A 112,936-nucleotide genomic window follows, 5' to 3' on the forward strand; every position below is an offset into this window, starting at 1 on the left:
TTGGCGGCCGCAGGCTCGGTCGGATGCGGCCAGTCGCTGCCCCACACCACGCGCTCCGGCGCCTGGCGGACCCAGGCCTGTGCGATGGCGCTCGTGTCTGCATAGCCGCCTGCGGCGCCGGATTTCGAATCGAGGTAGGCGCCCGAGAGCTTGATCCAGGTGCGGCCGTTGTCGCGCAGCCGGCTCACGACATCGAACGCGGGATGCGCCATTGCACCGGGCAGCGGCAGCCGCGCGAGGTGGTCGAACACGATCGTGCAGGGCAGCCGCGCGAGCAGGGCCGCATGCCCGGCGATCTGGTCGGCGTTCCAGTGCAACTGCACATGCCAGCCCAGCGCATGCACGCGCTGTGCGAGCGGCTCGACCATTTCGAAGCCGGTCGCCGCATTGGCGGCCGTATAGAGCGTGAAGCGGATGCCGCGGATGCCGCCCGCATGCAGGCGCTCGAGCTCGGCATCGCTCACGTCGGGCCGGACCACGGCCACGCCGCGGGTGTGCGCCGCGCCGAGCGTGCGAATGGCATCGAGCGTCACGCTGTTGTCGGTGCCATGCACGCGCGGCTGCACGGCGACCGTGCGCTCGGTGCCGATGCGCTGCTGCAGCAGGCGGTAGTCGGCGGCCGTGGCGTCGTCGACCATCGCATCGCGCGAGCCGTGGAGTGCGAAGCGGCGGTCGTAGACATGCATGTGCGCATCGCAGGCGCCCGCGGGCGCGGTGCAGGCGGGCTTGCGCGTGCCGCTGCTGTGGGGAACTTGCATGCGCGTCGTTCAGCCGGCCGCGTCCGCGGCCTTGCGCGCCGCCAGCACCGCCTGCGTGTGCTGCCCCAGCGTGGGCGCCGCAAAGGGCTCCGGGCCGGGCGTGCGGCCGAACTGCACCGGCCGCGTGAAGCCGCGGTAGGAGCCGAGCGTGGGATGCGCGAAGGTCGCCACCATGTCCTCGGCCAGCACCTGCTCGTTGTCGAACATGTCCTCGACCGTGCGCGCTGCGGCGCAGGGCACCTCCTCGCCGAACAGTTCCTCCCACTCGAGCGCGCTGCGTGCGGCCAGCGCCTCGCGCAGCAGCGGAACGATCTCGGCAAAATGCTGCGCGCGCTTGCGCACCGAGTCGTAGCGCTCGTCGGCCGCGAGTTCGGACAGGCCCACCTTGTCGCACAGCGCGCGCCAGAAATGCGGCGTGTTGGCCGAGATGTAGAGATGCCCCTCGCGCGTCGGATGGATGCCGGTGATGCCGCCCGAGCGCATGTCGCGCCCCACGTCCTTGGGCTCGCCCTCGGCCCACACCATGCGCGCCGACTGCATCGTGAGCGCGGAGCGCAGCAGCGACACGCCGACGAACTGGCCCTGGCCGCTTTTCTCGCGCTCGTACAGCGCCGAGGCCACGCCCGCGGCCACCAGCGCGGCCGCGTAATAGTCGACCACCGAGCCATAGATGATCTCGGGCGGCTCGCCGCGCTTGCCCTGCAGCGCGCACATGCCGGTCATGGTCTGCAGCACCTGGTCGTAGCCCGCCTTCTCGCGCAGCGGACCGGTTTCGCCATAGCCCGTGAGGCTGCAATAGATCAGGCGCGGATTGATCTCCTTCAGCTGTTCATAGGCGATGCCCAGCCGCGGCGGCACGCTGGGCCTGAAGTTGTGCACCAGCACATCGGCCGTGCGCACCAGCGCCATCAGCGCGGCAAGGCCGTCGGCCTTCTTCAGGTCGAGCACCACGCCGAGCTTGCTGCGGTTCACGCCGATGAAGGCGCGGCTCTCGGCTTCGAGCGTCGACGGGTACTTGCGCAGGTTGTCGCCCGTGGGCGGCTCGATCTTGATGACTTCGGCCCCCTGGTCCGCCAGCAGCGAGCAGCCGTACGGGCCCGCGATGTAGGCACTGAGGTCGAGCACGCGCAGGCCGCTGAGCGGGCCGGTGGGGCCGCTGCGTGCGGGCAGGCGTGCGTCGTCGTTCGGGGTGTCGAAGCTCATGGATCGGTTCTTTCTTCCTCAGTCGGCGGTGATGTTCTGCTGTTTGGCGAGCTTCTTCCAGCGCTCGACGTCCTCGGCGATGACCGCGCCGAACTGCTTTGGCGTGAGCGGCGTGGCAATGGCGCCTTCGCGCAGGAAGTTGGCCGCGATCTCGGGCTTGGCCAGGATCCTGTTGACAGCGGCGTTGAGCTTGGCGACCACGTCGGCCGGCGTGCCGGCCGGTGCCAGCAGGCCCCACCAGAGCTCGAACTCGTAGCCCGGCACGGCGGTGGACATCGGGATGAGCTCGGGCGCGATCGGGCTCGGCTTCAGGCTCGTGATGCCCACGGCGCGCAGCTTGCCCGCGCGCACCATCGGCAGCAGCGAAGGACCGCTGGAGATCAAGAGCTGCGTCTGGTTGCCGACCAGGTCGGTCACGGCCGGGCCCATGCCCTTGTACGGGATGTGCGTGATCTGCATGTCGCCGACCTTGGCCTTGAGCAGTTCGGTGCCGAACTGGTTGACGCTGCCCGAACCCGACGACGCATAGTTGTACTGCCCCGGCCTGGCCTTGATGGCGGCGATCAGCTCGGTGGGCGTCTTGGCGGGAAACTCGTTGTTCACCGCGACGATGAAGGGGCCCTTGGCGAACATGGCCACCGGTGCCAGCCCGTTGATCGGATCGAAGGGCAGCTTGGACTGCACGGCCGCGTTGGTCGTCATGCTCGAGGACACGGCCACCAGCGTGTAGCCGTCGGGCGCGGCCTTGGCGACCTGGCCGGTGCCGGTGTTGCCGCTCGCGCCGGGACGGTTGTCGATGATCACCGGCTGCTTGAGCTCGTCGCCCAGTTCCTTGGCCACCTGGCGCGCGAAGGTGTCGTTCGAGCCGCCCGCCGGATAGGGCACCACGATGGTGACGGGCTTGCCCGGGTAGCCCGCGGCCTGCGCGAACGCGCCGCCGCTCAACAGCAATCCGCCGGCGAAGGCGGCCACGGCGAGCGAACGCAGGCGAAGGGGCGAGTGAGAGTGAATGTGCATCTGTCTTGTCTCCTGGTCTTGTTTGAAAAAGGCTCAGCCCGGCAGCAGGCCGAGGCTGCGCGCGCTCGCAACGATGGCGCGCGCGCGGATCACGAAAGGCATGTCGATCATCTTTCCGTCCACCACATAGGCGCCCACGCCGCCGGCATCGGCCGTGCGGGCGGCCTCGACCACCTTGCATGCGTGCGCGATCTCCTCGTCGGTGGGACGGAACACCTCGTTGGCGATCGCGATCTGGCTCGGGTGGATGCAGGTCTTGCCGAGGAAGCCGAGGTTGCGCGCGAGCATGGCTTCGGCGCGGAATCCGTCGGCGTCGCGGATGTCCGCGAACGCGCCGTCGTAGGCATAGACGCCCGCCTCGCCCGCGGCCATGCGCACCGCGAACATCGCCTGCTGGATCGCAGCCGGCTCGCGCCGCGCAATGCCCAGCGGCTCGAACAGGTCGCCCAGGCCCAGTTGCAGGCCCGCCACGCGCGGATGCGCGAGCGCAAGCTCGGCGGCGGTGCGCAAGGCCGCGGGTGCCTCGATGTTCAGCAGCAGGCCGATCGGCGTGCCCACGCCGTTGGTGCGCTCGGCGCGTTCGATCGCCTCGACCGCGCTGCGCACATGGGCCGCGCTCTCGGGCTTCGGGATGTTGATCAGGTGCACGCCGGGCTGCGCCACGGCCACAACGTCCTCCGCGAAATGCGGCGTGTCCATCGCGTTGACGCGAACGATCACGGTCTTGCCCGACGCGGCCGTGCCGCCGCCCTGCAGCAGCAGCTGCCGCACGGCGTCGCGCGCCTCGCCCTTGCGCGGCTCGGACACCGCGTCTTCCAGGTCGAAACAGACGCTGTCCGCCGCGCTGGCCAGCGCCTTGGCGAACAGCTCGGGGCGCGTGCCGGGAACGAAGAGTTTGCTTCTCATGCGCCGCAGTGTGTGCGGTTCACGAGGTCGAAAAAACACAGGCTCCCTATGATCAGATGATAGAAAATCTATCGTTCATGGAAACAGCCTACCTGCAAAGCTTTCTTCTGGTGGTGGAGTCGGGCTCCATGTCGGAAGCCGCGCGCCGCCTCGACCTGACGCCCGCGGCCGTGGCGCAGCAGATCCGCACGCTGGAGCGCGAACTCGGCGCCCCGCTCCTGGCGCGCGCCGGCCGCACGGTGCAGCCCACCGAGGCCGGGCACCAGCTGGTGCAGCGGGCGCGCAACCTGCTGCGCGAGGTGAACGACATCAAGGCGCTGCTCGGCAGCGACGCGGCCGGCGGCGAGTTGCTGGTCGGCACCATCAACACGGCCATCCACAGCCTGCTGCCGGACATCCTTGCGCGCTTCGTGAAGACGCATCCGGGCGTCAAGGTGTTCCTGCAGTCGGGCACCACGGCCACGCTCTACAAGGCAGTGCAGCAGGGCGATCTCGATGCGGCCGTGTGCCTCTATCCACCGTATGTGCTTGCCAAGACCTTCGACTGGTCGCTGCTGCGCGAGGAGCCGCTGGTGCTGCTGGCGCCCAGCCGCCTTGCGCGGCGCGATCCGCACGAACTGCTGCGCAGCTCGCCGCTGATCCGCTACGACCGCAACCTGGGCGGCGGCAAGCAGGCCGACCGCTACCTGCGCGCCGCGGGCATCGTGCCGCAGGAGCGCTTCGAACTGAGTTCGCTGCTGGCCATTGCCATGATGGTCGACCGCGGCCTGGGCGTCTCGCTGGTGCCCGACATCGCCTCGCCGCTGCTCGACGGCCAGCGCGTGGCGAAGATCGCGCTGCCGCTGCCTTCGGAGCCGCGGCGCTTCGGCGTCCTGTGGCAGCGCGCATCACCGCGCCTGCGATTGATCCAGGGCTTTGTCGACAGTGCGCGGAGGGTGGCCGAAGTGAAGCCGCGCGGCACGGCCCACAAATGAAAAGGGCCGCCCGCGGGCGACCCTTTGATGCAAAGCGCGCGCAGCGCTTTACTTCTTGTCCCCGCCCGGCACCTTGCCTTCCACGCCCTTGACGTAGAAGTTCACGCCCGACAGGAACTTGTCGTCGGCCACCGCATCCTTGGCGACCACTTCCTTGCCGTCCTGGCCCAGGATCGGGCCCTTCCAGATCGCGAAGCTGCCGTCCTTCAGGCCCTTCTTCACTTCCTCGACCTTGGCCTTGGTTTCGGCCGGCACGTCCTCGGCGATCGAGACGAGGTCGATGGCGCCTTCCTTCACGCCCCACCAGGCCTGGCCCGTGGCCCACTTGCCGTCGAGTGCGTCCTGCGTGGCCTTGATGTAGTACGGCGCCCAATTGATGGTGGCCGAGGCCAGGTGGGCCTTGGGGCCGTAGGCGGTCATGTCGGAATCCCAGCCGAAGGCGCGCTTGCCCTTTTCCTGCGCGGTCTTGAGCACGGCCGGCGAGTCGGTGTTCTGGAACAGCACGTCGGCGCCGCCGTTGATGAGGGCGGTGGCGGCTTCGGTTTCCTTGGGCGGGCTGAACCATTCGTTCACCCACACCACCTTGGTCGTGATCTTCGGGTTGACCGACTGCGCGCCCAGCGTGAAGCTGTTGATGTTGCGCAGCACCTCGGGAATCGGCACCGAGCCGACCACGCCGAGCGTGTTGCTCTTGGTCATGGCGCCGGCAATGACGCCGGCCATGTAGGCGCCTTCGTAGGTGCGGCTGTCGTAGGTGCGCATGTTCTCGGCGGTCTTGTAGCCGGTGGCATGCTCGAACTTCACGTCCTTGCTGTCGGCGGCCACCTTGAGCATCGGCTCCATGTAGCCGAAGGTGGTGCCGAAGACCAGCTTGTTGCCTTGGCCGACCATGTCGCGGAACACGCGCTCGGCGTCGGCGCCCTCGGGCACGCTCTCGACGAAGGTGGTCTTGATCTTGTCGCCGAATTCCTTCTCGAGCGCCTTGCGGCCGTTGTCGTGCGCGAAGGTCCAGCCGCCGTCGCCCACCGGGCCGATGTATGCGAATGCGATGTTGAGCGGCGCTGCCGGTGCCGGAGCGGCGGCAGCGGGTGCCGGCGCCGGCGCGGGGGTTGCAGCCGGTGCAGCCGCTTCCTCTTTCTTGCCGCAGCCGATCAGGGCCGCCGAAGCGACCGCCGTGAGGGCGGCCAGCTTGAGCAGGGAGCGCTTGTTCAGATCATTCATTGTCGGAAATCCTCAAAAAGGACAGGTTGGCGGAAATCGAGAAGCGAGATTATGAGCCGGGGTAGAACGGTTTTCCGATCGAAGCGGGCATGTTGATGCGGATGAAGGCCGGGTTGCGCGAGATCAGCGCCAGCACCACGATGGGCGCGATGTACTGCAGCATGCTGAGGAACTGCGGCGGCACGTCGACGCCGCTGCTCTGCAGGTGGAAGCCCAGCATCGAGACGCCGCCGAACAGGTAGGCGCCCAGCAGCACGCGGATCGGCCGCCAGGTGGCGAAGGTGGTGAGCGCCAGCGCGATCCAGCCGCGGCCCGCGACCATGCCCTCGACCCATAGCGGCGTATAGACGGTCGACAGGTACGCCCCCGCCAGGCCACAGAGCGCGCCGCCCGCGATCACCGCCATGAAGCGGATGCGCCGCACCGGATAGCCGAGCGCATGCGCCGACTCGGGCGACTCGCCCACCGAGCGCAGCACGAGCCCGGCGCGGGTGCGGTAGAGAAACCAGATGAGGCCGAAGGTCAGCACCACGGCGAAATACACCATGGGATGGTGGCGGAAAAGCGCGGGCCCGACGAGCGGGATGTCGCCGAGCACCGGCACCGCGTACGACACGCTTTCGGGCAGCTTGGCCTGCACGAAGTTGATACCCACGAAGGCGGAGAAGCCGACGCCGAAAAGGCTGAGCGCGAGGCCGGTGGCGTACTGGTTGGTGTTGAGCCAGATCACCAGCACGCCGAAGAAGGCGGCAAGCAGGGCACCGGCCGCCATGCCGGCCAGGAAGCCGAGCCAGGGGTTGTGGGTGATGACGACCGTCGCAAAGCCGGCGATGGCGGCGCAGAGCATCATGCCCTCGGCGCCGAGGTTGACGATGCCGGCCTTCTCGTTGATCAGGAGGCCCAGTGCCGCGATGGCGAGCACGGTGCCGGCGCTCAGCGTCGAGCCTAGGAGGAGTGCGTAGCTGTCCATGTCAGTGGCTTCCCCGTGCGTTTCGTTGTTCGGTTGTCTTCGGGCGCTCGTGTTCGGGGCGCGTGCACAGGCCACCGGGTACTCCCCTCCGCGAATGTCCCCCGGGGGCTGCGCCCCCTCCTCCTTGATTTCGCTGCGGGGAGCACCCGATGCCCTGTGCACCTGGGCACGCTGCTGTTGTGCGGCGGGCCATTCAAAGCACTCCTTCGGTCGAACGCACGGCCGGCGCCGTCAGCGGCGTGCTGGCTTGCAGCGAACTCGCCGTTCCCGTGGAAGCCGCCGTTTTTGCCGCGGCCTTGCGGCGGATGCGGTAGGCGATCAAGGTGTCGCAGGCCAGCAGCGTGAAGAGCAGCAAACCCTGGAACACGCCGGTCAGCGACTTGGGCAGGCCCAGGCGCGACTGCGCGAGCTCGCCGCCGATGTAGAACATGCTCATGAGGATGGCCGAGAACACCATGCCCACCGGATGCAGCCGGCCGACGAAGGCCACGATGATGGCCGCGAAGCCGTAGCCGGCCGGCACGTAGGGCGTGAGCTGGCCGAGCGGGCCGGCGACTTCGAGCGCGCCGGCCAGGCCCGCCGCGCCGCCCGAGGTCAGCAGCGCGATCCAGATGGCGCGCCGTGCCGAGAAGCCCGCATAGCGCGCGGCCGCGGGCGCGAGCCCGCCGACCTGCTGCGCAAAGCCAGCCCGCGTGCGGAACAGGAACACCCAGAGCGCGCCCACGCCCAGCAGCGCGATGATCAGCCCGATGCTCACGCGCGAACCCTTGAAGAGCCGCGGGATCTGCGTCACGGCCTCGAAGGTCTTCGACTGCGGAAAGTTGTAGCCCTGCGGATCCTTCCAGGGGCCGAACACCATGTAGCCCAGCAGCAGCGTGGCCACGTACACCAGCATCAGGCTCACGAGAATTTCGTTGGCGTTGAACCGGTCGCGCAGGAAGGCCACGATGCCCGCCCACACCATGCCGCCGACCGTGCCCGCAACGAGAATGGCCACCACGATCCACGAGCCCGTGCTCTTGTCGGCCATCAGCGCGACGCCGCCCGCGGCAATGGCGCCGAACACGAACTGGCCCTCGGCGCCGATGTTCCAGACGTTGGAGCGAAAGCACACCGCCAGCCCGAGCGCGATGATGAGCAGCGGCGTCGCCTTGATCGTGAGTTCGCCGATCGCGTAGCCGCTCTTGATCGGCTCGTAGAAGAACACCAGGAGGCCCTTGACCGGGTCCTTGCCGAGCGCGGCGAACAGCGCCACGCCGATCAGCACGGTGATCAGCAGCGCGAGGATCGGCGAGGCGAAGGTCCAGAAGCGCGACAGCTCCGGGCGCGGTTCGAGCTTAAGCATGGGTCGCCTCCTTGATGTTGTTGTTCTTTTTCTTCTCCCAGAGGCCGCTCATCCATTCGCCGATCTGCGGCAGCGTGGCGGCCGCGCGGTCGACGGAAGGCGACAGCCGGCCCTTGGCGATCACGTGCAGCCGGTCGCTGATGTCGAACAGCTCGTCGAGCTCTTCGCTCACCACCAGCACCGCGCAGCCGGCGTCGCGAAGCGCGAGGATCTCGCCGCGGATCAGCGCGGCCGCGCCCACGTCCACGCCCCAGGTCGGCTGCGACACGATGAAGAGCTTGGGGTTGGCGTCGATCTCGCGGCCGACGATGTATTTCTGCAGGTTGCCGCCCGAGAGCGATCGCGCCGCGGCATTCGGCCCGCCGGCCTTGACGTTGAAGCGCTCGATGATGGCCTTTGCATGCTTTTCGAGCGCCCCGGTGCGGATCCAGCCGCCCTTGCCTACCGCATTGCCGCGCGTGAGCAGCAGGTTGTGCGCAAGCCCGAGCGTGGGCACCGCGCCGCGGCCCAGCCGCTCCTCGGGCACGAAGTGCAGGCCCATTGCGCGCCGCGCGCGCGGCCGCAGCCGGCCGGCCGGCTTGCCGAACACCTGCACCATGGCGGACTCGGCGCGCACGTCCTCGCCCGAGAGCGTGTAGAGCAGTTCCTTCTGCCCGTTGCCGGACACGCCCGCAATGCCGACCACCTCGCCGGCGCGCACCTCGAACGAGATGCCGTCGAGGTCGACGCCGAACTGGTCCTCGCGCGCCAGCGTGAGCCCGTTCACGCGCAGCGCCACCGCGCCCGCGTGCACCGGCCGGTGCTGCAGCGGCGGCGGCTCGCTGCCGATCATCAGCCGCGAGAGCGATTCGTTGCTTTCGTCCTGCGGGTTGCACACGCCCGTGACCTTGCCGCCGCGCAGCACCGTGCAGGCCGTGCACAGCTCGCGGATCTCGTGCAGCTTGTGGCTGATGTAGAGGATGCTGCAGCCCTCTGACGCCAGCTTGTTGAGCACGCCGAAGAGCTTGATGACCGCCTGCGGCGTGAGCACCGAGGTCGGCTCGTCGAGGATCAGCAGCTTGGGGTTGGTGAGCAGCGCGCGGATGATTTCCACCCGCTGCATCTCGCCCACCGACAGCGTGTGCACCGGCCGCGAGGGATCGATGTCCAGGCCGTATTCGCTGGCCTTGGCCGTGATGCTGCGCGCCACCTCGGCCAGCTGCAGCGACTTGTCCAGGCCCAGCCACACGTTCTCGGCCACGGTCAGCGTGTCGAACAGGCTGAAGTGCTGGAACACCATGCTGATGCCCAGCGCCCTCGCCTGCTGCGGATTGCGCAGGCTCACCGCCTGGCCGTCGAAGACCACCGTGCCTTCGTCGGGCTTGACCGAGCCGTAGATGATCTTCATCAGCGTCGATTTGCCGGCGCCGTTCTCGCCGAGCACGGCATGGATCTCGCCGGGCGCCACGGCCAGCGAGATGTCGCTGTTCGCCACCACCGCGGGGTAGCGCTTGGTGATGTTCGCGAGCTGGAGTCTGGGGGTTGTCATGCCGGGTTCGTGGGTTTGTCTCGTTCAACAGCAACAAAGCGGAAGCAGCTATAAGTTTAATAGCAGCTTCCGCATCCATCGGCGCCCGACGGCGCGCCCCTCAGTGTCCGCCGATGTAGGCGAACTTGAACAGGAAAATCGCCGCGATCACCCAGACCATCGCATGCACTTCCCGTGCCCGGCCGGTGCAGAGCTTGAGCACCGCGTAGGTGATGAAGCCGAAGGCCAGGCCATTGGCGATCGAGTAGGTGAAAGGCATGGCCAGCGCGGTCACGGCCGCGGGGATCACCTCGGTGGTGTCTTCCCAGTCGAGCTCGACGAGGTCGCGCAGCATCAGGCAGCCCACGAAGAGCAGCGCCGGGGCGGTGGCATAGGCCGGCACCGATCCCGCGAGCGGCGAGATCATCAGGCAGGCGAGGAACAGCACCGCCACCACCACCGCCGTGAGGCCGGTGCGCCCGCCGGCCTGCACGCCGGCCGCGCTTTCCACGTAGGCCGTGGTGCTCGAGGTGCCGAGCAGCGAGCCCGCGAAGATCGCGCCGCTGTCGGCCAGGAGCGCCTTGTTCATGCGCTCCATCTTGCCGGGCACCAGGAGGCCCGCGCGCTTGGCCACGCCCATCAGCGTGCCGGTGGCGTCGAACATCTCGACCAGGAAGAACACCAGCACCACGTTCAGGATGCCGCCCTTGAGCGCGCCCAGGATGTCGAGCTGCATGAAGGTGGGCGCAATGGACGGCGGCGCATCGAACACGCCATGGAACTTGTTGCCGCCGAAGAAGAACGACAGCACCGTCACCAGCATGATGCCGATGAGGATGGCGCCGCGCACCTTGAGCCGGTCGAGCGTCACGATCACCAGGAAGCCCAGCGTCGCCAGCACCACCGGCGCCGAGTGCAGGTCGCCCAGCGTGACGAAGGTGGCCGGCGATGCCGCGACCACGCCCGCGCTCTTGAGCGCGATGAGCGCGAGGAACATGCCGATGCCCACGGTGATCGCCGTTCGCAGCGACTGCGGTATGCCCTGTATGAACAGCTCCCGCAGCCCCGTGACCGTGACGATCAGGAACAGCGTCCCCGAGATGAACACCGCGCCCAGCGCCACCTGCCACGTGTAGCCCATGCCCAGCACCACCACGTAGGCGAAGTAGGCGTTCAGTCCCATGCCCGGCGCCATCGCGATCGGGTAGTTGGCATACAGGCCCATGATCAGCGTGCCCAGCGCCGCGATCAGGCAGGTGGCCACGAAGACCGCGCCCTTGGGCATGCCCGCATCGCCGAGGATCGAGGGGTTCACGAAGATGATGTAGGCCATCGTCAGGAAGGTGGTGAGCCCTGCGATGACTTCGGTGCGCACGGTGGTGTTGTGCTCGGTCAGCTTGAACATGCGTTCAAGCCAGTTCGCGCCCTGCGGCGCGACGTGCGCGGCTGTCCCCGAGGCGTGGGGATCGGTGACCTTGGGCACCTCTTCAAACCTGTTCATGTCGCTTGTCTCCAGCTGTTGTATGTGGCGGTTCGTTCAAACATGCCTCGGCCGCGACGCCGGCGCGGCCAGAGGAAGAATCGTCAGGGCGGATCGGGGGCTTCGGCCGCGAAGGCGCGCGAGGCCGGCGTGGTGAAGGCGGGCCGCAGCGACGCCGCCACGTCCTTGATGCATTCGCGCAGCCAGCGCGCGGAACTCGACGAATGGGTGCGCTCGTGCCAGAGCTGGTAGTACATGAGGCGCGGCAGCGCCACCGGGCACTCGAGGATCTTCACCGGCAGGCGCGCGGCAAAGCGCTCGCAGTACTGGCGGCCGGTGGTGAGCACCAGGAGGCTCGACGCGACCATGTCCGGGATCAGGCTGAAGTGCGCGCAGCGCGCCGTGATGTTGCGCTGCCGGCCCAGCTCGTCGAGCATCTGGTCGATGATGCCGCGCCCGCCCGGGTGCATGGGCGTGGGGGCGATGTGCTCGGCCGCGAGCCAGGTCTCCAGGTCCCAGCCGCGGCGCACGGCCGGGTGGTCCTGGTTGACCAGCGACACCACCTCGTCGCCGAAGAGCCGCGCCATGTGCAGGTCTTCCGGCGGCTTGAGCCAGTTGCCGATCACCAGGTCGACCTGGCCGAGCGCGAGGTGGCCGTGGTAGTCGGAATCGGGCGTGAGCGCATGGATCTCGATCTGGCACAGCGGCGCCTCGCGCTTGACGTGCGCCACCAGCATCGGCAGGAACAGCGGGTCCATGTAGTCGCTTGCGGCGATGCGGAAGGTGGTGGCCGCCGACTGCGGCTCGAAGCCGCGCGCATCGGAAAAAAGCATCTCGGCCGCACGCAGGATGCTTGCGGCCGGCTCGATCATCCGCAGCCCCGCATCGGTCGGCACCATGCCCGAGCCCGATCGCACCAGCAGCGGATCGCCCGAGAGTTCGCGCAGCCGCTTCAGCGCGGCCGAGACGGCCGGCTGGTACATGCCCAAGCGAATGGCGGCGCGCGAGACGCTGCGGTCGGTCAGCACGGTGTGAAGCACCCTGATGAGATGAAGATCGATCTTGTCGAACAATGCCTGGTCACGCATGGCGTCCCCCCCGAGCAGCGGGCCGCACCAGCGGGCCGGCAAAGCCGGTTCCGCGGTGTTTCGCGAAGAGGACGAGGGCGTGGGGCATGGGGATGACTTTGGACATGCGCCAAAGTCTACGAGTGGCTAGGCGGACTGGACGGCCGTGATGGCGCGAAGGATCGATTCGCTCGTGGCCGGCGCCTTCAGCGGCGGATCGACCTTGTGCCCACCCGCGGCCGACACCGCATCGCGGATCGCGAAGAACACCGAGAACGGCAGCAAGAGCGGCGGCTCGCCCACGGCCTTGCTGCGGTGGATCGAGTCCTCGAAGTTCTGGCCTTCGAACAGGCGCACGTTGAAGACGGGCGGGCAGTCGTTGGCGGTCGGGATCTTGTAGGTGCTGGGCGCGTGCGTGGTGAGCTTGCCGCTTTGCGGATGCCACACCAGCTCCTCGGTGGTGAGCCAGCCCATGCCCTGGATGAAGGCGCCCTCGACCTGGCCGATGTCCACGGCCGGGTTCAGCGACTTGCCCGCGTCGTGCAGGATGTCGGCGCGCAAGAGCTTCCATTCGCCGGTGAGCGTGTCGACGATCACCTCGCTCACCGCCGCGCCGTAGGCGTAGTAGTAGAACGGGCGGCCCTGCATCCTGTCCTTGTCCCAGCTGAGGCCGGGCGTGGCATAGAAGCCGTCGGACCAGAGCTGCTTGCGGTCGAGATACGCCTCGCCCACCACGGTGCTGAAGGCCAGCGAGCGGCCGTTGACCTCGACCTTGTCGTTGGCAAAGCGCACCTCGCTCGCCTTGCCGCCATGGCGCTCGGCGGCGCTCTCGGCCAGGCGCTCGCGGATCTGGCGAGCGGCATCCTGCGCGGCCTTGCCGTTCAGGTCGGCGCCGGTCGATGCGGCCGTGGCCGAGGTGTTGGCCACCTTGGTGGTGTCGGTTGCCGTGACGCGCACGCGCTCGAAGCTCACGCCCAGCTCGTGCGCCACCACCTGCGCCACCTTGGTGTTGAGGCCCTGCCCCATCTCGGTTCCGCCGTGGTTCACGAGGATCGAGCCGTCGGTGTACACATGCACCAGCGCGCCGGCCTGGTTGAAATGCTTGACGTTGAACGAGATGCCGAACTTGAGCGGCGCGAGCGCGAGGCCGCGCTTGAGCACCACGCTCTTTGCATTGAACGCCGCGATCTCTTCGCGCCGCGCGCGATAGCCGCTGCTGGCTTCGAGGTCGGCCACCAGTTCGTGGACGATGTTGTCGGTCACGGTCTGGCGGTAGGGCGTGACGTTGTTCTGCGTCGTGCCGTAGAAGTTGACGCGCCGCACGTCGAGCGGATCGCGGCCCAGCGCGCGCGCCACCGAGTCCATGATGTTCTCGACGGCAATCGCGCCCTGCGGCCCGCCGAAGCCCCGGAACGCGGTGTTGCTCTGCGTGTTGGTCTTGCCCGAGTAGCCGTGCATGGCCACGTTGGGCAGCCAGTAGGCGTTGTCGAAGTGGCACAGCGCGCGCGTCATCACCGGGCCCGAGAGGTCGGCCGAGTGGCCGGCGCGCGACACCATGGTGATCTCCGCGCCGAGGATGCGGCCCTCGTCGTCGTAGCCCACGTCGTATTCGTACCAGAAGCAGTGGCGGCGGCCGGTGATCATGAAGTCGTCGTCGCGGTCGAGCCTGAGCTTGACCGGGCGCTGCAGCTGCCGCGCCGCGATGGCCGCCACGCAGGCGAACAGCGCCGACTGCGATTCCTTGCCGCCGAAGCCGCCGCCCATGCGCCGGCATTCCACATGCACTTCGTTCGACTGCAGGTGCAGCGCATGCGCCACCAGGTGCTGCATTTCGCTCGGATGCTGCGTCGAGCAATGGACGTGCAGCGCGCCGCCTTCCTTCGGAATGGCGTAGCTGATCTGGCCTTCGAGGTAGAACTGCTCCTGCCCGCCGACGTCGAGCGTGGACTTGTGGCGGTGCGGCGCCTTGGCGATGGCGGCGCGCACGGCGGCTTCGTCACCTTCGTTGGCGCTGCCGCCGCTGCGCACGATGTGCATCGGCGGCACCACGTACTGGCCGCGCGCATGCGCCTCCTGCGGCGTGATGACGGGCGGCTCGGCCTCGATGGTCATCGCCTCCTTGGCCCTGGAAGCGGCGCGGCGCGCGGCCTCGCGCGTCTCGGCGATCACGGCGAACACGGGCTGGCCAAGGTAGCGGATCTCGCCGCCCTCGTTCACGGGCAAGAGGATCGGATCGTCGTGAATGATCGAACCGCAGTCGTTGGTGCCCGGAATGTCGTCGGCCGTGAGCACCGCGATCACGCCGGGCATCGCGCGGATGGCGTCGAGCGACAGCGCCGTGATGCGGCCGTTGGCGGCGGGCGACAGGCCCAGCGCGCAATGCAGCGTGCCGGTGATTTCGGGAATGTCGTCGATGTAGGTCGCTTCGCCGGCCACGTGCAGGTGCGCCGATTCATGCGGCCGGCTGATGCCGACACGCGCGCCAAGGTCGTGCGCGATCGCCTCGGCCACGGGGTCGATGCGCGCGGCGGTGTTCTTCAGGTAGTCGGCAAAGGCCTCGGCGGGCTGCAGCAGGCGGGCGTCGATGGGTTTGTTCATGGTCAGGCTCCTTCGGCCGCGGCTTTGACGACGGCATGGGGCATCACGCTCCAGACACTGGTCTCCTCGAGCGACAGCGCATCTTCGGTGCGCGTTTCGAGCCAGAGGCGCTGGACGAGGTTCTGCGCCACCTGCAGCCGGTAGTCGGCCGAGGCGCGCATGTCCGACAGCGGCTTGAAGTCCTGGGCGAGCGCGAGCTTGGCGGCGGCAACACTGGCTTGGGTCCATGGCTTGCCGACGAGTGCGGCTTCGGCATTTGCGGCGCGCTTCACGATGGCGGCCATGCCGCCGAAGGCCAGGCGCACGGCCTTGACCGTGTCGCTGCCCGGCTCCAGTTCGATCGCGAAGCCTGCGCACAGGGCCGAGATGTCGCAGTCGAAGCGCTTGCTGATCTTGTAGGCGCGCACCTGGCGGCGCATGGCGGCCAGCGGCACCGCGAGCCCCTGCACGAACTCGCCAGGCTGCAGCTGGTTCTTCATGTAGTCGATGTAGAAGTCGGGCAGCGGCATGCGGCGCACTGCGTCGCCGCGGCGCAGCTCGATCTCGGCATCGAGCGACATCAGCACCGGCGGCGAATCGCCGATGGGCGAACCGTTGGCCACGTTGCCGCCCATGGTGCCGGCATGGCGGATCGGCGGCGAGGCAAAGCGCAGCCACACGTCCGCGAGGCTCGGCACGCGCTGCACCAGGGCTTCGAAGGCGGCTTCGAGCGAGGCGCCGGCGCCGATGTAGAGCTCGCCGCCTTGGCCGTTCTGCCGGGTCTCGATGGTCTTCATCTCGGCCACGTCGCCCACGTAGATGATGTCGCCGAGGTCGCGGAACTGCTTGTTGACCCAGAGGCCGACATCGGTCGAGCCGGCCAGCAGCTGGGCGCGCGGCTTCTGTTCGCGCAGCGCGGCCAACTGTGCCAGCGTCCGCGGCGCGTGGAAGTGGTCGATGCGGGCGCCGAGCGGCGCGGCGTAGTCCAGGCCGTCGTTCTGCAAGGCGGTGAGCGCCGCCACCACGGGCTTCGTGTCGAGCCGCACGGCCGGCAGGTCGAACATGCGCTGGCCGGCATCGAGGATCGGCCGGTAGCCGGTGCAGCGGCACAGGTTGCCCGAGAGCTCGTCGGCCAGCTGCTGCCTCGTGGGCTGCGTGCCCTCGGCCTGGTGGTGCTCGTAGGCGGACCACAGCGACATCACGAAGCCCGGCGTGCAGAAGCCGCACTGCGAGCCGTGGCAGTCGACCATCGCCTGCTGCACCGGATGCAGCGTGTGGACGGCGTGCTTCTTGCCGCTGTCCTGCGGCTGGGCCGCCGCGCACTGCGCCTTCAGGTCCTCGACCGTGAACAGCGCCTTGCCGTGCAGCGTGGGCAGGAACTGGATGCAGGCGTTGACCGTCTGCAGCTGCAGCCCGCCGACCGTGCCCGGCGCGTTGGCGTCGCTGGCCAGCTCGCCGATCACCACGGTGCAGGCGCCGCAGTCGCCCTCGTTGCAGCCTTCCTTGGTGCCGGTGCAGTGCGCGTCCTCGCGCAGCCAGTCGAGCACCGAACGGGTCGGATGGACGCCGCTGACGTCGACGATCCTGCCGCGGTGGAAGAAGCGGACGGGTTGCGTGCTGTTGTTGTTGCTGCTGCTCTCTGTGCTCATGCTCTTTGGCCTCGTGGGCGGCTCGGTTTCCCGGCCAAGCCTGGACGTTAGCCGCTTGTGCCCCTGCCCACATACCGCAGGCGCCATATTGCGTATGTGGACGCGGGTATGCGGCCTAGGGGGAAACCCTGGAGAGCGAGAGCAATTCCCGGGCCATGGGCCTGAGCGCGCCCATGGTGGCGAGCGCCGGGTACCGTCAGCCGCCGCCCGCCGCCGCCAGCGAGCGCGGCCGCATGTCGACCCAGTTCGCGTCGATGAAGGCATTGCAGGCGGCCCGGTCGGTCGCTGCCAGCGCCACCTGCCAGCCGGCGGGCACGGCGATGAAGGCGGGCCACAGCGAGTGCTGGCCCTCGTGGTTCACCAGCACCAGGAAGCTGGCGCTCTTGTCGTCGAACGGGTTGCTCATGTCGATTTCCTCGGGGTTCAGGCCACGGCCGCGGATGCGGGAGTTGTGGTGGTGCGGCGCAGCGCCGCCAGCGCCTCGGCGATGCCGGCGAGCGCCTGATGGCGCGCGAAATCCTCGCGCAATGCGGCCGCGCGCTGCCGGTAGCTGGACTCGCCCAGCACCTTGCGCACGGCGTCGCCGATCTGGCGCGCGCCCGGCTGGCCGCTGCCCAGGTTGATGCCCGCGCCCGACCAGGCCACGCGCGCGGCGATCTCGGGTTTCTCTTCGCTGGTGCCGGCCACCACCAGCGGCACGCCGAGGCTCAGTGCATGGTTGACCGAGCCGTAGCCGCCGTTGGTGACCATCGCATGCACCTTGGGCAGCAGCCGGTCGTAGGGCAAGAACGGCAGCACGCGCGCATTGGCGGGCAGGTTCGCAGCCAGCGCAGGCGGCACCGGGCCGCCGGTGGTGGCGATGGCGAGGACGTTGCTGTCGCCTGCCAGCGCCTGCAGCGCCGGGCCGATCAGCTGCGCCGGGTTCTGGTTGGCCAGCGTGCCCTGCGTCACCAGCACGACCGAGCGGCCGTCGTCCAGCTCGGGCCACCAGTCGGGCGGGGTGAAGCCGCGGCTCGCGGGCGCAAGCAGCGGCCCGACGAAGCGCACCGATGCGGGCAGGTCGCTGCGCGGGTATTCGAAGGAAGGCGCGGTGAGCTGCAGGTACAGGTCCGGCAGCTTGACCATCGCATCGACAAAGAACTCCGGCAGCGCGGGCAGGCCTGAGCGCGCCAGCAGGCCGTCGAAGTGGCGCTGCACCTCGCCGAACATCGCCTGCTTGAGGTTGGCGTTCATCGCCCGGTTGCGCGCGCGCCCTTCCGGCGTGCTCGACGGCGGCAGCGCAGTGCCGAAGAAGGCGGTGTCGCAGCTCGACAGCGGCAGCGCCGAGATGCCGATGGCGACGACGGCCGGACGCTTGTCGCGCGGGCCGAGCAGCAGCGGAAAGGTGCCGCAGAACATGGTGTCGACCACGATGGCATCGGCCTCGAATTCCTCGAGGATCGAACGCAGCCCCGCGTGCTGCGCGGCCATGGCATCGGCAAAGAAATGCTTGAGGCCGAAGCACAGCTGCGCATGCGCGGACGACAGGCGGCGGCGCTCGGGAAAGCGCTGGTCGAGGTCGCGGTAGTCGTGGTCGATCGCGGGTGCGAACGGCGTGAAGCCTGCGCCGGTGGCCTCGGCCTGCGCCCTGAACTGGCTCGCGGTGTGCACCCGCACCTCGTGCCCGAGGCCCACGAGATGCTGCGCGATCGCGAGCATCGGCAACACGTGGCCTGGCAAGGCGGTGGCCGCGATGAGATAGCTTGCCATTGCGTTCTTGCTCCTCCTATGAAGTGGTGGTTTCCGCGGCGCGGCGCGCCTTGGTGTCGATGCCCAGGTCGACGAAGTAGCGCTGCAGCAGCTCGCGGTCCACCGGCCGGATCGGCGCGCCGATGGCTGCGAGCTGCGCATGCGTGGCGGCGCCGCTCACCTGCGGCGGCGTGGCCGCCGTGTCGTAGCGGTCGAGAATCGCGAGCACCGCGGCCAGGTCGCGGTCCTGCACGGTGGCCAGCCTCTGGTGCGCGCGCTGCAGCCAGGGCTCGAGCCCCACGGGCTCCAGCCGCATGCCCATGCGCTCGAAGACCGGCGGAATGTCGCGCACCCGCAGCGCCTCCTGGCTCGTCAGGTGGAACACCTGGCCCCATGAGGCCTGCTGCCCCGCCAGGCCGAGGATGGCGCGCGCCACGTCGTCCACCGGCGTGAGGTTGAGCGGCAGATCCATGTCGGGAATCGCTTCCAGGTCGGCATAGAGGTGCGCCACGCGCCAGATCAGGTCGTCGGCGTTGCAGATCGCATGCGCGTGGTCGCCGGTGACGGCCCCGAGCCGGTAGATCGCCACCGGCATGCCCCGCGCCTGCGCCTCGCGGGCCAGCGCATCGCCGACCCACTTGCTCTGGCTGTAGCCGTCGACCAGCCCGCTCCAAGAGGCCAGCGCCGATTGCTCGGTGATGGTGTCTTCCTTGTTGTTCTGGTCGATCACCGCGAGCGTGGAGACGTAGTGCATGCTCTTCGCGCGGCCTTGCGCCGTCCATTCGAGCAGCGTGACCACGCTGTCGACGTTCGCGGGCTTGAGGCTCGCATAGGGATGCAAAAAGTCGACCTGCGCGGCGCAGTGGTAGATGGCGTCGCAGCCGTCCTGCACCAGCTGCACGGCGCGGTCGTCCAGGCCCAGGCGCGGCTTGCCGAGGTCGCCGGTCACGACCTGGATGCGCGCGTCGTCCCACACCGCGCCCAGCCGGCGCTGGACCAGCGTGCGCTTGAGGCGAAGCTCGCCGGCCTGCGCGTCCTCGGCGCGCACATGGCACACCACGCAGGCCGTGGTGCCGCGCAGCAATGCGGCCAGCAGGTGGCTGCCGACGAAGCCGCTCGCGCCGGTGAGGAACACGCGCTTCGGTTTCAGCGCCGGTGCAGCAGTGCCCTGCGGGCGGATGTGCGCGGGCAATTCGAGTTCGCGCGACAGGTCCAGCGCCTCGGCCCCACCGCCGGCGTTGTCGTCGATCCATGCGGCCAGCTCGGCAATCGAGGGGCGGTTGTAGACCTCGGCATGCGGGAAGTCCGCGCGCAGCTGCTGGCGGATGCGCATGCCGAGCTGGATCGCCATCAGCGAATGGCCGCCGATCTCGAAGAAGTTGTCGTGGATGCCGATGCGCTGCAGCTGCAGCGTCTCGGCCCACAGGTCCGCAAGCAGATTCTCGGTGGCCGTGCGCGGTGCCACGTACTGCGCGCCGGCCTGCTGCTGCTCGGGTGCGGGCAGCGCCTTGCGGTCGAGCTTGCCGCTCGGTGTCAGCGGCAGCGACGGCAGGTGCACGAAGGCCGAGGGCACCATGTAGTCGGGCAGCGCCTTCGCCATGTGCGCGCGCAGCTCGACCGGCTGCGGATCGGGGGCGGCGGCAAAGTAGGCCACCAGGCGCTTGTCGCCCGGGATGTCCTCGCGCACGACCACGGCGGCCTGCGTCACCTGCGGATGCTTCAGCAGCACCGACTCGATCTCGCCGGGCTCGATGCGGAAGCCGCGGATCTTCACCTGCTGGTCGGCGCGGCCCAGGAAGTCGAGGCTGCCGTCGCTGCGCCAGCGCGCGAGGTCGCCGCTGCGGTACATGCGGCTGCCGGGCTCGCCATACGGATTGGCAATGAAGCGCTCGGCGCTCAGCACGGGCCGCTTGAGGTAGCCGCGCGCCACGCCGCTGCCGGCGATGTACAGCTCGCCCGCAACACCGGGCGGCACCGGGCGCAGGCTGTCGTCGAGCACGTACATGCGCGTGTTCCAGACCGGCTGGCCGATGGAGGGCGGCTCCGTCGCATCCATCGGCGCGCTCATGCTCGCGCAGATGGTGATCTCGGTCGGGCCGTAGGCGTTGACCATGCGGCGGCCCTGCGACCAGCGCGCGGCCAGCGCCGCGGGGCAGGCGTCGCCGCCCACCACCAGCGTCTGGAACCGCGGAAATTCGCCTGGCGGCAAGGTAGCCAGCGCGGCAGGCGGAATCAGCGCGTGGCTGATGGCTTGCCTCTCGAGCAGCTCGGCCAAGTCCGTGCCCAGCAGCGGCTGCGCCGCGGGAAGCACCAGCGCGGCGCCGGCGTGGAAGGCCATCAGCTGGTCCATCACGGAAGCATCGAAGCCGCTGGAGGAGAACTGCAGCACGCGCGAAGCCGGCGTGATCGCAAGTCGCTCCATCATCGCGGCGCCCAGGCTGGCGAGGCCCGCATGCGGCACCACCACGCCCTTGGGCAGGCCGGTGGAGCCCGAGGTGTAGATGACGTAGGCGGCCTGCTGAGGATCGGCAACTTGCGCCGGCGCCGGATGATCGTCCGGCTGGATTGCCAGCGCGGCGACCGTCTCGTCGCCATCGAGCGCCACGCAGTGCGGCACGCCAGCCAGCTGTGGCAGGAGCGCGGCATGGGTCAGCACGGCGGCGGGCGCGGCTTCCTCGAACACGAAGGCGCTGCGCCCGGCCATGTGGGCCGGGTCGATCGGCAGGTAGGCCGCGCCAGCCTTGACGATGGCCAGGTGCGTCACCACGAGGTCGAGCGAACGCGGCAGCACCGTCGCGACGATGGCACCGGCGCCGATGCCCCGGCCGCGCAGCAGCTGCGCGAGCCGGTTGGCGCGCAGGTCGAGCTCGGCATAGCTCACGGTCACATCGTCGAGCACCACCGCCGCGGCCTGCGGTCGCTCGGCGGCGTGAGCCTGAACCATGGCGGCCAGGGTGAGCGGCGCCAGCTCGCGCGTGCGGCCGCTCCAGTCCTCCAGCACACGGCGGTTTTCCTCGGCGCTCAGGATGGCCAGGCTGGCGATGGGTTCGTCGGGCGCATCGCAGGCCTCTTCGAGCAGGCGCGCGAGCCGCGCCGCGATGGCCTCGACCGTGCCGCGGTCGAACAGGTCGGTGCTGTACTGGATGCCGCCGGCAATGCCGCCCGGCAGGCCGTCGGCACCGCGCTGCTCGTCGAGAATGAAGGACAGGTCGAACTTCGCGGTGTCCACGGCCACCGGCTGCGGCGTGATCGACAGGCCCGGCAGGCTGAAGGACAGCCGGTTGCTGCCCTGCTGGAAGCCCAGCATGACCTGGAACAGCGGCAGGTTGGCGCCCGAGCGGCCCGGCCGCAGCAGCTCTACGATGCGGTCGTACGGAAGCTCCTGGTTCGCATAGGCCGCCAGGTTGGTGCTGCGCACGCGCGCGATCAGCTCGCGCAGGCTCGGCTGCCCCGAGAGGTCGGTGCGCAGCACCAGCGCATTGACGAAGCAGCCGATCAGCTCGTCCAGCGCGTGGTCGCTGCGCCCGGCCACCGGCGTGCCGATGGCGATGTCGTCGCCGGCGCCGAGCCGGTGCAGCAGCCCCGCGAGTGCGGCCTGCAGCACCATGAAGACGCTGGCCTGGCCGTCGCGCGCCAGCTGCAGCATGCGCTCGTGCACGCGCGGCGCGATCTGCATCGGCACCACGTCGCCGCGGTAGCTGGGCACCGCCGGATGCGGGCGGTCGACGGGCAGGCTCAGCCGCTCGGGCAGGTCGCCCAAGGTCTCGCGCCAGAACTCGCGCTGGCGGCCGGCCATGCTCTCGGGGTCGTCTTCGCTGCCGAGCAGTTCCTGCTGCCACAGCGCGTAGTCGGCATATTGCAGCGGCAGCGGCGCCCAGCCCGGCGCCTTGCCTTCGCAGCGTGCGGCATAGGCCACGCTCAGGTCGCGCGCCAGCGGCAGCAGCGAGGCGCCGTCGCCGACGATGTGGTGCGTCAAGAGCAGCAGCACGTGTTCGTCGGCCGCCAGCCTGAACAGGTGCGTGCGCAACGGCGGCGTGGTGCCGAGCGCGAAGCCGCGGTGCGCCGCGGCATGCAGCTGCGTGGCGATGTCTTCCTCGCTGCTGTCGGCTTCGATCACCGCTGGCCACGCCTCAGCACCATCGAGGATGTGCTGGTAGGGCAGCCCGTCCTCGTTCGGGTAGATGGTGCGCAGGCTCTCGTGGCGCTGCACCAGGTCGCCCAGCGCCTCGTGCAGTGCCGCGCGGTCCAGCAGGCCGGAAAGCCGCAGCGCGAGCGGCATGTTGTAGGCCGGGTTGGCCTCTTCGAGCTGGTTCATCAGCCACAGGCGGCGCTGCGCGAAAGAAAGCGGAATGCGCGCCGGGCGCGGCATCGGCACGAGACTGGGGCGCGCCACCGTCTCCTGGTCGAGCAGCTCCGCGAGGCCGGCGATGGTGGAGACCTGGAACAGCGTGTCCAGCGGCAGGTCGATCATGAACTGCTGACGGATCATCGAGATCAGCTGCACGATCATCAGCGAGTGCCCGCCGAGCTCGAAGAAGTTGTCGTGGATGCCCACGCGCGGCAGGTGCAGCGTCTCGGCCCAGAGCCCCGCCAATATTCTTTCGGTGGGCGTGCGCGGTGCCGCATACGGCGTGGCGGCCTGCAGCTCGGGCGCCGGCAGCGCCTTGCGGTCGAGCTTGCCGCTCGGGCCCAGCGGCAGCGCCGGCAGGCTCACGAAGGCCGAGGGCACCATGTACTCGGGCAAGGCCTGCGCCAGGTGCGTGCGCAGCTCGGCGGCCTGCAGATCGGCCGCATCGGCAGCCACCACGTAGGCCACCAGGCGCTTCTCGCCCGGCACATCCTCGCGCGCAAGCACCGCGGCCTGCGCCACCTGCGGATGCCGCAGCAGCACCGACTCGATCTCGCCGGGCTCGATGCGCAGGCCGCGGATCTTCACCTGCTGGTCGGCGCGGCCCAGGAAGTCGAGGCTGCCGTCGCTGCGCCAGCGCGCAAGATCGCCGCTGCGGTACATGCGGCTGCCGGGCTCGCCGTACGGGTTGGCAATGAAGCGTTCGGCGCTCAGCAGCGGCCGCCCGAGGTAGCCGCGCGCCAGGCCGATACCCGCGATGTAGAGCTCGCCGGTCACGCCCGGCGGCACGGGCTGCAGGCCGCTGTCCAGCACATGCATCTGCGTGTTCCAGATCGGGCGGCCGATGGGAACGCTCGCCAGTGCCGCTGCGGCTTGCGGCTCGCGCGGGCATTCCCACGAGGTCACGTCGACGGCGGCCTCGGTCGGGCCGTAGAGGTTGTGCAGCTCGCAGGACAGGCGCTGCTGGAACTGCGACACCAGCGCGGGCGACAGGGCTTCGCCGCTGCAGATCACGCGCCGCAGCGTGCTGCAGGCGGACGCGGCGGGCTCGCGCAGGAAGACCTCGAGCATCGACGGCACGAAGTGGATCGTGGTGATGGCTTCGCTGGCAATCAGATCGGCCAGGTAGGCCGCATCCTTGTGGCCGCCCGGCTTTGCGAGCACCAGCGTGGCGCCGTCGATCAGCGGCCAGAAGAATTCCCAGACCGACACGTCGAAGCTCGACGGCGTCTTTTGCAGGACGCGGTCGTCGGCCCGCAGGCCGTAGCGGTGCTGCATCCAGCGCAGGCGGTTGACGATGGCTCGGTGCGACACCACCGCGCCCTTCGGCGTCCCGGTGGAGCCCGAGGTGTAGATCACATAGGCCGGATGGTCGGGGTCGATCGCCACGGCGGGATCGCTGTCGGCGCAACTCCCCAGTTCGGCAATCGTTTGCGGCAGGTCGAGCAGCAATTGCCCTGCGCCGCCCGGCAGCGTCTCCGCAAGCGCCATGGTCGTGATGAGGCACACCGGCTGCGCGTCGCCGAGCATGAAGGCGATGCGGTCCTGCGGAAAGTCGGGGTCGACCGGCAGGTAGGCGGCGCCCGTCTTCAGCGTGGCGAGCAGCGCCACCATCAATTCCATCGAGCGCGGAATGGCCAGCGCCACGGTGCGCTCCGGCCCCGCGCCGCGTGCGCGCAGCAGGTGCGCGAGGCGGTTGGCGCGGCGGTTCAGTTCGCCGTTGCGCATCGCCTCGCCTTCGAAGCGCAGCGCAATGCCTTGCGGGTCGGCTGCAAGCTGCGCCTCGATCAATGCGGTGAGATGGCTGGCGGGCACCGGGTGCGCCGTGCCGTTCCACTCCACCAGCAGTTGCGTGCGCTCATGCATGCTCAGCAGGTCGACATGGCCGATGGCCTGGTCCGGCTCGCGGATCACCGCGGCCATGAAGGCGAGCAGCCGGCGCTGATGGTCGGCCAGCCCTTGCGCGCTGTGCACCGCGGGGTTGGCGTCGAAGTCGATCTGCAGGTCCTGCCCGTTGCCGCGTTCGTACAGGAAGATGCCCAGGTCCTCGGCCGTGCCGTTCGACAGGTTGCGCGGCTTCGCGGCATGGCCCGCAAAGCGGAAGTCGTAGTCGAAGGGCTCGACGTTGACCACCGTGGTGAACAGCTGCCGGTTGGCAACCAGCATGTTGAGATCGCTGCGCAGGTGCTCGTAGCGGTAGCTCTGGTGCCTGAGGATCTGCCGCATCTGCCGGCCGACCTCGCGAATCAGTTCCGGGATCGGCAGGTCCGCGCGCATCGCCAGGCGCAGCGGCAGCGCGTTGGCCACCATCGCCGGCACGCGCCGCATGCGGTCGTTGTGGCGCGCCGTCACGGGGATGCCGATCACCATGTCCTCGATGCCGGTGGCGCGGTACAGGTAGGCCGCGGTGGTGGCGATGAGGATCTGCGGCAGCGTGGTCCCGAGCTCTTGCGCAATGGCCTGCAGGGCCTGCACGCTGGCGGCCGGCAGATGCACCGTCTGGCGCAGCAGGCCGCCGATGTTGACCGAACGCTGCGAGGCCAGGCTCAGCGGATCCGGTGCATCGCCGAAGCGCTCGACCCAGTACTGGCGGTCGCGCGGAAAGCGGCCCGACGCGCGGTAGGCGTTGTCTTCCTCGGCCAGCTGCGAGATCGGCGCGAGGCGCGATTCATCAGGCACTGCCGCGCTGCCTTCGGCCATGGCGCTGTAGACGTCCGCGAAGCGGCGCGCAATGAGCCCGCCGCCAAAGCCGTCGAGCACGATGTGGTGGCTTCGGTGATACCAGATGTGGCGCGCGGGCGAGAGGCGGATCAGCGCCGAGAGCCACAGCGGCCCCGTCGCCAGGTCGATGTTGCGCGTGAAGTCGGCGCGCATCCAGCGCTCGGCCTCGGCCTGCGGATCGCGCTCGTCACTCAAGTCGAGGTACGGAATCTCGCCGGTGAAGGTGGGCGCCACGACCTGGCGCGGCCCTGCGTCGGTATCGACAAAACTCAGCCGCGTGGCTTCGGCTTCATCGGCCACCTGGCGCATGGCGGCAACGAAGATGGCGCGGTCGATGGGGCCATCGATCTCGATGGCTTCGGCAAGATTGAAATTGGTGTCGGGCGACGCGAACTTTGCGCCGAGCCACATCGCCATCTGACCCGAGGTAAGGGGCGCGGTGCGGCCCAGGTGATCGGCGGTAGTCATGCACTTCTCCAGCTCTTGAATGAAATCGGCAACGCAACGCTGCATGGGCGCGTGGGATGAACGCGCCAAACCACTCTACAAGTGGTTGCAACAATTTCAGTGACGCTTTTCCGGGCACGAAAATTTCACGCGCGGCCTTGAGCGAGAAAGGTTTCAGCGGGAAGTGAACATTCGATCGGCGATGGTCGAATGCGAAGGCTTTCATCGTATTTCCGGGGCCCGACACCCGGAAAACCGTTGTTGCAATGCAGCAACTTGGTACAAATTCCGTAGGGGCATCCATCGGCGTGCGAACGGCCGCGCAAAAAAAACGCGCCCCGCGGCGCGTACTTTCGATGGATGCCCGGGCTGCGGGCGCGGTCCGCGTCAGCGCACCATGTCCCATCCCATCATCAGCGCCGCGAAGCCCATCAGGGCCGTGCCGCCCCACCCGAGCCAGCGCGTGCGGCGCCCCGAGGTGAACAGGCCCATCACCTTCTCGCGCGACACCAGCACCATCATCGCGGCCATGATCGGCACGGCGACCACGCCGTTGATCACGGCGCTCCAGTACAGCGCCTTCATCGGATCGATCGGGGTGAAGTCGAGCGCGGTGCCCACCAGCGTGGCCACCGCGATGATCCCGTAGAACTCCTTGGCTTCGCGCCAGTGCCGCTCCAGCCCTTCTTCCCAGCCGAAGGCCTCGGCCACCGCATAGGCAGCCGACGAGGCCAGCACGGGCACCGCCAGCAAGCCGGTGGCGATGATGCCGCCCGCGAAGAGCCAGAACGCGAAGTCGCCCGCCAGCGGCCGCAGCGCCTCGGCCGCCTGCGCCGCCGAAGACACGTCGTGCACCCCCGCCGCAAACAGCACCGCCGCGCCCACCACCATCACGAAGAAGGCGATCACGTTCGAGAAGGTCATGCCCAGCCAGGTGTCGAGCCGCACGCGCCGCAGGTCGCGCCACACCTCCTGGTCGGTGCCGCGCCGCCCGCCCCTGAGCCGGAGCTCCTCGACTTCCTGCGAGGCCTGCCAGAAGAACAGGTACGGCGAAATGGTGGTGCCCAGCAGCGCCACGATCATCATCCAGTAGCTGCCGTTCCACTGCAGCCGGGGCACCACGAGGTCGTGCAGCACATGGCCCCATTCCACCTGCACCGCGAACACCGCGGCCACGTAGGCAAATAGCGTGAGCGTCAGCCACTTGAGGATGTGGGCCAGCTTGCGGTAGGGCACGAACACCTGCAGCAGCACCGTGACCACGCCGAACATCAGCGAATGGAAGTGCGCGCCGCCGCCCACCACCAGCTGCAGCGCCTCGCCCATGGCCGCGATGTCGGCCGCGATGTTGATGGTGTTGGCCACCACCAGCAGCGACACCAGGGCGAACAGGAAGCCGCGCGGCATGTGCTCGCGCAGGTTGGCCGCCACGCCCTTGCCCGTGACCCGGCCGATGCGCGCCGACACCAGCTGGATCGCCACCATGAACGGTAGCGACAGGAACACCGTCCAGAGCAGGCCGGTGCCGAACTGGGCGCCGGCCTGGGTGTAGGTGGCGATGCCGGAGGGGTCGTCGTCGGCCGCACCGGTGACGACGCCAGGCCCCACGTGGCGCAGGAACGACGGAATACGTTTCTTCATGTGGCCCGATCGTGGCACGCCGAGCCTGACCGCCAGATGATCTTGCGCAGGCTTTTCACCGAAAAGATGCGCGAAGATCCTGCGCCTTTCCCCTACCCCGCCCGCTCGGAGAACAGCGCCGTGATCACCTGGCGCAGCCAGCGGTTCGCCGGATCGGCCTCGAAGCGCCTGCTCCAGTGCAGCGACACCGTGAAGTCGCGCAGCGGAAACGGCGGCTCGACGATGGCGTAGCCGCCTTCCTCGGCAAAGCCGCGCGCGATGTTGCGCGGCATCACCACCGCCAGGTCGGTGGCGCGCACGATGGCCGGCAGCACCATGAAGTGCTCGGTGGTCAGGCGCAGCCGGTCTTCGAGGTTCAGCAGCTGCAGGATGCGCAGCGTCTCGGCGTGCGTGCGCACCGCCACGTAGTCGAGCTCCTGCAGCGCCTCGAGCAGCGCCTGCCCGCTGCGGCGCCGCTTCGTCACGAACGGGTGGCCCTTGCGCAGCAGCACGATGTAGCGGTCCTTCAGCAGCTGGGCGCGCTGCGTGTCCTTCACCTTGGGCAAAAAGCCGAAGGCGAAGTCGATCCGGCCGCTGTCGAGCGCGGCGGCAATGTCGCCGGTGGCCAGCGGCATGGTCTCGACGCGCACGCCCGGCGCCAGCTCGCGCAGCCGCGCCATCAGCGCGGGCAGGAAGCGGCCTTCGCCGATGTCGCTCATGTGGATGCGGAACAGCTTGCGCGAAGCGGCCGGGTCGAAGCGCTCGGGCTCGGCCAGCGCCTGCTGCAGCATGGCCAGCGCCGCCTGCACCGGCACCGCCAGCCGCTCCGCCCGCGGCGTGGGCGCCACGCCGCCGGGGGTGCGCGTGAAGAGCGCATCGCCCAGCAACAGGCGCAGCCGCGTGAGGCCATGGCTGGCCGCCGGCTGCGTGAGGCCCAGCGCGTCGGCCGCGCGGCTCACGCTGCGGGCGCGGAAGACCGCATCGAAGAGCCGCAGCAGGTTGAGGTCGAGCTTTTCGATATGCATGGCGTTCATGTTGGATAGCTTGCTTATTTTATTGATGTATGGCGGCGCGCCGACCACACTGCGAGACCCCCAGAAAAAAGAGACACGATGGAAGTTTCATTCAGCAAGGAAGTCGAGCTGCTGCGCCTGGGCGCCGGCGACACCTTCCACGGCGAGGGCATCCTCGCGATCACCAAGGGCCTGCTGCAGTCGGGCGTGGCCTACGTGGGCGGCTACCAGGGGGCGCCGGTGTCGCACCTGCTCGACGTCATGGTGCAGGGCAAGGCCTACATGGACGAGCTCGGCGTGCACGTGGAAGCCTGCTCCAACGAAGCCTCGGCCGCGGCCATGCTCGGCGCCTCCATTCATTACCCGCTGCGCGGCGCCGTCACCTGGAAGTCGATAGTCGGCACCAACGTGGCGGCCGATGCGCTCTCCAACCTGTCGTCGCCCGGCGTGACCGGCGGCGTGCTGGTGGTGGTGGGCGAGGACTACGGCGAAGGCGCCAGCGTGATCCAGGAGCGCACGCATGCCTATGCGCTCAAGTCGAGCATGTGCCTGCTCGATCCGCGGCCCGACCTGGGCGTGATGGTGCGCATGGTGGAAGAAGGCTTTCGCCTGTCGGAAGCCTCCAACATGCCCTGCCTGATGGAGCTGCGCATTCGCACCTGCCACGTGCGCGGCAGCTTCGAGTGCAGGGACAACATCGCGCCCGCCGTCTCGACCCGCGCGCTGATGAGCGAGCCCGCGGGCTTCGACTACATGCGGCTCGCGCATCCGCCCGTCACCTTCCGCCATGAAAAACTCAAGGGCGACGAGCGCATTCCGGCGGCGCGGCGCTACATCGTGGAGCACGGGCTCAACGAGCTGGTGCCGGGCGGCCGGCATGCCGACCTCGGCATCGTGGTGCAGGGCGGGCTCTACAACGCGCTCATCCGCAGCCTGCAGCAGCAGGGCCTGGCCGATGCCTTCGGCGAGACCGACATTCCGATCCTGGTGCTCAACGTGACCTACCCGCTGGTGCCCGAGCAGGTGGCCGACTTCTGCCTGGGCAAGCGCGCCGTGCTGGTGGTGGAGGAAGGCCAGCCCGAATACATCGAGCAGGACATCGCCACCCTCTTGCGCCGGCGCGACATCCAGACGCCGCTGCACGGCAAGGACATGCTGCCCGCGGCCGGCGAATACGGCGTCGAGGTGCTCGCGGGCGGCCTCGGCGCGTTCGCCGCGAAGTACATCGAGAGCGGCGAAGCTTCGTCTTCCGCAGAGGCCTGGCTGGCCGGCAACCGCGAGCGCCGCGAGGCGGTGGCGCGCCAGCTCGAGACGCTGCTGCCCAACCGGCCGCCGAGCTTCTGCGTCGGCTGCCCCGAGCGGCCGGTGTTCTCGGCGCTCAAGCTCGCGCAGCAGGAGACCGGGCCTGTGCACATCGCGGCCGACATCGGCTGCCATGCCTTCGGCACCTTCGAGCCCTTCTCGATGGGGCATTCGATCCTCGGCTACGGCATGAGCCTGGCAAGCCGCGCGGGCGTGGCGCCCATGATGAACCGCCGCACCCTGTCGATCATGGGCGACGGCGGCTTCTGGCACAACGGATTGCTCACCGGCGTGCAGAGCGCGCTCTTCAACGGCGACGACGCGGTGCTGCTGATCTTCAAGAACGGCTACACCTCGGCCACCGGCACGCAGGACATCATCTCCACGCCCGACGACGAGACGAAGGAGCGCGCCGTCGACAAGCAGCAGAGCCTGGTCGACAAGAACCAGACCATCGAGGCCACGCTGAAAGGCCTGGGCGTGCAGTGGATGCGCACCGTCACCACCTACGACGTGGAGCGCATGCGCAAGACGCTGACCGAGGCGCTCACCAGCGACTTCAACGGCCTCAAGGTGGTGATTGCCGAGGGCGAATGCCAGCTCGAGCGGCAGCGCCGCATCAAGCCCTGGATTGCCGGCCTGCTCAAGAAGGGCGAGCGCGTGGTGCGCGTGAAGTACGGCGTGGACGAGGACGTGTGCAACGGCGACCACGCCTGCATCCGCCTGTCGGGCTGCCCCACGCTCACGCTCAAGGACAACCCCGATCCGCTCAAGGTCGACCCCGTGGCCACCGTGATCGACGGCTGCGTGGGCTGCGGCCTGTGCGGCGAGAACGCGCATGCGGCCACGCTGTGCCCGAGCTTCTACCGCGCCGAGGTGGTGCAGAACCCCAAGTGGCACGAGCGCCTGCTGCACACGCTGCGCGGCGCCGTGGTGCGCGTGCTGCAACCCGCATGAGAGACGACCACATGGAACAGAACCGCCCCATCTCCCTGCTCGTCTGCGCCCTGGGCGGCGAAGGCGGCGGCGTGCTCACCGAATGGCTGGTCGACATCGCGCGCCATGCCGGCCATGCCGCGCAGAGCACGTCGATTCCGGGCGTGGCGCAGCGCACCGGCGCCACCACCTACTACATCGAGGTGTTCCCGGTGCCGCTCGCGCAGCTGGCCGGCCGGCGCCCGGTGTTCAGCCTGAGCCCGGTGCCGGGCGCGCTCGACGCCATCGTGTCGTCGGAGCTGCTCGAGACCGCGCGCCAGATCGGCAACGGCATGAGCGCGCCGCTGCGCACGCTGGTCATCAGTTCGTCGGCGCGCATCTTCACCACCGCCGAGCGCATGCAGCCCGGCGACGGCCGCGCCGATGCGCAGCGCCTCGTCGACGTGGTCAAGGCCTTCAGCCGCGAACACCATGTGTTCGACATGAACGCCATGGCGCGCGAAACGGGCACGGTGGTCAGCGCGGTGATGCTCGGCGCCATCGCGGGCAGCGGCCTGTTCCCGTTCCCGCGCGAGGCCTATGAACACGTGGTGCGCGGCGGCGACGCCCGCGCGCCCGAGAAGCTGGGCAGGATGGCCGCGGCCAGCCTGCGCGGCTTTGCGGCCGGCTTCGAGGCCGTGGGCACGCCGCGCGCGCAGGCCGCCTTCGTGAGCAGCGTGCTGGCCGCCGACACCCGCGACGCGCCGCCACCGCCGCGCGCATTGCCGGACGAACTGGCGCAGCGCTTTCCGCCCGCCGTGCACGACATGCTCGCGCTCGGCCATGCGCGCGTGCTCGACTACCAGGACGCCGCCTACGCCGCGCTCTACGCCGAGCGGCTGGGCCGGGTGCTCGATGCCGAACGCGCGGCCGACCCGGCCGGCGCGCAGGGCTTTGCCACCACCCGCGAAGCCGCGCGCTGGCTCGCGCTGTGGATGGCCTTCGACGACATCGTGCGCGTGGCCGCGCTCAAGGGCCGCGCCAGCCGTGCGCAGCGCGTGCGGCATGAAGTGCGCGCGGCCGAGGAAGACATCGTGAAGGTCTACGACCATTTCAAGCCCGGCGCGGCCGAGTTCGCCGCGCTGCTGCCGCCGGGCCTGGCGCGCCGCGTCACCGCATGGGACCGCGGCAGGCAGGCCCGCGGCCTCGTGCCCTGGGCGCTGCCGTTGAAGGTGGGCAGCCATTCGGTGGCCGGCATGGCGTCGCTGCGCCTCTTGTCATCGCTGAAGTGGCTGCGCCGCCGCGGCCAGCGCTTTGCCGAGGAACAGGCACTGATCGAGCGCTGGCTCGCGGCGGTGGAGGCCGGCACGCGCGAGGCCTGGGCACTGGGCCACGAGCTTGCGCTGTGCGGCCGGCTCATCAAGGGCTATGGCAGCACCAACGAGCGCGGCAAGGAAAACCTGCTGCACCTGGCCGGCCATCTGGCGGCGCAGCCCGGCGTGGCGCCGGCCGAGCGCGCCCAATCGGTGGCGGCGGCGCGCACCGCCGCGCTGGCCGACGATGCCGGCCGCGCGCTCGATGCCGCGCTGGTGGCGCACGGCGCGCCCGCCCGCCCGGTCAAGGCCCAGCCGATCCGCTGGATGAAGCGCAAGCCCGCGGGCAGCGCCTGAGGCCGAGGCACCCACGATGCCGCTGCTCAATGTCGAAGACCACCGGCGCCGTGCGCGCCGGATGTTGCCGCGCCTCGTGTTCGACTATGTCGACGGCGGTGCCGAGGACGAGCGCTGCCTGCAGCGCAACCGCGATGCGCTCGAACAGCTGCCGCTGATTCCCGAATGCCTGCGCGACACCAGCACGGTGGACATCGGCATCGAACTGTTCGGCCGCCGCTGGCGCGCGCCTTTCGCGGTCGCGCCCATCGGCCTGGCCGGCCTGGTGCGCCCCGGCGCCGACGCCCTGCTGGCCCGCGCGGCCCAGGGCGCGGGCGTGCCCTTCGTTCTCTCAACCGCATCGAACACGCGCATCGAGGACGTGCGCGCGGCCGCGCCCGACGCCACGCTGTGGATGCAGCTGTACGTGATGGGCGAGCGCGCCATTGCCGAGCGCATCGTGCGGCGCGCACGCGCGGCCGGCTTCGAGGCGCTGGTGCTCACGGTCGACGTGCCGGTCAGCGGGCTGCGCGAGCGCGACCTGCGGCACGGCTTCCGGTTGCCGATGCGCCTCACGCCCGCCACCGTGCTCGACATGGCGCGCCATCCGGCGTGGCTGATGCGGCTCGCACGCAGCGGCATGCCGCAGTTCGCGAACCTGCTGCCGGACGACGACGGCGCGCCCGTGTCCGCGCAGGCGCAGGCGCAGGCCGCGCTGCTCTCGCGCACCATGGACCGCCGGCTCACCTGGGAAAGCCTCGCCTGGCTGCGCAAGCTCTGGGACGGCCCGCTGCTGGTCAAGGGCCTGCTCGGCGCCGGGGACGCGCGGCGCGCCGTGCGCCACGGCGCGGACGGCATCGTGGTGTCGAACCACGGCGGCCGCCAGCTCGATGCGGCGCCCGCGAGCATCGCCGTGCTGCCCGCCATGGTGGATGCCGCCGGCGGGCGCATTCCGGTGCTGATGGACGGCGGCATCCGGCGCGGCAGCGACGTGGTGAAGGCGCTGGCACTGGGCGCGCGCGGCGTGCTGGCCGGACGTGCGCCGCTCTACGGCCTGGCCTGCGGCGGCGAGCAAGGCGCGCTCTCTGTGCTGCAGCTGCTGGCGCAGGAAATCGAACGCACCATGACGCTGCTCGGCGCCACGCGCGCGGCCGAACTCGGGCTGCGCCACGTCGGCCGGCCCGAGCCGCCGCCCAAGGAAACCCTGCAAGGGAAACCCGCCATTTACGCGGCGCGCGCCGCTGCCTAGATTGCACGGATTAGTTCAGAAACATAACGAAGGAGACCATGAAAACCCACCGCCACCCCCATCATCCGAAGCGCCCCGCTGCGCCGGCCCTGATCGCCATCTGCGCCGCCCTTGCACTCGGCACGCCCGCCGTGCAGGCGCAGGACAAGGCCGTGCAGATCAAGCTCTCGAGCTGGGTGCCCGCGCAGCATCCGCTCAACCCCGCGCTGCAGGCCTGGGCCGACGACATCAAGAAGGCGTCGAACGGCAGCATCACCGCGATCCTGTTTCCATCGGAGCAGCTCGGCAAGGCCTTCGACCACTACGACATGGCGCGCGACGGCATCGCCGACTTCGCCTACGTGAACCCCGGCTACCAGCCCGGCCGCTTTCCGGTGATGGCGGGTGCGTCGCTGCCCTTCCTGTTCGCCAACGGCAAGGAGGGCTCGGCCGCCATCGACGCCTGGTACCGCAACTACGCGGCCAAGGAAATGAAGGACGTGAAGTACTGCTTCGCGTTCGTGCACGACCCCGGCACCTTCCACTCGCGCAAGAAGATCACGCTGCCCACCGACATCAAGGGCATGAAGGTGCGGCCCGCCACCAGCACCGTGGGCCAGCTGATCACCTCGCTGGGCGGCACCAACGTGCAGGCCTCGGCGCCCGAGTCGCGTGACATGCTGGAGCGCGGCGTGGCCGATGCCATCACCTTCCCCTGGGGATCGATCGGCCTGTTCGGCATCGACAAGGTGGTCAAGTACCACATGGACGCGCCGCTCTACGTCACGCCCTTCGTCTGGGTGATGAACAAGGGCAAGTACGACGCCATGTCCGCCGGCCAGAAGAAGGTGATCGACGAGCACTGCACCAGCGAGTGGGCCCAGAAGGTGGCCGGGCCGTGGGCCGACTTCGAGTTCGGCGGGCGCGCGAAGATCGCCGCGCAGCCGGGCCACGAGGTCTACAAGCTCACGCCGGAGCAGCTCGATGCCTGGCGCAAGGCCGCAGCACCTTCCGAGGCGCAGTGGGCCGACACCGTGAAGAAGGCGGGCGAGGATCCAAAGGCCGTGATGGATGCGCTCAAGGCCAGCCTCGCCAAGTACAAGTCGGCGCTCTGAGCGATGGCTGCCCGGTCCGTCCGCTACATGGACCGCGCGATCAACACGATCGAATGGCTTGCCGCCATCTTCGTGGGGATCGTCGCGCTCAACATCTTCGTGGCCGTGGTGCTGCGCAAGTTCTTCGACACCTCGATCCCCGACGCCTACGACTTCGGCCGCATGCTGCTGGGCATCCTGATCTTCTGGGGCATTGCGGCCACCAGCTACCGCGGCGGCCACATCACGGTCGACCTCGTGTGGACGGCCGCGGGTCCGCGCATGAAGCGCGTGATCGACGTGTTCGCCACGCTGGTGCTGCTGTTCGTGGTGGCGGTGCAGACGGCCATGCTGTTCGACAAGGTGCGCGGCACCTACGTGGACAACGTGCTGACCTACGACATGAACATTCCCACCTGGCCGTTCTATGCCGTGGCCTGGGCCGGCGACGTGTGCGCGGTGCTGCTGATCGCCATCCGCACCTATCGGCTGATCTTCCATCCCGAGCAGCTGGAAGAAGTCCACGCTGAACAGAAAGCCGATGAATGAGCCCCGATGCAGTTGCGATTCTTGGCTTCGTGGTCCTCTTCGCGCTGATGCTCTTGCGGGTGCCGGTGGGCATGGCGATGGGCCTCGTGGGCGTGGCGGGCTACAGCTATCTCGTGGGCCCCGGGCCCGCGCTCAAGCTGGTCGGCCAGACCTCCATGCGCACCGTGACCGACTACACCTTCGGCGTGATCCCGATGTTCATGCTGATGGGCGCGCTGGTGTCGGTGTCGGGCGTGAGCCGCGAACTCTTCAAGGCCGCCAACTCGATGATCGGCCACATGCGCGGCGGGCTCGGCGTGGCCACCGTGGTGGCCTGCGGCGGCTTCGCGGCGATCTGCGGCTCCTCGGTGGCCACGGCCGCCACCTTCTCGGCGGTGGCCTATCCGGAGATGCGGCGCTTCAACTACCCGCAGTCGTTCTCCACCGGCGTGATCGCCGCGGGCGGCACGCTGGGCGCCATTCTTCCGCCTTCGACGGTGCTCGCGGTCTACGCCATCCTCACGCAGCAGGACATCGGCAAGCTCTTCATGGCCGGCATCGTGCCCGGCATCCTGGCCATGGCGATGTACGTGCTGACCATCGCGATCATCGTGAAGGCGCGGCCCGGCTGGCTGCCCGGCGGCGAGGTCAAGCCGTGGTCGGAACGCCTCGATGACCTGAAGAACGTGTGGGCGCCGCTGGTGCTGTTCGTGTTCGTGATCGGCGGGCTCTACGGCGGCTTCTTCACGCCCACCGAGGCCGGCGGCGTGGGCGCGAGCGGCGCCTTCATCCTCGGGCTGCTGCGGCGCAAGCTCGACGGCCCGAAGATCCGCGAGGCGCTGCTGTCGGCCACGCGCACGGCGGCGGCGGTGTTCACGGTGCTGATCGGCGCGCTGCTGTTCGGCTACTTCCTCACCATCACGCAGAGCCCGCAGAAGCTCACCGAATTCCTCACCGGCCTGGGCATCGGCCGCTACGGCGTGCTTGCGCTCATCATGCTGATGTACCTGGTGCTGGGCTGCCTGATGGACGCCATGGCCATGATCATCCTCACGGTGCCGATCATCTTTCCGGTGATCGTGCACCTGGGCTTCGATCCGATCTGGTTCGGCGTGATCATCGTGATGACGGTGGAACTGGGGCTGATCCATCCGCCGGTGGGGATGAACGTGTTCGTGATCAAGAGCGTGGTGAAGGACGTGAGCTTCACCACCATCTTCAAGGGCGTGCTGCCGTTCATCGTGACGGACATCGTGCGCCTGGTGATCCTGATCGCGTTCCCCATCATTGCCCTGTGGCTGCCGACGAGAATGAACTGATGAGCATGGCCAAGGAAATCATCTACACCGCACGCGTCGAGTTCGGCGACTGCGATCCCGCCGGCATCGTCTGGTTCCCCAACTTCTTCCGCTGGATCGATGCGGCGTCGCGCCACTTTTTTGCCGAATGCGGCGTGCCGCGCTGGGAAGAAACGGCCGAGACGCTGGGCGTGATCGGCACGCCGCTGGTCGACACGCACACGCGCTTCGTCAAGGCCGCGAGCTACGGCGACACGCTGCAGATCGCGGTGCGCGTCACCGAGTGGCGCGACAAGAGCTTCGTGCAGGCCTACCGCGTGCTGCGCGGCGACGAGCTGATCCTCGAATGCGAGGAGGTGCGCATCTTCGCGGCCAGGCGCGAAGGCGGCGGCATCCGCGCGGTGCCGATTCCGCCGTCCATCCGGGCGCTCTGCGACGAGGCCGCGTCTTAGAATGGCCCGATGAACTGGCGCACTCTTCTTCCGCTCGCTTTGCTCGTCACCGGCTGCTCGACGCTCCCCAACGAGGTGGTGCCCGTGCGCGAAGGCGTGCTGCGCGCACCCACGTACACGCAGGCCGCCGACCATTGCAGCGCCAAGGGCCAGACGCCGCGCTGGCTCGGCAAGGCGCCCGCGGAGGCCGGCGTGCTGTTCCAGTGCTACTGAGCCAGTTCGGCCGCGGCCCGGCAACGACCCGGCGCCGCCGCGGGACATAGCCAAAAAGGTTGACGCTCGTTGTGGTGCGGTGCAACAATCCCGCATCTTTATTTCGGAGCCCCGTGCGTGGACAGTGCCAGTTGGATCAGTGACAAGACGCGTGCCTCGGCAGGCGTGACACATCCGGCCCTCTAGCGCAGGCTCTTTTGCGCTGCGGCCGCCGTGCACGCAGCCTGACCCGTTCGCCATCCGAGGCGGGCGGCTCCCTCTTCCGAATCCCGCCGTTCTTCGTCACTGACTTTTTCAGTCAGCTTGCGTGTGTCCGTGCACGGGGCCCTTCATTGCGAAGGAGCCTTGCCATGCGCCAATTCCAGTCTCGTCAGCAACAGCTAAAGCAGCCGGTGCAGGAAACCGCTCGCCCGTCTGCGTCTGCGCCTGCGCGCGCGGTCACGGCGCAGGACATCGACAACGAAATGCTGGATCGCGCCGCCGCGCTCTGGACCACGCGGCGCATCCGCAGCTTCTTCCTGCTGCTCGAGCGGCCGCCGCGCGCCGGGCAGCGCTGACGCGCCGCACTGCCACCTCCCGCCGCACGACACGCAAGAAACAAGGAGGCCCGATGGACCCCGCTTCTCATGGGCGCCCCTGCGCGCCACCCCTCTTCCGCCCGACCGGCCACACCGAAATGCAGCGCGCCGCGCCGCAAGGGGATTCCCACGCCTGATTGACGCGGGAGGTTCTTCCCTTCGCGGCCGGCGCCGTGAAGGAATAAAAAATGAAGAACGTCCTGAAGTCCTTTTTCGAGAGCTTCCTGCGCAGCCGCCGCATGCTGCATCACTTCGAGCGCTGGCAGGCACTGCTGGGCCCGAAGCCCGCGGGCACCGCCTCGGCGGCCATGCCGTCCGGCATCGCCCAGGCACTGTCCGCCGCATCGCGCGCCGATGCCGCCGCACTGCTCGCAAGCCTCCACAGTTCGCCGCAAGGCATGGCCGAAGACGAGGCCCTGGCGCTGCGCAGGCAGTTCGGCGGCAACGAGGTGCGCCACGAGCAGCCGCTGCCGTGGTGGACGCACCTGTGGCAGTGCTACCGCAATCCGTTCAACCTGCTGCTGACCGTGCTGGCGCTGGTCTCCTACGTGACCGAGGACATGAAGGCCGCGCTCGTGATCGGCAGCATGGTGGTGCTGTCGACCGTGCTGCGCTTCCTGCAGGAATCGCGCTCCGGCAAGGCCGCCGAGCGGCTCAAGGCGATGGTGAGCAACACCGCCACCGTGCTGCGGCCCACGCCCGGCGCTGCGAGCGCGCTGCGCATCGAAGTGCCGATGCGCGACCTGGTGCCGGGCGACGTGATCGCGCTCTCGGCCGGCGACATGATCCCGGCCGACTGCCGGCTGCTCGCGGCCAAGGACCTGTTCATCAGCCAGTCGGCGCTGACCGGCGAAGCGATGCCCGTGGAGAAGTTCTGCATCGACCGCGGCAGCCATGAAGCCGGCGTGCTCGAGCGCGACAACCTGCTCTTCATGGGCACCAGCGTGGTCAGCGGCACCGCCTCCGCGCTCATCGTGCACACGGGCAACCGCACCTTCTTCGGCGCGCTGGCGCAGCGCGTGACCGCCGCCGACCAGGGCACCAGCGCGTTCCAGGCCGGCATCAACCGCGTGAGCTGGGTGCTGATCCGCTTCATGCTGGTGATGGCGCCGCTGGTGCTGGTGATCAACGGCCTGGCCAAGGGCGACTGGTGGGAGGCGGCGCTGTTCGCGCTGTCGATCGCGGTGGGCCTCACGCCCGAGATGCTGCCGATGATCGTGACCGCTGCGCTGGCCAAGGGCGCGGTCGTGATGTCGCGGCAGAAGGTGATCGTGAAGCGGCTCGAAGCGATCCACAACTTCGGCGCCATGGACGTGCTGTGCACCGACAAGACCGGCACGCTGACGCAGGACCGCATCGTGCTGGAGCGCCACACCAACGCCTGGGGCGAGGCCTCGGACCACGTGCTGCAGATGGCCTACCTGAACAGCTTCCATCAGACCGGCCTGAAGAACCTGCTCGACAAGGCGGTGCTGAACCATGCCGAGGTGCGGCTGGAAACGCGGCTGCAGACGGCCTGGCGCAAGATCGACGAGGTGCCCTTCGACTTCGCGCGCCGGCGCATGTCGGTGGTGGTCGAGAACGGCGGCAGCGAGCACCTGCTGGTCTGCAAGGGCGCACTGGAAGAGATCCTCTCGGTCTGCAGCTCGGTCGAGCGCGGCGACGACGTGCTGCCGCTCGACGCCGGCCTGCTCGCACGCATCCACGCCATCGCGTCGGAGCTCAACACCCAGGGCCTGCGCGTGGTGGCCGTGGCCAGCCGCGTGCTGGCCGCCGGGACGCAACGGCAGGCCCAGGTGGCCTACGGCGTGGCCGACGAAACGGCGCTCACGCTGCTGGGTTATGTCGCCTTTCTCGATCCGCCGAAGGAGTCGACCGCACCCGCGCTGCGCGCGCTGGCCGAGCACGGCGTGGCCGTGAAGGTGCTGACGGGCGACAACGAGCTGGTGGCGCGCAAGGTCTGCGGCGACGTGGGCATCGAGGTTGGCCGGGTCGTGCCGGGCCGCGAGATCGAAGAGTTGGACGACGCCGGCCTGTGCGCGCTGGTCGAGCGGCACCAGGTGTTCGCCAAGCTCACGCCCGCGCACAAGGAGCGCATCGTGCGTGCGCTGCATGCGAACGGGCACGTAGTGGGCTTCATGGGCGACGGCATCAACGATGCGCCCGCGCTGCGTGCGGCCGACATCGGCATCTCGGTGGACGGCGCGGTGGACGTGGCCAAGGAATCGGCCGACATCATCCTGCTCGAGAAGAGCCTGATGGTGCTGGAGCAGGGCGTGGTGGAAGGCCGCCGCACCTTTGCCAACATGCTGAAGTACATCAAGCTGACGGCGAGCTCGAATTTCGGCAACGTGTTCTCGGTGCTGGTGGCGAGCGCGTTCCTCCCCTTCCTGCCGATGCTGCCGCTGCATCTGCTGGTGCAGAACCTGCTGTACGACGTGTCGCAGATCGCGATTCCGTTCGACAACGTCGACGCCGAGTTCCTGCGCAAGCCGCAGAGCTGGAACCCGGCCGACCTGGGCCGCTTCATGCTGTTCTTCGGGCCGCTGAGCTCGGTGTTCGACATCCTGACCTACGCCGTGATGTGGTTCGCGTTCTCGGCCAACACGGTGGCGCACCAGGCGCTCTTCCAGTCGGGCTGGTTCATCGAAGGCCTGTTGTCGCAGACGCTGGTCGTGCACCTGATCCGCACGCGCAAGATCCCGTTCCTGCAAAGCCGCGCAGCCTGGCCGCTGCTGGCGATGGGCGCGGCGATTGCGGCGGCGGGCATCTGGCTGCCGATGGGGCGGCTCGCGCACTACTTCAGGCTGCAGGCGCTTCCGCTGGCCTACTTTCCATGGCTCGCAGCGATGCTGGCGGGGTATGCGACGCTCACGCAGGCGGTCAAGGGGTGGTATGCGCGGCGGTTTGGGTGGCAGTGATGTTTTGCTTTGTTCTTGGCGCTGTTGTTCAGGGCGCGTGCACAGGCCACCGGGTACTCCCCTCCGCGAATGTCCCCCGCCTTCGGCTCCTCCTTTATTTCGCTGCGGGGAGCACCCGATGCCCTGTGCACCTGGGCACGCTCGTGGTGCACCGCTGATCAACCAGTGCTCTGATCACGCTCCCGTCGATGGGGTGCCTTGCGCAGCGAAATCAAGGGGGAGGCCGCAGGCCGGAGGACATTCGCGGAGCAAGGTACCCCGTCGGCGGGAGCGCGCCCCGAAAAAACAAGGACAAAAAAAAAGCACCGCCGCAAAGCGATGCCGTTTTTTATAAGAACCGGAGCGGACCGAACGGGGCCGCTCAGACGCTCATGATCGAGACAGCCTTGGTGTTCAGGTAAGCCTCGAGCGCCTCCGGGCCGCCTTCCGAGCCGTAGCCCGAATCCTTCACGCCGCCGAAGGGCATTTCGGGCGAGGGCGCGGCGGGCTGGTTGATCCACAGCATGCCGAGCTCGAGCTTCTGGCTCAGCAGGTGCGCGTTCTTGATCGACCGGGTGAAGGCATAGCCGGCCAGGCCGAACGGCAGGCGGTTGGCTTCGGCGATGGCTTCTTCCAGCGTGTCGAAGCCGCGGATCGCCGCGATCGGGCCGAAGGGCTCGTTGTTGAACACGTCGGCATCGAGCGGCACGTCGGTCAGCACGGTGGGCGCGAAGAAGTTGCCGGTGTCGCCGACGCGTTCGCCGCCGGCCGCCACGGTGGCGCCCTTCTTGCGCGCATCGTCCAGCACATGGGCCATGGCCGTGAGGCGGCGCGCGTTGGCGAGCGGGCCCAGGGTCGTGCCTTCGGCCAGGCCGTCGCCGAGCTTCAGGCCTTCGGTGTACTTGACCAGCGTGCGGGCGAATTCCTCGCGCAGGCTGTTGTGCACCAGGAAGCGGGTCGGCGAAATGCAGACCTGGCCCGCATTGCGGAACTTGGCGGCGCCCGCGGCCTTCACGGCCAGCGCCACATCGGCGTCCTCGGCCACGATGACCGGCGCGTGGCCGCCCAGCTCCATGGTGACGCGCTTCATGTGCGAGCCGGCCAGCGCGGCCAGCTGCTTGCCGACCGGAGTGGAGCCCGTGAAGGTCACCTTGCGGATGATCGGATGCGAGATCAGGTAGTTCGAGATTTCGGCCGGGTTGCCGAACACCAGGCCCACGGTGCCGGGCGGAATGCCGGCATCGACGAAAGCCTGCAGCAGCGCGGCCGGCGAGGCCGGGGTTTCTTCGGGTGCCTTCACCAGGAACGAGCAGCCGGTGGCCAGCGCGGCGCCGAGCTTGCGCACGATCTGGTTGATGGGGAAGTTCCAGGGCGTGAACGCGGCGACCGGGCCCAGCGGCTCCTTGATCACCAGCTGCTGCGCGGCCAGGTTGCGCGAGGGCACGATGCGGCCGTAGACGCGGCGGCCTTCATCGGCGAACCACTCGATGATGTCGGCGGCAGCCAGCGTTTCGCCCTTGGCTTCGGCCAGCGGCTTGCCCTGCTCCTGCGTGAGCAGCCTGGCGATTTCAGGGGCGCGTTCGCGGATCAGGCCGGCGGCGCGGCGCATGACGGCGGCGCGCTCGTTGGCGGGCGTGTTGCGCCACTTTTCGAAGCCGCGCTGGGCGGCGGCCAGGGCGCGGTCGAGGTCGGCGATGCTGGCATGCGCCACCTTGCCGATGGCCTTGCCGGTGGCGGGGTTCACGACGTCCAGCGTCTTGCCGCCGGTGGCGTCGACCCATTCGTTGTCGATCAGCAGGCGGGTGTCGGTGTAGGTGGCGGTCATGGCGAACTTTTCCTTCGAGGACTGGATGATGGTGAAAAGGGGAAATCTGGGTGCGCGGCGCGGCACCCGGAAGGTGCGCTTGCGACAACGGCGGCAAATTGCCGCCGGGTGCATAGATTAACCCGAGTTCGCCAAACCCGCCGGCGCCGGGAAACCGGCCCCTTTTGCCGTTGCCGCCGTGACGGCCGCTACAGGATCAGCAGCGCGCGGAAGTCGTTGACGTTGGTGTTGGTGGGGCCGGTCACGAACAGGTCGCCGATCGCGTCGAAGTAGCCGTACGCGTCGTTGCGGTCGAGGTGGTCCGACAGCTTCCTGCCGGCCGCGCTGGCACGCGCCAGCGTGTCGGGCGTGACGAAGGCGCCGGCGTTATCTTCCACGCCGTCGATGCCGTCGGTGTCGGCCGCCAGCGCCCACACCTGCGGCTGGCCCATGAGCGCGCCGGCCAGGCCCATGCACAGCTCGCCGGCCCGCCCGCCCCGGCCCTTGGCCTGGCCAGGCTGGCGCGGGCGAATGGTCACCGTGGTCTCGCCGCCCGAAAGAATCACGCAGGGCCGCGCGAACGGCTGGCCGCGGTGGGCCACGGCGCGCGCCAGCGCGGCATGCACCTTGCCGACCTCGCGCGATTCGCCTTCGATCTCGTCGCTGAGGATGTGCGCCTCGATGCCGGCCGCGCGCGCCGCCTTGGCCGCGGCTTCGAGCGATTGCTGGGGCGTGGCGATCAGGTGGACTTCATGGCCGTTGAAGACCGCGTCGTCCGGCTTCGGGGTTTCGAGCTCGCCGCTTTCGAGCTGCGCGCGCACCGGTGCCGGCACTTCGATGCCGTAACGGTCGAGGATGGCCAGCGCGTCGGCGCAGGTGGTGGCGTCGGGCACCGTGGGGCCGCTCGCGATGACGGCCGGATCGTCGCCGGGCACGTCGCTGATGGTGAGCGTCACCACGCGCGCCGGCGCGCACGCCGCCGCAAGACGGCCGCCCTTGATGCGCGAGAGGTGCTTGCGCACGCAGTTCATCTCGCCGATGCCGGCGCCGCTGTCGAGCAGCTGCTTGTTGATGCGCTGCTTGTCGGCCAGCGTGAGGCCTTCGGCCGGCAAGACGAGCAGCGAGGAACCGCCGCCCGAGATCAGGCACAGCACGAGGTCGTCGGCCGTGAGGCCTTGCGCGAGCGCGAGGATGCGCGCCGCCGCCTGCTGCCCCGCCGCATCGGGCACCGGATGCGCGGCCTCGACGAGCTCGATGCGCTGCGGCACGCCCTCGGGGCGCGGCGGGATGTGGTCGTAGCGCGTGACGACCAGGCCCGACAGCGGCGCATCGGCCGGCCACAGGGCCTCGAGCGCCTGCACCATCGAACCGCCCGCCTTGCCGGCGCCGAGCACCAGCGTGCGGCCCTTGGGCGGCTTGGGCAAATGCGCGCCCAGCGTGGACAGCGGCAGCGCGCGGTCCACCGCCACGCGGTAGAGATGTTCGAGGAAGGCGCGCGGCGCTTCGCGCGGATCGGGTGCGGGGCCGAAGGAAGGGTTCGATGCGGTCATGGCTTGCTTTGTCTCCATCGGGCGATTGTGCGGCGAACGGCGGCCGGCTCTCTTGACCGCGGTCACTGTCCAATCCAGCTAGTTGGTCTTGGCGCCGGCCTGGAACCAGCGGCCGATCAGCGCGCGTTCTTCGTCGGTGATGCCGGTGGCGTTGTTCATCGGCATGATCTTCGTGACCACCACCTGCTGGTAGATGGCCTGCGCATGCGCCGCCACCTGCTCGGGCGAATCGACGCGCACGTTCTTCATCTGCACGGCCTCGCCATGGCACATGAAGCAGCGCTGCTCGAGCACCTTCTGCACGTCCTTGAATGCCACGGCGGGCGCTGCTGCCGCAGCCACAGGCGCGGCCGCCGGCTCGGGCTTCATCCAGACGATGGTGAGCCCCAGCACCACGATGCCGATCAGCGCATAGGGCAGCGGGTTGCCCGCGTTGCCGAGCTTGAAGCGGTGCCGCACCACGAAGAACTGGCGAATGGCCGCGCCGCCCAGCATGATCAGCAGCAGCACGATCCAGTTGTACTTGTTCGTGTAGGTGAAGCTGTAGTGGTTGCTCAGCATCGCGAACAGCACCGGCAGCGTGAAGTAGGTGTTGTGCACGCTGCGCTGCTTGCCGCGCTGGCCGTGCACTGGATCGACCGGCCGGCCTTCGCGCAGGGCCTGCACGTTCTTGCGCTGGCCCGGAATGATCCAGAAGAACACGTTGCCGCTCATCGTGGTGGCCATCATCGCGCCCACCAGCAAGAAGGCCGCACGGCCCGCGAACCACCGGCAGGCCAGCCAGGTCGCAAACACGATGAAGAGCGCGATCAGCACGCCCACGATGGTGTCGCCGTTCTTGCGGCGGCCGAAGATCTGGCAGATGCCGTCGTAGACCATCCAGAACACCACGAAGAAAGCCAGCGCCACGCCAATGGCGGCGCCCGGCTGCCAGTCCATCTTCGACTTGTCGATCAGGTAGGTGCTGGCGTTCCAGAGGTACGACATGGTGAAGAGCGCGAAGCCCGTGAGCCATGTGGAGTAGCTCTCCCAGTACGACCAGTGCAGGTGGTCCGGCAGCCGCTTGGGCGCCAGCGCGTACTTCTGCATGTTGTAGAAGCCGCCGCCATGCACGGCCCATTGCTCGCCGCCCACGCCCTTGTCGAGCGACTCGGGGTCTTGCGGCTTCTCGAGGCTGTTGTCCAGCATCACGAAGTAGAAGGAGGCGCCGATCCAGGCGATGGCGGTGATGACGTGGACCCAGCGCAGCAGCAGGTTGGCCCAGTCGAGGTAATAGCTTTCCATGTGTGGTGCTCTCTCTCAACCCCGTCGGCGCGTGGGGGCGCCGCGAAGGGGTTTCTTCAGCCTGCTCACCACTGCGGGCGCTGTAAGCAGAGAAAGTGCCGCGAACGCAGGCTCCATGAAATGGGCCTCGCTCCGCTGCGGCTTGTTGTGGACCGAAAGTGTATACAGTTTTGGCAAGTGGCGGGATGCTTTTTTTGAAGGCGTCGCCGCCGGGAAAACCCTGTTCAGCCCAGTGATTGCAACAACTGTGCCGCCACTGCCACCGCGATCACCTCGGGCTCCTTGCCGGTGATGCCGGGCACGCCGATCGGGCAGGTGATGCGCGCCAGTTCCTCGGGCCTGAAGCCGCGCGCCTCGAGCCGGTGGCTGAAGGTGGCCCACTTGGTCTTGCTGCCGATCAGGCCGATGTAGGGCAAGTCGCCATGCGTGCGCAGGCGCTTGAGGCAGGCGATGACGATGTCCAGGTCTTCGGCGTGGCTGAAGCTCATGATCAGCACGCGGCTGCCCGGCGCGAGCGCGGCCACGGCGTCCTGCACGGGCTCGGAATGCTCGGTCTCGATCTGCGCCGGCAGCGCATCGGGAAACACGCCGTCGCGGCTGTCGATCCAGCGCACCGTAAACGGCAGCCCCGCCAGCAGCCGCGCAAGCGCAGCGCCCACGTGGCCGCCGCCGAACAGCGCCACCGGCTGAAGCTGCCCGACCAGTTCGCGCTGCAGCACCGGCGCATCGGCCGCCGTGATGCGCCGGTAAGAGAGAAACATCACGCCGCCGCAGCACTGGCCCAGGCTCGGGCCGAGCGGGTAGCGCTCGATGCCGTCGATGGCGCGCCGCCCCGCGAGCAGTTCGCGCGCTTCCCGCGTGGCCTGGAATTCGAGCTGGCCGCCGCCGATGGTGCCCGTGAGCCCTTCGGCCCACACCGCCATCCAGGTGCCCGCCTCGCGCGGCGCCGAGCCCTGCGTGGATTCGACGCGCACCAGCACCGCGTCTTCGCGGGCGAGGCGCGCCAGCAGCTGATCGACCAAGCCGTTCATTCTCGATACCTTCGGTTGCGGGGATGCGCGCGACTCACTGTATAAACCCGGCGATGAACCGTCAGCTTACGCCGCGCCGCCTCGCCCTTCTTGCCTCTTCCCTCTGCGCCCTCTGGATCGCCGGATGCGGCACCACCGGCCCCGGCGCCGGTTCTGTGCCGGGCCAGCTGAGCGGGGCCACGGCCGACCGCAGCGCCAGCGGCCCCGCGCCGCGCGCATCGAATGCGGCCACCGCGCGCGACTATCGCCGCGATGCCGCGCGCCACATCTACGAGATCAACCGCTCGCGCATCTACGGCGGCCAGCTGCCGCCGCTGCTCTATGCCGTGGGCACGCTGCAGGTGAACCTCGATGCCGGCGGCCGCGTGGTGTCGATGCACTGGATGCGCGCGCCCAAGCATGCGCCCGAGGTCATCGCCGAGATCGAACGCGCCGTGCTGCAGGCCGCGCCCTTCCCCGCCGCCACGCGCCTCGGCCCGGTCACCTGGACCGACACCTGGCTGTGGGACAAGAGCGGGCGCTTCCAGCTCGACACGCTGACCGAAGGCCAGTCCCAGGGGGATTGACACCTCAGGACCCGCGGTAGGTCGAGTAGCTCCACGGGCTCACGAGCAGCGGCACGTGGTAGTGCTGGTCGGTGTGCGCCACACCGAAGTCCAGCGACACCTTGTTGAGGAAGTTCGGCTCGGGCAGCTTCACGCCGCGCACCTTGAAGTAGCCCGCCACGTCGAACACCAGCCGGTAGGTGCCGGCCTTGAGCGAGTGGTTGTCGTAGAGCGGCGCATCGCTGCGGCCGTCCGAATTCAGCGTGAAGCGCTTCACCAGCGTGGCGTCGTCGCCTTGGGTGGTGTACAGCGCCACCTCCATGCCGGCCGCGGGGCCGCCGTGCATCGTGTCCAGTACGTGAGTGCTCAAGCCCATGGGGCGCTCCTTCGAAGGTCGATCAGCTGCGGGAAATTCCGGTGGACAAAAGTGTATACAGTTACCGGCTTTGGGTCTATCATGAAAAACATGGAGTCCTCCACCACCCGTTCGATCGTCGACGCGCTCACCAAGGCGATCGTCGACCACCGGCTGCAGCCCGGCACCAAGCTGGCCGAGCAGAAGCTGGCCGACCACTTCGGCGTGTCGCGCACGCTGGTGCGCCAGGCGCTGTTCCAGCTGTCGCAGAACAAGCTCATCCGCCTGGAGCCCGCGCGCGGCGCCTTCGTGGCGGCCCCGGCCGTCGACGAGGCCAGGCAGGTGTTCGCGGTGCGCCGCATGCTCGAGGCCGAGATGACGCGCGAGTTCGTGCGCACCGTCACGCCGGCCAAGATCAAGGCGCTGAAGGAGCACGTGGCGCTCGAAAAATCCGCGGTGTCGGGCGAGGACATCTCGGGCCGCACCGAACTGCTCGGCGACTTCCACGTGCGCATGGCCGAGCTCATGGGCAACCAGGTGCTGGCGCAGATCCTCGGCGAGCTGATCTCGCGCTGCGCCCTCATCACGCTCATGTACCAGAGCACCAGCGCGGCCGAGCACTCGAACGACGAGCACGCCGACATCGTGAAGGCGCTGGCCGCGCGCGACGAGGAGCGCGCCGTGCGCCTCATGACCGAACACCTGGAACACGTCGAAGCCAACCTCACCTTCGACCGCAAGGTGCCCACCAACGACATCTCGCTCGCCCTGTCCTGAACGAACGCCCATGACCGTCTACGACACCACCCTGCCCTACCCGCGCGACCTCGTCGGCTACGGCCGCAATCCGCCCCATGCCCAGTGGCCCGGCGGCGCGCGCATCGCGGTGCAGTTCGTCCTCAACTACGAAGAGGGCGGCGAGAACGCCACGCTGCACGGCGACGCGGGCTCCGAGCAGTTCCTTTCCGAGATGTTCAATCCGGCGAGCTTTCCGGACCGGCACATCAGCATGGAAGGCATCTACGAATACGGCTCGCGCGCCGGCGTCTGGCGCATCCTGCGCGAGTTCGAAAAGCGCGGCCTGCCGCTCACCGTGTTCGGCGTGGGCATGGCGCTCGCGCGCTACCCCGAGCTGGCCGCGGCCTTCAAGGAACTCGGCCACGAGATCGCCTGCCACGGCTGGCGCTGGATCCACTACCAGAACCTCGACGAGGCCACCGAGCGCGAACACATGCGCCTGGGCATGGAAGCCATCGAAAAGCTCACGGGCGAACGCGCCCTGGGCTGGTACACCGGCCGCGACAGCCCGCGCACGCGCCGCCTCGTGGCCGACTACGGCGGCTTCGAATACGACAGCGACTACTACGGCGACGACCTGCCCTTCTGGATGAAGGTGCAGAAGACCGACGGCAGCGTGGTGCCGCAGCTCATCGTGCCCTACACGCTCGACTGCAACGACATGCGCTTTGCGCTGCCGCAGGGCTACTCGCATGCCGATCCGTTCTTCCAGTACATGAAGGACAGCTTCGACGCGCTCTATGCCGAAGGCGATCCGCAGGGCGACAACAGCCCCAAGATGATGAGCATCGGCATGCACTGCCGCCTGCTCGGGCGGCCCGGCCGCATCACCGCGCTGCAGCGCTTTCTCGATCACATCGGCCAGCATGAAGGCGTGTGGATCTGCCGGCGCGTGGACATCGCGCGCCATTGGAAGCAGGCCCATCCCTTCGAAGCGGCCGCCACCGGAGACCCGTCATGAGCCTGACCCTCGACCAACTGAATGCAGCAACGCCCGGCGATGCCGTGGCGCTGCTCGACGGCACCTACGAACATTCGCCGTGGATCGCCGAGCGCGCGCTCGCGGCGCGCCCGTTCCGCTCGCTCGCGCACCTGAAGCATGCGCTCGTGCAGGCGGTGGCCGCGGCCTCGACCGACGAAAAGCTGGGCCTGATCCGCGCCCACCCCGAGCTCGCGGGCAAGGCCATGGTCAGCAAGACGCTCACGGCCGAGTCGACCCATGAGCAAGGCAAGGCCGGCCTCACCGACTGCACGCCCGAAGAGTTCGCGAAGATCCAGCAGCTCAATGCCGACTACAACGCGAAGTTCGGCTTCCCGTTCATCCTGGCGGTGCGCGGGCCGCGCGGCACCGGGCTTTCCAAGCGCGAGATCATCGACACCTTCGAGCGCCGGCTGCACCATCACCCGGACTTCGAGCTGGGCGAGGCGCTGCGCAACATCCACCGCATCGCCGAGATCCGGCTCAATGACAAGTTCGGCGCCGACGTCTCGCTCGGCAACGACGTGTGGGACTGGCACGAAGCGCTCTCGGCGCACACCGACCCGGGCTACGCCGAGAAAGGCCAGCTCACCGTCACCTACCTGACCGATGCGCACCGCGCCTGCGCCGCACAAATTTCCGGCCTGATGCGCGACTGCGGCTTCGACTCGGTGCACATCGATGCGGTCGGCAACGTGGTCGGCCGCTACGAAGGCAGCACGCCCAATGCGAAGGCTTTGCTCACCGGCTCGCACTACGACACCGTTCGCAACGGCGGCAAGTACGACGGCCGCCTGGGCATCTTCGTGGCCGTAGCCTGTGTGCGCGAACTCAAGCGCCAGGGCCGGCGCCTGCCGTTCGCGTTCGAGGTGGTGGGCTTTGCCGAAGAGGAAGGCCAGCGCTACAAGGCCACCTTCCTGGGCTCGGGCGCGCTCATCGGCCACTTCGACCAGCGCTGGCTCGACCAGAAGGATGCCGACGGCATCACGATGCGCGAGGCCATGCGGCATGCCGGCCTCGACGAAGCCGAGATTCCCAAGATCCAGCGCGACCCGGCGCGCTACCTCGGCTTCGTCGAGGTGCACATCGAGCAGGGCCCGGTGCTGACCGAGCTCGACATCCCCCTGGGCATCGTCACCTCCATCAACGGCGGCGTGCGCTACGTGGGCGAGATGATCGGCATGGCCAGCCATGCCGGCACCACGCCGATGGGCCGGCGCCGCGATGCCGCCGCCGCAGTGGCCGAACTGATCCTCTTCGCCGAGCAGCGCGCGGCAAAGGACGGCGACTCCGTCGCCACCGTGGGCATGCTCGAAGTGCCGAGCGGCTCGATCAACGTGGTGCCCGGACGCTGCAAGTTCAGCCTCGACATCCGTGCGCCCAACGATCCGCAGCGCGACGCCGTGGTGCGCGACGTGCTGGCCGCGCTGCAGGAGATTGCCGACCGCCGCGGCGTGCGCTTCGTCATCGAGGAAGCCATGCGCGCGGCCGCCGCACCCAGCGCGCCCGCATGGCAGCAACGCTGGGAAAAGGCCGTCGAATCGCTCGGCGTGCCGCTCTTTCGCATGCCCAGCGGCGCCGGCCACGACGCAATGAAGCTGCACGAGGTGATGCCGCAGGCCATGCTCTTCGTGCGCGGCATCAACTCGGGCATCAGCCACAACCCGCTCGAATCGAGCACCAACGACGACATTCAATTGGCTGTGCAGGCCTTCCAGCACCTGCTGGACAGCCTCGCCGCCGAACAAGCCCACTGAAAAGAAAAACCATGACCGACTACGCCAAGCTCGACGCCTGGATCGACGCCCACTTCGACGAGGAAGTGCGGTTCCTGCAGCAACTGGTGCAGGTGCCCACCGACACGCCGCCCGGCAACAACGCGCCGCACGCCGAGCGCACGGCAGAGCTGCTGAAGGACTTCGGCCTGGACGCCGAGAAGCACGCGGTGCCGGAACAGGAAGTGAAGGACTACGGCCTCGAGTCGATCACCAACCTGATCGTGCGCCGCAAGTACGGCAAGGACGGCGACGGTGGCCGCACCGTGGCCCTGAACGCCCACGGCGACGTGGTGCCCCCCGGCGAAGGCTGGACCCACGACCCTTACGGCGGCGAGATTGCCGATGGCAGCCTCTACGGCCGCGCCGCCGCCGTGAGCAAGAGCGACTTCGCGAGCTTCACCTTCGCGCTGCGCGCGCTCGAAGCCGTGGCCAAGCCCGCCAAGGGCAGCGTCGAGCTGCACTTCACCTACGACGAGGAATTCGGCGGCATCCTCGGCCCGGGCTGGCTGCTCAGGCAGGGCCTGACCAGGCCCGACCTGATGATCGCGGCCGGCTTCAGCTACGAAGTGGTCACCGCGCACAACGGTTGCCTGCAGATGGAAGTGACGGTGCACGGCAAGATGGCCCACGCCGCCATTCCCACCAGCGGCATCGATGCGCTGCAGGGCGCGGTGAAGATCCTCAACGCGCTCTATGCGCAGAACACGCTCTACCAGCAGGTGACCTCGAAGGTCGAGGGCATCACGCACCCCTACCTCAACGTGGGCCGCGTCGAAGGCGGCACCAACACCAACGTGGTGCCCGGCAAGGTGGTGTTCAAGCTCGACCGCCGCATGATCCCCGAGGAGAACCCGGTCGAGGTCGAAGCCACGATCCGCAAGGTGATCGCCGATGCGGCCGCGGAAAGCACCGGCATCACGGTCGAGATCAAGCGCCTGCTGCTCGCCAATTCGATGAAGCCGCTGGCCGGCAACAAGCCGCTGGTCGATGCGATCCAGAAGCACGGCCAGCAAGTGTTCGGCGAGCCCATCAAGGCCATGGGCACGCCGTTGTACACCGACGTGCGCCTCTACGGCGAAGCCGGCATTCCGGGCGTGATCTACGGCGCCGGCCCGCGCACGGTGCTCGAATCGCATGCCAAGCGCAGCGACGAACGCGTGGTGCTCGAAGACCTGCGCCGCGCCACCAAGGTGATCGCGCGCACGCTGAGCGACCTGCTGGCCTGATCCGAAGCGGCAGGCGGCGCCCGCATTGCGGGCGTCCGACGCCGCGCATCAGTCGCCGCCTACATCGGTCCGCGCGCCGGCGCGCAGCATCGGCTGCATGACCGAACGCAGTTCCACGCCCACCCTCACGGCCGATGCCCATGCGGTCGTGCATCGCTTCGCCGAGCTCGACGGGATGCAGGTCTTCTACCGCGAAGCCGGCCCGCGCGACGCGCCGGTGCTGCTGCTGCCGCACGGCTATCCGTGCTCGTCGTTCCAGTACCGCCGGCTCATGCCTTTGCTGGCGGACCGGTGGCGCCTGGTGGCGCCGGACTACCCGGGCTTCGGCCTCAGCGACACGCCCCCCGCCGAGGCCTTCGGCTTCGACTTCGATGCCTATGCGGGCTTTCTCGAAGCCTTCTGCCGCAAGCTGGGCCTTGATCGCTATGCGCTCTACCTGCACGACTACGGTTCGCAGATCGGCCTGCGCCTGGCCATCCGGCATCCGGAGCGCGTGGCCGCGGTGATCATCCAGAACGGCGACATCTACGAAGACACGCTCGGCCCCAAGTACCGCGCCATCCAGGCCTTCTGGCGCGATCCGTCGGCCAGCAACCGCGCGGTGCTCGAGAAGGCGGTGAACGAAGAAGGCTTTCGCGCCGAGTTCGTCGGCGAGGTTTCCGAGGCCCAGGCGGCGCAGATTCCACCCGACCTATGGAAGCTGCACTGGCCGCTGATGAACACGCCGCAGCGCAGGGAACTCGCGCGCCAGCTGATGGAGGGCCTGAAGGAAAACCTCGAATGGTTCCCGCGCTACCAGGCCTTCCTGCGCGAGCACCAACCGCCCGCGCTCATCGTCTGGGGGCCGAACGACGGCTACATGCCCGAGGCGTCCGCGCGCGCCTACCTGCGCGACCTGCCGAAGGCCGAGCTGGTGCTGACCGACGGCGGCCACTGGCTGCTCGAGACGCACCTCGCGCAGGTGGTGCCGGTCATCCGGCGCTTCCTGTCCGCGGCCCACTCGCGCTGAGCGCAATCTCCCGCGTCACGCGCAGGAACTTCTCCATGTCGGCCGCCGAGTGGCAGTGCAGCGGCGAAACCCGCACGGTGCCTTCGAGGCCAAAGGAGTCGAGCATGCGCTTGGAGTAGATGCTGCTCGCCACGCGCTCGTAGACCGTCACGCCGCGCAGGCCGTACTCGACCACGGCTTGCGTGCAGTCGAGGTGCTCGAAGCCGATGCCGATGATCAGGTCGCGCTTCGTCAGGTCCGGATGGTCGAGGAAGACCTTCACGCCCTCGATGCTGCGCAGGCCGGGCACGCCGCCGCTTCCGTCCAGCAGCGCCGACAGCAGCGCCCGCTCGTGCAGTTCGATGTGCGTGATGCCGGCTTCGAACAAGGCGCGGCGCCCGGTGGCCTGCGTGAAATGGCCGCCGAGCCAGCACACGTAGTCGACGATTTCGGTGAGCACGGCAAACTGCCACGGGGCCGAGCTGCCCAGGTCCCAGAAGTCGGGCTTCTTGCCCGCGAGCTTGTGGTGCGGCAGCTGCGCCGCGCGCTCCGACACCCACGACAGGCCCGAGCCGCGGCAGCCGAAGAACTTGTAGGGCGCCATGTTGATCCCGTCCACCGGCGTCTTCTGCAGGTCGATCAGGCCGTGCGGTGCGTGCTGCACGGCATCCACCACGATGTAGAGATCGGGCTTGATCTCGCGCGCGCGCCGCACGATCTGCTCCAGGTCGAGCTTGGCGCCGGAGATGTTCGAGGCATGGATCACGTTGAGCAGGCAGGTGTCCTTGTCCACCAGCCGCACGATCTCGTCGGCATCGACGCCGCCGGTCTCGCGGTTGCTCCTGGCCACCCGCAGCTCGCGGCCGGCCTTCTGGGCATAGAGGCTCATCGCATCGAAGGACGAGGGATGCTCGAGCACGGTGGTGACCATGTTGGTGCCCGGCACGTTCTCGGCCACCGCGCGCACCATGTCGAACATCGCGCCCGATGCCGTCAGCGACGCATAGACGCTGCCGCCCTGCGCGTTGAGGATGGTGCGTACGTCGTCGGTGCCCCGCGCCTGGATCTGCTGCAGCTCGACGGCGGTGGCGTGGATGCGCTCGGCGTTGTCGGGAATGGCATCGACCTGCGCGAAGCGCTCGGCCGCCGCCTTGAGCCGGAACGAGCCGCCGGCATTGTCGAAGTAGAGGCGCTCGCGCCCGTGGTGGTCGTGGTCGACGTGGAGAAAGCGCTGCTTCACCTCGCGCATCAGCGCATCGGGGAACGCCAGGCCACTGGCGTGTCGTGTGTTGGCCGGCATGCTCAAACGCCCTTGTTGTTGGGGTTCCTGTAGGCCTCGCGCACCGCGTCGGACATCGGGAAGTTGAGGTTCACGTTGCGCGGCGGAATGGGCGACATGAACCACTTCGCGTAGAGCTTGTCGATGGAGCCCGACTTCATCATCTCGGTCACGGCCTGGTCGACGATTGCCTTGAACTCGGGGTCGTCCTTGCGCATCATGATGCCGTAGGGTTCCTGGCGCAGCACGTCCTTCAGCAGCTTGTAGTCGGCGGCATTGGGCTGGTTGGCGATGAGGCCGGCCAGCTGCACGTCGTCCAGCACATAGGCCGCGGCGCGGTCGCTCGCGAGCAGCAGGAAGGCATCGGCCGTGTCCTTGCCCGCGATTTCCTGCACTTCGATGTTCTCGGTCTTGCGGAAGCCGCGCAGCAGCTGCATCGAGGTGCTGCCCGCCACGGTGGCCACGGTCTTGCCCTGCAGGTCGGCGATCGAGTTGATGCCCGAGTTCTTCTTCACCGCGGCCGTGATGTTGGTGACGAAGTGGCTCGGCGCAAAGTCGACCTGCTGCTGGCGCTGCACGGTGTTGGTGGTGGTCGCGCAGTCGAGGTCGACCGTGCCGTTCTGCACCAGCGGAATGCGGTTGGTCGAATTGAGGAGCGTGTAGCGCACCTCGATCTTCGAAAGGCCGAGCTTGGCCTTGATGGCGTCGACCACCTTCAGGCAGATCTCGTTGGTGAAGCCGATGGGCGCGCTCTCGGCGCCGGTCTTGTAGGAGAACGGGATCTGCGTGTCGCGGCTGCCGATCTGCACCGTGCCCGTTTCCTTGATCTTGCGTAGCGTGGGGCTCTCCTGCGCGGCCGCGGCGCCGCACAGCAGCGCAATGCTGGCGCCGAAAGCGAGGGACAGTTTGAAGTTCATGGAATGTTCCTTTGAAGATGAGGCCGGAAGTACGCGGGACTGCACGGGGCGAATCTTCGGCGCCACTTCAAATTTCCAAAAGCGATTTTTTGTAATGGAATAAGATGAATAAAAGTATTCAATCCAAGGCGCGTGCACCGTGATGACCTTCAAGCAGCTCGAGGCCCTGTACTGGATCGCCAAGCTCGGCGGCTTCGCGCAGGCGGCCAACCAGCTGCATACCTCGCAGTCGGCCGTGTCCAAGCGGGTGCATGAACTCGAGCTGCTGTTCGACACCGAGCTGTTCGACCGCAGCCAGCGCACCGCGCGGCTCACCGAAAAGGGCGAGGAGATGTTCGTGCTGGCGTCCCGGCTGCTCGAGCAGCGCGATGCCGCGGTCGAGCAGTTCAGCAAGCCCGGCGTGGTGCAGCGGCGGCTGCGCATCGGCGTGACCGAGCTCACGGCCATGACCTGGCTGCCGCGGCTGGTCGGCGTGATCCAGCGGCACTACCCCAAGGTCGTCCTCGAGCCCGACGTGGACGACAGCCTGCAGCTGCGCGACAAGCTGCTGGCCGACGAGCTCGACCTGGTGATCGTGCCCGACACCTTTGCCGATTCGCGCATGCAGAGCAAGGCCATCGGCAAGGTGCAGAGCGCCTGGATGTGCAAGCCCGGCGTGGTGGCCGCCACCGGCACCGTGCGGCTGCACGAGCTCGCGCGCCACCGCATGCTGGTGCAGGGCAAGAACTCGGGCACGGGGCGTGCCTACGACGCCTGGATGAAGGACCAGGGCGTGCAGCCCGCCGACACCATCGTGGTGAGCAACCTGGTGGCGCTGACGGGCCTCACGGTCTCGGGCCTGGGCGTGAGCTATCTTCCGCGCCGCTGCCTGGACCCGCTGGTTTCGGCCGGCATGCTCGCGGTGATCGACGTGCAGCCCGCGCTGCCGGTGGTGCGCTACGTGGCCATGCACAAGGGCGAGCACCGCAGCGCGCTGACGTCGTCGATCGTGATGCTGGCGCAGGAATGCTGCGATTTCACGCGCATGTTCCAGGCGCAGCAGGACGAAGAGCCTGCAGAATGAGCGGCATGAAAACCCGCAAGCAGACCTCGTCCACGCCCTTCATCCGTGTCGGCCCCAGCGGCGTGCACGGGCTCGGCGCCTTCGCGACGCGCGACCTGCCCGCCCAGGCCTTCCTCGGCCTCTACGAAGGCCGGCGCTACACGCAGCAAGAGATCGCCGCCAGGACGTGGAACGACCAGCTCACCTACCTGTTCACGCTCTCCAACCAGGAAACGATCGACGGCGCCAAGGGCGGCAACGGCACGCGCCACCTGAACCACGCCTGCGACCCCAACTGCGAAGCGGTCGAGGAGTACGACGAGGCGGGCGAGTTGATGCTCAAGTTCCAGACCCTGGTTGCCGTGGATGCCGGCGACGAGCTGTTCATCGACTACTCGCTGACCGCGGACGACGGCTCGACCGCCGACAAATACCCCTGCCACTGCGGCTCGCCCCACTGCCGCGGAACGATGCTGTCCCCGGCCGAGGCCGACTGACCGCCCACCGGCTCCGCTCGCCCTCGAAAGGCGCCACGGCCACGGGCCAGGGCGCCTTTTTTCGTTGGCGCCGCCGGCCGTCATCTCAGGGAATCTACGGATATATGATTTGCCGGATGGGCTTGATTGCACACGGTTTTTGTATACAAATAACGCACCCGATCACCCATCCACCCATTCGCACGAGGAAAGACCATGAGCACAGTCGTCAGCCAGGCTCCCGCGGGGGCAAGCGAAGCCGGCCATGCGCCGCATGCCGAATCCAATGCGCTGATCAAGCCCGGCTACCACCCGCGGCTGACCAACGAAGACCTGGCCCCGCTGCGCAAGCAGACCTGGGGCCAATACAACATCTTTGCGTTCTGGATGTCCGACGTGCACAGCGTGGGCGGCTACATCACGGCCGGCAGCCTGTTTGCGCTGGGCCTGTCGAGCTGGCAGGTGCTGGTGTCGCTGCTGGTGGGCATCGTGATCGTGCAGTTCTTCTGCAACCTCGTGGCCAAGCCGAGCCAGGTGACGGGCGTGCCCTACCCCGTGGTGTGCCGCGCGCCCTTCGGCGTGCTGGGCGCCAACATCCCGGCCATCATCCGCGGGCTGATCGCGGTGGCCTGGTACGGCGTGCAGACCTACCTGGCCTCGGCCGCCTTCATGGTGCTGGCGCTGCACTTGTTCCCGAACCTCGCGCCGTATGCCGACGTGGCGCAGCACGGCTTCGTGGGGCTCTCGGCGCTGGGCTGGGTGGCGTTCATGGTCATGTGGGTGCTGCAGGCCTTCGTGTTCTGGCACGGCATGGAAGCGATCCGCAAGTTCATCGACTGGGCCGGCCCGGCCGTGTACGTGGTGATGGCCGTGCTTTGCGGCTGGCTGGTGTGGAAGGCCGGCTGGAGCAGGATCGACCTGAACCTGGGCGGCATCAAGTTCCAGGGCTGGGACGCGCTGCCGGTGATGCTCTCGGCCATTGCGCTGGTGGTGAGCTACTTCAGCGGCCCGATGCTCAACTTCGGCGACTTCTCGCGCTACGGCAAGAGCTTCGACGCGGTGAAGAAGGGCAACTTCTGGGGCCTGCCGATCAACTTCGTGTTCTTCTCGCTGCTGACGGTGATCACCACCGCGGCCACGCTGCCGGTGTTCGGCGAACTCATCACCGATCCGGTGCACACCGTGGGCAAGATCGACAGCACCACCGCCGTGGTGCTGGGCGCGCTGACTTTCATGATTGCGACCATCGGCATCAACATCGTCGCCAATTTCGTCTCGCCGGCCTTCGACTTTTCGAACGTGGCGCCGCAGCACATCAGCTGGCGCACGGGCGGCATGATCGCGGCGGTGGGCTCGGTGTTCCTCACGCCGTGGAACCTCTACAACAGCCCCGAGGTCATCCACTACACGCTCGACGTGCTGGGCTCCTTCATCGGCCCGCTGTTCGGCATCCTGATTGCCGACTACTACATCGTGCGCAAGCAGCGCATCGACGTGGACGCGCTCTACACCATGAGCCCCAAGGGCGAATACTGGTACAGCGGCGGCTACAACCCGAAGGCGATCCAGGCGCTGATCCCCTCCGCGCTGGTGCCGATCCTCTGCGTGATGGTGCCGGTGCTGCGCGGTGGCGCGAACTATGCATGGTTCATCGGCATGGCACTGGGCTTCGTCATCTACGCCCTGCTGAACCGCAGCAACAAGACTTGAAACACTGAAAGAGAAAGAAAGGGCCGCGCCGTGCGCATCAAGATCATCAATCCCAACACCACCTGGAGCATGACCGAGAAGATCGGCGCCTGCGCCCGCGCGGTGGCGAGCGCCGGCACGCAGATCGTCGCGGTCAGCCCGGCCATGGGGCCGGCTTCCATCGAAAGCCACTACGACGAGGCGCTGGCCGTGCCCGGCCTGCTGCAGGAAATTGCGGCCGGCGAGCGCGAAGGCTTCGACGGCTACGTGATCGCCTGCTTCGGCGATCCGGGCCTGAAGGCCGCACGCGAACTGGCGCGCGGCCCGGTGGTGGGCATCGCCGAAGCCGCGATGCACCTGGCCAGCATGGTGGGCAGCCGCTTCAGCGTGGTGACCACGCTCGGCCGCACGATGGGCCAGGCCTGGCACCTGGCCGAGGTCTACGGCATGGAGCGCTTCTGCGCCCAGGTGCGCGCCTGCGAGCTGCCGGTGCTCGAGCTCGAGGAGCCCGGCTCCCAGGCACGCGAGCGCATCGTCGACGAATGCCGCCGCGCGCTCGAGGAAGACGGCGCCGACTGCATCGTGCTGGGCTGCGCCGGCATGACCGACCTGTGCGAGCACATCGGCGGCCTGCTCGGCGTGCCGGTGATCGACGGCGTGGCTGCGGCCACCCGGCTGGTCGAATCGCTGGTCGCGCTGAAGCTCTCGACCAGCAAGCGCGGCGAGTTGGCCCATCCGCTGCCCAAGGCCATGAAGGGCGCGCTCGAGGGCTTCACCTTGCGCGGCTGACCACGCCCAGCGCGAGCGCCGCAGCCATCCGCTGAGCCACAATCTGCGCATGCCCCGCGCCAGCACCAAATCCATCGCATCCCCTGCCACCGCCGCTGTGGCCGGGAACGGCCCAGCCGCCACCGACAAGGGCAGTTCCATCGAAAGCATCGCGCAGGACATCGCCACCGCCATCGTCGAGAAGCGCCTGCCGCCCGGCACCTGGCTGCGCGAGGAGGCGCTGGGCCGCGTCTATTCGGTGAGCCGCACCAAGATCCGCGCGGCCTTGCTGATGCTCTCGAAGGACAAGCTCATCGAGATGATTCCCGACAAGGGCGCGTTCGTCTGCCAGCCCACGGTGCAGGAGGCGCGCGAGGTGTTCGCGGTGCGCCGCATCCTCGAAAGCGAGGTGGTGCGCCTGTTCATCGCCAATGCACGGCCGCGCGACTACCAGGTGCTGGAGCAGCACATCAAGTTCGAGCGCACGGCGCTGCGCCAGACCACCACCACGGGCACCGTGCGCGAGAAAGTGCTGGGCGATTTCCATGTGGCGCTGGCGGAGGCCACCGGCAACAAGACGCTGGCCGAACTGGTGCGCGAACTGGTCGCGCGCAGCTCGCTGATCGCGATGCTCTACCACTCGTCGAACGACCCGCATTGCTCGTCGGACGAGCACTCGGACTTCCTTCGCATCTGCCGCAAGGGCGACGTGGAAGGCGCCGTGCTCTGCATGATCGACCACCTGGAGCGCATCGAGACCAGCCTGGAACTCGGCACCGAGAAGCCCGACCGCCAGCTCGACCTGGTGAAGGCGCTGCTCGCCTAGAGGAAGCCTGGGGACGATTCAGCGCCCGGCTTTCGGAGCGCGCTTCGTTGGCGCGCGCGCAGGAGTGCCGGCCGGTGCGGCTGCAGCCGTTCCCGGAGCTTCCGCCCCTGCGATCAGTCCGCGCAGGAACACCATGATCAGCCGTCCCGAGGGATCCGGGCGCGTGCTCATTCTCTGCAGCGCCAGCCCATGCGACAGGGCCATGAAGGCGGCGGCCAGTTCGTCCGGTGCGGCAGGAGGCGTGCGCCCGAGCTTGCCGAACAACTGGCCGATCACGCCGCCGAGCTCGGACCGGTGCTTGTTCCACACCTTCCGGTATTCCGCAGCGAAGCTTCGGCTGCGGTTGGCATGCAGCTGAAGTTCGATGGAAAGCATGCACCAGTCGGCATCGTGATTGAGCGTGGAAGCCCAGGCTTCCAACTCGGCCAGCATCTGCCCGGGCTCCTGCTGCTCGTTGCCCATCACCTTGAAGAGCTGCGTCGCTTCCGCCTCCATGTGCCGCCGCAGCAGCTCCAGGAGAACGTCTTCCTTGCTCGAGAAGTTCGAATAGAAGGCGCCTTGGGAGTAGCCCGCCTTGTCCGCGATGTCGCGGATCGATGCACCCCCATAGCCGTTCGAGACGAACAGCTGCTGCGCGGTTTCGACCAGGCGCTCGCGCGTCTGCGCGCGGCTTTCCTCGCGGGTCAGGCGCGTTCTTGCTGTCGTCGGGCTCATGCCTCAAAAGATATCACATGAACTTTGGATATCGTCCATCCAATATTCAGAAATCACTTGATATTTGAAAATGCCGCGGCTACATTCAAAACTCGTTTGATTTTTGAAATTCGATTGATATGGAAAAACCCAAGGCCTTGAGGTCCGCGTTCGTCACCGGCGCGACCGGCCTTCTCGGCAACAACCTGGTGCGCGAACTGGTCGCGCGCGGCGTCTCGGTCAAGGCCCTTGTCCGCTCGAAGGCCAAGGGCCAGCAGCAGTTTGCGGGCGTGAAGGGCGTCGAACTGGTGCTGGGCGACATGGCCGATGTGCCCGCCTTCGCCGGCGCGCTGCAAGGCTGCGACGTGGTGTTCCACACCGCCGCGTTCTTCCGGGACAACTTCAAGGGCGGCAGCCACTGGCAAGAGCTCAAGCGCATCAACGTGGACGGCACGCGGCAGCTCATCGAGCAGGCCTACGGTGCGGGCATCCGGCGCTTCGTCCAGACCTCGTCCATCGCGGTGCTCAACGGCGAGCCGGGCGTGCCCATGGACGAGACCTGCCTGCGCGAGCTGGCCGACGCCGGCGACGACTACTACCGCAGCAAGATCATGGCCGACCAGGTCGTGTCGGCCTTTCTGGGCACGCACCCGGATATGCATGCGAGCTTCGTCCTGCCCGGATGGATGTGGGGACCGGCCGATATCGGCCCCACCTCGTCAGGACAATTCGTCAATGACGTGGTGCTCGGAAAACTGCCCGGGCTGGTGCCCGGCAGTTTTTCCGTCGTCGACGCCCGCGATGTGGCCAGGGCGCAGATTTCGGCCGCGGAGCACGGTCAACGCGGCGAACGCTACCTGGCGGCCGGCCGCCACATGACGATGCAGGAACTGGTGCCCCTGGTGGGAAAGATCGCAGGCATCAAGACGCCGACGCGCCACTTGCCCTTTCCGCTCCTGTACCTGCTGGCGGCGGTGCAGGAACTCTACGCACGGACCACCGGCAAGCCCATCCTGCTCAGCCTGGCCACCGTGCGGCTGATGCGCAAGGAGGCGGGGCGCAGCCATTTCAATCACACGAAGAGCGAGCAGAAGCTTCAGCTGAAGTTTCGCCCGGTCGAGCAGACCGTTGCCGACACGCTCGCCTGGTATCGCGGCAATGGCTGGCTGCCCGGTGTGCCGGCCCGAACCGAATCCTGAACAAGAGAAAAAAAACCGTGACCCACAGATCGATCCTGAACCTCTCCGCGGCCTTCGCAGCCGTTCTTTGCATCGCGGCAGCGCCGCAGGAATCCGCGGCCCAGGGCCTCCCTGCCGCGAGGACCGCGGGCAGCATGGCCGAGTTCTGCAGCAAGGGGCAGGCGGAGTACCCGGGAGGCATCGCCCGCATGCACCCTTCGTTCAAATTCAACATCTGCTGGTGGCTCGAGGATGCCGGCATCGAAGCACGCAGCTTCGACGAAATCGCCGCGGCGCTGCCGGAACACGCCGGGCCGTCGCAGGCAGCCTGGCAAGCGATCTTCGACAAGCCTGCCCAGGTGCACCTGGAACGGGCCCGCGCATTCGAAGAGCGGGGCAACGGCGCGGCTGCATCGGCCGAGTACAAGAAGGCCGCTTTCTACCTTCGGATGAACCGGCTTCCCAAGCGCGTCCCCATGGCGGACCTGCAGGCGACCGAACGAGCCCATGCGCTCCTGGGAAGGCCGCTGCAGCGGATCGCATTCAAGACCGGCGCCAAGGAATTCATCGGCTACTTCCGGGCGCCGCCGGCACGGCTGGGCGGCAACGAGAAGCTGCCGGTGCTGGTCATTCTTGGCGGCCTCGACAACATGAAGACCGAGATGATCCGGCACAGCGACTACTTCATGGGCCGCGGCTTCGCCACCATCATTGTGGAGAACCCGGACACCGGGGAGAACCAGCTCGGCTTCCGTCCGGAGTCCCATGCGATGTTCGACACGGTGGCGGACTACATCAAGACCCGCAGCGACCTGGACGCGAACCGCGTGGCCGTGTACGGCTGGAGCATGGGAGGCTACCTGGGAACGCTGGGCGGCCTTGGCAACGACTTCTACAAGGCGATCGTCAATGTGGGCGGCCCCAGCGATTCGAGCTTTGGGCAGGCGCATTGCAAGGTGGCTCCTGCATGGATCGTCGCGCCCTACACGATGTTTGCGAACATGAATCCGCAGACCACGCCGCGCGAAGCGATGTGCGAGTACTACGAAGCATTCCAGCTCTCGCGCCAGCTGAAGAAGCCGACCGCGGTGCAGCTGCGCAAGCCCATTCTCATGGTGAACGGCGCGCGCGAAGACCTCGTCTCCCGGGACGAGCCCGCATCCCTTGCGGCGCTGGGCTTCAACGTGACGCAGCTGGTGTTCGGGGAGGACGGCCACACGGCGGAGTCGAACATGAGCGAGCACTTCGAGTTCACCGCGAACTGGCTCATGCGGCGGCTGAAGATGGAAAACTGATCCGGGTTTTCCTGCATCCGGATCGCCGCATAAATTGTATACAGTTTGGCGTACACAACGAGTGGACGCCACGGGCACCGCGCCGTCCACGCACCCTTTCCCCTTGCCGCTGCAGGAGAAACGCAATGACGGCCGACACCCTTTCCACAGTCCATCCGGTGGACCAGCGGCTGCCTTCGGGCAAGCTCGCGGCCCTGGGCCTCCAGCATGTGCTGGTGATGTACGCGGGGGCCGTTGCGGTGCCGCTGATCGTCGGCCGCGCGCTCAAGCTCTCGCCCGACGAGGTGGCGCTCCTGATCTCGGCCGACCTGTTCTGCTGCGGCATCGCCACGCTGATCCAGGCGCTGGGCGCCACGCAGTGGTTCGGCATCAGGCTGCCGGTGATGATGGGCGTGACCTTCGCATCGGTTGCGCCGATGGTGGCCATTGCCAACGCCAACCCGGGCCGGAACGGCGCGCAGCTGCTGTTCGGCGCGATCATCGGCGCGGGCGCGGTGTCGATATTGATCGCGCCGCTGGTGAGCCGCATGCTGCGCTTCTTTCCGCCGGTGGTCACGGGCACCATCATCGCGGTGATCGGCATCAGCCTGATGCGCGTGGGCATCAACTGGATCTTCGGCAACCCGGTGGGGCCGACGGCGCCCGCGCTGGTGGACCCGGTGTATGCCAAGTGGCTCGCGGAGGTGACCTCGCCGGGCAGCTCGATCCCGGCTGTGCCCAAGGGCTTTGCGATCATGCCGACGGTTCCCAACCCCAAGTACGCGGATCTCTCGGGCTTTGGCGTGGCCGCGCTGGTGCTGGTGTCGATCCTGCTGATCGTCAAGTACGCCAGGGGCTTCGTCGCCAACATCTCGGTGCTGCTGGGCATCGTGATTGGCGCGGTGGTGGCCTCGATCACCGGCCTCATGACCTATGAAAAGGTGGGCAAGGCCGCGTGGGTCGACATCGTGCTGCCCTTTCACTTCGGCATGCCGCAGTTCGACCCGATCCTGATCCTCACGATGACGCTGATCATGATCGTGGTGATGATCGAGTCGACCGGCATGTTCCTTGCGCTCGGCGAGATGACCGACCGGAAGATCACGCAGAAGGACCTGGCCAAGGGCCTGCGCACCGACGGCCTGGGCACGCTGATCGGCGGCATCTTCAACACCTTTCCGTACACCAGCTTCTCGCAGAACGTGGGCCTGGTGGCCGTCACGGGCATCAAGAGCCGGTACGTCTGCGTGGCCGGCGGCGTGATCCTGATCGTGCTGGGGCTGCTGCCCAAGATGGCGGCGCTGGTCGAGTCGCTGCCCACGGTGGTGCTCGGCGGCGCGGGCCTGGTGATGTTCGGCATGGTGGCGGCCACGGGCATCCGCATTCTCTCGGGCGTGGACTTCAAGACCAACCGCCACAACGCGATGATCGTGGCGGTGTCGATCGGCGTCGGCATGATTCCGCTCATTGCGCCCAACTTCAAGCAGTGGATGCCGCATGCGATCCACTCGCTGATCGAGTCGGGCATCCTGCTGGCGTCGATCAGCGCGGTGCTGCTGAACCTGTTCCTCAATGGCGCGAAGCACGATGAAGAGGCGGTGATTGCGGCAGCCAAGCAGGCCGAAGCCCACTAGAGCCTGCTCAGATCATCGCGAGCGGCGCCTTGCGGCGCGGCGGCGGATGCAGGCGGTCGAGTTCGGCGAGGGTGGCCGCATCGAGCTTCAGGTCGGCGGCGGCGAGGTTCTCTTGCAGGTGCGCGCTGCGCACGGCCTTCGGGATCGCGGCGACGCCGGGCCGCGCGAGCACCGCGGCCAGTGCGAGCTGCGCGGCGCTCAAGCCGAGCTGCGCGGCCAGCGCTTGCAGTGCGTCGTCCGAAGCCAGAGCGCCCTGGTCGATCGGGCTGTAGGCCATCAGCGGCATGCCGCGTTCGCGCAGCCAGGGCAGCAGGCTGAACTCCGGGCCGCGCTCGGCCAGTGACAGGTACACCTGGTTGGCCGCGCAGCCAGGACCCGACCCAATGAGCGGCACCAGCTCCTGCATGTCGTCGATGTCGAAGTTGCTCACGCCCCAGCGCGCGATGCGCCCCTTGGCCACCAGCGCCTGCATCGCATCGACCGTTTCGCGCAGCGGGTGGCTGCCGCGCCAGTGCAAGAGGTACAGGTCGATCGTGTCGAGGCCGAGCCGCTTCAGGCTGCGCTCGCAGGCCTCGGGCGTGCCGCGCCGGCTCGCGTTGTGCGGGTAGACCTTGCTGACGATGAAGAGCTCCTCGCGCCGCACGTCGCCCGCGCGCAGGGCCTCTGCCAGGGCCTGTCCGAGCACGGTTTCGGCGCCGCCCTCGCCGTACATCTCGGCGGTGTCGATCAGCCGGTAGCCCATTGCGATGGCTTCGCGCACCGCGGCAACCTCGGCCGCACGGCGGCCTGCGGCTTCGCCCATGCGCCAGGTGCCGAGGCCGAGCACCGGCATCTCGCCGCCGGCCGGGAGTGAAAGGGTTCGCATGGGCGCGATGGTACGGCGGCCCCGGCGGCCGATCCGGGGATCAGGGCAAAATCCCCGCTCGCCGCCCGGTCGGCCGTCCCCTGCCATGCCTCCCCTGCCTTCCCTCCCACCCGACACGCCCACGGCTCGCCCGCACCGCAGCCGCTGGCGCGCGCTGCTCGCGTGGACGGCCGCCGTGGCCGTGGCGCTGCTGCTGATCGGCGCGGCGGGCCAGTGGGCCGCGGCCCGCGAGGCGAGCTTCCAGGCAGACTCGATCCGCCGCGCGATGGAGGTCCACGTGCTGGGCCTGCGCGATGCCGCCGGCAAGTACGGCTACCTGCCGCGCACCGCGGGCATGCACCCGGACGTCTTCGAGGTGCTGGCGCATCCGCGCGACCCGGCGGCGCAGCAGCGCGCCAACCGCTACATCGAAGAGGTGAACCGCCATGCGGGCTCCGATGCGCTCTACCTGATCGACTTGCAAGGCCTCACGTTGGCGGCGAGCAACTGGGCCACGCCGCAGAGCTTCGTCGGCGAGTCCTATGCCAACCGGCCCTACTTCATCGACGCGCGCGCGGGCCGCAGCGGCCTGTTCTATGGCGTGGGCCAGACCACCGGCGAGCCGGGGCTCTTCATGTCCGCGCCGGTGCGCTCCGAGGCCGGCGCCGTGCTGGGCGTGCTGACGGTCAAGATCAGCCTGCGCCAGCTCCAGGAGGCCTGGACCTTCGCGCGCGAGCCGATCCTCTTGGCCGATGCGCGCGGCATCGTGTTCCTGAGCTCGGTGCCGGCCTGGATGTACCAGGCCAAGCGGCCGCTCGCCGCCGCCGACCTCGACCGCCTGAAGCACGAGCAGCAGTACGGCGCCCGCACCGGCTTCCCGCCGCTGCCATGGACGGTGGCGCGCGAGAAAGGGCATCCGGGCTACCTCGTGCGCACCGACATCGGCGGCCAGGCGCGCCGCTTCCTCGCGCTGGACGAGCCGCTGCCCGACCTGGGCTGGACGCTGACCGTGATGGCCGACCATTCGGAGGTCACCCGCGCGCGCGAGCGCACCTGGATGCTGGGCCTGCTGTGCGCGGGCGTGCTGCTGCTGGGCGGGCTCTACTGGCAGCTGCGCGAGCGCCGCTTTGCCGAGCAGCGCGACGCGCGGCGCGACCTGGAGCTGCGGGTGCGCGAGCGCACGCACGCGCTGGACGAGGCCCACGCCTTCCGCAAGGCGATGGAAGACTCGCTGCTGGTGGGCATGCGCGCACGCGACCTCGAAGGCCGCATCATCTATGTCAACCCCGCCTTCTGCGAGATGACCGGCTACGGCGCCGACGAACTGCTCGGCCGGCTGCCACCCTACCCCTACTGGCACCCCGACGACGTGGCGCAGCACTGGCTGCATTACCAGGCGATGATGAGCGGGCAGCCCGCGCGCTCGGGCTTCGAATCGCGCCTGCGGCACCGCGATGGGCACGAGGTGATCACCATGGTCTACACCGCGCCGCTCATCGATGCCGATGGCCGCCACAGCGGCTGGATGAGTTCGGTGGTCGACATCACCGATCAGAAGCGCGCCGAGCTGCGCCAGCGCCAGAACGACGAGCAGCTGCAGCATGCGCAGCGCCTCGCCAGCCTGGGCGAGATGGCCTCCACGCTGGCGCACGAGCTGAACCAGCCGCTGATGGCGCTGAGCAATTTCGCGAGCGCGGCCAAGGCCTTCGCGGAGCAGGGCAACCAGGCGCTGCTGGCCAGCAGCCTCGACGAGACCATGGCGCAGGCCCGGCGCAGCGCCGAGATCGTGCGGCGCATCCGCGGCTTCGTGCGCCAGCGCACCATCGGCACCGAGGATTGCGCGGTGGCGTCGCTGGTCAGCAACGCGCTGGCGCTGCTGCAGGGCGAGATGCGGATGCGCCAGGCGCGCGCCGAGGTGCGCCTGCGGCCAGACCTGCCCGAGGTGCGCGGCGACCGCGTGCTGCTGGAGCAGGTGCTGCTGAACCTGCTGTCCAACAGCCTGCACGCCATGCAGGCCGCGCCGCCCGAGCAGCGGCTGGTGGAAATCGACGCCGAGGTGAGCGAAGGCCGCATGCACATCCACGTGGCCGACCGCGGGCTGGGCATCGACGCGGCGCTAGCCGAGCAGGTGTTCGCGCCCTTCTTCACCACCAAGACCGGCGGACTGGGCCTGGGCCTGAACATCTGCCGCACCATCGTGGAGGCCCACCGCGGCCGGCTGTCCTTTGCCAACCGGGCCGGCGGTGGCACAGTTTTCACCCTCGAACTGGAAATCTCGGCACCGTGACCGCCCTTGCCAACCACCTGTGCATCGTCGACGACGACGAGGCCGTACGCCGCTCGCTGGGCCTCCTGCTGCTGTCGCGCGGCCATGCGGTGCAGGCCTTTGCCTCGGGCGAGGCCTTCCTGGCCGGCGCCGACCTGCAGCGTCCGGGCTGCGTCGTGCTGGACCTGCGCATGGAGGGCATGAGCGGGCTGCAGGTGTTCGATGCGCTGCGCGCGCAGGACAGTCCGCTGGTGGTGATCTTCCTGTCCGGCCACGGCGACATCCCGATGGCCGTGGAGGCGGTGCAGAACGGCGCCTTCGGCTGGCTCGAGAAGCCGTGCAGCGACGAGCGCCTGCTCGAGAGCATTGCCAAGGCGCTGCAGAAGGCCGAAGAAATCGCCGTGCGCCGGCAGGCCCGCCAGGCCGCCGAGGCCCTGTGGGCCAAGCTCACGCCGCGCGAGATGCAGGTGGCCCGGCTGGTCGCCCAGGGCCTGCCCAACAAGCGCATTGCGCTGGAGCTCGCGCCGCTGGAGCAGCGCACGGTGGAAACGCACCGCGCCCACGTGTTCGCCAAGCTCGGCCTGTCGAACAGCCACGAGCTCGACCGCTTCCTGCGCGAGCACGGCCTGTAACGCTTTCTAGGTATTTACCCTTGCGTACAGGTACGTAGCGGCGCGGCGGGCGCCTACGGACGACAGCGCGGCCACGGGCGGACAGACTCGCCGGCACGGCTTTCCGCGGCTCCGCGGGGGGCCCCAGCCAGAGACAAGGACCCCCGAATGACCGCCATTGCCAGCGCCACCGCCGGTGCCTCCAGCCCGGACGCGACCAGCGCCCACGCGCCCAACACCACGCCCTACACCTTCGAGGAAAAGCGCAAGCGCATCTTCGCCATCTTTGCCGCTTCGTCCGGCAACCTGGTGGAGTGGTTCGACTTCTACGTCTACGCCTTCTGCGCGATCTACTTCGCGCCCTCGTTCTTTCCCAAGTCGGACCCCACGGTCCAGCTGCTGAACACGGCGGGCGTGTTTGCCGCCGGCTTCCTGATGCGCCCGATCGGCGGCTGGCTGTTCGGCCGGCTGGCCGACCGCAAGGGCCGCAAGACCTCGATGGTGACCTCGGTCGTCATGATGTGCGTGGGCTCGCTGGTCATCGCCTGCCTGCCCACCTATGCGCAGATCGGCGCCTGGGCGCCCGCGCTGCTTTTGGCCGCGCGCCTCTTGCAGGGCCTGTCGGTCGGCGGCGAGTACGGCACCACCGCCACCTACATGAGCGAGGTGGCGATGCGCGGCCAGCGCGGCTTCTTCTCGTCGTTCCAGTACGTCACGCTCATCGGCGGCCAGCTCCTGGCCGTGGTGGTCGTGGTGGTGCTGCAGCAGCTGCTCGACGATGCCGAACTCAAGGCCTGGGGCTGGCGCATTCCCTTCGTGCTCGGCGCCGTGGCGGCCATCGTGGCGCTGATGCTGCGCCGCACGCTGACGGAAACCGCCAGCACGCAGACCCGCGCCGCCAAGGGCGCCGGCAGCGTCGCCGAGCTGTTCAAACACCACAAGCGCGCCTTCTTCGTGGTGCTGGGCTACACGGCCGGCGGCTCGCTGATCTTCTACACCTTCACCACCTACATGCAGAAGTACCTGGTGAACTCGGCCGGCATGTCCATCAAGACCGCCAGCAACGTGATGACCGCCTGCCTGTTCATCTACATGTGCATGCAGCCGCTGTTCGGCGCGCTGTCGGACCGCATCGGCCGGCGCAGCAACATGCTGCTGTTCGGTGCGCTCGGCGCGCTGATGACGGTGCCCGTCTTGAGCAACCTGCAGAGCGTGGGCAGCCCGCTGATGGCCGGCGTGCTGATCACGCTGGCGCTGGCAGTGGTGAGCTTCTACACCTCGATCAGCGGCATCGTGAAGGCCGAGATGTTCCCGCCCGAAGTGCGCGCGCTGGGCGTGGGCCTGTCGTATGCCGTGGGCAACGCCATCTTCGGCGGCAGCGCCGAATACGTGGCGCTGGGCCTGAAGTCGATCGGCCACGAGTCGTACTTCTACTGGTACGTGACCGCGATGATGGGCGTGGCCTTCCTGGTGAGCCTGTTGCTGCCCAAGCAGGCAAGCTACCTGCACCACGACAAGTAGCCGGGCAAGCGACGCGCGGCCTCAGAAAAGGATCACCCACTCCCCGCGCAGGTAGCGGTACTGGTAGCTGGGCCCCGAGAAGGTGGTGCTGCGGCTGTAGCCGGCGCCAAAGCGAAAGACCTGCGATCCCCTCACGGGGCTTTGCAGGTTCACGTCCAAAAGCCGCGTCGGCTGCCGGAACTCGTGGTTGATCGTCTCGGTGCCGAGCCCCGCCGTGACCGCGAGGGTCCAGCCCGAAAAACGCTGCCGCCAGCCCACGGCCAGCATCGCCTCGCTGTAGTTCTTCGGATTGAAATAGGCCCGGTCCACGTCCTCGTGGCTGCTGCGGTAGGTCCGATAGCGCGCCTGCAGGGTCAGGCCCAGGTCGAGCGACGGCTGGTAGATCAGCCGCAGGCGGCCGTGGTCGCGCCGGTTGCCGTCCGAGAAATACTGCTGCGCCGCGAGACCGACCAGGGTCACGTGGCTTCCAAGCCCCTGGTCGACGGCCACGCCGACAAAGGAAAAATCGATGCCGCGGTCCAGCGACTTCGGCGTTTCGACCCAGTCGCGCGTCACGAGGAATTCCACCGCCGTGCTCTTGGTGGGCGACAGGCGGTAGCTGCCGTCGAGCGTGAGCAGCGTGTGCCCGCCCTGCTCGAACGCGCCGACCTCGATTGCGCCACCGTCCGTGGTCTTCGTTTCGACCGAGCGGGCCAGGAACGAGATCTTCTTGCCGGCCCTTTGCCAGTTGCCTTGCTTGTATTGGTAGTCGCCGAGCCGGAACCCCAGGTAGCGGTCGGCGTTTTCAAACGCGGGAAAGAACTCCACCGACACCCGGCGCGACTGGAAATTGTCGCTGTCGCCGGTGATGAAGAATTCCGGGCCAAAGGCCATGCCGGCCGGTTTTTCGTTTGCCTTTTCTTCCTCCGCCCTGCAGGGAGCGGCCAGCACCAGGCAACCCAGGGAAGCGGCGGCAAGACACCTCGGCAGCCCCTTCATTTGGTTCCCCAGGCCTTGGGCTTCCTGAACAGTTCATCGAGGTAGCCGAGCACGCTGGCAGGCTGCAGGATCAGGCTGTACAGCAGCACGTAGACGAAGAAGCCCTGGACGTTCTTTCGCACCACGAGGCCCGTCTTCCTGAACATCCGGCGTTCGATCCGGAACATGAGCAGGCTCAATGCGAAGGTGGCCGGGATCAACGCGAGGGTCATGATTCCGACGATCCAGTAGTGGCCGAAGAACGCGAGAATGATTCCGGGAATGAAGCCGATGGTGCATGCCAGGTCCAGCCACGGAAACAGCAGGTTCCAATAAATGAAGAAGGTCGACAGGCGCGGCTTGACCAGGATCCCCGGGTGCTTGATGAAGGCTTCCGCCATGCCGCGCGCCCATCGCTGGCGCTGCTTGACCAGTTGCTTGACGGTGGTGGGCACATTGGTGAACAGGCACGCGTCCTCGCAGTGGCCCACCCGGTAGCCGGCTTTCAGCAGGGCCCAGGTGAGCACGATGTCCTCGCCCACGCATTCGGGCCATCCGCCCACCTCGATCAGCGCAGCCCGGTCGTAGATCGAAAACGCACCCTGCGCAACCAGCGTGCCCTGGAACAGCGACTGCACGCGCTTGATGGCGGCAATGCCATGGAAGTAGTCCCATTCCTGGCAGCGGGTGATCCAGTTCAGCCGCGAGTTGCGGACCAGGATTTTTCCCGCCACGGCCCGCGTATGGGGCGGGTCGGCGCGATAGCGCTCGACGATGCTGGTCAAAGCGCCACGGTAAAGGAAGGAGTCGGCATCGACGGTGATGACCAGGTCGTGCGCGACTTCCTTGAACCCGATGTTCAGCGCGCGTGCCTTGCCGCCGTTTTTTTCCAGGTCCAGGAAGGTCAGCCATGGGTACCGCTCCCGGGCACGCTGAACGACAAGCGACGTGCCGTCCGCGGACCCGTCGTTGATCACGATCACCTGCAGTTCGCCCGGGTAGTTCTGCCGATCGATGCTGACCAGCGTCTCGTCGATGGACGCTTCCTCGTTGTAGGCGGCAATCAGGATGGAGATCGGGGGATAGACGGCCAACGCGGGATGCGCCGGCCTCCTGTCCAGCAGCAGGCTGATGGCCAGGAACGCATTCATGAAGCCCGGAACAACGGCAATGCCATACACCAGGAAAATGGCCAGGGCCATCCCCACCCGATCCGTCAGGTCGGCCAGCCAGGGGCCCGCGGCCCATATCGAGAACCACATCCAGGCGCTGGCGCCAATCAACGCAATGACAAACTTGCCCGACACGGGCAGGTAAATCATTGGCTGCAGCGCCTTCTGGCCTTCTTCGTTCATGTCGCTCTCGAGTGTTCCATCGAATGTAACTCTCGACAAACGACGAGAACAGTCTGGTTACATTCTTGGAGACTGTTAACAACACTGGGAGACGCTGCGCCCCGGCCCCTTCAACCCAGGAGCCCGGGAATACCCTCTGGCTCGCTCGAAGTCTTCTTGCCTACATTGCTTGTATGCAAGAAAAGCGATCCTTGCATGCAAACACCGCCAAGACATACAAGGAGACTTCCATGCCTCGCTTCGCCAAATCGCTCTTCGGCCAGGTCGTCATTGCCCTGGTGCTCGGCGTGCTCGCCGGCCTCTTCTTGCCGGAGTTCGCCGTCAAGCTCAAGCCGCTCGGCGACGGCTTCATCAAGCTGATCAAGATGATCATCCCGGTGCTGGTGTTCTGCGTGGTGGTGCACGGCATCGCGGGCGCGGGCGACCTGAAGCGCGTGGGGCGGGTCGGCGTGAAGGCGCTGATCTACTTCGAGGTGCTCACCACCGTTGCGCTGGCGCTGGGCCTGGTGCTGGCCTTCGTGTTCCAGCCCGGCGTGGGCATGAACGTGGATCCGGGCAAGCTCGACGCCACGGCCATGAGCGCCTATGCCTCGAACGCCGACAAGCTCACCAGCGGCGGCACGGTCGAGTTCCTGATGAAGCTGATCCCCACCACGGTGGTCAACGCCTTTGCCACCGGCGACGTGCTGCAGGTGCTGCTGTTCGCGGTGCTGTTCGGATGCGCGCTGTCGCTCCTGGGCGAGCGTGGCAAGCCGGTGGCCGCGGTGGTGGATGCGCTTTCGCTGGTGCTGTTCAAGATCATGGGCATCCTCATCAAGCTGGCGCCGCTCGGCGTGCTGGGCGCCATTGCCTTCACGGTGGGCAAGTACGGCATCGGTTCGCTCAAGCAGCTGGGCATGCTGGTGGCCCTCTTCTACGGCGCGGTGCTGGTCTTCGTGTTCGTGGTGCTCGGGCTGGTCATGCGCATGTCGGGCTTCAGCCTGTGGAAGCTGCTGCGCTACCTGCGCGAGGAGCTGGCCATCGTGTTTGCCACCACCTCGTCGGACAGCGTGCTGCCGCAGATCATGGCCAAGCTGCGCCGCATGGGCATCCGCGACTCGACGGTGGGCCTGGTGATTCCCACGGGCTATTCGTTCAACCTGGACGCCTTCTCGATCTACATCACGCTCGCGGCGGTGTTCATCGCGCAGGCCACCAACACGCCGATCTCGATGGCGGACCTGCTGACCATCCTTGCGATTGCGCTGGTCACCTCCAAGGGCGCGCACGGCGTGCCGGGCTCGGCCATCGTGGTGCTGGCCGCCACGCTGCACGCGATTCCCGCCATTCCGGCCATCGGGCTGGTGCTGGTGCTCTCGGTCGACTGGTTCATGGGCATCGCGCGCGCGCTGGGCAACCTGATCGGCAACTGCGTGGCCACGGTGGCCATCGCGGCCTGGGAAGGCGACATCGACCGCGAGCGCGCCCATGCGGTGCTCGACGGCTCCTACTCGCCGGACGACGAGCCGCTGGCCGAGCCCGAGGTGCCGGCCGTCCCCGTGGGCGCCGTCGGCCGCTGAAAACGCGCGATGGCGACCGACGTCAACCCCACCTCCATCGCCGAGCGCGTGGTCGAGGCCATCCTGGCGCAAAAGCTCGCGCCGGGCGAGCGGCTGGGCGAGCAGGCGCTGGCCGAGAACTTCGCGGTGAGCCGCACCATGGTGCGCGAGGCGCTCATGCAGCTGCAGGCGCGCGGCTTCGTCGAGGTGCAGTCGCGCCGCGGCTGGTACGTGGTGGAGCCCTCGGCCGAGGAAGCGCGCGACGCCTTCTCGGCGCGGCGCATCGTCGAGGCGGGCATCCTGGCCGAAAGCGAAGGCCGGCCGCTGCAGCAGGCCATCCGCAAGCTGCGCGACCACATTGCCGACGAGCAGCGCGCCATCGAGGGCGCCGACGCCGCCACGCGCGCCTTCCTGCTGGCCGACTTCCATGTCTGCCTGGCCGAGCAGATGGGCCACCAGCTGCTGGTCGACGTGCTGCGCGACCTCACGGCCCGCACCACGCTGGCCGCCACGCTCTACCAGTCCAGGCACGAGGCCGGCCAGTCCTGCGCGGAGCACGGCGCCATCGTGGCCGCGCTGGAGGCCGGCGACACGGCCCGGGCGCGCCAGCTGATGATCGAGCACATCGGCAACGTCGAGCGCTCGCTCGAGGTCGAAACCACGGCCGGGCCCGACGCGCCCGCCCGGCTGCGCGCCACGCTGGCGCCGGTGGCGCTGCCGCGCGCCAGGCGCTGACCTCCGGGCGCCCGGTGGCGCCACCGCACAAGGGCGTGCCGACCGACACGGCGGTGCATTCAGGCTCGGCTACAGTCCGAATCACCTATGAATTCACCCCAACTCCAGCGCGGCGTGTTCCTCGCCCTGCTCGCCGCCGTCACGGTCGCCTTCCTCTGGGTGCTGATGCCGTTCTTCGGCGCGGTGCTGTGGGGCGTGGCCCTGGCCATCCTGTTCACGCCGCTCTACAAGCGGCTGCTCAAGGCCATGCCCGGCAAGCCCAATGCCGCGGCGCTGTCGACGCTGGCCATCTGCCTGTTCATCGTGATTCTCCCGCTGGCCATGGTGGGCGTGTCGCTGGTGCAGGAGATCGTGCAGGTCACGCAGAGCATCCGCTCGGGGCAGATCAATTTCGCGGCCTACTTCCAGCAGATCCTCAACGCCGTGCCGCAATGGCTGCTGAACCTGTTCGACCGCTTCAACCTCGGCGACATGGAAGCCTGGCAGGCCCGCATCTCCGCGGGCGCGGCACAGGGCAGCCAGCTCATCGCGGGCCAGGCGCTGACCATCGGCCAGAACACCTTCGACTTCGTCATCAGCTTCTTCGTGATGCTGTACCTGCTGTATTTCCTGGTGCGCGACGGCTCGGCACTTTCGAAGTCGATGCGCGAGGCCGTGCCGCTCGCCAGGCCGCACACGCACTACCTGCTCAACAAGTTCACCACCGTGATCCGCGCCACCGTCAAGGGCAACGTGGCGGTGGCCATTGCGCAGGGCGCGATCGGCGGGCTGGCCTTCTGGCTGCTGGGCGTGCAGGGTGCGCTGCTGTGGGCCGTGCTGATGGCCTTCCTGTCGCTGCTGCCCGCGGTGGGCGCGGCGCTCATCTGGGGGCCGGTGGCCATCTATTTCCTTGCCACCGGCCATTTCTGGCAGGGCGGCATCCTGGTCTTCGTGGGCGTGTTCGTGATCGGCCTGGTCGACAACATCCTGCGCCCGGTGCTGGTGGGCAAGGACACGCAGATGCCCGACTACATCGTGCTGATGTCGACCATCGGCGGCATGGCGATCTTCGGCATCAACGGCTTCGTGATCGGTCCGGTGATCGCGGCGCTGTTCATGGCGGCGTGGAGCCTGTTCGTGGAGTCGGGCCAGCTGGAGACCAGCCCCGGCGAGGACAAGAAGGGCAGCTGAAGCCCGGCTGACTCGCGGCCGCGGGCCGGACGGCCGAAGCGGGCGCGCCCTGCGCCGGCCGGGCGCATTTCGCGCGGGTGTTGGCGCGCTTCGTCGCATCGCGCTGGGCGGCGCGCGGCGCTTGCGGGATCGTCGGGGCCTCCAACTTCCGACGAGGCCTCTGTCCCATGAACTTTCTACAGCCCCCAGCGAGCCTGCGCGCCCTTTGCGCCGCGGCGCTGCTCTCCCCGCTGGCCGCGCTCGCGGCCGACCTGAACGTGAACGTGGCCGACGGTCCGGCCGGCGTAGCCACGCTGTACCTGGCGCTGTACAACGACGCCGCGAGCTACGCCGACAGCAAGGCCGTGGCCTCGCAGACCGCGCCCATGCAGGGCGGCAAGGCCCGGCTCGTTTTCACAGGACTGGCGCCGGGCCGGTACGCGCTGCGGGCGTTCGCCGACGAGAACGGCAACGGCAAGCTCGACACCAACCTCATGGGCATGCCGACCGAGCGCTACGGCTTCTCGAACGACGCGAAGGGCAACCGCGCCGCGCCCGCCTTCGAGGCCGCGGCGATCAGCGTCGATGCCGACCTGCAGACCGTCATCCATCTGCGCTGAGGAGCAAACCGCCATGGAACGACGCGAACTCCTGCGCCTGCTGGCTTCGGCCGGCGCCCTGCACCTCTTGCCACCGCTGGCCCGCGCGGCCGGCACCGCCGACGACTGGCAGGCCCGGTTCGAAGCCGCCGGTGCGCCCTGGAAGACCGGCTTCGCCACGCCCCCGGACGACCTGCCGCTGACCCGCGCCACGGTGCGCGGGCGCTTTCCCGATGCCGTGGCCGGCACGCTCTTTCGCATCGGCCCGGCCGGCCACGACCTGGGCGGCGAGCGCTACCACCACTGGTTCGACGGCGACGGCATGGTGCACCGCTTCGTGATCGAGGGGGCCGACGTGCGGCACCAGGGCCGCTATGTCGCCACGCCCAAGCGCGTGGCCGAGGTGCGGGCCGGCCGCCGCCTGTTCGAGGCCTTCGGCACCATGCCGCCGGGCGTCGAGCCGCCGACCTCGGCCGACAGCATCAACGTCGCCAACACCAGCGTGCTGCCGATGCAGGGCGAGGTGCTGGCGCTTTGGGAAGGCGGCTCGGCCACGCGCGTCGATGCGCGCACGCTCGACACGCTGGGCGTGAAGACCTGGCGGCCCGACCTCGCGGGCATGCCGTTCTCGGCCCATCCCAAGGTCGATCCGGACGGCACGGTGTGGAACTTTGGCGTGAGCTCCGGCCAGGGCCTGCTGGCGCTGTACGAGATTGCGCCCGAAGGCACGCTGCGGCGCGCAGCCGTGGTGCCGGTGGCCGACATGCCGATGGTCCATGACTTCGCCGTGACCGAACGGCACCTGGTGTTCCTGATGCCGCCGCTGGTCTACGACGGCAAGCGCAAGGAGGCAGGTGCGAGCTTTCTCGACGCCCACGTCTGGCGGCCGGAACTCGGCATGCGCGCCCTGGTGGTCGACAAGCAGAACTGGAAGCGGCGCCAGATGCTCGCGCTGCCGGCCGGCTTCCTGTTCCACGTCGGCAATGCCTGGGAAGAAGACACGCCGCGTGGCACCCTCGTCCACATCGACTACGTGCGTTCGGACAACGCCGATTCGGTGTTCACGACCAACCGCGAAGTGATGCGCGCGCGCCGCGTGAAGAGCACCCACCCGCGGCTGACGGTCGCCACGCTGAACCTCGGCACCGGCCGGGCCACGCAGCAGGCGCTGGCGCAGGAGGCCGAGTTTCCGCGCATCGACCCGCGGCGCGTCGGCCTGCGCCATCGCCAGGTGGTTCATGCCACCCAGACGCGTCTCGATGTGCCGGGCTTCGGCGCGATCGCGCGAACCGATGTCGAAAGCGGCCGCAGCCAGCGCTTCAGCTACGGCACGCAGGCCATGGTGGAAGAGCACGTCTTCGTGCCGGACGGCACCAGGCCGGGCTGGGTGCTGGGCACGGTGCTCGATTTCGGCCGGCAGAAGACCGTGCTGTCGTGCTTTGCGGCCGACCACCTGGCGGCGGGCCCGGTGGCGCAAGCCACCCTGCCCTACGCCCTGCCGCTGGGCCTGCACGGCGCCTTCGTGCCGGCCTGAAGGAAAGGCGTCCTCAGCCGCCCCACCAGCCCTCGGCAAAGCGCCCCTGCAGGAAGGCCACGAAGCCCGACACCTTGCCCGGCACCAGCTTGGGCGAGGGAAAGACGGCGTGGATCTCCTGCTCGGGCAGCTTGTGGTCGCCCAGCACTTCGAGCACCTTGCCCGAGGCCAGCGATTCGCTCGCCACGTAGCGCGGCATCAGCGCAATGCCCAGGCCGTCGCGCGCCGCCGCCAGCACCGCGGAAAGGTTGTTGGACCGGAAGCGCCCCGAGACCGGCACTGTCACCGGATCGCCCTTGGGCGTGTGCATGCGCCAGAACTCGTCGCCCACCACGCTGCTGTAGATGAGCGCCACGTGCGCGCTCAGGTCCTGCGCGCGTTTGGGCGTGCCGTGCTTCTTCAGGTAGCCCGGCGCCGCGACCATGGCCCACGGGTTGGTGCCGAGGTAGCGCGCGCCCAGCGACGAATCGGCCAGCTTGCCCATGCGGATGGCCACATCGATGCCCTGCGCGATGAGGTCGACATAGCGGTCCTCGAAGCTCAGGTCGAGCTGCACCTGCGGATGCCGGCGCATGTATTCGAGCGCCAGCGGCACCACCACGCGGCGGCCGAAGGCCACCGAGGTGCCGATGCGCAGCAGCCCCTGCGCCTGGTTCTGGCGCAGCTGCACGATGCTCTCGGCCTCCTCGGCCTCGCGCACGATGCTCTTGCACTTCTCGTAGTAGAGGGCGCCCGGCTCCGTGAGGCTCACGCCGCGCGTGTTGCGGTTGAGCAGCCGCACCTTCAGTCGCGCCTCGGTGGCCGCGACCTGCTTGGTCACGGTGGGCTGGGTGGTGTGGAACTCGAGCGCCGCCTTCGAGAAGCTGCCGGTCTCGACCACGCGCACGAACATTTCCATTGCCAACAATCTGTCCATGGCCGGCATCGTAATCACTTATTCCAGGTTGGAATAGGCTTTATGGTCCGCAGCCGTCTTCTTCGAATGGCCCGCGCTTCCTACAGTGGACGCCACTCAAGGAGACAGTCCCATGGCAAAAATGAAAGCGGTCCAGGCCGCCGTGCTGGTGATGGAAAAGGAAGGCGTGACGCAGGCCTTCGGCGTGCCCGGCGCGGCCATCAATCCGATGTATTCCGCGCTGCGCCAGCGCGGCACCATCTCTCACATCCTCGCGCGCCACGTCGAGGGCGCCTCGCACATGGCCGAGGGCTACACCCGTGCCGTGGCCGGCAACATCGGCGTGTGCATCGGCACCTCGGGGCCCGCGGGCACCGACATGATCACGGGCCTGTACTCGGCCTGGGCCGATTCGATTCCCATTCTTTGCATCACCGGCCAGGCGCCGCGCGCGCGGCTCTACAAGGAAGACTTCCAGGCGGTCGACATCGAGTCGATCTCCAAGCCGGTCACCAAGTGGTCGGTCACGGTGCGCGAGCCCGGCCAGGTGCCACAGGTGTTCCAGCAGGCCTTCCACCTGATGCGCTCGGGCCGTCCGGGCCCGGTGCTGGTCGACCTGCCCTTCGACGTGCAGATGGCCGAGATCGAATTCGACATCGACGCCTACCAGCCGCTCACCCCCTACAAGCCCGCCGCCACGCGCGCCCAGATCGAGAAGGCCATCGGCATGCTCCAGGCCGCCGAGCGCCCGCTGATCGTGGCCGGCGGCGGCGTCATCAACGCCGATGCGGCCGACCTGCTGGTGCGCTTTGCCGAGACCACCGGCGTGCCGGTGATTCCCACGCTGATGGGCTGGGGCGCAATCCCTGACGACCATCCGCTGATGGCCGGCATGTGCGGCCTGCAGACCAGCCACCGCTACGGCAACGCGACCATGCTTGCGAGCGACTTCGTGCTGGGCATCGGCAACCGCTGGGCCAACCGCCACACGGGTTCGGTCGACGTCTACACCAAGGGCCGCACCTTCGTGCACGTTGACATCGAGCCCACGCAGATCGGCCGCGTGTTCACGCCCGACTTCGGCATCGTGTCCGACGCCAGGGCCGCGCTCGAGCAGTTCGTGGCCGTGGCCGAGGAGATGAAGGCCGCCGGCAAGCTGCGCGACCGCCGCGAGTGGGCCAGGTCGTGCATCGAGCGCAAGAAGACCATGCTGCGCAAGACCAACTTCGACGAAGTGCCGATGAAGCCGCAGCGCGTGTACCAGTGCATGAACAACAACTTCAGCAACGACACCTGCTACGTGAGCACCATCGGCCTCTCGCAGATCGCGGCCGCGCAGTTCCTGCACGTGTACAACCCGCGCCACTGGATCAACTGCGGCCAGGCCGGCCCGCTGGGCTGGACCATTCCGGCCGCGCTGGGCGTGCGGGCGGCCGACCCTTCGCGCAAGATCGTCGCGCTCTCGGGCGACTACGACTTCCAGTTCATGATCGAGGAGCTCGCGGTGGGTGCGCAGTTCAAGCTGCCGTACATCCACATCGTGGTCAATAACTCCTACCTTGGCCTGATCCGCCAGGCGCAGCGCGGCTTCGAGATGGACTACTGCGTGCAGCTCGCGTTCGACAACATCAACGCGGGGCCCGATGCAGGCATCGAAAGCAGCTACGGCGTGGACCACCTGAAAGTGGTCGAGGGCCTGGGCTGCAAGGCGATCCGCGTGAACCGGCAGGAAGAGATCGCGCCGGCCATCCAGCGCGCCGAGGCACTGATGGCCGAGTTCAGCGTGCCGGTCGTCATCGAGGTGATGCTGGAGCGCGTGACCAACATCGCAATGGGCACCGAGATTGACAACATCACCGAGTTCGAGCCGCTGGCCGAGCATCCGGCCGATGCGCCGACCGCCGTCGCGGCCGAGATGCTGGACTGAAGAGGAGCGATACACCATGCCCAAGTTCGCAGCCAACCTCACGATGCTCTTCACCGAGCTGCCGTTCATGCAGCGCTTCGAGGCCGCCGCCAAGGCCGGCTTCGAGGCGGTGGAATACCTGTTCCCCTACCCCTTCGAAAAGAAGGAGCTCGCAGCCGCGCTGCGCGCCAACGGGTTGCAGCAGGTGCTGCACAACCTGCCGGCCGGCGACTGGGACAAGGGCGAGCGCGGCATCGCCTGCCATCCGGAGCGCACCGGCGAGTTCCGCGAAGGCATTGCCATGGCCATCGACTACGCCACCGCCCTGGGCTGCCCGCAGCTCAACTGCCTGGTCGGCAAGGTGCCCGAGGGCGCCGACATCAACGTAGTGAACCGCACGGTGATCGACAACCTGCGCCTGGCCGCGCGCGAACTCGAGGCCGCGGGCCTGCGCCTGCTGGTCGAGCCGATCAACACCTTCGACATCCCGGGCTTCTACCTGAACCGCACCGACAAGGCGCTCGCGCTCATCGAGGCGGTGGGCTCGCCGAACCTGAAGGTGCAGTACGACATCTACCACGCGCAGCGCATGGAAGGCGAGCTCGGCAACACGCTCTCGAAGCATCTTGCGCAGATCGGCCACATCCAGCTGGCCGACAACCCCGGGCGCGGCGAGCCGGGCACGGGCGAGATCAACTACCCGTGGCTCTTCCGGCACATCGATTCGATCGGCTACGAGGGCTGGATCGGCTGCGAATACAAGCCGCGCAGCGACACCGTGGACGGCCTCGGCTGGCGCGAAGCGCTCACGCAATAAAAGACAACTTCAGATCGGAAACAAAGACATGTCGCAATCGCAAAAGATCGGATTCATCGGCCTCGGCATCATGGGCGCGCCCATGGCGGGCCACCTGCTCGACGCGGGGCACCAGCTCTTCGTCAACACCCAGGGCAACACGCCCGAGCCCTTCATCTCGAAGGCCACCATCTGCGCCTCGGCGGCCGAGGTGGCGCGCCAGGCCGACGTGATCTTCATCATGGTGCCCGACACGCCCGACGTGGAAAAAGTGCTGTTCGGCGAACCCGGCACGCAGGGCGTGGCCGAGGGCCTGAAGGATTCGCGCGGCAAGATCGTGGTGGACTGCAGCTCCATCGATCCAATTGCCACCAAGGGCTTTGCCAAGCGGATCATTGCGCTGGGCTGCGGCTACATCGACGCGCCGGTCTCGGGCGGCGAAGTGGGCGCCAAGGCCGCGAGCCTCACCATCATGTGCGGCGGCGACGAGGGCACCTTCGGCCAGGTGCGGCCGCTGCTCGAGAAGATGGGCAAGAACGTCACGCTCGTGGGCAACGTGGGCGATGGCCAGGTCTGCAAGGTGGCCAACCAGATCATCGTGGCGCTGAACATCGCTGCGGTGGGCGAGGCGCTGCTGTTCGCCTCCAAGGCGGGCGCCGATCCGGCCAAGGTGCGCCAGGCGCTGATGGGCGGCTTCGCGAGCTCGCGCATCCTCGAGGTGCACGGCGAACGCATGATCAAGCGCACCTTCGCGCCGGGCTTCCGCATCTCGCTGCACCAGAAGGACCTGAACCTGGCGCTGCAGAGCGCACGGGCGCTGGGCGTGGCGCTGCCGCAGACGGCGGGCGCGGCGCAGCTCATGAATGCCTGCGCCGCATTGGGCCATGGCCAGCAGGACCATTCGGCGCTGGTGCGTGCGCTCGAGGCCCTGGCTCAGCACACGGTCACCCCGGACTGAGGCTCAGGTCTTCGCTGCTTCCAGCGATTCCTTCAGGTTGCGCCGGCGCCATGCCCAGGTCTTGATGGCCTGCGGCAGGATGCCGATGCACGAGGCGTAGTAGGTGATCTTGAAACCCCAGAAGCGCGGGCCAATGGGCGTGTTGCGGAACAGGTCGCCCGCCAGGATGGACAGCAGCGCCTCCTGCATGCGCCAGATGTTGCGCGGGTTCATGAACAGCCGGCGGATGGCCGGCGAGGTGATGCGGTAGATGAACCACGAGAACATCTTGGGGCCATGCTTCATCACCTTGTCGAAGCGGCGGAAGGCCTTCTCGGCTTCCTTCATCTCGCCCCTAAGCCAGAGGTCGGCCGCGGCAGCGCCCTCGAAGGCGCTGTTCATTGCCAGGTACACGCCCGACGAGAACATCGGGTCGACGAAGGCATAGGCGTCGCCGACCATCATGAAACGGTCGCCGCGGCAGAACTTGGAGTCGTAGGCGTAGTTGCCGGTGGTGGTGGCGCCTTCCATCAGCGTGGCGTTCTTCAGGCGCGCGGCCAGCTTGGGCGCGAGCGCGATGGTCTCCATCAGGAACTCCTCGAGCGTGCCCTTGCGCCGCTTGAAATACGCGGGCGACGCCACCGCGCCGACGCTCACGGTGCCGTCCTTCAGCGGGATGTACCAGAACCAGCCGTGGTCGAACCAGAAGAGCGAGATGTTGCCTTCGTAGCGGCCGGGCCGGCGCTCCGCATTGGCAAAGTGGCCGAACAGGGCCGCGCTGGCGTGCTTGCGGTTGCGCTGCTTGGCGTCGAACTGGTTCGACAGCACCGTGTCGCGGCCGCTCGCATCGATCACGAAGCGCGGGCGCCAGCTGGTTTCGCTGCCGTCCTCGGCCTTGATCTTCACCAGCGCGCGCTTGTCCGCGCCCTTGCCGGCGTCCATGTCCACGCCCATGACGCGCTGGCCCTCAAAGGTGCGCGCGCCGCGCTTGGCGGCATGGCGGAACAGCAGCTCGTCGAACTCCGAGCGGCGCACGTGCACCGCATACGGAAAGCTCTTGTCCATGGCCTCGCCGAAGAAGAAATGGCTGGTGTGGTCATGCCAGGGCGAGACGAACTCGGCGCCGTGCTTGGCAATGCCGATGGCCTCGACCTCGGTGCGCACGCCCAGGCGGTCGAACAGCGGCATGTTCATCGGCAGCAGCGACTCGCCGATGTGAAAGCGCGGATGGTGCGCCTTCTCGAACAGCACCACGTCGTGGCCCTTGTCCGCCAGCAGCGCGGCCACGGTGGAACCCGCCGGGCCCCCGCCGATGACCACGACGTCGGGCTCTGTACTCGTGAAAGGTCCGGGCGTCATGCGCTCCCCTCCTGGTCGTTCTTCGTTGTGGATGGTGACGGCCGCAAGGCCGATGCACGGGCTCTTGGCCAAGCGTTAAATCCTGGTAACAGCCGGGAGTTTAGCGAGTCGGCATGCAGGAAATTCACGCCTGGAGCACCAAAACCCGTGCCCACCCGGAGAAGAGGCAGCCGTTTTTTGGGGTAGCCTCATTGCCCGTCAGAAACAAGGAGACTTTTCATGGCTGCTAACCTGTCACCCGCCGAAGAAGCACTTCGCGAAGCAGCGCGCGAATACCACCGCTCGCCCGTCAAGGGCAAGATTTCCATCAGCCCGACCAAGCCGCTCCTGAACCAGCGCGACCTGTCGCTGGCCTATTCGCCCGGCGTGGCCTACCCGTGCCTGGACATCGCGGCCGATCCGTCGGTGGCGGCCGAGTTCACCGCGCGCGGCAACCTGGTGGGCGTGGTCACCAACGGCACCGCGGTGCTGGGCCTGGGCAACATCGGCCCGCTGGCCGCCAAGCCCGTGATGGAAGGCAAGGGCTGCCTCTTCAAGAAATTTGCCGGCATCGACGTGTTCGACATCGAACTGGCCGAGAACGACCCCGACAAGCTGGTCGAGATCATCGCGGCGCTCGAGCCCACGCTGGGCGGCATCAACCTGGAAGACATCAAGGCGCCCGAGTGCTTCTACATCGAGAAGAAGCTGCGCGAGCGCATGAACATCCCGGTGTTCCATGACGACCAGCACGGCACGGCCATCATCTCGGCCGCGGCGCTCATCAACGGCCTCGAACTGGTCGGCAAGAAGATCGAGGAGGTCAAGATCGCCGTCTCCGGTGCCGGCGCGGCCGCCATTGCCTGCCTGGACGTGATGGTGGGCCTGGGCGCCAAGCCCGCCAACATCTATGCCTGCGACTCCAAGGGCCTGATCTACATGGGCCGCGCGGGCGGCTTCGACGACTCCAAGGCGCGCTACGCCCAGAAAGACACCGGCGCCCGCACCCTGGCCGACGTGGTGAAGGACGCCGATGTGTTCCTGGGCTGCTCCGCGCCCGGCGTGATGAGCGCCGACATGGTCAAGACCATGGCCGGCCAGCCGATCATCCTGGCACTGGCCAACCCCGAGCCCGAGATCCGGCCCGAGCTCGCCAAGGCCGTGCGGCCCGACTGCATCATTGCCACCGGCCGCTCGGACTACCCGAACCAGGTCAACAACGTGCTGTGCTTCCCGTACATCTTCCGCGGCGCGCTCGACTGCGGCGCCAGCAAGATCACGGAAGAAATGAAGCTGGCCTGCGTGCGCGAGATCGCCGAGCTCACCAAGGCCGACATCAGTGAGGAAGTGGCCACCGCCTATGCCGGGCAGGAACTGTCCTTCGGGCCCGACTACATCATTCCCAAGCCCTTCGATTCGCGGCTCATCCTGCGCATTGCGCCGGCCGTGGCCAAGGCGGCGGCCGCCTCCGGCGTGGCCGCGCGCCCGATCGAGGACCTGGAGGCCTACCGCCAGCACCTCACGCGCTTCGTGTTCCAGACCGGCATGTTCATGCGCCCGGTGTTCAGCGCCGCCAAGATCGCGGCCGCCAAGCGCGTGGCCTATGCCGAAGGCGAGGACGAACGCGTGCTGCGCGCCGCGCAGTGGGCCATCGACGAAGGCCTGGCCCAGCCCATCCTGGTGGGACGCCCGGCGGTGATCGAGGCGCGCATCCAGAAGGCCGGCCTGCACATCCGCGCGGGCACCGACTTCGAGATCGTCAACCCCGAGGACGATCCGCGCTTTCGCACCTACTGGGAGACCTTCCACAAGGTCATGGGCCGCCGCGGCGTCACGCCCGAGGCCGCCAAGACCATGGTGCGCCGCTCCAACACCACCATTGCCGCGCTGATGATGCACCTGGGCGATGCCGACGCGATGATCTGCGGCCTGGTCGGGCGCTTCGACGTGCATCTGGAGCACATCCGCAACCTGATCGGCCTGAAGCGCGGCGCGCCGGGCTTCGCCACGCTCAATGCGCTCACGCTCGAGAAGCGCACGGTGTTCATCACCGACACCAACGTGAACGAAGACCCGAGCGCCGAGCTGCTCGCGAGCATCGCCATGATGGCCGCCGAAGAGGTGCGCCGCTTCGGCCTGCCGCCGAAGGTGGCTTTTCTCTCGCACTCGAACTACGGCACCTCGAGCCGCGGCTCGGCGCGCAAGATGCGGCTCGCGCGCGACCTGTTCGCGCAGATGGCGCCCGACATCGAATGCGACGGCGAGATGCACGGCGACGCGGCGCTGTCCGAAGAAGTGCGCCGCACCGCCCTGCCCGAGAGCACGCTCACCGGCGAAGCCAACCTGCTCGTGTGCCCCAACCTCGACTCGGCCCACATCCTCTACAACGTGCTGAAGATGACGGGCGCCAACGGCATCACGGTCGGCCCGATCCTGCTCGGCGCCGCGGGCTCGGCGCATGTGCTCACGCCCTCGTCGACGGTGCGGCGCGTGGTCAACATGACGGCGCTGGCAGTGGCGAACGCGACGACCGCGCTCAAGTAGCAGGCCGCTTGCGCTTCCCCTGAACCAACGCCCCGCTGCAGTACGCCGCGGGGCGTTTTTCATTGCGGGCCGGGCGGTGCACGCACCGTTTTCGCCCGCTCATCATTTTTTCGGCTGGCATGCAATCTGCTAATACCCTGATCGGATATTTCAAATATCTTATTAATATATTTACAGAATCGCAGCCTCCGGGCCCTTCGCCAATCTTCCCTTTCAACCCTCCCTTTCTCTTCTCTTCTCTTCTCACATGGAAGAACATGCCTTGGAACGCGGGAGCTTCTCCCGCCGGGTGCTCGATGCGTCCGACTTCGTGCTGCACTGCGAACGCCGGCTGCTCTCGGGCCTGATGGGCCTGCTCATCGCGCTGGTGCTGCTGAACGTGGTCACGCGCTACGCCGGCGTGCCGCTCTACTGGGTCGACGAAGCGTCCGTCTACTGCGTGGTGTGGCTCACCTTCATCGGCGCCTCGGCCATGACGCGGCTGCGGCTGGACTTTGCGGTGACGCTGCTCACCGACAAGCTCGGCGAGAAGGCCGTGCGCATCGCCAAGGCCAGCGCCTCCGGCGGCGTGCTGCTGCTGGGCCTTGCGCTGCTGGCAATGTGCTGGCTCTACATGGACCCTGTGGGCATCGTGCGCTATGGCTTCGATGCCAAGGAGTACGCGGCCGAATCCTTCAACTTTCTCTACACCGAGCGCACGCAGACGCTGAACTGGCCGACCTGGGCCGTCCAGCTGATCCTGCCGGTGTTCTCCCTCACACTCAGCCTGCACGCGCTGTCCAACCTCGTCGAGGACCTGGGCCTGCAGCCGCGGCGCACGCACGCCGAGTTCCACGTGACCAATGCAGACGCGGTGAACTGACATGCTGACTTCCGCATTCTTCCTGTTGATCATGCTGGTCGGCGTGCCGATCGGCGCCTGCCTGTGCCTGGCGGGCATCGTGTACATCCTCGACGCCGGCGACGCGGTGCTGTTCCAGTCGTTCCCGGTACAGATGTTCGGCGGCGTCGACAGCTACAGCCTCATCGCGATTCCGCTGTTCATCCTGATCGGCGAGATCATGAACGGCGGCGGCATCACCAAGCGGCTGGTCGACCTCGCGCTGGCCTTCATCGGCTCGGTGAAGGGCGGCCTCGCCTACGTGAACATCCTGGCCAACATGCTGGTGTCGTCGATCATCGGCTCGGCCACCGCGCAGGTGGCCATCATGAGCCAGATCATGGTGCCCGAGATGGAGAAGCAGGGCTACGACAAGACCTTTGCGGCCGGCATCACGGTGTACGGCGGCATGCTGGGGCCGATCATTCCGCCCTCGGTGATGTTCGTGGTGTACAGCGTGCTCGCGCAGGTGGCGGTGGGCGACATGCTGATTGCCGGCATCATCCCGGGCGTGATCCTCACGGTGCTGTTCTTCATCGTGATCGCGTGCATGGGCTTCTTCTACAACTACCCGCGCACCGCAAGGCGCACCATCCGGCAGCGCCTGCACACGGTGCTCACGGCCTGCCCGACGCTGCTGATTCCCATCGTGATCGTCGGCTCGATCCTCGGCGGCTTCGCCAACCCCACCGAAGCGGCCGCCGTGGGCGCGGTGGCCGCGGTGCTGGTGGGCCGCTACGTCACCAAGGAATTCCGCTTCGCGACGATTCCGCAGATCCTGCTCAAGTCTGCGATCTACTCGGCCGTGGTGCTGTTCCTGGTGGCCGCGGCGGCCGTGTTCTCGTGGCTCCTGATCTACGGCAAGGTGCCGCAGGCCACGGCCGCATGGATCCAGACCGTGGCCAAGGATCCGATCGCGTTCTTGCTGCTCGTGAACCTGATCCTGCTGGTGATCGGCACCGTGATCGACGGCATTCCGGGGCTGATCATGACGGTGCCCATCCTGCTGCCGATTGCCACCGATATCTACGGCGTCGACCCGCGCCACTTCGGCGTGGTGGTGGTGATCAACCTCGTGCTCGGGCTGATGACGCCGCCCGTGGGGCTGAGCTTCTTCGTGGCCTCCGCCGTGACCGGGGCCAAGCCCGGAAAGATGTTCATCGTCACGCTGCCGTTCTTCCTGATCTGCTGCGCGGCGCTGGTGCTGCTGTCGCTGTTCCCGAGCCTGTCGCTCGCGCTCATCAAGTAAGTCCCGCCGCCTTCCTTTCCCTTCACACAACCGGAGCCCCGCATGTCCCTTTCTCGCCGCAATTTCGTCGTCCAGGCTGCAGCCGGTACCGCTGCCGTGTCGTCCGCCCTCTTTGGCACCGTGTCGCGCGCGGCGGCCGCCAAGGAATTCCGCCTCGGCCTCATCACGCCGGCCGGCCACTCGTGGAACCGCGCCGCGCTCGCCTTCGGTGAAGCGCTCAAGAAGGCCACCGACGGCCGCCTGAGCGCGACGGTGTTCCATTCGGGCCAGCTGGGCAACGAGTCGGCCATGATGCAGCAGCTGCAGTCGGGCGCGCTGGACATGGGCTGGATCCAGGCGGCCGAACTCGGCTCGCGCGTGTCCAGCGTGGCGGCCATCAACGCACCCTACCTCGTGCGCTCGACCACCAACGTGGCCTCGCTGGTGCGCACGCCCGCCGCGCTGAAGCTGCTCGAGGTGCTGCCGCGCGAGACCGGCACCATCGGCCTGGGCTGGGGCATCACGGGCATGCGCGTGGTGTTTGCCACCAAGCCGATCTCCACGCCCACCGACCTCAAGGGCATGAAGCTGCGCATCAACCCGACGCCCGTGTACCGCGACTTCTACCAGTTGCTGGGCGCCGCGCCCACGCCGATTCCGACGCCGGCCGTTTTCGACGCCATGTCCAACGGCCAGGTCGACGGGCTCGAGGCGGACATCGAGTTCTCGTGGAACCAGCGCTTCGACCGCGTCGCAAAAACAATGCTGCCGATGAATGCGCTCTTCATGCCCTTTGCGCCGCTGGTGTCGGGCCGCATCTGGAAGACGCTCGACGGCAAGGACAAGGCGCTGATCACCGACCTGGTCAAGCAGTCGCTCGACGCGCAGATCAAGGACATCGTGACCACCGAGCTCGGCCTGATCGACAAGTTCAAGGCGAGCGGCATCACGATCAAGAGCGACGCCGGCTACAACCCCGCGCCGGTCATCGCGGAGTTCGACAAGATCTGGCTGCCCAAGGCGCCGCAGATCGCGGAGTTGCGCAAGATCGGCGCGGCGCTCTGAACCAGGCCGGTGCGCCGCCGACCCATTGCGCACCACAACAGTTCCGCGGAAGGGTTCGCACCAATCGCGTGCGGGCACCGTTTTTGCTTGAATGCAGAAGCATTCACCTCCAACGGATCCCGCATGAACAAGCGCCAATTGCTCCAGTCCTTCCTCGCCGCCTCGGCCCTCAGCTTCGGCCTTTCCCCGGCCCTGGCCCAGACCATGACGCCGATCAAGTTCCAGCTCGACTGGCGCTTCGAAGGACCGGCCGCGCTGTTCCTGCACCCCGCCGCCAAAGGCTACTTCAAGGCTGCGGGCCTGGACGTGACCATCGACGCGGGCAACGGCTCGGGCGGCACGGTCACGCGCGTGGCCTCGGGCGCCTACGACATGGGTTTTGCCGACCTCGCGGCGCTGATGGAATTCCACGCCAACAACCCCGACAGCCCCAACAAGCCGGTGGCGGTGATGATGGTCTACAACAACACGCCGGCCTCGGTCATGGCGCTCAAGAAGAGCGGCATCGCCAAGCCGGGCGACCTCGCGGGCAAGAAGCTCGGCGCGCCGGTGTTCGACGCGGGCCGCCGCGCGTTCCCGATCTTCGCCAAGGCCAACAGCATCGGCGCCGTGAACTGGACCGCCATGGACCCGACGCTGCGCGAGACCATGCTGATCCGCGGCGACATCGACGCGATCACCGGCTTCACCTTCACCTCGCTGCTGAACCTCGAGGCGCGCGGCGCCAAGGCCGCCGACATCGTCGTGCTGCCCTACCCCGACTACGGCGTGAAGCTCTACGGCAACGTGATCATCGCCTCGCCCAAGCTCATCAAGGAGAACCCGGAAGCGGTGAAGAAATTCCTCTCGGCCTTTGCCAAGGGGGCGAAGGAAGTGATCGCCAATCCGGCGGTGGCCATCGAATCGGTGAAAGCGCGCGACGGCATCATCGACAGCAAGCTCGAAACCCGCCGCCTGCAGCTGGCCATCGACACCGTGATCAACAGTGCCGACGCGCGCAGCGAAGGCTTTGGCGTGGTCAACGCGGGCCGCATGTCGCTGATGGCCTCGCAGGTGTCGGACGCGTTCAACACCAAGACCCGCGTGAGCCCCGATGCCGTGTGGACCGCCGCGCTGCTGCCGCCCGCGGCCGAACTGAGCGGCGTGCTGCGCAAGTGATGGCGGACGCATCGAACGCGGCCGCTGCTCCCTTCGTCGACTTCCAGGACGTCTGGCTCGCCTACAACGAGGAGCTGCTGCGCGCCAACCACTTTGCGGTGGAGGCCATCGACCTGAAGGTCAAGCGCGGCGAATTCATTGCCATCGTCGGACCCTCGGGCTGCGGCAAGTCGACCTTCATGAAGCTCACCACGGGCCTCAAGATGCCGTCGATGGGGAAGATCCGCATCGACGGCCAGCCCGTGACCGGGCCGCTCAAGATCTCGGGCATGGCGTTCCAGGCGCCGTCGTTGCTGCCGTGGCGCACCACGGTCGACAACGTGCTGCTGCCGCTCGAGATCGTCGAGCCCTACCGCTCGAGCTTCAAGGCCAAACGCAAGGAATACGTCGAGCGCGCGCGCAAGCTGCTGCAGAAGGTCGGCCTCGCGGGCTATGAAGACAAGTTTCCATGGCAGCTTTCGGGCGGCATGCAGCAGCGCGCCAGCATCTGCCGCGCGCTCATCCACGAGCCCAAGATGCTGCTGCTCGACGAGCCCTTCGGCGCGCTCGACGCCTTCACGCGCGAGGAGCTCTGGTGCATCCTGCGCGACCTCTGGACCGAGCAGCAGTTCAACGTCATCCTGGTGACGCACGATCTGCGCGAGTCGGTGTTCCTGGCCGACACGGTGTACGTGATGAGCAAGAGCCCCGGCCGCTTCGTGGTCAAGCGCGAGATCGAGCTGCCGCGCCCGCGCGAACTGGAGCTCACCTACACCAAGGAATTCACCGACATCGTGCTGGAACTGCGCGGCCACATCGGCGCCATCCGCAACACGGGCATCAGCGCGGCGCAAACGGCCGCTGCGGTGTCTCACTGAGGACCAAGCGCCATGAAGAACACCAAGCAAATCGAACGCTGGTCGCCCTGGCTGCTGCTCGTGGCCGTGATCCTGCTGTGGCAGGTGATCTGCGCGGGCTTCGGCGTGTCGGACTTCATCTTTCCGAGCCCGCTGCGCATCTGGACCCAGTTCTGGGAGTTCAAGGAAATCATCGCGGGCCACGCGTGGCGCACCTTCTGGGTCACGATGGCCGGCTTCGGCCTGGCCATCGTGGTGGGCGTGCTGCTGGGCTTCGTGATCGGCAGTTCGCGCATCGCGTATGCGGCGATCTATCCGCTCATGACGGCCTTCAACGCGCTGCCCAAGGCGGCCTTCGTGCCGATCCTCGTGGTGTGGTTCGGCATCGGCGTCGGGCCGGCGATCCTCACGGCCTTCCTGATCAGCTTCTTCCCGATCATGGTCAACATCGCGACCGGCCTTGCCACGCTGGAGCCCGAGCTCGAGGACGTGCTGCGCGTGCTCGGCGCCAAGCGCTGGGACGTGCTCATGAAGATCGGCCTGCCGCGCTCCATGCCCTACTTCTTCGGCTCGCTCAAGGTGGCGATCACGCTGGCCTTCGTCGGCACCACGGTGAGCGAAATGACCGCGGCCAACGAAGGCATTGGCTACCTGCTCATTTCGGCCGGCTCGGCCATGCAGATGGGCCTGGCCTTCGCGGGCCTGATGGTGGTGGGCGCAATGGCCATGCTGATGTACGAGCTCTTCAGCGTGATCGAGAAGCACACGACCGGCTGGGCGCATCGCGGCTCCCAAAACCAATGAGGCGCCACGGATGACACGCGACCAGATCATCCGCGCGCTGCGCCGGGCCGACGAAGTGGCCCGGCGCGCCATGGCCATGGGCCGCCACCCCTTCGGCGCCGTGCTCGTCGCGCCCGACGGCGAAACCATCCTGGCCGAGCAAGGCAACATCGACACGGTCAACCACGCCGAAGCCACGCTGGCGCGCCATGCGGCGCAGAACTGGTCGGCCGACTACTTGTGGCAATGCACGCTGGTCACGACCTTCGAGCCCTGCGCCATGTGCGCGGGCACCAGCTACTGGGCCCACATCGGCCGCATCGTCTACGGTGCGGAAGAAGGCGCCCTGCTCGCGCTCACGGGCGACCACCCCGAGAACCCCACGCTGAGCCTGCCCTGCCGCGAAGTGTTCGCGCGCGGGCAGAAGAAGATCGAGGTGATCGGCCCCGTAGCCGAGGTGGCGGAAGAAATGATCGCCACGCACCGCGGGTTCTGGGAAGCGCGTTAGGTAGCGCTAGGCCAGCAGCAGCGTGGCCTCGTCGCGCCAGTAGGCAACGGCCGCCAGCCAGCCTTCCCACACGCAGCCGTTGCAGCCGCGTCCGCAGCAGGTGGTGGGCTCGGGCGGCGGCATGCGCAAGGCGATGCCTCGGGCCTGGAGGAGCGACTGGACGTTCGCGATCAGCGCCTGGGCGCTGGCGAGATCGGTCGGAGGAGCGAGGTCTTGTTCGGAAAGAAGCATGGCAGGCACCGGCCGATTGTCGGCGCTTCATCAGCAGGCCTGCCGGGATCAAGCCCTGGCCGGCGCCGATGCGGCAACCGCGGCGAAAGCCTCCAGGGCAAGATCGACCTCATGCTCGCCGATGTGGCGATGGGTGACGCAGCGCAGCCGGTGCCTGCTCCACGGACGGACCAGGACGCCCAGGCTCTTGAGCGCGGCCTCCCATTGAACGGCATCGAGCCCCGTGGCCTTCACGTCGACCTGCACGATATTGGTCTGGGGCGCGTTGACTGCGAGGCCTGGAATCCGGCCTGTCCCGCGGGCGAGCCGGCTTGCGTTGGCGTGGTCCTGCGCGAGCCGTTCCACCATGGTGGTGACGGCCACCAGCCCTGCAGCCGCGACGATGCCCACCTGCCGCTGGCTGCCCCCGAGCAATTTCCTGAGCCACCGGGCACGTTCGATGGTGGCGGCAGGCCCCGCGAGCACGGCACCCATGGGCGCACTCAGGCCCTTGGAAAGGCAGAGCGAAACAGTGTCGGCGAAAGCTGCAATACGCGCCGCCGGCACGTCCAGGGCCACGGCCGCATTCATCAGCCGCGCACCGTCGAGGTGGACGGCAGCTCCCGCTTGCCTGGACGCCTCGAACACGGCCTGCATGTGCGCAAGCGGCGGCACCGCGCCGCCGGCGTTGTTGTGGGAAGTCTCCAGGCACACGACGCTGGTTCGCAGCTTGTTGCGGCCCGGCGCGAGGGTCTCCTGGAGCAGGTCCAGGTCCATGGCGCCGTCGACGCCCGCAATGCCCTGGTAGAACGCCCCGGTCAGCGCCGCGGCGCCCCGCTCGGCCACGTAGATGTGCGATGCGGCTTCGGCAAGCACGAGCTCCTGGCGCTGGGCCTGCGCGAGGATGGCCAGGAGGTTGGCCATCGTGGCGCTTGGCGCATACAGCGCGGCCTCTTTTCCGAGCATGGCCGCGGCCGTTGCCTCCAGCTCTTGCGCGGTCGGGTCGCCGTCGAGTCCGTCGTCGCCCAGCGGTGCCGAGGCCATGCGCTCGTACATCTGCGGCGTGGGCCGCGTCACCGTGTCGCTGCGAAGGTCCACCGGCGGTTGTCCCGCCCCGCCCGCCATCGTTGCTGCGGCCTGCGTCATTCGGCGGTCGCTCCGGTGGCCTTCACGAGCGCTGCCCACTTTTTTCTCTCGCCGTTCAGGAACGCGTCGAAACTTTCGGGCGTGCCGGTACGCACATAGACGCCGCGCGCCGCCAGGTTGGCCCGGACCTCCGCCGAATCGAGCACGCGATTGATTTCCTTGTTCATGGTCTGCACGATGTGCGCCGGCGTCTTCGCAGGCACCACGACGCCATAGAGGGTGTAGTACTCGAATCCCTTGAAGCCGCTTTCGACGAAGGTGGGAACATCGGGCAGCAACACGTCCCGGGCGCCCGAGGTCACCGCGAGCGCGCGCAGCTTGCCGCTCTTGATCAACGGCAACGCCGAAACCAGGGACGAGACGTAGAAGTCGACCTGTCCTCCCAGCATGTCCGCCATCGCCGGGCCGCCTCCCTTGTAGGGAACGTGCAGCAGGTCTGCCCCCGCCGTGACGCGCAGGTTCTCGGACACCAGGTGCCCGACGGTTCCGTTGCCGGACGAGGCGTAGGCGAGTGGCTTCTTCTTCGAGCGCGCCAGCAATGAGGCCAGGTTGTCGAACGGACTGTCGGACCGCACGACCAGCACCGACACGCCAGTGCCCACCAGCGCCACCGGTGCGAGATCCTTGACCGGATCGAAGCTGAGCTTCTTGTAGAGAAACTGGTTGACCGTGAGGTTGCTGGTTTCGCCCAGCACGGCGGTGTAGCCGTCGGGCGGCGATTTCGCGCCGAAATCCAGGCCAATGTTGTTGCCCGCACCCGGCTTCGTATCGACGACGACCTGCCATCCGGCCTGCTCACCGAGCTTGGCCGCAAGCAGGCGGCAGACGGCATCGGTGCCGCCGCCCGGCGGGCTCGGCGAGACCAGGTGGATGGTGCGCTCGGGTACCCACGCATCGGCCGCGTGCGCCTGCCACGCGGCGAGCGCGAGCCCCAGCATGCATGCCAGCCGCCTGGCGCGTGCGAAAGAGTGGTGTCGGGTGTCGTTCATGGTGAGGGTGTCGGTCGTGCAAGTTGAAGGATCGGGACGAAGCCGGAGCAGAAGCCGTTCGATCCTAGGCACCTCATACAATGAGTAAAGCGATATGTCCAAATATCAACTGTGAGGTTTTCTCATGAATCTCGCGATGCTTGTCACGCTGAGAACCATCCTCGAACAGGGCAGCTTCACTGCAGCCGCGGGCGTCGTGGGCTGCAGTCCGAGCGCAGTGAGCCTGCAGGTCAAGCAACTGGAGCAGTATTTCGGCAAGCCGCTGTTCGATCGTTCGACCCGCGTGGTGGTGCCCACGGCCTTTGCCCGCGAGGTGGTGGACGCCGTGGGCGATTTTTCCCATAGGCTCCAGATGCTGCGCTTCCGTCCGGTCGTGGAAGTGGCGGGCCGCATCAAGGTGGGCGTGATCACCAGCATGCAGAGCGACGTGCTGCCGCAGGCACTTCATGCGCTTCGCCAGCGGCATCCGTCGCTGGAAGTCGTGGTGCCGCCGCTGAACGACAGCGGCGAGCTCATCTCGGAGCTGAAGGCGGCGCGGCTCGACCTTGCCTTGCTTGTCCGGCCGGAATCCGGCGGTTCGCGCCGACTCGTCTGGCGGGAGCTGCACCGCCAGCCCTACGTGCTGCTGGCGCCGCCGAATACCTCCGGCAAAACGGCCAGGCAACTGCTGGAGGCCCATGACTGGATCGGCTACGACCTGTCTCTTGCGGGAGGCCGCGTGGCCGCGCGCTACGTGCGCAGCCAGATCCCCAATGCACGCTGCGCCATGGAACTGCGCTCGATGGACGCGATCGTCGCGATGGTCGCCCAGGGCCTGGGGGTTTCCGTCGTTCCCCAACCCAGGCGGCCGCTGGTCGAGGCCTATGCGGTGCGAGAGGTGAGCCTCGGAAGCCGCGCCCCGGTCCGCAAGCTCTCCCTGGTCTGGCGCAACTCGGACGCCGGCAACCGCAATGTCGAGGCCGTGGCTGGAGCGTTCACAGCGGCCTTCGGCATGCGGCCACAGCGATGAGGTGGCTTGCGCCTTACCAGAAGATCCAGAGCGCCAGGCCGCCGAAGATGGCCCACTTCACAAGGTAGTACACCCGCTTGTCCCAGGCCTTGAGCCGCTTGCCGATCACGCGGATCTGGTAGATGTACTTGAACGCGCGGTTGATGCCGCCCGTCTTGTCGCCGGCGTCGTTGGGGGAACTGGCGGCGGCGAGCAGGTTCTTGGCGAACCAGCGGTTCACGGCGCTGGCCCAGCGGTACTTCAGCGGGCGCTCGATGTCGCAGAACAGGATCACGCGGTCGTGGTCGGTCGTGTTCTCGGCGTAGTGGATGTAGGTTTCGTCGAACACCACGGCCTCGCCGTCGCGCCAGTGGTAGCGCTGGCCGTCCACGTCGATGTAGCAGCCCTCCACGCCCGGCGTCCACAGGCCCAGGTGGTAGCGCAGCGAACCGGCGAAGGGGTCGCGGTGGCGCACCAGGCGGCTGCCCGGCGGCAGCTCGGCGAACATGGCCGCCTTGATGGTGCCGATGCCCTTGAGCAGCTCGGTGGTGCGGGGACACAGGATGGCGGCCGAGGGATGGGCCTCGTCGTACCACTTGAGGTAGAAGCGCTTCCAGCCGCTCTTGAAGAAGGAGTTGAAGCCCACGTCGTTGAACTGACTCGAGGCCTTGATGCTGCCGCCGTTGCGCATGGCGAGCGCCTCTTCGCGGATGACCTGCCAGTTTTCCTCGAGCACGCGCATCTCGGGAAATTGCGCGGGCGACAGGTACGGCGTGCTCGGCACCTTCGAGAAGATGTACATGAAGGCGTTCAGCGGCGCGAGGAAGGTCGAGTGATCAGACAGCTGCCTGAAGAAACGATGCCGGACCTGGCCGCGGAAATGAACGTAGAGCGCGCTGAGCGCGAAGATGGCAAGAATGACCCACTTCATTATCGAAAGTGTCCTGTAAAGCGGGCAGATAGTGTAATTCTTCGCCCTTGATCCGGCTTTTGGCGGCCTTTTCAGGGCCGCAGCAGCTTGATCAGCGCGGCCACTTCCTCCCCGCCCAGCCCGGCCGCGCCGGCGCGCCTGAAAAGACCCGCCGCGAACGCCGGGAATTCGGTGTTGATGCCCGCCTGCTGCGCCGTCTGCAGGATGCGCTCGGTCGCCTCGATCGAAATGCGCATCGGGCTTTGCGAAATGGCGAAGTCGCCCGACTGGATGACGCCGCCTTCGTGCTGCAGGAAGCCGGCGAAGGTGGGCATGATGCCGGCCACGATGCGGCCGTATTCCGCCACGTCGAAGCCTTCGTGCTCGGCCACGCGCGCGCCATGCAGGAAGCCCAGCAGGGTGCCGTAGATGGTGGAGAGCGTGGCCAGGTCCATGGCGGCGGCCGCGCTCGCCTTGCCGCCGAGGTAGACGATGCCGCCGCCGAGCACCTGCAGGAGCGGCTCGGCCGTGCGAAAGACGGCCTCGGCGCCCGACACGAGGATCGGCGTGTCGGGCAGCCCCATCTGGTCGGGCGCGGCCTGGATGGCGCCTTCGAGGTAGCTGGCGCCCTGGCGGTGCGCCCAGGCCTCGGCCTCGCGCGCGTCCTGCGGGCTGCCGGTGGTCAGCTGCACCAGCAGCCGGCCGTCCAGCGCGGCCGCCACGCCCTCCATCGCAAGAATGGCATCGGCCGCGCGGTAGTCGTAGACGCACATCAGGGCCACCGGGCTGGCACGCACCGCTTCGGCGGCGCTGCGCGCGGCCACGGCGCCGCGGGCCGCCAAAGCATCGGCCTTGCCGGCCGTGCGGTTCCAGACCGTGACCTCGTACCCCTTGTCGAGGTAGAGGCGCGCAAGGGTCTGGCCCATCGATCCCAGTCCCAGCACGGTGATTTGCTTGTTGTCCATGGCGGTTCATTCGCGAGTTGTGAAGAGGCCTGCATCGTAGGAATTGCACTCTCCAACGGTCAAGTACCTACAATAAAGTGAGGTACTTACCAAAACGTATGTAATGAAGCCAGAGAAGGATCGGCGAGTGAAAGCAAAAAAGCCCTACTCCTGCGGCATCGGCCCCGCGTTCGAAGTCATTGGCGGCAAATGGAAGGCGGTGATCCTGTGGGAGCTGCATGTGCAGGCCCGCCGCTTCGGCGAGCTGCGGCGGCTCTTGCCCGACATCAGCGAGAAGATGCTGATCCAGCAATTGCGCGAGCTGGAGGCGGACGGCCTCGTGCACCGCGAGGTGTTCCACGAAGTGCCGCCGCGGGTGGAATATTCCGAGACGAAACTCGGCGCGTCGCTCAATGCGGCGCTGGGGCCGCTGGCCGATTGGGGCGACCGCTATGCGAAGCGCGCGAAGGCCGCGCGCTGAATGAGAGGCCTCTTCAGGCCCAGCCGGTCTCGATCTCGGTCTTCACCTCGGTCATGAGCCGGTGCACCGGGCACTTGCCGGCCACGCGCAGCAGTTCGTCCCGCTGCGCCGCGGTCAGCTCGCCGGTCACGCGCAGGCTCGACTTGAGCCGGTAGACGCCCTTGCGCTCCTCGCTGTCGTCGCGGTCGATGATCACTTCGATGTCTTCCACCGGCATGCCCTTGCGGCGCGCGTAGATCAGCACGGTGAGCGCCTTGCAGGCGGCCAGCGATGCGTCGTACAGGTCGTGCGGCTGCGGCCCCGCATCGCTGCCGCCGCCGGCCGGCGAGGCATCGATGGGAATCTCGTGGTTGCGGATCTTGAGGATGTGACGCGTACCCGTGATGCCGTCGCGCCGGACCGTGATGCTCATGCCGATGTCCTTGTGGGGTGTGGATGCCGGGCGCGATGGTAGCCCGCCACCCGCTTCAGCGGTCGACCGCGAGCATCAGCGTTTCCTTGATCTCCTCCATCACCACGTAGCTGTGCGACTCGGCCGCCACGGGCAGCTTCTTGAGGATGTCGCCCAGCAGGTGCCGGTATTCGCTCATGCCGCTCAGGCGCGCCTTCACCAGATAGTCGAAGCTGCCCGAGACCAGGTGGCACTCGAGCACCTCGGGCATGTGCAGCAGCTCCTTGCGCACCTTGTCGAACACCTCGCCCGACTTGGCCGAGAGCTTGATTTCCACGAACACCAGCAGCGTCTTGCCCAGCGCCTCGGGCGACACATGCGCGTGGTAGCCGCTGATGACGCCCTCGCGTTCCATGCGCTTCACGCGCTCGGCGCAGGGCGATGCCGACAGGCCGATGCGCTCGGCGAGTTCGGTCATGGAAATGCGGCCCTGGCGCTGCAGCAGGTCGAGGATCTTGCGGTCGATACGGTCGAGTTCGGGCATTTCACTCCGGGGCTGGCAATTGGCTCGCTATCTGCAGCGAATTCCACTGTGAATCTTAGAAAAACAATGAAATCCACTGGATTGTGCGCTTTAGATTCCATGCATTCACCTTCATTCGCGTAAATACCCATGAAAGTCATCGTTCTCGGCGGCGGCGTGATCGGCACCACCACGGCCTACTACCTGGCGCGCTCCGGCGCCGACGTGACACTGCTCGACCGGCAGGCCGGCCCCGCGGAGGAAACCAGCTTCGGCAACGCCGGGCAGGTGTCGCCGGGCTACTCGACGCCATGGGCCGCGCCCGGCATTCCGCTGAAGGCGATCAAGTGGATGTTCCAGAAGCACGCGCCGCTGTCGATCCGCCCCGACGGCACGCTGTTCCAGCTGCGCTGGATGGCCGCCATGCTGCGCAACTGCTCGCCCGAACGCTACGCGGTCAACAAGGAACGCATGATGCGCGTGGCCGAATACAGCCGCGGCTGCCTGCAGCAGCTGCGCGCGGAAACCGGCCTCAGCTACGAGCACCGCACCGGCGGCACGCTGCAGCTGTTCCGCACGCAGGCGCAGCTCGATGCGGTGCAGCGCGACATCGCGGTGCTCGAGGAATGCGGCGTGCCCTACGAACTGCTCGACCGCGATGCGCTCGCACGCGTGGAACCCGCACTGGCCGGTGCGCGCGACCGGCTCGCGGGCGGCCTGCGCCTGCCGAACGACGAGACCGGCGACTGCCACCTGTTCACGCGCGGGCTGGCCGACATCGCACGCAGCCTGGGCGTGGACTTTCGCTTCGGCCAGTCGGTCGAAGGCCTGGAGATGGCGGGCGACCGCATCACGGGCGTGCGCACCGGCGCCGGCAAGATCCTCACGGCCGACCGCTACGTGATGGCCTTCGGCAGCTATTCGCGCGCCGCCATCGCATCGCTGGGGCTGGACATTCCGGTGTACCCCGTCAAGGGCTACTCGCTCACGGTGCCGCTGGTCGATGAATCGCTGGCACCGCAATCGACCGTGCTCGACGAGACCTACAAGGTGGCCGTGACGCGCTTCGACAACCGCATCCGCGTGGGCGGCATGGCCGAGCTCGGGGGCTTCGACCTGCGCCTGAACCCGCACCGCCGCGCCACGCTTGAGAAGGTGGTGAGCGACCTGTTCCCCGGCGGCGACCTGCCGCGCGCCACCTTCTGGACCGGCCTGCGCCCGATGACACCCGACAGCACGCCCATCGTCGGCGCCACGCGCTACGCGAACCTGTTCCTCAACACCGGCCACGGCACGCTCGGCTGGACCATGGCCTGCGGCTCGGGCAAGCTCATCTCCGACCTCGTGACGGGCCAGCGTCCGGAGATCCGCACCGATGGCCTGGCGATGGACCGCTATGCGCAAGGTGCGCCGCGCACTGGGCGTTCGAATCCCACGACTGCGCCGGCCTGACGCCTACGTTTCGGGGGGTCTATTCGGGGCGCGTGCACAGGCCACCGGGTACTCCCCTCCGCGAATGTCCCCCGGCTTCGCCTCCTCCTTTATTTCGCTGCGGGGAGCACCCGATGCCCTGTGCACCTGGGCACGCTCGTGGTGTACCGCTGATCAACCAGTGCTCTGATCACGCTCCCGCCGATGGGGTGCCTTGCGCAGCGAAATTAAGGAGGAGGGCGAAGCCCGGGGGACATTCGCGGAGCAAGGTTCCCCGTCGACGGGAGCGCGCCCTGAACGACAACAACAAAAACCCCGCTCAGGCAGCCTTGGCAATCGGAATCGTCCCGCTGCTCATCCCGCGGTAGACCTCCGCCTCGCCATGCTTCGCAAGCAACTGCATCAGGTGCTTGCGAATCAGCATCCCCGGCCGATCGGACTCCATCGAATATTCGACGCCGCGCCGCCGCGTGTCGACCAGCGCATCAGGGTCGGTCGATTCGAGGATGTCCTTGTCCTCGCGCGTGACCGCCTCGTCGAAGTCGATCAGCATCTGTGCCGTGCAGTCGGCCTCGGTGTCGTTGCGGAACAGCCATTGGCACAGCTGCATGCGGCCGTCGTCGATGGGCGTGAAGCAGTTGATGATGATGTGGCGCACGCCGCTCGGGTATTCGATGTCGAGCCGGCGCGAGAACGGCAGGAAGTAGGCGTTGCGCATGTGGCGCGTGGTGATCGCATCGGTCACGCCGCTGATCGCGTGGAACTTCACCGGGTTGGCCGCTTCGATGATGGTCTCCGCGTAGAAGCCGTTGTCGTTCTCCACCAGTTCGTACTTGCTCGGCTTCGGGCTCGCGGCCACGCCGAAGGTGGCGCGGTGCACGAAGCTGAAGTGCGAGTTGTCGAACGAGTTCTCGAGCGCGCGCATCGGGCTGGTCTGCCACTCTTCGTAGAACTGGAAGATCGTGCGGTAGCCCGGGTCGTCGAATTCCGGAATCGCGGGAATGTCGGCGATGGGTTCTTCCAGCGCCACCCAGGCGTAGCCGTAGCGCGCGGCGCAGCGGTAGGCAGTGGTGCGGTACTCCGGCGAGATCTTGCGCTCGGCCTCGTACTGCGGAATGCGGATCACCTGGCCGCTGCGGTCGTAGGTCCAGCCGTGGTAGCCGCACTGGATGGCGCCCTGCCCGCAGGCCCGGCCTTCGGCATCGACGCACCAGCCTTTCGACAGCTTCGCGGTGCGATGGCAGCAGCGGTCGCGCAGCGCGGCGGGCTGGCCGTCCGCATCGATGAAAAGAACAATGTCTTCGCCAAGCAGCCTGAAGGGCTTCGGGCCGTTGGCCAGTTCGGTGAGCGGCATGACGGCATGCCAGAACTTGCGGAAGACGGGTTGTTGGGTGACGAGCATGCGTGGACTCCTTCTGTTGTTGCGCGTGGGTACGAACGAACCTGAAAGAGCAATTTCCTGCCGCAAGGGCTGAACGCTTCTACTCTGCGCCACCTGCCATGCAAATTGCGCGCCTGCATTGTGGCTTGGGTCCGCCACGCATTCAAGCCCTGGCATGGCTCGTGCATCGACTCCCGCAAGAGTAGAAGCGTTCAGCAGCGCACGCACCACCCTTGTGCGCCCGCCCGGAAATTGCTCTTGAAGTGCCTTCCGCCCTGCGCGGAGGGATTCAAGACCCGAGGATTCCGAGGCCCACCATGCAACGTCGTCGATTCTTTTTTCTTGCGGCCAGTGCCGCCGCCAGCACCCTTGCCGCTCCCGCCGTCTTCGCCCAGGGCGGCGGCAAGCCGACCCCGCTCAAGTTCACGCTCGACTTCCGCATCAACGGCCAGACCGCGCCCTTCTTCCTCGCACACAGCAAGGGCTACTACCGGGACGAAGGCCTGGACGTGGCCATCGACACCGGCGCCGGCTCGGTCGCGTCGATCACGCGCATCGCGAGCGGCGTCTACCAGATGGGGCTGGGCGACATCAGCTCGCTGGTCGAGTTCAATGCGCAGAACCCCGGCACCCCGATGGTGCAGGCGGTGTACCAGTACTACAACCGCGCACCCTTCGTGATCATCGGCCGCAAGGACCGCGGCGTCACGGCCGACTTCAAAAGCCTCGCGGGCAAGAAGGTGGCCGCGGCGGCCGTCGAATCGACCCGCCGCGCATGGCCGATGGTGGCGCGCAAGCAGGGCATGCGCAGCGACGCCTTCCAGTGGCAGACCACCGACTTCAGCGCGCGCGACAACGTGATGGTGCGCGGCGACGTCGATGCCGCGACCTACTTTCACGACTCTGCCATTTCGCTCTTCGCGCGCATGAAGGCGGAGGAACTGTCGGTGCTCAAATATGCGGACGCGGGGGTCAACCTGTACGGCAACGCCATCCTCGCGAGCAGCAACCTGATCGCGCAGAACCCCAGGGTGGTTGCGGCCTTCCTGCGCGCCACCAACCGCGCCATCGTCGAGACCTTTGCCAATCCGGCGCCCAGCATTGCGGCCATGCGCCAGCGCGAACCGATCCTCGATGAGAAAATGGAGCTTGAACGCTGGGGTGTCACGGCGCAATATGTAGGTGCCGCCGACACGCGCGGCCACGGCCTGGGCGACATCCGCAAGCTCACGCTCGAGCAGCAGGTCGACGAGGTCGCCGACGTATTCGGCCTCAAGGTCAAGCCCTCGTCCGACGCCATCTTCAACACGTCGATGCTGCCATCGCGCAACGAACGCATGATTCCCACCAAGGCATGAACTTCAGCAACAGCAATCTCCATTCCATCCTCCCCGAAGAAGCCACGCTCGACGAACGAGACGGACGCTACCTGCGCAAGGCCATCGTCTGGTCGCATGCGGCGCGCCGCCGCGGCAACCGGCCCTTCGGATCGGTCATCGTCTCGGCGGCCGGCGAAGTGCTGGCCGAAGCGGCCAACAGCAACACCGAGACCGGCGACTGCACGGCCCATGCGGAGATGAACGCGCTGCGTGCGCTCGCGGGGCGCGGCCTCACGCGCGAGGAACTTGCCGGCGCCACCATCTATGCATCGGGCGAGCCCTGCGTGATGTGCGCGGGCGCGATCTTCTGGTCGAACATCGGCCGCGTGGTGTTCGGCATCGATGCCGAGCGGCTGCGCGTGTTCCGCGGCGAGCGGCAGGACCAGCGCGATGCCGAGCTGTCGTGCCGCGACGTGTTCCGCGCCTCGCCGCATCCGATCGAATGCATCGGGCCCGCGCTGCTCGATGAAGCGAGCGCTGCGCACGACGGCGCCTGGGGCAGCTAGCCGCCGCGCGGGCGGTGCCGGGCGAATAGACTCGTTGGATGTCCTGGCAGGCCCATCTTCATCTCGACTACCGACAGGAAGCCGCCCGCAGCGTCGCGCGCTTTCGCCACGACGGGCCGCTGCGCATCCTGCAAAGCCTCTACCCCGAGGGCGATGCGATCTGCCACAACGTGCTGGTGCATCCGCCGGGCGGGCTGGTGGGCGGCGACACGCTGGACATCGACATCGAGGCGGCCGACGCAAGCCATGGCCTGATCACCACGCCGGGCGCGTCGCGCTTCTACCGCTCCGAAGGCGAGCTCGCGCTGCAGCGCACGCGCATCCGGCTTGCCAAGGGCGCGCGGCTCGAGTGGCTGCCGCTGGAGGCCATCTGCTACAGCGGCTGCCGCGCGGAGAACCGGCTCACCATCGAGGCCGAGCCCGGCGCCGAGATGATCGGCTGGGACGTGACGGCCCTCGGCCTGCCGAATGCCAACCAGCCCTTCGAGCGCGGCACCTACCTGCAGCACATCGAAGTGCCGGGCGTGTGGCTGGAGCGCGGGCGCATCGACGCGGCCGACCATCGGCTGCTGCAGAGCCCGCTGGGCTTCGGCGGGCATCGCTGCATCGCGTCGCTGTTCTTCGTGTCGGGCACGCCGGCCGCGCGGGCACGGCGCGAGACGCTGCTTGCGCTCGCACGCACCGCCATCGATGCGCACGGCCTGCAGGAAAGCGCCGGCGCGACCAGCCCGCATGCGGAGATCGTCGTACTGCGCGTGCTGGCGCCGGTGGTCGAGCCCGCGATGCAGCTGCTGCGGCAGGTGTGGCAGGCGTGGCGCGCCGAGCTGTGGCAGTTGCCGGCGAGTTCGCCGCGCATCTGGGCGACCTAGCGTTTCAAGCCGGCATGTCGGTGCGCGGCAGCCGCAGGTGCTTCTTCAAGGTCTCGAACACCTGCCGCGTGACCGGATTCACCACGTGGCTGCGCACGTACAGGTAGTACGCCAGGTCGGGCAGGCGCGGCATGCCGTCGCCGGCGCCCAGCACGCGCAGGCCGGCGTCGAGCTGCTCCACGCCGCGCGCCGTGACGCCGAGGCCCGCGCGCAAGGCGGCCTTGATGCCGATCAGGCTCGACGAGGTGTAGCGCGGCGTCCAGGCCACGCCTGCGGCGTCGAGCGCCTCGTGGCCGATGCGGCGGAAGATGCTGGGGCCGTCGGCCATGATCAGCGGCACCGGCTTGGATGGGTCGTGCACGTAGCTGGCGGCGCAGAGCCACACGGTCGGCGAATTGCGCAGCACCACGCCGTCGAACTGCGGGTCGGCGCGGTTCGAGATGATCATGTCGACCTCGCCACTCTTGAGCGAGGTCATGAGATAGGGGCTGCGGCCGATGTGGATGTCCAGTTGCAGCAGCGGCGAGGTGCGCGCCACCTCGGTGAGCAGCAGCGGCAGCATGGTCTCGGCCACGTCGTGCGGCGCACCGATGCGCAGGTTGCCTTCGAGCTCGCCCTGGCGCAGGCTGCGCAGCGCCTCGTCGTTGAGCGCGAGCAGGTGGTGCGCGTAGGTCAGGAGCCGCTCGCCATGTTCGGTGAGGCGCTTCTGCCGGCCCTGCTTGGCGAACAGCGCGTGGCCCACCTGCTCTTCGAGCCGCTGCATCTGCTGCGTGATGGCCGACTGCGTGCGACCCAGGTGCACGGCCGCCGCCGCAAAGCTGTGGTGGCTGACGACGGCCGCGAAGGAGCGCAGCAATTCAAGATCGAGCGTGGACATACATTAATTTTATTGATGTATTACTTGCGCCGGCTGGATTGTCGGGTCACGCTCCGGTCACTACAGTGAATGCACACCAAGACACGCATCCCCACTGGAGAACCCTGCATGAGCACCCTGTCCGACCCACGCCGCGAGGCGGTCGCCGCGTCCATCGACCGGATGAAGAAAGCCATTGGCGGCGCTGAACCAACCCGCGAAAAGCTCGATGCGGTGCTCGACGCGCTGCAAGGGCTGGCCGCGCGCACCGACTACTGGGGCCCCGCCGACTTTCCGGCGCCCGAGGCCGGCGAGCACCAAGCCCGCTACCTGATTGCCGAGGACCCGGACCAGAGCTATGCGCTTTATCTCAACGTGATGCGCCCGGGCAAGAAGATCGTGCCGCACAACCACACCACCTGGGCCTGCATTGCCGCGGTGGAAGGCACCGAGCACAACCGCGTGTACGAGCGGCGCGACGACGGCTCGGCGCCGGGCGTCGGCAAGCTCGAGCAAACCGCGCTGGTGGTGGTCGCGCCCGGCAAGGGCATTGCGCTGATGCCCGAGGACATCCACTCGGTCGAGATCCAGGGCGACCAGGTCATTCGGCACCTGCACATGTATGGCCGCGCGCTCGAGACGCTGAACCAGCGCACCGCGTACGACCTGGAAGCCGGCACCTGCCAGACGATGGGCATCGGCGTGCAGACGCGCCGCTAGCCCCCTCTTCTTTCAACCTCGTTTCTTTCATGCGGGCCGCGCCGGGCGCGGCCTCGCAGGACCGCGTTCGTTCCAACGGCTTGCTTTCCATGACCTCTTTCATCGATCCGAAGACCCTCAAATCCTGGCTGCACGACGACGGCGAGATCGCGCTGCTCGACGTGCGCGAGCACGGCCAGTACGGCGAGGCGCACCTCTTCTACGGCATTCCGCTGCCCTTCAGCCGGCTCGAACTCGATGCGCCGCGCCTCATGCCGCGCCGCAGCGTGCGCGTGGTCGCGTATGACGGTGGCGATTCCGACGTGGCCGAGCGCGCCGCCCGCCGCCTCGCCGCGCTGGACTACACCGACGTGCACGTTCTGCAGGGCGGCACCCGCGCCTGGAAGGCCGCAGGCCATGCGCTCTTCGCGGGCGTCAACCTGCCGTCGAAGACCTTCGGCGAACTGGCCGAAGAGGCCTATCACACGCCGCGCGTGAGCGCCGACCAATTGGCCGAGATGCTGGCGCGCAAGGACAAGGTGGTGGTGCTCGACGGCCGGCCGGTGAGCGAGTTCCACAAGATGAACATCCCCACGGCCACCTGCTGCCCCAATGGCGAACTCGCGTATCGCGTGCGCCGGCTGGTGCCCGACACCACCACGCCCATCGTCATCAATTGCGCGGGCCGCACGCGCAGCATCATCGGCGCGCAGACGCTCATCAACCTGGGCCTGCCCAACCCGGTCTATGCGCTGGAGAACGGCACGCAGGGCTGGTACCTGAACGACCACGCGCTGGAGCACGGCGGCACGCGGCGCTATGCGCCGGACAGCGGCAACACCGACCTGCGGCCGGCCGCCAAGGCACTGGCCGAGCGCTTCGGCGTGCCCACGGTCACGGCGCAAACGGTGCAGCAATGGGCCGGCGATGCCAACCGCAGCCTGTTTCTCTGCGACGTGCGCACGCCCGAGGAATTCGCGACCCGCACGCTGCCCGGCGCGCAGCACACGCCCGGCGGGCAGTTGATGCAGGCCGGCGACCAGTACGTCGGCGTGCGCGGCGCACGGCTCGTGCTGTTCGACGACGACGGCGTGCGCGCGCCCACCATCGCGCACTGGCTGCGGCAGATGGGCCACGAGGCGAGCGTGCTCGAAGGCGGACTCGCGAGCGGGCTGTCGCTCGCGCCCGCCGCAGCGCCCGCTGCACCCGCGCTGGCGACGATCGATGCAGAGGCGCTGTCCGCCCGCCTTGCGCAGGGCGAGGTGGCGCTGGTCGACCTGCGCCCGAGCATGCAGTTCCGCGCCGGCCACATCCCGCAGGCGCGCTGGTCGATACGCCCGCGCCTCGCCCAGGACGTGAAGAGCGAAACGCGCCAGCTCGTGCTGGCGGCCGACGACGCTGCGCTCGCGGCATGGGCCGCGGCGTCCGAGCTGGCCGGCCTCTCGCCCGCGCCGCTGCTGCTCGAAGGCGGCATGGCCGCATGGCGCGATGCCGGCCTGCCGGTGCAGGCCACGCCCGCCCTGCCCGCGGACGCGGACTGCATCGACTACCTGTTCTTCGTGCACGACCGCCACGACGGCAACAAGGAAGCGGCGCGCCGCTACCTCGCCTGGGAGACCGGCCTGGTCGCGCAGCTCGATGCGCAGGAGCGCTCGGCCTTCAGGCTGCCCACCGCTTCCGCCGCGCGGCACGCCTAGCTCACCCGGTTTCGCTTTCTCCGTTCGCCGTTGTCAGTTCCTATTCCAGGAGTTTCGTCATGTCGTCTGCCTTTCGCATTCCGAGCCTTGCCCGTCTTTCAATCGCTGCCGCATGGCTCGCGGCCATGGCGCTGCAGCCGGCCTCGGCCCAGCCGCTGCCGGCGCGCAACGGCTTTCCGTCGCAGCCGGTGAAGTTCGTCTCGCCCTTTCCCCCGGGCGGCGGCAACGACGCCACGGCGCGGCTGGTCACCACGCGGCTGCCGGAGATCATGGGACAGGCCGCGGTGGTGGACAACCGCGGCGGCGCGGGCGGCAACATCGGCGCCAAGTCGGTGGCCGAGGCCAAGCCCGACGGCTACACGGTGCTGACCTCGCAGGTGTCGATCATGGCGGTGAACCCATCGCTCTACGCCGCGCCCGGCTTCGATCCGATCAAGAACTTCGTGCCGATCACGCAGATCAACGCGGCGCCGCTCGCGCTGGTGGTGGAAGCCAATTCGCCCTACAAGACCTTCGCCGACCTGGCCGCGCGCGCCAAGGCCAGCCCCGGCAAGGTCACCTATGCCACGCCGGGCAACGGCACGCTCTCGCACCTGGTCGGCGTGGTGCTGCAGAAGGACAGCGGCGTGGACATGACGCATGTGCCCTACAAGGGCGCCGGCCCTGCGCTCACCGACCTGCTTGGCGGACAGGTCGACGTGCTCGTGACCTCGACCTCCTCGGTCGCGGGCATGGTGCAGAACGGCAAGCTGCGCGTGCTGGCCGTCACGAGCCCGCGCCGCATCGGCGTGTTCGCCAAGGCACCGACGCTCGAGGAGCTGGGCTATGCCAATGCCCGCTTCGAGGACTGGTACGGCTTCTTTGCGCCGGCCGGCACGCCACCCGAACGCGTGGCCTACCTGAACGAAGCCATCGTGCGCACGCTGCGCCTGCCCGAAGTGACCAAGCTCGTGACCGACGGCGGCAGCGAGGTGGTGGCCAACACGCCCGAAGCCTTTGCCGGGCAGCTGCGCCAGGACATCGACCGCTGGTCGCGCATCGTCAAGCTTTCCGGCGCCAAGGCGGATTGACGCACCATAGAGGCCCGCGCTCGCTGGAACACACCATGTCCGATTCGCCCCAAGACACCGCTGGCCACTCCCTCGACACCCGGCTCGCCCATGCCGGCAAGGCCCCGGCCTACTTCGGCGGCTCGCCGGTCAACACGCCGCTGGTGCGCGCGAGCACCGTGCTGTTCGACAGCGTGGCCGCCATGCGCGAGACGCGCGCGCGGCGCGGCGAAGAGCGCGCCTTCAGCTACGGCGCACGCGGCACGCCCACCACCTTCGCGCTCGAGGACGCGGTGAGCGAACTCGAAGGCGCCCACCGCACGCGCCTCTTTCCCACCGGCCTGGCCGCCATCGGCATGGTGCTGCTGTCGTACCTGAAGCCCGGCGACCATGTGCTGATGTCGGACAGCGTGTACGAGCCGGCGCGCAAGCTCGTGCATTCCTTCCTCGATCCCTACGGCATCCGCTGCAGCTTCTTTGCCGCGGACGGCAGCGGCATCGAGGAACTGTTCGAGCCCAACACGAAGCTCGTGTATGCCGAATGCCCCGGTTCGCTGGTCTACGAGATGTGCGACCTGCCGAAGCTGGCCGAGCTGGCCCATGCGCGCGGCGCGCTCGTTGCCGCGGACAACACCTGGGGCTCGGGCGTTCAATACCGGCCGCTTGCACTGGGCGCCGACATCTCGCTGATGGCCGCCACCAAGTACCTCTCGGGCCACTCCGACGTGATGATGGGCACCGTGGCCACCACGCGCGAAGCCTGGCAGCCGCTCAACGAGCGCTGCGACGCCTTCGGCATGACGGTGAGCCCGGACGATGCCTGGCTGGTGCTGCGCGGCATGCGCACGCTGTCCGCGCGGCTGCAGATGCACGAGCGGCATGCGATGGAGGTGGCGCACTGGCTGCAGGCGCGGCCCGAAGTGGCGGCGGTGTTCTGCCCCGCGCTGCCGCAGCACGCGGGCCACGCGCTCTGGAAGCGCGACTGCCGCGGCACCAACGGGCTGGTCTCGTTCGAGCTGCAGCCGGGTATCGGCAACGCCTCGGTCGAGCGCTTCGTCGATGCGCTGTCGCTGTTCGGCCGGGGCTCGTCCTGGGGCGGCTATGAAAGCTTGGTGGCTTGGGCCGACATGCGCGCGGCGCGCAGCGTGACCGACTGGAGCACGCGCGGCGCTGTCGTGCGGCTGCACGTGGGGCTGGAGGCGCCCTCGGACCTGCTGCGCGATCTTGAATGCGGCTTCGCGGCGCTCGGTGCCGTCTGAAGGCGCCTGCGCAGCAGCTCAGGCCGCGATCGGCTCGGGAAGGATGGCCGTCAACGCAAAGTCGACCAGATGGAGCCAGGTCGCCTCGAGCCCCATGATGCTGTGGTGGTCCGAGGCAGGCACGGTCTGCACGCTGATGGGCGTGGGCCAGGCCGCGATCAGCTTCTGCGAGCGCTCGGGCAGCACCACGTCGTCGCGCTCGGCCAGCAGCACCTGGGTCTTGGCGGCCACTTCCTTGCAGTGCGTGAGCGAGTCGAAGCGGTGCCGCAGCAAGAGCGCGAGCGGAACCAGCGGAAAGCGCTTCTTCGCCACTTCGAGCATCGAGTCGTAGGGCGTGACCAGTTGCAGGCTCGAGAAGTCCTGCTGCGCCACCAGCTGGATGGCCACGCCTGTGCCCAGGCTGCGGCCGACCACGTGCAGGCGCGCCTGCGGAAAGGCCTTGCGCAGGTGGTTGGCAAACTGGATCGCATCGGCCACCGAGGCAATCTCGGAGGGATGCCCTTCGGAGTCGGCCACGCCGCGGTAGTTGACCGCCGCAAATCCGAAGCCCTCCGGCAGCCAGTGCAGCGCCTGCGCGGTGGCGCGGACGTCCTCGCCCCGGCCGGCAAAATAGATGAACAGGTCCTGCAGCGCTTCTTCGCCCTGCGGGTGGTAGACGTAGCCGCGCACCATGCCGCCCGGCACGGTGTGGGAGTAGGTGGAAAAGTCGTCGGACAGGTGGACGACCGGAAGCTTCCTGGCGTTGAAGAGGATGTGCCCCTGCCGCGTGGCAAGAAGGGTCCAGTACGCCGCCATGCCGCCAATGGCGGCGGCCGAGGCCGAGAGTGCAATGCGAAAGGCTTTGGAAGATGACAAGGCTTGGCTCCTGCTTACTTCTTGCAGTCGCCGCCGACGGACACCGTGCCGTCCTTGCACTCCGTCAATATCTCTTCGCCGGCCGGGCCTGCGCTCGGACGCGCCGGGGCCGCGCCTGCGGCGGGAGCGTCTTCGCGCTGGTAGACGATCTTCTTGCTGCCGAGATCGCAGCTGCCCACCACCTGCCCGGGCGCCTCTGCGTTGGCATCGACGGTGATGACGGCGAAGCGCGTCACGCCGGCCGCGGCAATCTTCGCTTCGATCTGGGTGCGCAGGGCTTCGCAGTTTTCGGCGCCGTGGGCGGTGCCCGCCAGGGCAAGCGCCATGGGAATCAACCAGGGTTTCATGATGAGTCGGCCTCGCAGCGGAGGGTTTGGCAAACAAAGAGTCTAGCCCTTCATTTTCCGGCGACGCATCCTCGCGCACGATGCGGTAACCAGGCGTCACTGCCCGTACCGCGCACTCGCAGGCTCAGCCGCAGGCGTTCCTGCCGGCCGGAGACTGGCGCAGCCTGTTGAGGAAGGCAAGCTGCACCCTGGCCGTCTCGCTGCCCTGCGAGGCGGCGCGCAGCATCCACTCGCGGGCCTCGCAGCGGTCGGCCCTGATGGCGGCGCCGTACAGCGTCGGCCCCGCCAGCAGCACCATGCCCAGCATCTCCTGCGCCTCGGCGTGGTCCTCGGCCGCCGCTTGCCGAAGCTGTTCGAGCATCGCGCGGTAGTCGCGGGCGGCCTGCGCTTCCAGTGCCAGCTGGAAACGCTGCTCGGCGTGCAGCACGACGCCCGCATCGGGCGGCTGCGCCGCAGAGAGCGCCGCCGCAAGGCACAGGGCGCCCGAAAGGCCGATGCGCCAGCGCAGCGACCAGCTTGCGATTTGATTCAATTCGGAGGCCATCGATGTTCTCCACCACTCGTTTGCGTGGAGGCCATCGTGGCAGCAGGCGGCGGCCGCGAGAAACTGGATTTCGCGCAGCCAGGCTCAGCCGGCGCCTGAGCCCTTGCGCGTCGTCATGCGCTTCAGAACTTTGCGGTCAGTGCCACCTGCAGCTCGCGCCCCGGTCCCGGCATGATCAGGTTGTCGACGCTGCCGTGCGCGGACACGTAGTACTTCCTGCCCGTGATGTTCTTCAGGTTGACCGAGAGCTCGTAGCGCTCGGTCCTGTAGCTTGCGGCCAGGTCGGCCGTGACATACGAAGGCAGCGTCACCAGGTTGCTGAGCGAGGCATAGCGCGCGGCCACGTAGTTCACGCCGCCGCCCGCGCTCAGGCCATGGCCCAGGTCCTTCATGAGCCACACGAAGGCCGAGTGCCGCGGCGTGAGCGGCGCCACCTTGCCCTGCACCGGCATCGCGGCGCCGATGGGCAGCTGCAGCGAACTCACGGTGGCCAGCGACTTGACCATGCGGCCGTCCAGGTAGGCGTAGCCCGCGCTGACGTCCCAGCGCCCCGGCAGCTTGCCGGCCAGCGCCAGTTCCATGCCGTTGGTGCGCTGCGTGCCCACGTTGATCTGCCGCGCCGGGTTGGACGGGTCGGTGTTCTTGATGCCCGAGCGCTCCAGGTTGAAGAGCGCGGC

Annotated in this window: 97 protein-coding genes (2 of these 97 cut by a window edge); 54 read left to right on the top strand and 43 right to left on the bottom strand. The window is 68.0% G+C overall.

Features of this window, described 5'->3' with window-relative positions; genetic code table 11:
- The 4 genes in view from AC1DSC_RS14020 to AC1DSC_RS14035 are tightly spaced (at most 33 nt apart) and all read right to left on the bottom strand, a layout consistent with a single transcriptional unit that may run on beyond the window.
- On the bottom strand, positions 1-758 hold the 5' portion of the coding sequence (locus tag AC1DSC_RS14020; protein ID WP_369663298.1) for an amidohydrolase family protein. 136 nt of this gene lie to the left of the window's left edge; only the first 758 of its 894 coding nucleotides appear in the window; the start codon lies at positions 756-758; the stop codon falls past the left edge of the window.
- Between the two features lie 9 nt (positions 759-767).
- Positions 768-1,961, bottom strand: coding sequence for a CaiB/BaiF CoA transferase family protein (locus AC1DSC_RS14025; RefSeq protein WP_015866672.1), 1,194 nt, complete (start codon positions 1,959-1,961; stop codon positions 768-770).
- 18 nt (positions 1,962-1,979) lie between these two features.
- Positions 1,980-2,978 carry a tripartite tricarboxylate transporter substrate binding protein gene (locus AC1DSC_RS14030; RefSeq protein WP_015866673.1) on the bottom strand — a complete coding sequence of 333 codons (999 nt, stop codon included), beginning with the start codon at positions 2,976-2,978 and terminating at the stop codon, positions 1,980-1,982.
- 33 nt (positions 2,979-3,011) lie between these two features.
- Positions 3,012-3,884, bottom strand: coding sequence for an HpcH/HpaI aldolase/citrate lyase family protein (locus tag AC1DSC_RS14035; RefSeq protein ID WP_015866674.1), 873 nt, complete (start codon positions 3,882-3,884; stop codon positions 3,012-3,014).
- 77 nt (positions 3,885-3,961) lie between these two features.
- On the opposite strand from AC1DSC_RS14035, the gene AC1DSC_RS14040 reads away from it, so the two are divergent.
- Entirely contained in the window at positions 3,962-4,858 is an 897-nt protein-coding gene (locus AC1DSC_RS14040) for a LysR family transcriptional regulator (protein WP_041945545.1), read from the top strand.
- A gap of 48 nt (positions 4,859-4,906) precedes the next feature.
- On the opposite strand, the gene AC1DSC_RS14045 is transcribed toward AC1DSC_RS14040, so the two are convergent.
- From AC1DSC_RS14045 to AC1DSC_RS14105, 13 genes are all read right to left on the bottom strand, one after another.
- A complete protein-coding gene (locus AC1DSC_RS14045) occupies positions 4,907-6,079 on the bottom strand; it encodes a BMP family ABC transporter substrate-binding protein (RefSeq protein WP_015866676.1) in 1,173 nt (390 codons plus the stop codon).
- A 49-nt stretch (positions 6,080-6,128) separates the two neighbouring features.
- The gene (locus tag AC1DSC_RS14050) at positions 6,129-7,049 is read right to left on the bottom strand and encodes an ABC transporter permease (protein ID WP_015866677.1); all 921 of its coding nucleotides are present in this window, start codon (positions 7,047-7,049) and stop codon (positions 6,129-6,131) included.
- Between the two features lie 193 nt (positions 7,050-7,242).
- The gene (locus AC1DSC_RS14055) at positions 7,243-8,394 is read right to left on the bottom strand and encodes an ABC transporter permease (protein ID WP_278879305.1); all 1,152 of its coding nucleotides are present in this window, start codon (positions 8,392-8,394) and stop codon (positions 7,243-7,245) included.
- Positions 8,387-9,922 (bottom strand): ABC transporter ATP-binding protein, encoded by a 1,536-nt coding sequence (locus AC1DSC_RS14060; RefSeq protein WP_062365911.1) that lies wholly within the window; start codon positions 9,920-9,922, stop codon positions 8,387-8,389. Before AC1DSC_RS14060 ends, AC1DSC_RS14055 begins: the two co-directional genes overlap by 8 nt.
- Before the next feature lie 100 nt (positions 9,923-10,022).
- Positions 10,023-11,306 carry an NCS2 family permease gene (locus AC1DSC_RS14065; protein ID WP_208856333.1) on the bottom strand — a complete coding sequence of 428 codons (1,284 nt, stop codon included), beginning with the start codon at positions 11,304-11,306 and terminating at the stop codon, positions 10,023-10,025.
- Positions 11,307-11,485: 179 nt separating this feature from the next.
- A complete protein-coding gene (locus AC1DSC_RS14070) occupies positions 11,486-12,469 on the bottom strand; it encodes a LysR family transcriptional regulator (RefSeq protein WP_015866681.1) in 984 nt (327 codons plus the stop codon).
- Between the two features lie 126 nt (positions 12,470-12,595).
- Positions 12,596-15,046, bottom strand: coding sequence for a xanthine dehydrogenase molybdopterin binding subunit (xdhB, locus tag AC1DSC_RS14075; RefSeq protein ID WP_369663300.1), 2,451 nt, complete (start codon positions 15,044-15,046; stop codon positions 12,596-12,598).
- Between the two features lie 2 nt (positions 15,047-15,048).
- Complete coding sequence (gene xdhA, locus AC1DSC_RS14080; protein WP_369663301.1) at positions 15,049-16,674, bottom strand: xanthine dehydrogenase small subunit; 1,626 nt, start codon at positions 16,672-16,674, stop codon at positions 15,049-15,051.
- A gap of 196 nt (positions 16,675-16,870) precedes the next feature.
- Positions 16,871-17,080, bottom strand: a complete 210-nt coding sequence (locus AC1DSC_RS14085; RefSeq protein ID WP_018905360.1) for an MbtH family protein — start codon at positions 17,078-17,080, stop codon at positions 16,871-16,873.
- Between the two features lie 17 nt (positions 17,081-17,097).
- Complete coding sequence (locus AC1DSC_RS14090) at positions 17,098-18,423, bottom strand: glycosyltransferase (RefSeq protein ID WP_369663302.1); 1,326 nt, start codon at positions 18,421-18,423, stop codon at positions 17,098-17,100.
- Between the two features lie 16 nt (positions 18,424-18,439).
- The gene (locus AC1DSC_RS14095) at positions 18,440-25,939 is read right to left on the bottom strand and encodes a non-ribosomal peptide synthetase (RefSeq protein WP_369663303.1); all 7,500 of its coding nucleotides are present in this window, start codon (positions 25,937-25,939) and stop codon (positions 18,440-18,442) included.
- A gap of 366 nt (positions 25,940-26,305) precedes the next feature.
- Positions 26,306-27,559 carry an Nramp family divalent metal transporter gene (locus AC1DSC_RS14100; protein ID WP_369663304.1) on the bottom strand — a complete coding sequence of 418 codons (1,254 nt, stop codon included), beginning with the start codon at positions 27,557-27,559 and terminating at the stop codon, positions 26,306-26,308.
- Positions 27,560-27,651: 92 nt separating this feature from the next.
- Positions 27,652-28,572, bottom strand: a complete 921-nt coding sequence (locus tag AC1DSC_RS14105; RefSeq protein ID WP_278877382.1) for a LysR family transcriptional regulator — start codon at positions 28,570-28,572, stop codon at positions 27,652-27,654.
- A gap of 78 nt (positions 28,573-28,650) precedes the next feature.
- On the opposite strand from AC1DSC_RS14105, the gene AC1DSC_RS14110 reads away from it, so the two are divergent.
- The 10 genes from AC1DSC_RS14110 (at position 28,651) to mgtA (ending at position 40,729) form a co-directional block, all read left to right on the top strand.
- A complete protein-coding gene (locus AC1DSC_RS14110) occupies positions 28,651-30,810 on the top strand; it encodes a thiamine pyrophosphate-dependent enzyme (RefSeq protein ID WP_369663305.1) in 2,160 nt (719 codons plus the stop codon).
- A gap of 11 nt (positions 30,811-30,821) precedes the next feature.
- Positions 30,822-32,438 carry an indolepyruvate oxidoreductase subunit beta family protein gene (locus AC1DSC_RS14115; RefSeq protein ID WP_369663306.1) on the top strand — a complete coding sequence of 539 codons (1,617 nt, stop codon included), beginning with the start codon at positions 30,822-30,824 and terminating at the stop codon, positions 32,436-32,438.
- Positions 32,439-32,454: 16 nt separating this feature from the next.
- Positions 32,455-33,666 carry an alpha-hydroxy acid oxidase gene (locus AC1DSC_RS14120; RefSeq protein WP_436287897.1) on the top strand — a complete coding sequence of 404 codons (1,212 nt, stop codon included), beginning with the start codon at positions 32,455-32,457 and terminating at the stop codon, positions 33,664-33,666.
- A gap of 38 nt (positions 33,667-33,704) precedes the next feature.
- Positions 33,705-34,760: a TRAP transporter substrate-binding protein gene (locus AC1DSC_RS14125; RefSeq protein ID WP_015866689.1), complete on the top strand. Its 1,056-nt coding sequence runs from the start codon at positions 33,705-33,707 to the stop codon at positions 34,758-34,760.
- A 3-nt stretch (positions 34,761-34,763) separates the two neighbouring features.
- Entirely contained in the window at positions 34,764-35,288 is a 525-nt protein-coding gene (locus AC1DSC_RS14130) for a TRAP transporter small permease (protein ID WP_015866690.1), read from the top strand.
- Positions 35,285-36,586 (top strand): TRAP transporter large permease, encoded by a 1,302-nt coding sequence (locus AC1DSC_RS14135; protein WP_369663307.1) that lies wholly within the window; start codon positions 35,285-35,287, stop codon positions 36,584-36,586. Before AC1DSC_RS14130 ends, AC1DSC_RS14135 begins: the two co-directional genes overlap by 4 nt.
- Positions 36,586-37,017 carry an acyl-CoA thioesterase gene (locus AC1DSC_RS14140; RefSeq protein WP_015866692.1) on the top strand — a complete coding sequence of 144 codons (432 nt, stop codon included), beginning with the start codon at positions 36,586-36,588 and terminating at the stop codon, positions 37,015-37,017. The genes AC1DSC_RS14135 and AC1DSC_RS14140 overlap by 1 nt, the downstream gene beginning before the upstream one ends.
- 9 nt (positions 37,018-37,026) lie before the next feature.
- The gene (locus AC1DSC_RS14145; RefSeq protein ID WP_018905350.1) at positions 37,027-37,230 is read left to right on the top strand and encodes a hypothetical protein; all 204 of its coding nucleotides are present in this window, start codon (positions 37,027-37,029) and stop codon (positions 37,228-37,230) included.
- Between the two features lie 350 nt (positions 37,231-37,580).
- On the top strand, positions 37,581-37,787 hold the full coding sequence (locus tag AC1DSC_RS14150; protein ID WP_015866694.1) for a hypothetical protein: 207 nt from the start codon (positions 37,581-37,583) through the stop codon (positions 37,785-37,787).
- Positions 37,788-37,996: 209 nt separating this feature from the next.
- Positions 37,997-40,729, top strand: a complete 2,733-nt coding sequence (mgtA, locus tag AC1DSC_RS14155) for a magnesium-translocating P-type ATPase (protein ID WP_369663308.1) — start codon at positions 37,997-37,999, stop codon at positions 40,727-40,729.
- Positions 40,730-41,090: 361 nt separating this feature from the next.
- Here mgtA and AC1DSC_RS14160 read toward each other — a convergent pair whose 3' ends face one another.
- From AC1DSC_RS14160 to xdhC, 4 genes are all read right to left on the bottom strand, one after another.
- Complete coding sequence (locus AC1DSC_RS14160) at positions 41,091-42,533, bottom strand: NAD-dependent succinate-semialdehyde dehydrogenase (protein WP_369663309.1); 1,443 nt, start codon at positions 42,531-42,533, stop codon at positions 41,091-41,093.
- A gap of 188 nt (positions 42,534-42,721) precedes the next feature.
- Positions 42,722-44,062 (bottom strand): glycerate kinase type-2 family protein, encoded by a 1,341-nt coding sequence (locus tag AC1DSC_RS14165; RefSeq protein ID WP_369663310.1) that lies wholly within the window; start codon positions 44,060-44,062, stop codon positions 42,722-42,724.
- A gap of 78 nt (positions 44,063-44,140) precedes the next feature.
- Positions 44,141-45,346: a urate hydroxylase PuuD gene (locus AC1DSC_RS14170; protein ID WP_478131823.1), complete on the bottom strand. Its 1,206-nt coding sequence runs from the start codon at positions 45,344-45,346 to the stop codon at positions 44,141-44,143.
- A gap of 224 nt (positions 45,347-45,570) precedes the next feature.
- The gene (xdhC, locus tag AC1DSC_RS14175) at positions 45,571-46,377 is read right to left on the bottom strand and encodes a xanthine dehydrogenase accessory protein XdhC (protein WP_369663312.1); all 807 of its coding nucleotides are present in this window, start codon (positions 46,375-46,377) and stop codon (positions 45,571-45,573) included.
- 53 nt (positions 46,378-46,430) lie between these two features.
- Here xdhC and AC1DSC_RS14180 point away from each other — a divergent pair, with 53 nt between their 5' ends.
- The gene (locus AC1DSC_RS14180) at positions 46,431-46,943 is read left to right on the top strand and encodes a hypothetical protein (RefSeq protein WP_278875260.1); all 513 of its coding nucleotides are present in this window, start codon (positions 46,431-46,433) and stop codon (positions 46,941-46,943) included.
- Positions 46,944-46,947: 4 nt separating this feature from the next.
- Here AC1DSC_RS14180 and uraH read toward each other — a convergent pair whose 3' ends face one another.
- Positions 46,948-47,298 (bottom strand): hydroxyisourate hydrolase, encoded by a 351-nt coding sequence (gene uraH, locus AC1DSC_RS14185; protein WP_369663313.1) that lies wholly within the window; start codon positions 47,296-47,298, stop codon positions 46,948-46,950.
- Between the two features lie 90 nt (positions 47,299-47,388).
- Between uraH and AC1DSC_RS14190 the strand changes: the two genes are divergently transcribed.
- The 5 genes from AC1DSC_RS14190 to AC1DSC_RS14210 all read left to right on the top strand — a co-directional run bounded on the left by AC1DSC_RS14190 (position 47,389) and on the right by AC1DSC_RS14210 (position 53,067).
- A complete protein-coding gene (locus tag AC1DSC_RS14190) occupies positions 47,389-48,054 on the top strand; it encodes a GntR family transcriptional regulator (protein ID WP_230537845.1) in 666 nt (221 codons plus the stop codon).
- 10 nt (positions 48,055-48,064) lie between these two features.
- Positions 48,065-49,036, top strand: coding sequence for an allantoinase PuuE (gene puuE, locus AC1DSC_RS14195; RefSeq protein WP_369663314.1), 972 nt, complete (start codon positions 48,065-48,067; stop codon positions 49,034-49,036).
- Positions 49,033-50,811 carry a 2-oxo-4-hydroxy-4-carboxy-5-ureidoimidazoline decarboxylase gene (uraD, locus tag AC1DSC_RS14200; RefSeq protein ID WP_369663315.1) on the top strand — a complete coding sequence of 593 codons (1,779 nt, stop codon included), beginning with the start codon at positions 49,033-49,035 and terminating at the stop codon, positions 50,809-50,811. Before puuE ends, uraD begins: the two co-directional genes overlap by 4 nt.
- 11 nt (positions 50,812-50,822) lie before the next feature.
- Complete coding sequence (locus tag AC1DSC_RS14205) at positions 50,823-52,058, top strand: M20 family metallopeptidase (protein ID WP_369663316.1); 1,236 nt, start codon at positions 50,823-50,825, stop codon at positions 52,056-52,058.
- A 97-nt stretch (positions 52,059-52,155) separates the two neighbouring features.
- Positions 52,156-53,067 carry an alpha/beta fold hydrolase gene (locus AC1DSC_RS14210; protein ID WP_369663317.1) on the top strand — a complete coding sequence of 304 codons (912 nt, stop codon included), beginning with the start codon at positions 52,156-52,158 and terminating at the stop codon, positions 53,065-53,067.
- Here AC1DSC_RS14210 and AC1DSC_RS14215 read toward each other — a convergent pair.
- Both AC1DSC_RS14215 and AC1DSC_RS14220 read right to left on the bottom strand, forming a co-directional pair.
- Positions 53,030-54,346, bottom strand: a complete 1,317-nt coding sequence (locus tag AC1DSC_RS14215; protein WP_369663318.1) for an aminotransferase class V-fold PLP-dependent enzyme — start codon at positions 54,344-54,346, stop codon at positions 53,030-53,032. The two genes, AC1DSC_RS14210 and AC1DSC_RS14215, sit on opposite strands and share 38 nt — an antisense overlap.
- A gap of 2 nt (positions 54,347-54,348) precedes the next feature.
- Positions 54,349-55,242 (bottom strand): amino acid ABC transporter substrate-binding protein, encoded by an 894-nt coding sequence (locus AC1DSC_RS14220; RefSeq protein WP_015866708.1) that lies wholly within the window; start codon positions 55,240-55,242, stop codon positions 54,349-54,351.
- 142 nt (positions 55,243-55,384) lie between these two features.
- Here AC1DSC_RS14220 and AC1DSC_RS14225 point away from each other — a divergent pair, with 142 nt between their 5' ends.
- The 5 genes from AC1DSC_RS14225 to AC1DSC_RS14245 all read left to right on the top strand — a co-directional run bounded on the left by AC1DSC_RS14225 (position 55,385) and on the right by AC1DSC_RS14245 (position 60,043).
- Positions 55,385-56,305, top strand: coding sequence for a LysR family transcriptional regulator (locus AC1DSC_RS14225; protein WP_062365868.1), 921 nt, complete (start codon positions 55,385-55,387; stop codon positions 56,303-56,305).
- Positions 56,302-56,781 (top strand): SET domain-containing protein, encoded by a 480-nt coding sequence (locus AC1DSC_RS14230; RefSeq protein ID WP_015866710.1) that lies wholly within the window; start codon positions 56,302-56,304, stop codon positions 56,779-56,781. Before AC1DSC_RS14225 ends, AC1DSC_RS14230 begins: the two co-directional genes overlap by 4 nt.
- A 195-nt stretch (positions 56,782-56,976) precedes the next feature.
- Positions 56,977-58,470 (top strand): NCS1 family nucleobase:cation symporter-1, encoded by a 1,494-nt coding sequence (locus tag AC1DSC_RS14235; protein WP_018905335.1) that lies wholly within the window; start codon positions 56,977-56,979, stop codon positions 58,468-58,470.
- A 30-nt stretch (positions 58,471-58,500) separates the two neighbouring features.
- A complete protein-coding gene (locus tag AC1DSC_RS14240) occupies positions 58,501-59,238 on the top strand; it encodes an aspartate/glutamate racemase family protein (RefSeq protein WP_369663319.1) in 738 nt (245 codons plus the stop codon).
- 49 nt (positions 59,239-59,287) lie between these two features.
- Positions 59,288-60,043 (top strand): GntR family transcriptional regulator, encoded by a 756-nt coding sequence (locus AC1DSC_RS14245; RefSeq protein WP_015866713.1) that lies wholly within the window; start codon positions 59,288-59,290, stop codon positions 60,041-60,043.
- A gap of 18 nt (positions 60,044-60,061) precedes the next feature.
- On the opposite strand, the gene AC1DSC_RS14250 is transcribed toward AC1DSC_RS14245, so the two are convergent.
- On the bottom strand, positions 60,062-60,757 hold the full coding sequence (locus AC1DSC_RS14250) for a TetR/AcrR family transcriptional regulator (protein ID WP_015866714.1): 696 nt from the start codon (positions 60,755-60,757) through the stop codon (positions 60,062-60,064).
- Positions 60,758-60,876: 119 nt separating this feature from the next.
- Between AC1DSC_RS14250 and AC1DSC_RS14255 the strand changes: the two genes are divergently transcribed.
- The 3 genes from AC1DSC_RS14255 to AC1DSC_RS14265 all read left to right on the top strand — a co-directional run bounded on the left by AC1DSC_RS14255 (position 60,877) and on the right by AC1DSC_RS14265 (position 64,822).
- Positions 60,877-61,935: an SDR family oxidoreductase gene (locus AC1DSC_RS14255; RefSeq protein ID WP_278881327.1), complete on the top strand. Its 1,059-nt coding sequence runs from the start codon at positions 60,877-60,879 to the stop codon at positions 61,933-61,935.
- A 17-nt stretch (positions 61,936-61,952) separates the two neighbouring features.
- Positions 61,953-63,209 carry an alpha/beta hydrolase family protein gene (locus AC1DSC_RS14260; protein WP_369663320.1) on the top strand — a complete coding sequence of 419 codons (1,257 nt, stop codon included), beginning with the start codon at positions 61,953-61,955 and terminating at the stop codon, positions 63,207-63,209.
- Positions 63,210-63,334: 125 nt separating this feature from the next.
- Entirely contained in the window at positions 63,335-64,822 is a 1,488-nt protein-coding gene (locus tag AC1DSC_RS14265; RefSeq protein ID WP_369663321.1) for a nucleobase:cation symporter-2 family protein, read from the top strand.
- 7 nt (positions 64,823-64,829) lie between these two features.
- On the opposite strand, the gene AC1DSC_RS14270 is transcribed toward AC1DSC_RS14265, so the two are convergent.
- Positions 64,830-65,687, bottom strand: a complete 858-nt coding sequence (locus AC1DSC_RS14270) for an aldo/keto reductase (RefSeq protein ID WP_369663322.1) — start codon at positions 65,685-65,687, stop codon at positions 64,830-64,832.
- 85 nt (positions 65,688-65,772) lie between these two features.
- On the opposite strand from AC1DSC_RS14270, the gene AC1DSC_RS14275 reads away from it, so the two are divergent.
- From AC1DSC_RS14275 to AC1DSC_RS14285, 3 genes are all read left to right on the top strand, one after another.
- Positions 65,773-67,953 carry a sensor histidine kinase gene (locus AC1DSC_RS14275; protein WP_369663323.1) on the top strand — a complete coding sequence of 727 codons (2,181 nt, stop codon included), beginning with the start codon at positions 65,773-65,775 and terminating at the stop codon, positions 67,951-67,953.
- On the top strand, positions 67,950-68,564 hold the full coding sequence (locus tag AC1DSC_RS14280) for a response regulator transcription factor (RefSeq protein WP_369663324.1): 615 nt from the start codon (positions 67,950-67,952) through the stop codon (positions 68,562-68,564). Before AC1DSC_RS14275 ends, AC1DSC_RS14280 begins: the two co-directional genes overlap by 4 nt.
- A gap of 147 nt (positions 68,565-68,711) precedes the next feature.
- On the top strand, positions 68,712-70,064 hold the full coding sequence (locus AC1DSC_RS14285) for an MFS family transporter (RefSeq protein ID WP_018905325.1): 1,353 nt from the start codon (positions 68,712-68,714) through the stop codon (positions 70,062-70,064).
- Positions 70,065-70,085: 21 nt separating this feature from the next.
- Here the strand turns inward: AC1DSC_RS14285 and AC1DSC_RS14290 are convergent, their stop codons facing one another.
- Together AC1DSC_RS14290 and AC1DSC_RS14295 are read right to left on the bottom strand one after the other, a co-directional pair.
- A complete protein-coding gene (locus AC1DSC_RS14290) occupies positions 70,086-70,937 on the bottom strand; it encodes a porin family protein (protein WP_244883722.1) in 852 nt (283 codons plus the stop codon).
- Positions 70,938-71,038: 101 nt separating this feature from the next.
- Positions 71,039-72,376: a glycosyltransferase family 2 protein gene (locus tag AC1DSC_RS14295; RefSeq protein ID WP_369663325.1), complete on the bottom strand. Its 1,338-nt coding sequence runs from the start codon at positions 72,374-72,376 to the stop codon at positions 71,039-71,041.
- A gap of 230 nt (positions 72,377-72,606) precedes the next feature.
- Between AC1DSC_RS14295 and AC1DSC_RS14300 the strand changes: the two genes are divergently transcribed.
- The 5 genes from AC1DSC_RS14300 (at position 72,607) to AC1DSC_RS14320 (ending at position 77,931) form a co-directional block, all read left to right on the top strand.
- Positions 72,607-73,935 carry a C4-dicarboxylate transporter DctA gene (locus AC1DSC_RS14300; protein ID WP_369663326.1) on the top strand — a complete coding sequence of 443 codons (1,329 nt, stop codon included), beginning with the start codon at positions 72,607-72,609 and terminating at the stop codon, positions 73,933-73,935.
- A 9-nt stretch (positions 73,936-73,944) separates the two neighbouring features.
- Complete coding sequence (locus AC1DSC_RS14305) at positions 73,945-74,649, top strand: GntR family transcriptional regulator (RefSeq protein ID WP_018905322.1); 705 nt, start codon at positions 73,945-73,947, stop codon at positions 74,647-74,649.
- A gap of 87 nt (positions 74,650-74,736) precedes the next feature.
- Positions 74,737-75,819 carry an AI-2E family transporter gene (locus tag AC1DSC_RS14310; protein WP_015866726.1) on the top strand — a complete coding sequence of 361 codons (1,083 nt, stop codon included), beginning with the start codon at positions 74,737-74,739 and terminating at the stop codon, positions 75,817-75,819.
- A gap of 167 nt (positions 75,820-75,986) precedes the next feature.
- Positions 75,987-76,418, top strand: coding sequence for a DUF2141 domain-containing protein (locus AC1DSC_RS14315; protein ID WP_369663327.1), 432 nt, complete (start codon positions 75,987-75,989; stop codon positions 76,416-76,418).
- A 13-nt stretch (positions 76,419-76,431) separates the two neighbouring features.
- Positions 76,432-77,931: a carotenoid oxygenase family protein gene (locus AC1DSC_RS14320; protein ID WP_369663328.1), complete on the top strand. Its 1,500-nt coding sequence runs from the start codon at positions 76,432-76,434 to the stop codon at positions 77,929-77,931.
- A gap of 13 nt (positions 77,932-77,944) precedes the next feature.
- Here the strand turns inward: AC1DSC_RS14320 and AC1DSC_RS14325 are convergent, their stop codons facing one another.
- Positions 77,945-78,847, bottom strand: a complete 903-nt coding sequence (locus AC1DSC_RS14325; RefSeq protein WP_278875855.1) for a LysR family transcriptional regulator — start codon at positions 78,845-78,847, stop codon at positions 77,945-77,947.
- A 112-nt stretch (positions 78,848-78,959) separates the two neighbouring features.
- On the opposite strand from AC1DSC_RS14325, the gene gcl reads away from it, so the two are divergent.
- Genes gcl through AC1DSC_RS14340 form a run of 3 tightly spaced genes read left to right on the top strand, consistent with a single transcriptional unit; the run spans position 78,960 to position 82,486 of the window.
- A complete protein-coding gene (gene gcl, locus AC1DSC_RS14330; RefSeq protein WP_018905317.1) occupies positions 78,960-80,753 on the top strand; it encodes a glyoxylate carboligase in 1,794 nt (597 codons plus the stop codon).
- A gap of 16 nt (positions 80,754-80,769) precedes the next feature.
- Positions 80,770-81,549, top strand: coding sequence for a hydroxypyruvate isomerase (gene hyi / locus AC1DSC_RS14335; RefSeq protein WP_018905316.1), 780 nt, complete (start codon positions 80,770-80,772; stop codon positions 81,547-81,549).
- A 28-nt stretch (positions 81,550-81,577) separates the two neighbouring features.
- Entirely contained in the window at positions 81,578-82,486 is a 909-nt protein-coding gene (locus AC1DSC_RS14340) for a 2-hydroxy-3-oxopropionate reductase (RefSeq protein WP_027730731.1), read from the top strand.
- A gap of 3 nt (positions 82,487-82,489) precedes the next feature.
- On the opposite strand, the gene AC1DSC_RS14345 is transcribed toward AC1DSC_RS14340, so the two are convergent.
- On the bottom strand, positions 82,490-83,824 hold the full coding sequence (locus AC1DSC_RS14345; protein WP_369663329.1) for an NAD(P)/FAD-dependent oxidoreductase: 1,335 nt from the start codon (positions 83,822-83,824) through the stop codon (positions 82,490-82,492).
- Positions 83,825-84,043: 219 nt separating this feature from the next.
- On the opposite strand from AC1DSC_RS14345, the gene AC1DSC_RS14350 reads away from it, so the two are divergent.
- The 8 genes from AC1DSC_RS14350 (at position 84,044) to AC1DSC_RS14385 (ending at position 92,805) form a co-directional block, all read left to right on the top strand.
- Entirely contained in the window at positions 84,044-86,347 is a 2,304-nt protein-coding gene (locus AC1DSC_RS14350) for an NADP-dependent malic enzyme (RefSeq protein ID WP_369663330.1), read from the top strand.
- Between the two features lie 262 nt (positions 86,348-86,609).
- Positions 86,610-87,209, top strand: a complete 600-nt coding sequence (locus AC1DSC_RS14355; RefSeq protein WP_018905313.1) for a TRAP transporter small permease — start codon at positions 86,610-86,612, stop codon at positions 87,207-87,209.
- A 1-nt stretch (position 87,210) separates the two neighbouring features.
- Positions 87,211-88,476 (top strand): TRAP transporter large permease, encoded by a 1,266-nt coding sequence (locus AC1DSC_RS14360; RefSeq protein ID WP_369663331.1) that lies wholly within the window; start codon positions 87,211-87,213, stop codon positions 88,474-88,476.
- A gap of 42 nt (positions 88,477-88,518) precedes the next feature.
- Positions 88,519-89,520: a TRAP transporter substrate-binding protein gene (locus tag AC1DSC_RS14365; protein ID WP_018905311.1), complete on the top strand. Its 1,002-nt coding sequence runs from the start codon at positions 88,519-88,521 to the stop codon at positions 89,518-89,520.
- Between the two features lie 123 nt (positions 89,521-89,643).
- Positions 89,644-90,678 carry an ABC transporter substrate-binding protein gene (locus AC1DSC_RS14370; protein WP_278875841.1) on the top strand — a complete coding sequence of 345 codons (1,035 nt, stop codon included), beginning with the start codon at positions 89,644-89,646 and terminating at the stop codon, positions 90,676-90,678.
- Entirely contained in the window at positions 90,678-91,535 is an 858-nt protein-coding gene (locus AC1DSC_RS14375; protein ID WP_369663332.1) for an ABC transporter ATP-binding protein, read from the top strand. Before AC1DSC_RS14370 ends, AC1DSC_RS14375 begins: the two co-directional genes overlap by 1 nt.
- Before the next feature lie 12 nt (positions 91,536-91,547).
- On the top strand, positions 91,548-92,318 hold the full coding sequence (locus AC1DSC_RS14380) for an ABC transporter permease (RefSeq protein ID WP_015866737.1): 771 nt from the start codon (positions 91,548-91,550) through the stop codon (positions 92,316-92,318).
- A gap of 10 nt (positions 92,319-92,328) precedes the next feature.
- Positions 92,329-92,805 carry a nucleoside deaminase gene (locus tag AC1DSC_RS14385; RefSeq protein ID WP_369663333.1) on the top strand — a complete coding sequence of 159 codons (477 nt, stop codon included), beginning with the start codon at positions 92,329-92,331 and terminating at the stop codon, positions 92,803-92,805.
- Between the two features lie 6 nt (positions 92,806-92,811).
- Here AC1DSC_RS14385 and AC1DSC_RS14390 read toward each other — a convergent pair whose 3' ends face one another.
- Genes AC1DSC_RS14390 through AC1DSC_RS14400 form a run of 3 tightly spaced genes read right to left on the bottom strand, consistent with a single transcriptional unit; the run spans position 92,812 to position 95,099 of the window.
- A complete protein-coding gene (locus tag AC1DSC_RS14390; protein ID WP_369663334.1) occupies positions 92,812-93,036 on the bottom strand; it encodes an oxidoreductase-like domain-containing protein in 225 nt (74 codons plus the stop codon).
- Between the two features lie 48 nt (positions 93,037-93,084).
- A complete protein-coding gene (locus AC1DSC_RS14395; RefSeq protein WP_369663335.1) occupies positions 93,085-94,161 on the bottom strand; it encodes a threonine aldolase family protein in 1,077 nt (358 codons plus the stop codon).
- Positions 94,158-95,099: a Bug family tripartite tricarboxylate transporter substrate binding protein gene (locus AC1DSC_RS14400; RefSeq protein ID WP_369663336.1), complete on the bottom strand. Its 942-nt coding sequence runs from the start codon at positions 95,097-95,099 to the stop codon at positions 94,158-94,160. The genes AC1DSC_RS14395 and AC1DSC_RS14400 overlap by 4 nt, the downstream gene beginning before the upstream one ends.
- 175 nt (positions 95,100-95,274) lie before the next feature.
- Between AC1DSC_RS14400 and AC1DSC_RS14405 the strand changes: the two genes are divergently transcribed.
- The gene (locus AC1DSC_RS14405; protein ID WP_369663337.1) at positions 95,275-96,159 is read left to right on the top strand and encodes a LysR family transcriptional regulator; all 885 of its coding nucleotides are present in this window, start codon (positions 95,275-95,277) and stop codon (positions 96,157-96,159) included.
- Between the two features lie 13 nt (positions 96,160-96,172).
- Here AC1DSC_RS14405 and lpxO read toward each other — a convergent pair whose 3' ends face one another.
- Positions 96,173-97,069, bottom strand: coding sequence for a lipid A hydroxylase LpxO (gene lpxO, locus AC1DSC_RS14410; RefSeq protein ID WP_369663338.1), 897 nt, complete (start codon positions 97,067-97,069; stop codon positions 96,173-96,175).
- Between the two features lie 71 nt (positions 97,070-97,140).
- Positions 97,141-98,013 (bottom strand): NAD(P)-dependent oxidoreductase, encoded by an 873-nt coding sequence (locus AC1DSC_RS14415; RefSeq protein ID WP_369663339.1) that lies wholly within the window; start codon positions 98,011-98,013, stop codon positions 97,141-97,143.
- Positions 98,014-98,140: 127 nt separating this feature from the next.
- On the opposite strand from AC1DSC_RS14415, the gene AC1DSC_RS14420 reads away from it, so the two are divergent.
- Positions 98,141-98,473, top strand: a complete 333-nt coding sequence (locus AC1DSC_RS14420; RefSeq protein WP_369663340.1) for a winged helix-turn-helix transcriptional regulator — start codon at positions 98,141-98,143, stop codon at positions 98,471-98,473.
- Positions 98,474-98,486: 13 nt separating this feature from the next.
- On the opposite strand, the gene AC1DSC_RS14425 is transcribed toward AC1DSC_RS14420, so the two are convergent.
- Together AC1DSC_RS14425 and AC1DSC_RS14430 are read right to left on the bottom strand one after the other, a co-directional pair.
- Positions 98,487-98,885: an OsmC family protein gene (locus tag AC1DSC_RS14425; protein ID WP_369663341.1), complete on the bottom strand. Its 399-nt coding sequence runs from the start codon at positions 98,883-98,885 to the stop codon at positions 98,487-98,489.
- 55 nt (positions 98,886-98,940) lie between these two features.
- Entirely contained in the window at positions 98,941-99,408 is a 468-nt protein-coding gene (locus AC1DSC_RS14430; protein WP_015866742.1) for a winged helix-turn-helix transcriptional regulator, read from the bottom strand.
- Positions 99,409-99,537: 129 nt separating this feature from the next.
- Here AC1DSC_RS14430 and AC1DSC_RS14435 point away from each other — a divergent pair, with 129 nt between their 5' ends.
- Complete coding sequence (locus AC1DSC_RS14435; protein ID WP_369663342.1) at positions 99,538-100,839, top strand: D-amino acid dehydrogenase; 1,302 nt, start codon at positions 99,538-99,540, stop codon at positions 100,837-100,839.
- Between the two features lie 298 nt (positions 100,840-101,137).
- On the opposite strand, the gene AC1DSC_RS14440 is transcribed toward AC1DSC_RS14435, so the two are convergent.
- Positions 101,138-102,220 (bottom strand): aromatic ring-hydroxylating dioxygenase subunit alpha, encoded by a 1,083-nt coding sequence (locus AC1DSC_RS14440; protein ID WP_369663343.1) that lies wholly within the window; start codon positions 102,218-102,220, stop codon positions 101,138-101,140.
- 296 nt (positions 102,221-102,516) lie between these two features.
- On the opposite strand from AC1DSC_RS14440, the gene AC1DSC_RS14445 reads away from it, so the two are divergent.
- From AC1DSC_RS14445 to AC1DSC_RS14455, 3 genes are read left to right on the top strand one after another with little or no spacing between them, the layout of a single operon-like run.
- Positions 102,517-103,557 (top strand): ABC transporter substrate-binding protein, encoded by a 1,041-nt coding sequence (locus AC1DSC_RS14445; RefSeq protein ID WP_062365825.1) that lies wholly within the window; start codon positions 102,517-102,519, stop codon positions 103,555-103,557.
- A complete protein-coding gene (locus AC1DSC_RS14450) occupies positions 103,554-104,084 on the top strand; it encodes a nucleoside deaminase (RefSeq protein ID WP_369663344.1) in 531 nt (176 codons plus the stop codon). The genes AC1DSC_RS14445 and AC1DSC_RS14450 overlap by 4 nt, the downstream gene beginning before the upstream one ends.
- A gap of 38 nt (positions 104,085-104,122) precedes the next feature.
- Entirely contained in the window at positions 104,123-104,953 is an 831-nt protein-coding gene (locus tag AC1DSC_RS14455) for an urease accessory protein UreD (protein ID WP_369663345.1), read from the top strand.
- 4 nt (positions 104,954-104,957) lie between these two features.
- Here the strand turns inward: AC1DSC_RS14455 and AC1DSC_RS14460 are convergent, their stop codons facing one another.
- Complete coding sequence (locus AC1DSC_RS14460; protein ID WP_369663346.1) at positions 104,958-105,830, bottom strand: LysR substrate-binding domain-containing protein; 873 nt, start codon at positions 105,828-105,830, stop codon at positions 104,958-104,960.
- A 108-nt stretch (positions 105,831-105,938) separates the two neighbouring features.
- On the opposite strand from AC1DSC_RS14460, the gene AC1DSC_RS14465 reads away from it, so the two are divergent.
- From AC1DSC_RS14465 to metC, 4 genes are all read left to right on the top strand, one after another.
- On the top strand, positions 105,939-106,529 hold the full coding sequence (locus tag AC1DSC_RS14465; protein ID WP_369663347.1) for a mercaptosuccinate dioxygenase: 591 nt from the start codon (positions 105,939-105,941) through the stop codon (positions 106,527-106,529).
- Between the two features lie 89 nt (positions 106,530-106,618).
- Positions 106,619-108,205 carry a rhodanese-like domain-containing protein gene (locus AC1DSC_RS14470; protein WP_369663348.1) on the top strand — a complete coding sequence of 529 codons (1,587 nt, stop codon included), beginning with the start codon at positions 106,619-106,621 and terminating at the stop codon, positions 108,203-108,205.
- Positions 108,206-108,264: 59 nt separating this feature from the next.
- Positions 108,265-109,275, top strand: a complete 1,011-nt coding sequence (locus AC1DSC_RS14475; RefSeq protein WP_369663349.1) for a Bug family tripartite tricarboxylate transporter substrate binding protein — start codon at positions 108,265-108,267, stop codon at positions 109,273-109,275.
- A gap of 35 nt (positions 109,276-109,310) precedes the next feature.
- Entirely contained in the window at positions 109,311-110,513 is a 1,203-nt protein-coding gene (gene metC, locus AC1DSC_RS14480; RefSeq protein ID WP_369663350.1) for a cystathionine beta-lyase, read from the top strand.
- An 18-nt stretch (positions 110,514-110,531) separates the two neighbouring features.
- Here metC and AC1DSC_RS14485 read toward each other — a convergent pair whose 3' ends face one another.
- The 4 genes from AC1DSC_RS14485 to AC1DSC_RS14500 form a co-directional block, all read right to left on the bottom strand.
- The gene (locus tag AC1DSC_RS14485; protein WP_369663351.1) at positions 110,532-111,368 is read right to left on the bottom strand and encodes an alpha/beta hydrolase; all 837 of its coding nucleotides are present in this window, start codon (positions 111,366-111,368) and stop codon (positions 110,532-110,534) included.
- Between the two features lie 14 nt (positions 111,369-111,382).
- Positions 111,383-111,715, bottom strand: a complete 333-nt coding sequence (locus AC1DSC_RS14490) for a DUF1161 domain-containing protein (protein ID WP_015866754.1) — start codon at positions 111,713-111,715, stop codon at positions 111,383-111,385.
- A gap of 124 nt (positions 111,716-111,839) precedes the next feature.
- Positions 111,840-112,259 (bottom strand): SEL1-like repeat protein, encoded by a 420-nt coding sequence (locus tag AC1DSC_RS14495; RefSeq protein WP_015866755.1) that lies wholly within the window; start codon positions 112,257-112,259, stop codon positions 111,840-111,842.
- Positions 112,260-112,381: 122 nt separating this feature from the next.
- Positions 112,382-112,936, bottom strand: partial view of a TonB-dependent receptor gene (locus AC1DSC_RS14500; protein ID WP_369663352.1) — the final stretch only. It continues 1,605 nt past the right edge of the window; the window shows 555 of its 2,160 coding nt (coding positions 1,606-2,160); the start codon falls outside the window, past its right edge; the stop codon is at positions 112,382-112,384.

The sequence above is a fragment of the Variovorax sp. 01N425 genome (genome assembly GCF_056399465.1).

Coding starts and splice junctions, on each gene's coding strand:
- AC1DSC_RS14255 (WP_278881327.1), top strand. CDS start 60,877: ATGGAAAAACCCAAGGCCTTGAGGTCCGCGTTCGTCACCGGCGCGACC.
- AC1DSC_RS14455 (WP_369663345.1), top strand. CDS start 104,123: ATGTCCTGGCAGGCCCATCTTCATCTCGACTACCGACAGGAAGCCGCC.
- hyi (WP_018905316.1), top strand. CDS start 80,770: ATGCCCAAGTTCGCAGCCAACCTCACGATGCTCTTCACCGAGCTGCCG.
- AC1DSC_RS14205 (WP_369663316.1), top strand. CDS start 50,823: ATGACCGACTACGCCAAGCTCGACGCCTGGATCGACGCCCACTTCGAC.
- AC1DSC_RS14425 (WP_369663341.1), bottom strand. CDS start 98,885: ATGAGCATCACGGTCCGGCGCGACGGCATCACGGGTACGCGTCACATC.
- AC1DSC_RS14165 (WP_369663310.1), bottom strand. CDS start 44,062: ATGACCGCATCGAACCCTTCCTTCGGCCCCGCACCCGATCCGCGCGAA.
- AC1DSC_RS14275 (WP_369663323.1), top strand. CDS start 65,773: ATGCCTCCCCTGCCTTCCCTCCCACCCGACACGCCCACGGCTCGCCCG.
- AC1DSC_RS14395 (WP_369663335.1), bottom strand. CDS start 94,161: ATGACGCAGGCCGCAGCAACGATGGCGGGCGGGGCGGGACAACCGCCG.
- AC1DSC_RS14230 (WP_015866710.1), top strand. CDS start 56,302: ATGAGCGGCATGAAAACCCGCAAGCAGACCTCGTCCACGCCCTTCATC.
- AC1DSC_RS14300 (WP_369663326.1), top strand. CDS start 72,607: ATGCCTCGCTTCGCCAAATCGCTCTTCGGCCAGGTCGTCATTGCCCTG.
- AC1DSC_RS14290 (WP_244883722.1), bottom strand. CDS start 70,937: ATGGCCTTTGGCCCGGAATTCTTCATCACCGGCGACAGCGACAATTTC.
- AC1DSC_RS14035 (WP_015866674.1), bottom strand. CDS start 3,884: ATGAGAAGCAAACTCTTCGTTCCCGGCACGCGCCCCGAGCTGTTCGCC.
- AC1DSC_RS14150 (WP_015866694.1), top strand. CDS start 37,581: ATGCGCCAATTCCAGTCTCGTCAGCAACAGCTAAAGCAGCCGGTGCAG.
- AC1DSC_RS14320 (WP_369663328.1), top strand. CDS start 76,432: ATGGAACGACGCGAACTCCTGCGCCTGCTGGCTTCGGCCGGCGCCCTG.
- metC (WP_369663350.1), top strand. CDS start 109,311: ATGTCCGATTCGCCCCAAGACACCGCTGGCCACTCCCTCGACACCCGG.
- AC1DSC_RS14265 (WP_369663321.1), top strand. CDS start 63,335: ATGACGGCCGACACCCTTTCCACAGTCCATCCGGTGGACCAGCGGCTG.
- AC1DSC_RS14130 (WP_015866690.1), top strand. CDS start 34,764: ATGGCTGCCCGGTCCGTCCGCTACATGGACCGCGCGATCAACACGATC.
- AC1DSC_RS14225 (WP_062365868.1), top strand. CDS start 55,385: ATGACCTTCAAGCAGCTCGAGGCCCTGTACTGGATCGCCAAGCTCGGC.
- AC1DSC_RS14105 (WP_278877382.1), bottom strand. CDS start 28,572: ATGAACGCCATGCATATCGAAAAGCTCGACCTCAACCTGCTGCGGCTC.
- AC1DSC_RS14350 (WP_369663330.1), top strand. CDS start 84,044: ATGGCTGCTAACCTGTCACCCGCCGAAGAAGCACTTCGCGAAGCAGCG.
- AC1DSC_RS14190 (WP_230537845.1), top strand. CDS start 47,389: ATGGAGTCCTCCACCACCCGTTCGATCGTCGACGCGCTCACCAAGGCG.
- AC1DSC_RS14120 (WP_436287897.1), top strand. CDS start 32,455: ATGCCGCTGCTCAATGTCGAAGACCACCGGCGCCGTGCGCGCCGGATG.
- uraD (WP_369663315.1), top strand. CDS start 49,033: ATGAGCCTGACCCTCGACCAACTGAATGCAGCAACGCCCGGCGATGCC.
- AC1DSC_RS14210 (WP_369663317.1), top strand. CDS start 52,156: ATGACCGAACGCAGTTCCACGCCCACCCTCACGGCCGATGCCCATGCG.
- AC1DSC_RS14370 (WP_278875841.1), top strand. CDS start 89,644: ATGAACAAGCGCCAATTGCTCCAGTCCTTCCTCGCCGCCTCGGCCCTC.
- AC1DSC_RS14295 (WP_369663325.1), bottom strand. CDS start 72,376: ATGAACGAAGAAGGCCAGAAGGCGCTGCAGCCAATGATTTACCTGCCC.
- AC1DSC_RS14055 (WP_278879305.1), bottom strand. CDS start 8,394: ATGCTTAAGCTCGAACCGCGCCCGGAGCTGTCGCGCTTCTGGACCTTC.
- AC1DSC_RS14245 (WP_015866713.1), top strand. CDS start 59,288: ATGCCCCGCGCCAGCACCAAATCCATCGCATCCCCTGCCACCGCCGCT.
- AC1DSC_RS14025 (WP_015866672.1), bottom strand. CDS start 1,961: ATGAGCTTCGACACCCCGAACGACGACGCACGCCTGCCCGCACGCAGC.
- AC1DSC_RS14490 (WP_015866754.1), bottom strand. CDS start 111,715: ATGAAACCCTGGTTGATTCCCATGGCGCTTGCCCTGGCGGGCACCGCC.
- uraH (WP_369663313.1), bottom strand. CDS start 47,298: ATGGGCTTGAGCACTCACGTACTGGACACGATGCACGGCGGCCCCGCG.
- AC1DSC_RS14250 (WP_015866714.1), bottom strand. CDS start 60,757: ATGAGCCCGACGACAGCAAGAACGCGCCTGACCCGCGAGGAAAGCCGC.
- puuE (WP_369663314.1), top strand. CDS start 48,065: ATGACCGTCTACGACACCACCCTGCCCTACCCGCGCGACCTCGTCGGC.
- AC1DSC_RS14145 (WP_018905350.1), top strand. CDS start 37,027: ATGAACTGGCGCACTCTTCTTCCGCTCGCTTTGCTCGTCACCGGCTGC.
- AC1DSC_RS14030 (WP_015866673.1), bottom strand. CDS start 2,978: ATGCACATTCACTCTCACTCGCCCCTTCGCCTGCGTTCGCTCGCCGTG.
- AC1DSC_RS14430 (WP_015866742.1), bottom strand. CDS start 99,408: ATGCCCGAACTCGACCGTATCGACCGCAAGATCCTCGACCTGCTGCAG.
- AC1DSC_RS14085 (WP_018905360.1), bottom strand. CDS start 17,080: ATGAGCAACCCGTTCGACGACAAGAGCGCCAGCTTCCTGGTGCTGGTG.
- AC1DSC_RS14060 (WP_062365911.1), bottom strand. CDS start 9,922: ATGACAACCCCCAGACTCCAGCTCGCGAACATCACCAAGCGCTACCCC.
- AC1DSC_RS14115 (WP_369663306.1), top strand. CDS start 30,822: ATGGAACAGAACCGCCCCATCTCCCTGCTCGTCTGCGCCCTGGGCGGC.
- AC1DSC_RS14220 (WP_015866708.1), bottom strand. CDS start 55,242: ATGAACTTCAAACTGTCCCTCGCTTTCGGCGCCAGCATTGCGCTGCTG.
- AC1DSC_RS14140 (WP_015866692.1), top strand. CDS start 36,586: ATGAGCATGGCCAAGGAAATCATCTACACCGCACGCGTCGAGTTCGGC.
- AC1DSC_RS14040 (WP_041945545.1), top strand. CDS start 3,962: ATGGAAACAGCCTACCTGCAAAGCTTTCTTCTGGTGGTGGAGTCGGGC.
- AC1DSC_RS14100 (WP_369663304.1), bottom strand. CDS start 27,559: ATGAAGAAACGTATTCCGTCGTTCCTGCGCCACGTGGGGCCTGGCGTC.
- AC1DSC_RS14285 (WP_018905325.1), top strand. CDS start 68,712: ATGACCGCCATTGCCAGCGCCACCGCCGGTGCCTCCAGCCCGGACGCG.
- AC1DSC_RS14180 (WP_278875260.1), top strand. CDS start 46,431: ATGAACCGTCAGCTTACGCCGCGCCGCCTCGCCCTTCTTGCCTCTTCC.
- lpxO (WP_369663338.1), bottom strand. CDS start 97,069: ATGAAGTGGGTCATTCTTGCCATCTTCGCGCTCAGCGCGCTCTACGTT.
- AC1DSC_RS14070 (WP_015866681.1), bottom strand. CDS start 12,469: ATGCGTGACCAGGCATTGTTCGACAAGATCGATCTTCATCTCATCAGG.
- AC1DSC_RS14495 (WP_015866755.1), bottom strand. CDS start 112,259: ATGGCCTCCGAATTGAATCAAATCGCAAGCTGGTCGCTGCGCTGGCGC.
- AC1DSC_RS14160 (WP_369663309.1), bottom strand. CDS start 42,533: ATGACCGCCACCTACACCGACACCCGCCTGCTGATCGACAACGAATGG.
- AC1DSC_RS14345 (WP_369663329.1), bottom strand. CDS start 83,824: ATGACGCCCGGACCTTTCACGAGTACAGAGCCCGACGTCGTGGTCATC.
- AC1DSC_RS14385 (WP_369663333.1), top strand. CDS start 92,329: ATGACACGCGACCAGATCATCCGCGCGCTGCGCCGGGCCGACGAAGTG.
- AC1DSC_RS14470 (WP_369663348.1), top strand. CDS start 106,619: ATGACCTCTTTCATCGATCCGAAGACCCTCAAATCCTGGCTGCACGAC.
- AC1DSC_RS14270 (WP_369663322.1), bottom strand. CDS start 65,687: ATGCGAACCCTTTCACTCCCGGCCGGCGGCGAGATGCCGGTGCTCGGC.
- AC1DSC_RS14340 (WP_027730731.1), top strand. CDS start 81,578: ATGTCGCAATCGCAAAAGATCGGATTCATCGGCCTCGGCATCATGGGC.
- AC1DSC_RS14235 (WP_018905335.1), top strand. CDS start 56,977: ATGAGCACAGTCGTCAGCCAGGCTCCCGCGGGGGCAAGCGAAGCCGGC.
- AC1DSC_RS14095 (WP_369663303.1), bottom strand. CDS start 25,939: ATGACTACCGCCGATCACCTGGGCCGCACCGCGCCCCTTACCTCGGGT.
- AC1DSC_RS14215 (WP_369663318.1), bottom strand. CDS start 54,346: ATGCCGGCCAACACACGACACGCCAGTGGCCTGGCGTTCCCCGATGCG.
- AC1DSC_RS14445 (WP_062365825.1), top strand. CDS start 102,517: ATGCAACGTCGTCGATTCTTTTTTCTTGCGGCCAGTGCCGCCGCCAGC.
- AC1DSC_RS14360 (WP_369663331.1), top strand. CDS start 87,211: ATGCTGACTTCCGCATTCTTCCTGTTGATCATGCTGGTCGGCGTGCCG.
- AC1DSC_RS14390 (WP_369663334.1), bottom strand. CDS start 93,036: ATGCTTCTTTCCGAACAAGACCTCGCTCCTCCGACCGATCTCGCCAGC.
- AC1DSC_RS14170 (WP_478131823.1), bottom strand. CDS start 45,346: ATGGAAAGCTATTACCTCGACTGGGCCAACCTGCTGCTGCGCTGGGTC.
- AC1DSC_RS14465 (WP_369663347.1), top strand. CDS start 105,939: ATGAGCACCCTGTCCGACCCACGCCGCGAGGCGGTCGCCGCGTCCATC.
- AC1DSC_RS14405 (WP_369663337.1), top strand. CDS start 95,275: ATGAATCTCGCGATGCTTGTCACGCTGAGAACCATCCTCGAACAGGGC.
- AC1DSC_RS14125 (WP_015866689.1), top strand. CDS start 33,705: ATGAAAACCCACCGCCACCCCCATCATCCGAAGCGCCCCGCTGCGCCG.
- AC1DSC_RS14415 (WP_369663339.1), bottom strand. CDS start 98,013: ATGGACAACAAGCAAATCACCGTGCTGGGACTGGGATCGATGGGCCAG.
- AC1DSC_RS14090 (WP_369663302.1), bottom strand. CDS start 18,423: ATGGCAAGCTATCTCATCGCGGCCACCGCCTTGCCAGGCCACGTGTTG.
- AC1DSC_RS14050 (WP_015866677.1), bottom strand. CDS start 7,049: ATGGACAGCTACGCACTCCTCCTAGGCTCGACGCTGAGCGCCGGCACC.
- AC1DSC_RS14315 (WP_369663327.1), top strand. CDS start 75,987: ATGAACTTTCTACAGCCCCCAGCGAGCCTGCGCGCCCTTTGCGCCGCG.
- AC1DSC_RS14065 (WP_208856333.1), bottom strand. CDS start 11,306: ATGTTCAAGCTGACCGAGCACAACACCACCGTGCGCACCGAAGTCATC.
- AC1DSC_RS14310 (WP_015866726.1), top strand. CDS start 74,737: ATGAATTCACCCCAACTCCAGCGCGGCGTGTTCCTCGCCCTGCTCGCC.
- AC1DSC_RS14375 (WP_369663332.1), top strand. CDS start 90,678: ATGGCGGACGCATCGAACGCGGCCGCTGCTCCCTTCGTCGACTTCCAG.
- xdhB (WP_369663300.1), bottom strand. CDS start 15,046: ATGAACAAACCCATCGACGCCCGCCTGCTGCAGCCCGCCGAGGCCTTT.
- AC1DSC_RS14365 (WP_018905311.1), top strand. CDS start 88,519: ATGTCCCTTTCTCGCCGCAATTTCGTCGTCCAGGCTGCAGCCGGTACC.
- gcl (WP_018905317.1), top strand. CDS start 78,960: ATGGCAAAAATGAAAGCGGTCCAGGCCGCCGTGCTGGTGATGGAAAAG.
- xdhC (WP_369663312.1), bottom strand. CDS start 46,377: ATGAACGGCTTGGTCGATCAGCTGCTGGCGCGCCTCGCCCGCGAAGAC.
- AC1DSC_RS14380 (WP_015866737.1), top strand. CDS start 91,548: ATGAAGAACACCAAGCAAATCGAACGCTGGTCGCCCTGGCTGCTGCTC.
- AC1DSC_RS14435 (WP_369663342.1), top strand. CDS start 99,538: ATGAAAGTCATCGTTCTCGGCGGCGGCGTGATCGGCACCACCACGGCC.
- AC1DSC_RS14450 (WP_369663344.1), top strand. CDS start 103,554: ATGAACTTCAGCAACAGCAATCTCCATTCCATCCTCCCCGAAGAAGCC.
- AC1DSC_RS14475 (WP_369663349.1), top strand. CDS start 108,265: ATGTCGTCTGCCTTTCGCATTCCGAGCCTTGCCCGTCTTTCAATCGCT.
- xdhA (WP_369663301.1), bottom strand. CDS start 16,674: ATGAGCACAGAGAGCAGCAGCAACAACAACAGCACGCAACCCGTCCGC.
- AC1DSC_RS14400 (WP_369663336.1), bottom strand. CDS start 95,099: ATGCTGGGGCTCGCGCTCGCCGCGTGGCAGGCGCACGCGGCCGATGCG.
- AC1DSC_RS14045 (WP_015866676.1), bottom strand. CDS start 6,079: ATGAATGATCTGAACAAGCGCTCCCTGCTCAAGCTGGCCGCCCTCACG.
- AC1DSC_RS14110 (WP_369663305.1), top strand. CDS start 28,651: ATGGAAGTTTCATTCAGCAAGGAAGTCGAGCTGCTGCGCCTGGGCGCC.
- AC1DSC_RS14440 (WP_369663343.1), bottom strand. CDS start 102,220: ATGCTCGTCACCCAACAACCCGTCTTCCGCAAGTTCTGGCATGCCGTC.
- AC1DSC_RS14460 (WP_369663346.1), bottom strand. CDS start 105,830: ATGTCCACGCTCGATCTTGAATTGCTGCGCTCCTTCGCGGCCGTCGTC.
- mgtA (WP_369663308.1), top strand. CDS start 37,997: ATGAAGAACGTCCTGAAGTCCTTTTTCGAGAGCTTCCTGCGCAGCCGC.
- AC1DSC_RS14305 (WP_018905322.1), top strand. CDS start 73,945: ATGGCGACCGACGTCAACCCCACCTCCATCGCCGAGCGCGTGGTCGAG.
- AC1DSC_RS14135 (WP_369663307.1), top strand. CDS start 35,285: ATGAGCCCCGATGCAGTTGCGATTCTTGGCTTCGTGGTCCTCTTCGCG.
- AC1DSC_RS14325 (WP_278875855.1), bottom strand. CDS start 78,847: ATGGACAGATTGTTGGCAATGGAAATGTTCGTGCGCGTGGTCGAGACC.